74 protein-coding genes and 4 pseudogenes (2 of these 78 running past the window's edge) are annotated in these 115,343 nt (G+C 53.5%); 16 read left to right on the forward strand and 62 right to left on the reverse strand.

Annotated features, from left to right (window positions below; all coding sequences use genetic code 11):
- The 3 genes in view from KQX66_RS02420 to KQX66_RS02430 are tightly spaced (each overlapping or abutting the next) and all read left to right on the forward strand, a layout consistent with a single transcriptional unit that may run on beyond the window.
- A protein-coding gene (locus KQX66_RS02420) for a nitrous oxide reductase accessory protein NosL (protein ID WP_216789250.1) crosses the window boundary here: on the forward strand, nt 1–217 show its end. It extends 356 nt beyond the left edge of the window; only the last 217 of its 573 coding nucleotides appear in the window; the start codon falls outside the window, past its left edge; it ends in the stop codon at nt 215–217.
- On the forward strand, nt 217–1,038 hold the full coding sequence (locus KQX66_RS02425) for an ABC transporter permease (RefSeq protein WP_216789251.1): 822 nt from the start codon (nt 217–219) through the stop codon (nt 1,036–1,038). The genes KQX66_RS02420 and KQX66_RS02425 overlap by 1 nt, the downstream gene beginning before the upstream one ends.
- Nucleotides 1,031–1,744: an ABC transporter ATP-binding protein gene (locus KQX66_RS02430; RefSeq protein WP_063178017.1), complete on the forward strand. Its 714-nt coding sequence runs from the start codon at nt 1,031–1,033 to the stop codon at nt 1,742–1,744. The genes KQX66_RS02425 and KQX66_RS02430 overlap by 8 nt, the downstream gene beginning before the upstream one ends.
- 67 nt (nt 1,745–1,811) lie before the next feature.
- Here the strand turns inward: KQX66_RS02430 and KQX66_RS02435 are convergent, their stop codons facing one another.
- On the reverse strand, nt 1,812–2,714 hold the full coding sequence (locus tag KQX66_RS02435) for a TetR/AcrR family transcriptional regulator (protein WP_216789252.1): 903 nt from the start codon (nt 2,712–2,714) through the stop codon (nt 1,812–1,814).
- 87 nt (nt 2,715–2,801) lie between these two features.
- Nucleotides 2,802–4,034, reverse strand: a complete 1,233-nt coding sequence (locus tag KQX66_RS02440; RefSeq protein ID WP_216789253.1) for an MFS transporter — start codon at nt 4,032–4,034, stop codon at nt 2,802–2,804.
- 407 nt (nt 4,035–4,441) lie between these two features.
- Here KQX66_RS02440 and KQX66_RS02445 point away from each other — a divergent pair, with 407 nt between their 5' ends.
- Nucleotides 4,442–5,920, forward strand: a complete 1,479-nt coding sequence (locus tag KQX66_RS02445; protein ID WP_216789254.1) for an Lsa family ABC-F type ribosomal protection protein — start codon at nt 4,442–4,444, stop codon at nt 5,918–5,920.
- 71 nt (nt 5,921–5,991) lie between these two features.
- Here KQX66_RS02445 and KQX66_RS37205 read toward each other — a convergent pair whose 3' ends face one another.
- The 13 genes and pseudogenes from KQX66_RS37205 to KQX66_RS02505 all read right to left on the reverse strand — a co-directional run bounded on the left by KQX66_RS37205 (nt 5,992) and on the right by KQX66_RS02505 (nt 17,607).
- On the reverse strand, nt 5,992–6,126 hold the full coding sequence (locus KQX66_RS37205) for an ATP-binding protein (protein WP_308647048.1): 135 nt from the start codon (nt 6,124–6,126) through the stop codon (nt 5,992–5,994).
- The gene (locus tag KQX66_RS02450; RefSeq protein ID WP_253956840.1) at nt 6,123–7,379 is read right to left on the reverse strand and encodes a sensor histidine kinase; all 1,257 of its coding nucleotides are present in this window, start codon (nt 7,377–7,379) and stop codon (nt 6,123–6,125) included. The genes KQX66_RS37205 and KQX66_RS02450 overlap by 4 nt, the downstream gene beginning before the upstream one ends.
- Nucleotides 7,363–8,058 carry a response regulator transcription factor gene (locus KQX66_RS02455; RefSeq protein ID WP_216789699.1) on the reverse strand — a complete coding sequence of 232 codons (696 nt, stop codon included), beginning with the start codon at nt 8,056–8,058 and terminating at the stop codon, nt 7,363–7,365. Before KQX66_RS02455 ends, KQX66_RS02450 begins: the two co-directional genes overlap by 17 nt.
- An 81-nt stretch (nt 8,059–8,139) precedes the next feature.
- On the reverse strand, nt 8,140–10,140 hold the full coding sequence (locus tag KQX66_RS02460) for a serine hydrolase domain-containing protein (RefSeq protein ID WP_253956842.1): 2,001 nt from the start codon (nt 10,138–10,140) through the stop codon (nt 8,140–8,142).
- 120 nt (nt 10,141–10,260) lie between these two features.
- Nucleotides 10,261–10,953 (reverse strand): annotated as a pseudogene (locus KQX66_RS02465) (dihydrolipoamide acetyltransferase family protein); the annotation flags it as partial.
- Between the two features lie 320 nt (nt 10,954–11,273).
- Complete coding sequence (locus tag KQX66_RS02470) at nt 11,274–11,678, reverse strand: hypothetical protein (RefSeq protein ID WP_216789256.1); 405 nt, start codon at nt 11,676–11,678, stop codon at nt 11,274–11,276.
- 1 nt (nt 11,679) lies between these two features.
- Nucleotides 11,680–12,111, reverse strand: a complete 432-nt coding sequence (locus KQX66_RS02475) for a GNAT family N-acetyltransferase (RefSeq protein ID WP_216789258.1) — start codon at nt 12,109–12,111, stop codon at nt 11,680–11,682.
- 23 nt (nt 12,112–12,134) lie between these two features.
- Entirely contained in the window at nt 12,135–12,695 is a 561-nt protein-coding gene (locus tag KQX66_RS02480) for a uridine kinase family protein (protein ID WP_216789260.1), read from the reverse strand.
- A gap of 321 nt (nt 12,696–13,016) precedes the next feature.
- Nucleotides 13,017–14,414 carry a M28 family peptidase gene (locus KQX66_RS02485; protein WP_216789262.1) on the reverse strand — a complete coding sequence of 466 codons (1,398 nt, stop codon included), beginning with the start codon at nt 14,412–14,414 and terminating at the stop codon, nt 13,017–13,019.
- A gap of 181 nt (nt 14,415–14,595) precedes the next feature.
- A complete protein-coding gene (locus KQX66_RS02490; protein ID WP_216789265.1) occupies nt 14,596–15,279 on the reverse strand; it encodes a VOC family protein in 684 nt (227 codons plus the stop codon).
- Between the two features lie 23 nt (nt 15,280–15,302).
- Complete coding sequence (locus tag KQX66_RS02495) at nt 15,303–16,217, reverse strand: YitT family protein (RefSeq protein ID WP_216789267.1); 915 nt, start codon at nt 16,215–16,217, stop codon at nt 15,303–15,305.
- Nucleotides 16,218–16,390: 173 nt separating this feature from the next.
- Nucleotides 16,391–16,822, reverse strand: coding sequence for a winged helix-turn-helix transcriptional regulator (locus tag KQX66_RS37745; RefSeq protein ID WP_216789269.1), 432 nt, complete (start codon nt 16,820–16,822; stop codon nt 16,391–16,393).
- An 86-nt stretch (nt 16,823–16,908) separates the two neighbouring features.
- The gene (locus tag KQX66_RS02505; protein ID WP_216789271.1) at nt 16,909–17,607 is read right to left on the reverse strand and encodes a class I SAM-dependent methyltransferase; all 699 of its coding nucleotides are present in this window, start codon (nt 17,605–17,607) and stop codon (nt 16,909–16,911) included.
- A 299-nt stretch (nt 17,608–17,906) separates the two neighbouring features.
- Here KQX66_RS02505 and KQX66_RS02510 point away from each other — a divergent pair.
- Nucleotides 17,907–18,295: pseudogene (locus tag KQX66_RS02510) on the forward strand (chromosome condensation regulator); the annotation flags it as partial.
- A gap of 429 nt (nt 18,296–18,724) precedes the next feature.
- Here KQX66_RS02510 and KQX66_RS02515 read toward each other — a convergent pair.
- From KQX66_RS02515 to KQX66_RS02525, 3 genes and pseudogenes are all read right to left on the reverse strand, one after another.
- Entirely contained in the window at nt 18,725–19,519 is a 795-nt protein-coding gene (locus KQX66_RS02515; protein WP_216789273.1) for an arsenite methyltransferase, read from the reverse strand.
- Nucleotides 19,520–19,744: 225 nt separating this feature from the next.
- Nucleotides 19,745–20,810 (reverse strand): annotated as a pseudogene (locus KQX66_RS02520) (NAD(P)-binding domain-containing protein).
- 51 nt (nt 20,811–20,861) lie between these two features.
- Nucleotides 20,862–21,314, reverse strand: a complete 453-nt coding sequence (locus tag KQX66_RS02525) for a MarR family winged helix-turn-helix transcriptional regulator (RefSeq protein ID WP_216789275.1) — start codon at nt 21,312–21,314, stop codon at nt 20,862–20,864.
- A gap of 177 nt (nt 21,315–21,491) precedes the next feature.
- On the opposite strand from KQX66_RS02525, the gene KQX66_RS02530 reads away from it, so the two are divergent.
- From KQX66_RS02530 to arsC, 3 genes are read left to right on the forward strand one after another with little or no spacing between them, the layout of a single operon-like run.
- Entirely contained in the window at nt 21,492–21,815 is a 324-nt protein-coding gene (locus KQX66_RS02530; protein WP_216789704.1) for an ArsR/SmtB family transcription factor, read from the forward strand.
- Between the two features lie 21 nt (nt 21,816–21,836).
- Complete coding sequence (gene arsB / locus KQX66_RS02535) at nt 21,837–22,892, forward strand: ACR3 family arsenite efflux transporter (RefSeq protein WP_308647083.1); 1,056 nt, start codon at nt 21,837–21,839, stop codon at nt 22,890–22,892.
- Nucleotides 22,893–22,912: 20 nt separating this feature from the next.
- On the forward strand, nt 22,913–23,341 hold the full coding sequence (arsC, locus tag KQX66_RS02540; protein WP_216789280.1) for an arsenate reductase (thioredoxin): 429 nt from the start codon (nt 22,913–22,915) through the stop codon (nt 23,339–23,341).
- Between the two features lie 153 nt (nt 23,342–23,494).
- On the opposite strand, the pseudogene KQX66_RS38650 reads toward arsC, so the two are convergent.
- The 9 genes and pseudogenes from KQX66_RS38650 to KQX66_RS02585 all read right to left on the reverse strand — a co-directional run bounded on the left by KQX66_RS38650 (nt 23,495) and on the right by KQX66_RS02585 (nt 35,464).
- Nucleotides 23,495–24,795, reverse strand: a pseudogene (locus KQX66_RS38650) (IS110 family transposase).
- A 702-nt stretch (nt 24,796–25,497) separates the two neighbouring features.
- On the reverse strand, nt 25,498–26,439 hold the full coding sequence (gene trxB, locus KQX66_RS02550; RefSeq protein WP_216789283.1) for a thioredoxin-disulfide reductase: 942 nt from the start codon (nt 26,437–26,439) through the stop codon (nt 25,498–25,500).
- A gap of 350 nt (nt 26,440–26,789) precedes the next feature.
- On the reverse strand, nt 26,790–28,610 hold the full coding sequence (locus tag KQX66_RS02555; RefSeq protein WP_216789285.1) for a S9 family peptidase: 1,821 nt from the start codon (nt 28,608–28,610) through the stop codon (nt 26,790–26,792).
- Between the two features lie 15 nt (nt 28,611–28,625).
- The gene (locus tag KQX66_RS02560) at nt 28,626–29,603 is read right to left on the reverse strand and encodes an ABC transporter ATP-binding protein (RefSeq protein WP_216789288.1); all 978 of its coding nucleotides are present in this window, start codon (nt 29,601–29,603) and stop codon (nt 28,626–28,628) included.
- Nucleotides 29,604–29,609: 6 nt separating this feature from the next.
- Complete coding sequence (locus tag KQX66_RS02565) at nt 29,610–30,605, reverse strand: ABC transporter ATP-binding protein (RefSeq protein WP_216789290.1); 996 nt, start codon at nt 30,603–30,605, stop codon at nt 29,610–29,612.
- Between the two features lie 8 nt (nt 30,606–30,613).
- Nucleotides 30,614–31,540, reverse strand: a complete 927-nt coding sequence (locus tag KQX66_RS02570; protein WP_216789292.1) for an ABC transporter permease — start codon at nt 31,538–31,540, stop codon at nt 30,614–30,616.
- A 21-nt stretch (nt 31,541–31,561) separates the two neighbouring features.
- Nucleotides 31,562–32,479 (reverse strand): ABC transporter permease, encoded by a 918-nt coding sequence (locus KQX66_RS02575; protein ID WP_216789294.1) that lies wholly within the window; start codon nt 32,477–32,479, stop codon nt 31,562–31,564.
- A gap of 74 nt (nt 32,480–32,553) precedes the next feature.
- The gene (locus KQX66_RS02580; protein ID WP_216789296.1) at nt 32,554–34,092 is read right to left on the reverse strand and encodes an ABC transporter substrate-binding protein; all 1,539 of its coding nucleotides are present in this window, start codon (nt 34,090–34,092) and stop codon (nt 32,554–32,556) included.
- A gap of 16 nt (nt 34,093–34,108) precedes the next feature.
- The gene (locus tag KQX66_RS02585) at nt 34,109–35,464 is read right to left on the reverse strand and encodes a M20/M25/M40 family metallo-hydrolase (RefSeq protein WP_216789299.1); all 1,356 of its coding nucleotides are present in this window, start codon (nt 35,462–35,464) and stop codon (nt 34,109–34,111) included.
- 186 nt (nt 35,465–35,650) lie between these two features.
- On the opposite strand from KQX66_RS02585, the gene KQX66_RS02590 reads away from it, so the two are divergent.
- Entirely contained in the window at nt 35,651–36,961 is a 1,311-nt protein-coding gene (locus tag KQX66_RS02590; RefSeq protein ID WP_216789301.1) for a helix-turn-helix domain-containing protein, read from the forward strand.
- Nucleotides 36,962–37,091: 130 nt separating this feature from the next.
- Here the strand turns inward: KQX66_RS02590 and KQX66_RS02595 are convergent, their stop codons facing one another.
- The 5 genes from KQX66_RS02595 to KQX66_RS02615 form a co-directional block, all read right to left on the reverse strand.
- The gene (locus KQX66_RS02595; protein WP_216789304.1) at nt 37,092–38,390 is read right to left on the reverse strand and encodes an amidohydrolase; all 1,299 of its coding nucleotides are present in this window, start codon (nt 38,388–38,390) and stop codon (nt 37,092–37,094) included.
- Between the two features lie 249 nt (nt 38,391–38,639).
- Entirely contained in the window at nt 38,640–38,939 is a 300-nt protein-coding gene (locus KQX66_RS02600; RefSeq protein ID WP_373949116.1) for an ArsR/SmtB family transcription factor, read from the reverse strand.
- Nucleotides 38,940–39,087: 148 nt separating this feature from the next.
- Complete coding sequence (locus KQX66_RS02605) at nt 39,088–40,449, reverse strand: DJ-1/PfpI family protein (RefSeq protein WP_216789308.1); 1,362 nt, start codon at nt 40,447–40,449, stop codon at nt 39,088–39,090.
- A gap of 254 nt (nt 40,450–40,703) precedes the next feature.
- The gene (locus KQX66_RS02610) at nt 40,704–40,913 is read right to left on the reverse strand and encodes a hypothetical protein (protein WP_216789310.1); all 210 of its coding nucleotides are present in this window, start codon (nt 40,911–40,913) and stop codon (nt 40,704–40,706) included.
- A gap of 181 nt (nt 40,914–41,094) precedes the next feature.
- Nucleotides 41,095–41,550: a MarR family winged helix-turn-helix transcriptional regulator gene (locus tag KQX66_RS02615; RefSeq protein ID WP_216789312.1), complete on the reverse strand. Its 456-nt coding sequence runs from the start codon at nt 41,548–41,550 to the stop codon at nt 41,095–41,097.
- 145 nt (nt 41,551–41,695) lie between these two features.
- On the opposite strand from KQX66_RS02615, the gene KQX66_RS02620 reads away from it, so the two are divergent.
- On the forward strand, nt 41,696–42,556 hold the full coding sequence (locus KQX66_RS02620; RefSeq protein WP_216789319.1) for a DMT family transporter: 861 nt from the start codon (nt 41,696–41,698) through the stop codon (nt 42,554–42,556).
- 88 nt (nt 42,557–42,644) lie between these two features.
- Here the strand turns inward: KQX66_RS02620 and KQX66_RS02625 are convergent, their stop codons facing one another.
- From KQX66_RS02625 to KQX66_RS02670, 10 genes are all read right to left on the reverse strand, one after another.
- A complete protein-coding gene (locus KQX66_RS02625) occupies nt 42,645–44,105 on the reverse strand; it encodes an MDR family MFS transporter (RefSeq protein ID WP_216789322.1) in 1,461 nt (486 codons plus the stop codon).
- Complete coding sequence (locus KQX66_RS02630; protein WP_216789323.1) at nt 44,102–44,329, reverse strand: MbtH family protein; 228 nt, start codon at nt 44,327–44,329, stop codon at nt 44,102–44,104. Before KQX66_RS02630 ends, KQX66_RS02625 begins: the two co-directional genes overlap by 4 nt.
- Complete coding sequence (locus KQX66_RS02635) at nt 44,326–51,522, reverse strand: non-ribosomal peptide synthetase (protein ID WP_216789326.1); 7,197 nt, start codon at nt 51,520–51,522, stop codon at nt 44,326–44,328. The genes KQX66_RS02630 and KQX66_RS02635 overlap by 4 nt, the downstream gene beginning before the upstream one ends.
- A 14-nt stretch (nt 51,523–51,536) precedes the next feature.
- Entirely contained in the window at nt 51,537–52,499 is a 963-nt protein-coding gene (locus KQX66_RS02640) for an isochorismatase family protein (RefSeq protein WP_216789328.1), read from the reverse strand.
- A gap of 22 nt (nt 52,500–52,521) precedes the next feature.
- Entirely contained in the window at nt 52,522–54,153 is a 1,632-nt protein-coding gene (locus tag KQX66_RS02645; RefSeq protein WP_216789706.1) for a (2,3-dihydroxybenzoyl)adenylate synthase, read from the reverse strand.
- Nucleotides 54,153–55,412 carry an isochorismate synthase DhbC gene (dhbC, locus tag KQX66_RS02650; RefSeq protein ID WP_216789330.1) on the reverse strand — a complete coding sequence of 420 codons (1,260 nt, stop codon included), beginning with the start codon at nt 55,410–55,412 and terminating at the stop codon, nt 54,153–54,155. The genes KQX66_RS02645 and dhbC overlap by 1 nt, the downstream gene beginning before the upstream one ends.
- A gap of 29 nt (nt 55,413–55,441) precedes the next feature.
- Nucleotides 55,442–56,224, reverse strand: a complete 783-nt coding sequence (locus tag KQX66_RS02655) for a 2,3-dihydro-2,3-dihydroxybenzoate dehydrogenase (protein ID WP_216789333.1) — start codon at nt 56,222–56,224, stop codon at nt 55,442–55,444.
- A 76-nt stretch (nt 56,225–56,300) separates the two neighbouring features.
- On the reverse strand, nt 56,301–57,161 hold the full coding sequence (locus KQX66_RS02660; RefSeq protein WP_216789709.1) for an alpha/beta hydrolase: 861 nt from the start codon (nt 57,159–57,161) through the stop codon (nt 56,301–56,303).
- A gap of 67 nt (nt 57,162–57,228) precedes the next feature.
- Entirely contained in the window at nt 57,229–58,245 is a 1,017-nt protein-coding gene (locus KQX66_RS02665; RefSeq protein ID WP_216789334.1) for an ABC transporter substrate-binding protein, read from the reverse strand.
- 48 nt (nt 58,246–58,293) lie between these two features.
- On the reverse strand, nt 58,294–59,514 hold the full coding sequence (locus KQX66_RS02670; RefSeq protein WP_216789335.1) for an ABC transporter substrate-binding protein: 1,221 nt from the start codon (nt 59,512–59,514) through the stop codon (nt 58,294–58,296).
- 321 nt (nt 59,515–59,835) lie between these two features.
- Between KQX66_RS02670 and KQX66_RS02675 the strand changes: the two genes are divergently transcribed.
- Complete coding sequence (locus KQX66_RS02675; RefSeq protein WP_216789336.1) at nt 59,836–61,545, forward strand: hypothetical protein; 1,710 nt, start codon at nt 59,836–59,838, stop codon at nt 61,543–61,545.
- A 106-nt stretch (nt 61,546–61,651) separates the two neighbouring features.
- Here KQX66_RS02675 and KQX66_RS02680 read toward each other — a convergent pair whose 3' ends face one another.
- The 8 genes from KQX66_RS02680 to KQX66_RS02715 all read right to left on the reverse strand — a co-directional run bounded on the left by KQX66_RS02680 (nt 61,652) and on the right by KQX66_RS02715 (nt 73,743).
- The gene (locus KQX66_RS02680; protein WP_438804165.1) at nt 61,652–65,053 is read right to left on the reverse strand and encodes a non-ribosomal peptide synthetase; all 3,402 of its coding nucleotides are present in this window, start codon (nt 65,051–65,053) and stop codon (nt 61,652–61,654) included.
- 338 nt (nt 65,054–65,391) lie between these two features.
- Complete coding sequence (locus KQX66_RS02685; protein ID WP_216789341.1) at nt 65,392–66,297, reverse strand: chitosanase; 906 nt, start codon at nt 66,295–66,297, stop codon at nt 65,392–65,394.
- Nucleotides 66,298–66,725: 428 nt separating this feature from the next.
- Complete coding sequence (locus KQX66_RS02690; RefSeq protein WP_216789343.1) at nt 66,726–67,058, reverse strand: YxeA family protein; 333 nt, start codon at nt 67,056–67,058, stop codon at nt 66,726–66,728.
- Between the two features lie 33 nt (nt 67,059–67,091).
- Nucleotides 67,092–69,026: an ABC transporter permease gene (locus KQX66_RS02695; RefSeq protein ID WP_216789345.1), complete on the reverse strand. Its 1,935-nt coding sequence runs from the start codon at nt 69,024–69,026 to the stop codon at nt 67,092–67,094.
- The gene (locus KQX66_RS02700; protein ID WP_216789347.1) at nt 69,013–69,798 is read right to left on the reverse strand and encodes an ABC transporter ATP-binding protein; all 786 of its coding nucleotides are present in this window, start codon (nt 69,796–69,798) and stop codon (nt 69,013–69,015) included. Before KQX66_RS02700 ends, KQX66_RS02695 begins: the two co-directional genes overlap by 14 nt.
- A 181-nt stretch (nt 69,799–69,979) precedes the next feature.
- Nucleotides 69,980–71,005 carry a sensor histidine kinase gene (locus KQX66_RS02705; protein ID WP_308647056.1) on the reverse strand — a complete coding sequence of 342 codons (1,026 nt, stop codon included), beginning with the start codon at nt 71,003–71,005 and terminating at the stop codon, nt 69,980–69,982.
- Between the two features lie 18 nt (nt 71,006–71,023).
- A complete protein-coding gene (locus KQX66_RS02710; protein ID WP_284439768.1) occupies nt 71,024–71,707 on the reverse strand; it encodes a response regulator transcription factor in 684 nt (227 codons plus the stop codon).
- A gap of 146 nt (nt 71,708–71,853) precedes the next feature.
- Nucleotides 71,854–73,743 carry a PAS domain S-box protein gene (locus tag KQX66_RS02715; RefSeq protein WP_216789349.1) on the reverse strand — a complete coding sequence of 630 codons (1,890 nt, stop codon included), beginning with the start codon at nt 73,741–73,743 and terminating at the stop codon, nt 71,854–71,856.
- 386 nt (nt 73,744–74,129) lie between these two features.
- On the opposite strand from KQX66_RS02715, the gene KQX66_RS02720 reads away from it, so the two are divergent.
- Entirely contained in the window at nt 74,130–75,053 is a 924-nt protein-coding gene (locus KQX66_RS02720; protein ID WP_308647058.1) for a CapA family protein, read from the forward strand.
- Nucleotides 75,054–75,417: 364 nt separating this feature from the next.
- Here KQX66_RS02720 and KQX66_RS02725 read toward each other — a convergent pair whose 3' ends face one another.
- Genes KQX66_RS02725 through KQX66_RS02760 form a run of 8 tightly spaced genes read right to left on the reverse strand, consistent with a single transcriptional unit; the run spans nt 75,418 to nt 107,105 of the window.
- Nucleotides 75,418–76,575 (reverse strand): cytochrome P450, encoded by a 1,158-nt coding sequence (locus KQX66_RS02725; protein ID WP_216789353.1) that lies wholly within the window; start codon nt 76,573–76,575, stop codon nt 75,418–75,420.
- A 20-nt stretch (nt 76,576–76,595) separates the two neighbouring features.
- Entirely contained in the window at nt 76,596–89,492 is a 12,897-nt protein-coding gene (locus KQX66_RS02730; protein WP_216789356.1) for a non-ribosomal peptide synthetase, read from the reverse strand.
- Between the two features lie 19 nt (nt 89,493–89,511).
- Complete coding sequence (locus KQX66_RS02735; protein WP_216789358.1) at nt 89,512–97,185, reverse strand: non-ribosomal peptide synthetase; 7,674 nt, start codon at nt 97,183–97,185, stop codon at nt 89,512–89,514.
- 16 nt (nt 97,186–97,201) lie between these two features.
- Nucleotides 97,202–98,491 (reverse strand): diaminobutyrate--2-oxoglutarate transaminase, encoded by a 1,290-nt coding sequence (gene ectB / locus KQX66_RS02740; RefSeq protein WP_216789360.1) that lies wholly within the window; start codon nt 98,489–98,491, stop codon nt 97,202–97,204.
- A 12-nt stretch (nt 98,492–98,503) separates the two neighbouring features.
- Nucleotides 98,504–100,492, reverse strand: a complete 1,989-nt coding sequence (locus tag KQX66_RS02745) for a cyclic peptide export ABC transporter (protein WP_216789361.1) — start codon at nt 100,490–100,492, stop codon at nt 98,504–98,506.
- Nucleotides 100,493–100,512: 20 nt separating this feature from the next.
- Nucleotides 100,513–104,901, reverse strand: coding sequence for a non-ribosomal peptide synthetase (locus tag KQX66_RS02750; protein ID WP_216789362.1), 4,389 nt, complete (start codon nt 104,899–104,901; stop codon nt 100,513–100,515).
- Between the two features lie 13 nt (nt 104,902–104,914).
- Nucleotides 104,915–106,063, reverse strand: coding sequence for a beta-methylarginine biosynthesis bifunctional aminotransferase (locus KQX66_RS02755; protein ID WP_216789367.1), 1,149 nt, complete (start codon nt 106,061–106,063; stop codon nt 104,915–104,917).
- A 4-nt stretch (nt 106,064–106,067) separates the two neighbouring features.
- Nucleotides 106,068–107,105: a 2-ketoarginine methyltransferase gene (locus KQX66_RS02760; RefSeq protein ID WP_216789368.1), complete on the reverse strand. Its 1,038-nt coding sequence runs from the start codon at nt 107,103–107,105 to the stop codon at nt 106,068–106,070.
- A gap of 441 nt (nt 107,106–107,546) precedes the next feature.
- Between KQX66_RS02760 and KQX66_RS02765 the strand changes: the two genes are divergently transcribed.
- Nucleotides 107,547–108,425 carry a LysR family transcriptional regulator gene (locus KQX66_RS02765; RefSeq protein ID WP_216789369.1) on the forward strand — a complete coding sequence of 293 codons (879 nt, stop codon included), beginning with the start codon at nt 107,547–107,549 and terminating at the stop codon, nt 108,423–108,425.
- A 94-nt stretch (nt 108,426–108,519) separates the two neighbouring features.
- Here KQX66_RS02765 and KQX66_RS02770 read toward each other — a convergent pair whose 3' ends face one another.
- From KQX66_RS02770 to rocF, 3 genes are all read right to left on the reverse strand, one after another.
- On the reverse strand, nt 108,520–109,860 hold the full coding sequence (locus KQX66_RS02770; RefSeq protein WP_216789716.1) for an amino acid permease: 1,341 nt from the start codon (nt 109,858–109,860) through the stop codon (nt 108,520–108,522).
- A 145-nt stretch (nt 109,861–110,005) separates the two neighbouring features.
- Nucleotides 110,006–111,217: an ornithine--oxo-acid transaminase gene (locus KQX66_RS02775; protein ID WP_216789370.1), complete on the reverse strand. Its 1,212-nt coding sequence runs from the start codon at nt 111,215–111,217 to the stop codon at nt 110,006–110,008.
- 31 nt (nt 111,218–111,248) lie between these two features.
- On the reverse strand, nt 111,249–112,163 hold the full coding sequence (gene rocF, locus KQX66_RS02780) for an arginase (RefSeq protein ID WP_216789375.1): 915 nt from the start codon (nt 112,161–112,163) through the stop codon (nt 111,249–111,251).
- A gap of 281 nt (nt 112,164–112,444) precedes the next feature.
- On the opposite strand from rocF, the gene KQX66_RS37960 reads away from it, so the two are divergent.
- From KQX66_RS37960 to KQX66_RS02790, 3 genes are read left to right on the forward strand one after another with little or no spacing between them, the layout of a single operon-like run.
- Complete coding sequence (locus KQX66_RS37960; RefSeq protein ID WP_308647061.1) at nt 112,445–112,654, forward strand: sigma factor; 210 nt, start codon at nt 112,445–112,447, stop codon at nt 112,652–112,654.
- A 33-nt stretch (nt 112,655–112,687) separates the two neighbouring features.
- A complete protein-coding gene (locus tag KQX66_RS37965) occupies nt 112,688–112,978 on the forward strand; it encodes an RNA polymerase sigma factor (protein WP_308647084.1) in 291 nt (96 codons plus the stop codon).
- Nucleotides 112,965–114,101 (forward strand): DUF4179 domain-containing protein, encoded by a 1,137-nt coding sequence (locus KQX66_RS02790; protein WP_216789377.1) that lies wholly within the window; start codon nt 112,965–112,967, stop codon nt 114,099–114,101. The genes KQX66_RS37965 and KQX66_RS02790 overlap by 14 nt, the downstream gene beginning before the upstream one ends.
- A gap of 123 nt (nt 114,102–114,224) precedes the next feature.
- On the opposite strand, the gene KQX66_RS02795 is transcribed toward KQX66_RS02790, so the two are convergent.
- On the reverse strand, nt 114,225–115,343 hold the 3' portion of the coding sequence (locus KQX66_RS02795) for a TolB-like translocation protein (RefSeq protein WP_216789379.1). The gene runs 402 nt beyond the window's last position; the window shows 1,119 of its 1,521 coding nt (coding positions 403–1,521); its start codon lies beyond the right edge, outside the window; the stop codon is at nt 114,225–114,227.

Below are 115,343 nucleotides of genomic sequence, written 5' to 3' on the forward strand. Positions count from 1 at the left end.
CAAGGATAAAGCGACGGCGGAGAAGTTCATCGCGGAGAACGGAAAAGGCAAGCTGATGACGGGCTCCGAGCTGGGCTCTCATACGTGGGAACGCAATTCGGACAAGATGAAGCATATGAAAGACAGCCACAAGCCCGGCGATGAAGGCAAGCAAGACATGAAAGACGGTCATGGCGGCAGCGAAGCGAAGAAAGAAGAGCCGAAGGTCGCACACTAATGAAACCGATGCTGACTGTGGCGATTCGCGAGATGAGAATCGGCTTCCGCAACCCGTGGGCATACTCGTTCCTTGCGCTCTTTTCCTTGTTCAGCCTGGCTCTGCTGCTGATTCACTCCAGCCGGGTCGTCGAAGGATATTCGAGCGTCACGGGCACGATGCTGAACCTGATCTTGTACCTGCTGCCGCTCATGACGCTGCTGCTCGGTTCCTTCTCGCTGACCGCGGAAAAGGAAGAAGGCGGCTGGCAGCTGCTCTCCGCCTACCCGCTCGGCACGCCCGCGTTCGTGCTGGGCAAATATGCGGGCATTGCCGCCGTGCTGCTTGTCATCGTCGCCTTCGGCTACGGCTTGACGGGCGTCGTCGGACAGCTTACAGGAAAGCCGTTCGATGTGAAAACCTTCACGTTGTTTCTGGCTTTCTCGGCCGGCATCGTGCTGCTGTTTCTGGCGGTGGCCGCCATCGTCGGCACGCTCGCCAAAAACCGCTGGCAGGCGCTGACGTACGGCGTGGCGATCTGGTTCTTCACCGTCATCGGCTGGCCGACGCTGCTTGTCGCCGTGCTGGGCTTGCTGCCGTACCTGTGGATCAAGCCGGCGCTTGCCGTGCTCACGCTGTTCAATCCGGCGGAGCTGGTCCGGCTGTTCATCGTCGTCAAGCTGAGCGGAGGGTCCGTGCTCGGGCCCGAATATTACGAATGGATCGGATGGATTCGCGGGACGGGCGGCACTTTCCTGTTCCTGCTCGTCTCGGCCGTCTGGATCGCCGGATGTCTGGGAGCCGCTATCCTGTTCTGGGAAAGGGGGCGGTCACGTGGCTGAACCGGTGCTGAAGCTGACGAATGTCCGCAAAACGATCAACAAGCAGCCGATCGTCAAGGGAGTCGATCTGGAGCTGTACCCGGGGCAGGTGATGGCGCTGTGCGGCGGCAACGGAGCGGGCAAAAGCACGCTGCTGCGCATGATCGTCGGCAGCTCGCAGCCGACCGAAGGCTCCATCGAAGCGTGCGGCCTTCAGTGGCGCGCCGATCGGATGCGCTACGCCGCTTCCGTCGGCTACATGCCCGACGACTACGTGTTCGGCCAGGCGCTGTCTGCGCGGGAGACGCTCACGTTCTGGGCGAAGCTCCGCAGCGTGCCGCCGTCCCGCGTCCAGGAGCTGCTGCACAAGGTCGGTTTGGCCGAGGTGCAGCAGAAGCCCGTCACCTCCTTCTCCAAAGGGATGCGGCAGCGGCTGCTGTTCGCGCAGGCGCTGCTCGGCGACCCGCCTCTGCTCGTGCTGGACGAGCCGACGAACGGCCTCGATCCGTACTGGCTGCAATCGTTCGTGCATCTGATCGAAGAAGTAAAACGCGAAGGCCGCGCCGTCATTTTCTCGACGCACCACCTGCAGGTGGCCGAATCCGTCGCCGACCGGGCCATGTTCCTGCGGAACGGGGAATTGGTGCGGCAGGGCTCCATCGACGAGTTCCGGGAGCACTACGGGCCGAAGGGACTGGACGGAGCGTTTACGGAATTTATGGCTTAATCGCATTTTGCCTGGAATCAACAAAGAAGCCTTGTCCTCTTTCCATGAAGAGAACAAGGCTTTTTCACTATCCCCGAACAAGTCCCGCCTGTTTGCACGCCGCCTCCAGCTCCGCCAGCAAATCGGCCAGCTCCGGGGAGCGCTTCAGATTCGCCAGCATGCCGAGCACGATGACCTTGCGCGGACGGATCTCGACCAGCTCCTGCTCCAGCACCGCCAGAGACTCGAGCGCCTCATTGCGCGCTTCCCCTTCGGGGAGCCGCTCCAGCCGTTCCCGGCACCGCTTCACAAGCAGGAGCGGATGAGCCGACTTCGCATTTCTCGCGTATACCTCTCTCAGCCTCGGCCAATTGGTTTCGTTCAAAAGAGGGCGCGGCTTCTCCCGCAGCACGCGTTCCGCTACCGCATCGACGATATGCAGAATATGGAGGCACACTTCGTCCGGTCCCAACGTGATCTTCTCGACCAACTGCAAGCCCATGTAGGTCGACAGCAAGCTGCTTAACAGCAATACGCCTTCCGGCGCATAGGGCGCGTAGCCGTCCCCGTAGATGCCAACAAGGCTGTCGATAAAAAACATACTGATCTCGGTATCCATTTGCTTCAAGTAATCCCGAATTTCCTGATTTACGAAGCCTCCGTTTTCCCGCATCTGCATGGTGAAAAATTCGGGATATTCGATCCACAGGCCAAGGCAGACGAGTATTTTCCGCTCCAGGCGTTCCCTCGGGCCCAGTTGCCGTTCGCGTTCCACGAGCTGCATCCCGTCGTTCAAACGCTTAAAAAAGAATTTAAAAATATCCAGCAGCAGCGCTTCCTTGGAGGAAAACTGCTGGTACACGCTGCCTTTGGACATTTTGCAAGCTTCGGCGATTTCCTGCATTGTCGTCTGCACATACCCGTTCGCAGCGAACAGCTTCATCGCGGCAAACAGGATGTGCCGCTTCTTCTCGTTCCACTTCTCTTCCACCGTTACACCGTCCCGAAACTCGTATGGTCTGCTTCGTTTCCGTCATAGGGAATATAGCGGATACGCAGGTAACTTGCAAGCTCCACTCTATTCCCGGACGGCTGCGGCGCCTTCTTGCAACGGTGCCGTGCTTCCTACCCGATTGCGTTCCTTCCAGCCGATCAGCATGGCCGTGCTTGCCACCATGAAGGCCGCTCCGAGCACATAAGGGTAATTGACGTTAACGTCGAACAGCATGCCGGCAATGGACGGTCCCGCAATCGTACCCAAGCTCATATAGGCGTTGTTCATCCCCGCTACGAACCCCTGCTCGTTTCCGGCCATTTTGGACAACAGCGTATTGACGGCCGGCCGGATAATCGTCGTGGCGACGAAAAACAGAATGGTCACGGCAAAAACGGAAACGTACGACTTCGCCACAAGGACCGCCAGCATCATAACGGCGGAAAGCAAAAACATAGCAATAAGTATTTGACGCTCGCTAAACCTCCGCAGCAGCCTTTCGAACAGAACCGCTTGGGTGAAAACCCCTGCCAGCGCGCCGAGCGTAATCATCAGCGAGATGTCCTTCGGCGTAAATCCGTGCTTCACGTCCACATATAAACTAATCACAGCTTCAAAATTCATTAACCCGAACGTCAGCATGAACACAAGCAGAAGCAGCACGAAGTACGGCGCGCGAAACGAGCTAAGCAATTGCTTGAACAGATTTTCCCGCTTCCTCTCCGCGGTCCGGGCCAATTGCCTCGCTTCCCGGCTCTGCGTCTCCGGCAGAAACAGCAGGGACAGCAGCACCGACACGCCGGCAATGGCCGTCGCCACATAGAACGGAACCCGCAGCCCATAGTCGGCCAGAAATCCGCCGATGCCGGGTCCGATCACGACACCCAGCGACATGGAGGCGCTGAACAGGCCCAATCCTTTTCCGCGATCCTTCTCCTGCGTAATGTCGGCCACATAGGCCATCATCGCCGGTGTCAGAAGCGCCGCCCCGATTCCGCTAAGCAGCCTGGACACGTAAAGCAGCCACATCTGATCGGCAAGCCCGAACAGGAGCTGGGACAAGGCAAATACCCCGATCCCCCCGACAATCATAATTTTACGTCCGTATTTATCGGACATCTCGCCGGCAATAGGCGAAAATAGGAGTTGCGTCACTCCCATAGCGGCGACAAGATATCCCATGTCCTGGCCGCTTGCCCCGAATTCCGTAATGAATTTAGGCAAAATGGGGATGATCAGTCCCATACCCACCATCGTAATAAACATGTTCACCATCAAAATGACGAGCGGTCCCCAATTCGAACCGGTCTTGGTCATAACATTCACCTCTCTTGCAGATTTCAATTCCACACGAATCCATTTGACCAATTAGTTCTATAAATGACCATATGGTCATTTCGAAATTATATCCTCCCTCTTCCGCGATGTCAAATTGTTGAAATTAACAAATAGTTATGGTAAGATGGCTTTAAATTAATGACAGGAGCTGAAAAGATATAATGTAAAATAACTTTCTTGCTAAGAAATATAAAATAGTAAAACAAGCAAGCGATACGAGCGCATGTTTTATTATTTATATGCAAGAAAGTTACGATATCTTTTCACTCAAACAATATATCCTTATCTAACTCTATATCAGGGTTGGATTTGCTGTATTTATTTGAGCTGTGGGAAAGGTAACTTTCTTGCAGCTCTTCTATTTTTGTACAGGAGGATCTATATCTATGTCATTAATCAATGTAACAAACCTGACGTTCGCCTATGACGGCAGTTACGATAACTTATTCGAGGACGTAAGCTTTCAGATCGATACCGATTGGAAACTCGGATTTACGGGAAGAAACGGCAGAGGCAAAACCACCTTCCTCAACCTGCTGCTTGGGAAGTATGAATACAGCGGAACGATTTCCGCCAAAGTCAGCTTCGAGTATTTTCCATTCCATGTGGAGAATAAGGAGCAGAACACAATCGATGTCATCGGCGACATCTACCCGGATTACCTTCACTGGGAATTGATGCGCGAGCTTTCGCTGCTCAAGGTGTCGGAGGATGTTCTATACCGGCCCTTTGCTTCGTTGTCCAATGGCGAGCAAACGAAAGTATTGCTGGCCGCCTTATTTCTGAAGGAAAACAGCTTTCTGTTGATTGACGAGCCGACCAATCACCTGGACATGAACGCACGAAAACTGGTCAGTCAATATCTTAATACGAAAAGCGGCTTTATCCTCGTCTCTCACGACAGGTCGTTCCTGGATCGCTGCGTCGACCATATTCTGTCCATCAATAAAACCGACATCGAAATTCAAAAAGGCAATTTTTCCGATTGGTGGGAAAATAAACAGAGACAAGACCAATTTGAGCTTGGCGAGAACGAAAAGCTGAAAAAAGACATTAAACGTTTGTCGGAAGCGTCCAAACGAACGAGCAATTGGTCGCACGAGGTGGAAAAAACGAAGAACGGCACAAGAAATTCCGGCTCCAAGGTGGACAAAGGATATATCGGGCACAAGGCTGCCAAAATGATGAAACGCTCCAAAGCCATGGAGCACCGGCAGCAAAACGCGATCGAGGAAAAGTCGCAGCTTTTGAAAAATATCGAAAGCTCGGAGAGCTTAAAGATTACCCAGCTTCCTTTTCATAAAAATCAGCTCGCCGAACTAGACCATGTTTCCATTTATTATGGGGAGAAGACAGTTTGCACCGATATCAGCTTTACGATTGAACAAGGCGAGCGAATCGCGCTTTCGGGTGCGAACGGCTCCGGAAAATCAAGCATTATCAAGCTGATTTGCGGCGAGGATATCGCGCATACCGGCACGTTCCGAAAGGGAAGCCAGCTGAAAATATCGTATGTTTCGCAGGATACCTCGCATTTGCAGGGAAATTTAACGGATTACGCCAGAAGCAACGAGATCGATGAAAGCCTGTTTAAATCGATTTTAAGAAAGCTTGATTTTTCCAGAGTTCAGTTTGACAAGGATATATCAGCCTTCAGCGGCGGCCAAAAGAAGAAGGTGCTGCTGGCGAAAAGTCTTTGCGAGAAGGTTCATTTGCATATTTGGGACGAGCCGCTTAATTTTATCGATGTAATCTCCCGCATGCAGATCGAGGAACTGCTGCTTGAGCACTCACCGACCATTCTTTTTGTGGAGCATGACAGCGAATTTTGCAAAAATATCGCTACCAAGATTGTAAAACTCTAAATGAGCGCAAGCCGAATAGAGGCAGCGGCCGTCCGGAACGTTATTTTCGCGTCCGAAACTGCCGCTGCCTTCTATGCATCCGCACGCGGCAAGCTGATCCGAAACATCGTGGAATACCGCCGATCCGCTTCCAGTTCAATCGTGCCTTGATGCAGCGTAACGATTTTTTTGCAGATGGCGAGGCCTAAACCGGTACTGTCTTTCACCGCCCCGGCCCCGCGTGTAAATTCCTCGAAGATGTGCTCCCTGATCGCGGTTCCTGTACGCCGATTCCGTCATCTCCAAGCCATAGCACAGCCCGGCCGTCCTTGCTTTCGCAAGACGCGTATAGCACCGTTCCCGCTGTATTGAACTTAAGCGCATTTCCGATCAGATTCATGATGACGCGTTTCATATGCACATGGTCCAGCATCACCGGTAGCGGCTCTTCCGGAATCTGCACATCCAGTCCGAACCCTTTGTCCTCGATTTCGGAATAACATTCCGCCACAATCTGCTGAAACCATTTGGTGATGTTTACTTTTTCTCTTTTCAGCATTTGATTGGAATCTTCCAGCTTTGCCAATTCGAACAAGTCCTTAATCAAATTGGCCGTATAGGAAGATTTGTCGTGAATGTATTGGATATATTTGCGCCTCCTGCTTTCCTCCAGCGACGGATCGTCCAGCAGCAGCTGGGAATAGCCGTAAATCGAAGTCATAGGCGTCTTCAAATCATGCGATAAATGCAAGAGCATGTTTTTGCGGCTGGTCTCGGCCGCTTCCTTCTCGGCAGAGGTTCGCTGCAGCCGCTCGGCCAACCCGTTGAAAGCCTCTCGGATTTCGTCGAACTCCTGCTCGGCCGTGAACGTCAGCCGCTTCGTATAATTCAGCCGCTCCATTTCTTTAATCCCTTCTATAATTTGCCGGATCGGCTTCTCTACTTGCTTAACCGAGTATTTGGCGTACAAATACACGGCGACGAGCAAGCCGGCAGCGAAGCATGCAGCAAAAATGGCTGCGGCTATAGATACTTTATCCGTATACATAGGTATTTTCCAAAGCAGGATATACGGCTCTTGATTCGGCCCCTTTACCGAATAAGCGTGATAGTAGATCGAATCATCGTTCCGCTGCATATCCAATTTTGCGTAGAGCAGTCCATCCCGGTAACGGACGATATCGTCTTCCTTATTTCCACGGACATAGATCACCTCTCCCGCCTCGTCGATCACCTCAAACCAGCCACCGTACCGGTCCAGCAGCTTCCCGTCGATATTTTCGAAGGGATACCGATAAATATCTTCCCCCGTAATCCGAGGCAAATCGCCCGTCCTGTCTACCACCCGGTTCATCAGAAAATCAGTGCTCACAAGCGCTACGACAATCGCGCCTAACAAAAGGCCGCTAATGACGATATAGTTGCGGACAAACAACTTCTTCAGCGGCCTTGGGCCGCGAATGCTATTGTTTCTTCTCAAAACGGTAGCCTAACCCCCTAATCGTAACCAGGTAGTCAGGCTTTCTTGGGTTATGCTCGATCTTCTCGCGGAGTTTGCTGATATAGACCATAATCAAATTTTCGTCCCCCATGTACTCTTCACCCCATACCTGCTCGTAAATCTGCGCTTTCGTGAATACCCTGCCGGCTTGGCTCATCAACAAAGCGATAATTTTGAACTCGTAGGATGTCACTTCCTTGGTTATACCGGTTTTATAGAGCTTGCAGCTCTCCAAATCCAGTTTGACGTCACCGATTTCGATGATGGCGGGAACGGGCTTATCCAGCTTGGTAAAGGCATCCAGGCGTCTGAACAGCGCCTGCACCCGGCTTACGACCTCAAGCGGGTTAAAGGGCTTGCCCACGTAATCGTCTGCCCCTAGCTGCAATCCGAATATTTTGTCCATATCGTCCGACTTGGCCGAGAGAAAAAGAAATGGAATCGGGGAGCTTTGCCGCACTTTCTTAAGCAGCTCCCATCCATCCATCCGTGGCATCATAATATCCGCGATGATCAAGTCAACCTGCTCGCGCTGCAGGATCGTCAACGCTTCATCGCCATTGCCCGCCGCCATTGTGCCGTAACCGGCATGGTTTAAATAAACGGTGAGCAATTCGACAATTTCCGCTTCATCGTCGATGATCAATATCGTTTTAATTGGCTCTTCACCTCTATTGCCTTATACCCGTATCCTTATCCATCAGCTATCCGCTAAGGAGAGAAAAGAGCTATCCGCTGGCTAGAATAAATGATCGGCGAACCGGGACAACAGTACGGCGGCTTCTTGTCTCAGCATCGGCTGTGTCGATCTGTAGTCGGCCGCTCCGTTCTGGTCCTCGATAACTTCGGGTCCATATAATACTTTCGCCACAGCGAAGCGGACACCTTCCACCGCCCATGAATCCGTATGGCCTGCAATCTTGGCTTCTTTAGGGGTAACATGCAGATGATTGAAGGCCATGCGCCATACAATGGTCGCCGCTTCCTGTCGTGTCATCGGCTGCTGCGGGAAGAACCGGTCGCCGCCTGATCCCTGGATCAAGCCAAGCTCTTGCGCGGCCTGGATATGTTGGGCATACGGACTGTCTGCGACATCGGCGAACACCGGCTTTTGCTTCGACGGGGCGATGCCCGACCACCGGATGAGCCAGCCGATAAACTGTTCCCGCGTGATGGGCTGCTCAGGCCGGAAAAGGTTGTCGCCGCTTTCCTCCCCGATGACATCAAGCTGGCGCAAATGGCTGATGTAGGCTCCATAGGGATGCTGGGGACCAACATCGTCATAGGGGCGCGGCTGCGGCAATTTTTCGGACCAGCTGTCGAGCTTCAGATCGTAATAAAACGCCTGTACCTCGCCTTTTTCATTCCGTTTGAACGCCGCTTTGACACCTTGATCGTCCTGAAACAGAAGCGGCTCGATTTCATGCAGCACGTGCTCGCCAAGCGGGTCTTGCACGATAAGCTTACCGTCTTCCGCGCGAATGCGCGATGTCCACATCCGGTTTCGCAAATCGCTGTATGTGCCTGCAAACTCCGCCAGCGACGAGGAGAGCGGCCCATGAGCATCAGCTTGCTTGCCCGCAGCCGGGTAATAATGATTCATGAAGGCTTTGAAAAAAGGCTTCCGGAACTCAAAATCCTTATTGACGGTAATGAAAACGCCGACCTTCTGATCGGGAATCAACCACATCCCCGAATGGTATCCGTCTACATCTCCGGACTTCTCTACCACATACTGCCCGTTGGCATCTTGCCGATTGGAATATTCGAAGCCGTAGGCCATATTCGGCAGCTTCGGATGGATGGCAAGCTGAGGCTTGTGCATGTCGCGAATCGTTGCTTCACTCAGAATCGCCGTGCTCCCGATCTTCCCCCCGTTCAGATGTGCCATCATAAACCGAGCCATGTCTGAGCCGGTTGAGAGCATCCCGCCTCCCGGAAACTCTGTCGGGACCGTCCCAAATGTAGGGAGGATATCGCCGAGCTGGTTATAGGGCACGGCGAGCCGCTTTAAATTTTCCGAAGTTAGCCGAAAATCGCTGTTTGTCATGCCCAGCGGCTGAAAAATATGTTTCTGAACGTAATCGCCGAACGGCTGGCCCGCAACCTGTTCGATCACATACCCTTGAATCGTAAATCCCAGGTTGTCATAGCGATAAAATTGTCCTGGCTGGCGTATAATCGTGGGCGAATTGTTGAGAAGATATTGTTTTAAGGAAACTTCCTTGGACAAGTCGGTCGTTGTAGAATCGGACAAATCCCCGTACTCAAATCCGGTCGCATTCATCAATAAATGCCTCATGGTCAACGGTACATCCGTCCGATTCCCGATGCGAACCTCCCCCAAATATTTCGACACATCGGCGTTCAAATCGAGCTTCCCTTGCTCGGCCAATTGCATGACGCCTGTAGCTGTAATCACCTTGGAAACCGAGGCGACGCGAAATATGGTTCGGTCCGGGTCGACCGGCAGTTTCTGCTCCACATTGGCGTAGCCGTAGCCTTTGTTTAACAGTACCCGGTCGTCCTTCACCACGGCCACCGCGGCACCGGCCATCTGTTTCTGAATATCCGGCTGGTTAAAAAAAGCATCGACAAATCGCTCGACTTCCTCCGGTGCCTGAGGTCCTGCCGGACCGGATTCCGCCGATACGCCAGGCACTGGGCCGCTCCCGGCCAATACTGCAACGGCCAGGGCAGCGACAGCCAGTTTGCTTCCACATTTACCCATTCGATTCATAAGAATCACTTCCTTTTTGTTGTCTTTTCCCTACAACAACAATATAAACGGGTAAACTTAACGTGAATCCTATACAATCTTAATGTAAAGTGAAATTTGCCGCGTCCCCAAGCTTTAGGTTCAATCCAAGGAGCCCTCCGGGCCGTACGCCTCCAGACTTTCCTTGACCCGCTGCAAAAAACGCCCGCAAACGCCCCCGTCCAGGATGCGATGGTCCAGCGCCAGGCACAAACGAACCATCGAGCGCACGGCGATTCGGTCGTCTACAACAACCGGCTTTTTGACGATCGATTCGAACGTTAAAATCGCGGCCTGCGGATAGATAACGGTCGGAAAAGAAGAGATCGAGCCGAACGCCCCCGTATTGTTCACCGTGAACGTGCCTCCTTGCATGTCGCTTGGCGACAGCTTACCCGTACGCACCAATTGAGCCAGCCTGTCGATCTCCAGCGCCAGTCCGGCGATATTCCGGAGATCGGCGTTCCGGATGACCGGGGCCAGCACCGAGTCTTCCGTCCCGACCAGAAGCGAGAGGTGGATGTCCCGCTTCACGATAATTTTGTCGTCCGCCCACATGGAATTCATGATCGGATAGTCCTTGATCACCCGGACGACCGCTTGGATAAAAAAGGCGAAGTACGTCAAGTTGACGCCTTCCTGCCGCAAAAAGTCGTCTTTGAGCTTGCTGCGCAGCAGGACCAGATTCGTTACGTCCGCTTCGACAACCGTCAGGGCATGTGGAATCTCCGTCACGCTCCGCAGCGTGCGTTCGGCAATTGTCCTTCGGACAGGCGTCACGTCGATGGCGTAATCAGTATCGGCAAGCTCCTCCTGCCGCTGAGGGACGGTCATTTCCATAACATTGGACTGGCTCACAATGTTTCCTCCAATCTTTTTTCTAAACTCACCCTCTCCCCACGCAGCCTCCACGAAAAGTTAGTATGTAATCATAGGATCAGGTACTAATTTTATTCTAAGCGTACCCCTAAGCAAGAAGGGTGTCAACTCCGGTATTTCGGTTCATTTCGTATCCCCAAGCCGCAAAAAAGAGCGCTGACAGATCCATCGGTTGAACCTGCCATCGCCGTGATTTTCATAGTTGTGACAGCCTGCCTTGCCGGAAACTCGTCGTCCTACGGCCAAATCACCGCTTCTTCCGGGCTCAACGGCCTGTCGTATAAATTATTGCTCATCGGGCCCGAGTAGACGATATGTCGGACCACTTTGCCTTCATTGCAAAAAACGATGATTTTGTTAGCATCATCGTAGGATAAATGTCGATCGGTCCAATGATAGCCCACAGCGGCATTGATGGTTTGCGGATCAGTATAGGCCCCAAAAATATACGCTTTGTCCCAAGCGAAGTCGGTGTGTTCCTTCAAATAAACGGCCGTGCCCGCTTCCCGGGCTTTGGATGCTTCTTTCTCAATGGCGCGGGTGAGCTGCTGCTCCGGGCCCCCGATTTCGAGCCGGATCACACCGTAAATGACAACTGCGGCCAACAACATGACTGCGGCGATTGCTATTGTTTTCTTCATGCTACAGCCCTTTTCGGAAAACTTGCTGCGTCTTCGTATTTTCGAATCCTGCGTGCTTGTAGAATAGGTGGGTTTCCTCTCGGGTGACGTTGACCCGGACGCGAAGCTCCTGGTAGCCCTTCGTTCTTGCCCATTCCTCGCAATGCCGTACCAACTGTTGGCCGATCCGCTTGCCCCTGAACTCCTGATCCACAACCAGGCCTCCGATTTCAGCGTAGGGCGGAGATTCGACCAGCAATCTCCCATGCGCATGAACCCAACCGACGAGCTTGCTCTGCGCTTCCGCCACGATCACGACATGATCGTCCGCACTCAGAATTGGAGCCAGCCTTGCTTCGATTTGCTCCGCGTTAGCGGGGTAGCCCAATTGACCGGATAACCGGGCAATCTCCAGGCTGTCCTGCGGCATGGCTTTCCGGTAAAGCAAGTCCATTTCACTCATCCCCTGTCTCTGTTCTATTCCTGCCTGCTTAATCGGGTCCGTATCCATTCTAATACAACCTCGCCTCCTTTATGGGTGCATAACCCGTTGACCACCATATCCGCATGCCATTTTGTCGGTTCGACATACTGTGCGTGACGGTAGGCAACAAAGCTGGCGTACGCCGAAACATCTTCTTCCGCAATGCCCCATTTCGCAAACGAGGGGATTCTTCTAAGCAGCCTCTCTTCCGGCGGGCAATCGACATAAATTTTGAGGTCTGCCAGGTCCAACAGCTCCGTGAAGTGAAACAACAAGAACCCTTCAATGATCAGAAGATGTGCTTGTCCGCCGGCGATTTCGTTCCGTACGTCCTCCATGATCCGATGAATATCGAGGGCGTCGGGCCGGTTGAAATCCTCAAATGGATTCCCATGAAAAGGCGCCACCGCTTGTGGCCGTTCCTTCTTGTAATAGCGGTCCATAGCTATGACCCGGATATGGAAGGGCTGCGCCCGCTCCTCCAAGTAACGACTGAGCGTCGTTTTGCCGCTCCCTGCGCCGCCTGCGACCCCGATGATAAGCGGTTGCTTCATTCGATTCCCTCATTTGTATCGTATAGATGTAGTGCCGTCAGCAACTAGTTTACCACATCCTCCTCCCTAAAAAATAACACTTACGGCGGCTAGCCGGAAACGAGAAAAAGGACCGGGCATAAGCTCGGTCCTGAACTTGTTGAGAAGCCCTAGGATTAGAAAATCTCTGATAAATAGAGGTGGGGTATATCCCGTAAGAGTTTACGTCCGCCTTTGGAACCCGTGAAAATACCGCAAATTTCAATCAAGTTCACGGGTTTCAAGAGCGGCTGGAGGGATATATCCCACCGGCGTATGAAGAGAATTTTAACGTGAAGCGGATCAAACCGGCGGATTCGGATCGTATGGATAGTTCACCGGCGTAAAGAAATCCTTGTATCGTTTGAATGACGGTGTCGTCGGCGACAAGATCTCCGCTACGGAATTGCCGACAATCGTTGCGACGTTGGCCAATTTGTCCTTGCTGATTTTATCGATGGTGTCGTACCGGGTATGGTATTCAGGCTCGGCTGGGGAATGCGTGTACAAAGCGGTAGCGACTCCCCGCTGGTAGAACGGAACATGATCGCTCCGTCCGAAGCGGCCATACGGAATGACCCCGGATAATCTGGAGGCAAAGGTCGCGCCCAGATCGGTGACTACGTTTTTCTGTCCGTTCACCGTGTACATGCCCAGAGTGCCGGAATTTTTGCTGCCTACCATATCGAGCTGAAAATGCCCGATGAACCGGCCGATATCCGTGGAACTGAGCGAGTTGGCATAGGCTTGAGAGCCGTATAAGCCGTATTCTTCCGCGCCGAACGTCAGGAAGCGGACCTCCGAATCCCGCTGGGTACCTGCGACGACCCGCGCCACTTCCAGCACAACGCCTACGCCGGAAGCATCGTCGTTCGCTCCGGGGCCTGCGGACACCGAGTCATGATGAGCGCCGACCGTAACCAGATCGCTGGTCGTTGTCGTTGTATTTGGCCTTAACGTAGCCACGACGTTGTAGGAGGTGGCCGACATGGCGGCTACGCCTTGAACACTGAGACGCGCCCGGGGAGCGCCTTTTGCTGCCAGCTTTTGCTTCAAGGCTTGCGCATCTTTGCCCGACAGGCTGACGGTCGGAACGGAAAGGGTGCTAAATTGCGTATCCGAAATTGGGGCATCGGAGGAAGGATTGTAAAGAATGACGGCCACGGCGCCTTGGTCTGCGACGTTGGCGATTTTGGCATTGGTATCGATTTGGCCCGCTTCGATCAGAGCTATTTTTCCCTTGAGCTCCAGGCCTTTCAAATCCTGCGGCGTGCCTTTTTTCGCATCGACAACCTCTCCGCTGACATCGCCGCCTTGCGTGTTTTGCAGGGCTTGCGGAGCAAGCTGCTCGCTTGCCAGCCCATGAGCTCCTTCGATCGTCAGTTGAATGCTGCTTGGGGCGGTAAATTTGGGGAAGGTAAAGGACTGTAGGGTAACCGTGTAGCCGTACTTTTCGAGCTCGCCTTTAATGTACTGCACCGCATTGTACTCATTTTGCGTCCCGGCTACCCTCGAAGACATGGCCAAGCGCGAAACGTGGTTGAAGATGGCGTCTCCGTTTACGGTGATGGCGTTGGCCGAGCCATGGACGACAGCGCCTTCGGGTCCGGCCTCCGGAGGAGCCGCTAACGCGAACCCTACGCCCGATCCCCAGCAAAGGCTGGCTGCCAATAGAAAACGCGACCAAAAAATTCCTTTCATCATGTCACTCCTTTTGATTGTGAAATGTAATACGCTTCTACTTTATTGCGGCGGCCAACTCAAATATGTATGCATTTTTGGAATGAACGAATGAAAAAAAGCGCAGCCATCTTTCCGTAACACGGGGAGGCTTGCGCTTTTGAATAATTAACCGATGTTTAATTTAATTTTATTTAATCAATCAAGCCTGCCCGCTCATGCTCTCGATCCGATACGGCTTCGGTCCGAGCTCGATACTGCCGGCCCGTTCCGTCTGAAGCTTAACCGTCGTCGGAAAAATACCGGGCATCCGCTCATCCGGAAACCAAGGGCGCTTGTGATCGATCACGATCAGCAGACCTTCCACATCGCCGACCGCAGCAAATTGCCGGCCGTCTCCGCTCCACTTCTCCAGCGAAAACGATTCGTGCAGCTGCCGGAGGGCGGCAGGCAGATCCTCAACCGGAAGCCCGATCTCGCTAATGCGCAAAATATCCATGGACGAGAAAGGCTCGCTTGTTGCATTGGTCAAGGAATGATGGGCGATCAATTCGACGAGATTGCCGTCCGGATCGTAGAAATACAAGGCCGTGGCATTCCAATTCGGAAAAGGATATTGCACGGCGTCGTCTTTGGCAATCGGCTCGATTCCTTTGCTGCGCACCCACTCCAACGCTTCGTTCGCTTTATTGTCGGGAATCGTGAAGGCGATATGATAATAAGCTTGTTCCCGGTCATTCGGGACAAAAGTAAGCTTGGATTCCCCCGCCTGAATCACAAGCGAATCCGCATTCTCTTCCAGCACGGGAAGCTGAAGCGTATCGCGATAGAACTGTTTTGTCGCCTCATAATTGGAGGAGTGCAAAATCACTTCGCGTATTTTCATTTCGATCTCTCCTTCGCGATAGGTCACGAGAAGACTTTCGACGCGTCCCTTCCTGCCCGCGGAACCAAGGGATAGCTGTGGAACCCTTGTCCGTACACTTCGCTGGCTTCGCTTAAAATGACGAACGCTTGCGGGTCTACCGTGCTGACGATCCTCTTAAGCGGCGCAATGTCGGCATTTCTCAGGACGACCATCAGTACCCCGCGGGGTTCCCCGGTATAGCCGCCCCAGCTTGTGAACCGGGTCAAGCCGCGGTCCAATTCCAGCAAAATCGCAGCGCGCAGCGTCTCTTCGCGTGTTTGATCCGTAATGATAAAGGCTACCTTGGAATCCGATGCCGAGTGGATCAGCTCCAGCGCCTTTTTGGTTAAAAACAATCCGATCCATGCATACAGCGCCTTCTCTGGCGAAAATACGATCGCAGCCATTAAAATTACGGCAAAGTCGAGGATCATCAGCGCCTTCCCCAGCCCGATGCCGAGCTTACGGTTCAGCAGCAGTGCCACGATTGTAAACCCGCCGGAGGAGGCGTTGCCTTTGAAAATCAAGCCCAGCCCGAGCCCGGTCCCGATACCGCCGTAAATGGCGGCCAGCAGGATGTTGTCTGTCAGTGGCGGCACGCCTTCGGTCAACAGAATACACAAAGGCAGCAGGACGGAGCCCAGTACCGTTTTGACCGCAAATCCCCGGCCGAATACCGCCGACCCCGCCAGAAGCAGCGGCACGTTGATCAGCCATTGGCTGATCGCCGGCTTCAAGCCCGTTACATATTCGAGGACGGTGGACAAGCCGGTCACACCGCCCGCAGCAATCTGATGCGGATGCTGAAACATGTTATAGCTGATTGCCATCAGCAGGCAACCGATTGTCAAGTAAGCCATCTGCACTCCGAAGGCCGCCGCACGGCCATACCCGGAAGTGCCGTGATCCTGTTTCATGTTGCTTGCACACTCCCTGCTCTTGGATGTAGTTCTTCATCTTTTTATCATGAATGCTACACCCCAGCAAGAGCGCAGTGCAACGCGAATTCGCTGTATAACGCCTACGCCGCAATGCTTTCACACTTTCTTGCAGTACAGCAATTCGGTCAACCCCGGCTTGCTTTTAACCGTTATCCAATCTGCAAAATCCCGCGTTCCGCGCAGCGTCCTCCGTTCTTTTCACCGATGACCTCTATAGCCTCCGGACCGTCGGCATACACCGCCCATTTCTGAATTTCACTCAGCACTTCGTGCAGCGCCTGCCCCTTCGCGGTCAGCCCATATGCAATACGTACCGGAATTTGGTTACGCACCTGTCGGATGACGATGCCTTCGAGTTCAAGATGCTTCAATCGCTCGGCCAAGGTGCGGGAATTCAGGTTCAGCAGCTGGGCGATTTCCGTAAACCTCGTATAGCCGTTAAGCAGTGCGGATATGATTTGCAGATTCCATCGCGTCCCGAGAAAATGGTAAGTTGCCGAGCAATCGGAATAATCCGGTTCAGCACCCGCTTCCGACCGGTCATGAAGCGTACATGCCGTCTTGTCGCCACGATGTGCCATGAGGGTCACTCCCTTCTCGCAAGGATTTATATACTTTTTATACTTTTATATTTATAAATTATGGTATCAATTTGCGGATTTGTCAATCACTTCTCCATATCCTTTTTCCAACCCGCCATGACGACGAAATTAAAATATTTGTAAATGCAGTCCACGTCCGAAAATCCGGCCTGCTTCAGCCAGACCAGCTGTTCCTCCAAGGTTGACATCCGATCCAGCTTGGTCCGTTCGTAAGCCGACGAAATTTCGGCCGCGGACAGCCCGCTGCTCTCTACCTTGCGTCTCCAATCCTGCTTATACCGCTCCTCCAGCGCAAGCGTGCTTCCCAACACCTGATCCGCGTTAATAAACAGTCCGTTGTCGTTCAGCAAGGCGCAGGCGGTACGGTATACCTTTTGCTTCTCGGCATCGGCAAGATGGTGAATCGAAAGGGACGAGATGACGATGTCATACTTCTCCCGGTATTCCCAGGTTGTATAATCCCCGACAATATACGTGACATTCGGCACCCCGCTGAATCTCGTCCGGGCCACCTCCAGCATAGAGCCGGAGAGATCCACGAGGGTCAGCTTGGCCCGAGGGTGCTTCTGCAGCATGAACGCCGAAAACAAGCCGGTGCCCGCGCCCAAATCCAAAATGCTCGGAGCATCGCTCCCCTCATCCGTTAACGACACGGCAATCTGGTAAAAGTCGTCGAAGCAAGGAATCAATTTGCGCCTTTGGCGGTCGTATACGCTTGCTGCTTCGTTAAACTGTTCTACGAGCTGCTTTTTGGTATGGTCCATCTCGGTTCCCTCCGGAAAAAAGATTAGTAATTGCTTTAGCGATAGTATAAGCAAAGTACAGTTATAACAAAAATATATTAAAGTTATAAAATATATAGTTAATAACTATGAATATTGCAGGGCAAATAAAAAAGCTGCCAAAACAATGCTCGACAGCCCTTTTGGCAAGAACGACCTTGGACTTGGAAAATAAAGTTTTAGCTCCCTTTGCGAAACATGCGAAGAAGAAAGAACTATGGTTTAATAGAGATGGACCCCAAAATTCGGAAGCATCTACCATCAACTAAGGAGCAAGATTCATGAACGTTGTGAAACCCCTGCCTTCCATAGCGGCGGGTCGTCGTCATACCGTTGGTCTTAAATCGGACGGCACGGTGACGGCTGTGGGTGATAATAAATATGGCCAATGTGATGTAAGCGGCTGGCGCGATATGGTGGCGGTTGCGGCTGGTAATGTTCATATGGCGACGAACACGGGTAATGCTCATACGATCGGGCTTAAGTCGGATGGCACGGTGGCGGCTGTGGGTTGGAATAAGCATGGCCAATCAATATAAGTGGCTGGCGCGACATTGTGGCGGTTGCGGCGGGTTGCACTCATACCGCCGGTCTTAAATCGGACGGCACGGTGGTTGCTGTGGGTAATAATGAATATGGCCAATGCGATGTAAGCGGCTGGCGCGGCATCCAACTACCCGGCAATTAGTTTTCAATATAATAATACATTGAAAGCCTTGCGCCGATTTCCCTCGCATGGCTTATGTTCTAACGTCAGAATCATACCCGCTACGGTTACAACCACCTTTATCAAAGAACGGTAGTTCAAGAATACAACGACAAGCCTAGGACTTTATTTTCTCGTCCAAGACTGTCGCTGTTTCGATTTCTGGTGTCAGTCTAATACTAATTTCTAGCCGGTTAACGATTTTCCGTTTCTCAAAACCCGTAATATCAAGCATTCTATAATGTAGTGTAGTTCTTAAAATCAAAAGTAACAACTGCTAGCATGCCGTTTAAAGCTATGTGAATTCCAATTTTTCAAATAAACGTACTAATTTAAGTATACATAAGAACATGTAGAATCTCCCTAGTGTTGCCGAATTTAACAATGCATTCATTACCGTTTGATTGCTTTGATCACAGCAGAGGCAATATAGTCCTCCACCTTCGACCCAGGAACCCAATCTTGAATAAACGCCCTGGATTCCTCTTTGGGCTCGACCACAACATTTTGAAATCCACTTTGTGTAAGCATCGTTTTCAGTTCGTCAACGGACGAGGCCCCGGATATACATCCCGAATATAAAACATCCAAATCGTTTTTGATTTCCTCTGGAAGCTCTGTCATCGTTACGACATCGGAAATGGCCAGACGCCCGCCGGAGCGCAGGACGCGGAATGCTTCATCAAACACTTGCTGTTTATCCGGCGAAAGATTGATGACGCAGTTGGAGATGATAACATCCACTGTTTGATCCGGGACCGGTAAATGCTCGATTTCCCCTAGCCGAAAATCCGTGTTCGCGAACCCTCCTTTGATGGCGTTGTTGCGGGCGCGACTCACCATTTCCGGCGTCATATCGACCCCGATCACATGGCCGGTTTCCCCGACTTGCCGAGACGCCAGAAAACAATCGAAACCGCCGCCGCTGCCGAGGTCCAATACTACTTCTCCCGGTTTAAGCTCCGCGATGGCTTGCGGATTGCCGCAACCGAGGCCAAGATTTGCACCGTCCGGAACAGCAGTTAATTCTTCGGATGAATAGCCCAACTGCGAAGAAACGTCATTGGCCGATCCGCAGCAGCTTGAAGCTGGCGAGCAGCACGAACCCGACTCCACTTCTTGCAAGGCGATTTCCTTATAACGGCTGCGTACATTTTGGCGAATTTGATCGTTCGTTACTTGATTCATGAATCATCTCTCCTTCAATTTTTTTATCAAATCAGCAGCAGCTAGGGGGACAACAAGCTGCTATGTTTGCAATCGTGAGTTGCCGTCTCCAAAGGAACCGGCTCGATAACTCCTTGGGATTTTGCCATTTCCAAGCTTGCCGTGCCGAGCGCTCTATTTCACGCTGCTCCTGTTTCATAAGGTATTCCGCGGCGAACCAATTCAAGTTCATTGGAACTAGCCTCCCTAAAGGGGATTTTTCACGTAACGCCGTAGCTTGCAAACAACATATTTCGCATCCGGTCCCCCCCCCCTTAATGTGGCGGAAGCAAACGAACGCTGTCCTTCCAAGCCGACATAATACAATCCTGGAACGGAAAGGCTGATTCCTGCTGTCTGTAACGGTTTCCCTTCGGCGTCAAGCGCCCCGATGGGATGAAGGTAAGACAGATCGGGACGATACCCGGTCGCAAAGATGACGGTTTGTACCGGTTCTTTCGTTCCGTCTGGCCAGACGACGCCCTCGGAGTAAAAAGAGGTAAACATAGCCCGTTGATCCGGCTTCCCAGCCTTTAATCTTGCTCGGTAATCGGCTAAATCGGCAACGGAACTCGGACTTGGAGTCTTTCTGCCAAATCGCCAGAATGGAAAAGTATCCAAGCCGACGGCTCTGATCCAAAAATGCAGGTCAATTCCCAATACTTTTGTTTTCGTAAGCTGAACGGGCCGAAGAACGGCGAGCGATGTATGGCTGCTGTCGGCAAGCTCTACCGCAATTTGAACCGCAGAATTTCCGCGCCCGACGACGATCACTCGGTGCCCTCGGTAACGATCCGGATTGCGGTATGCGGAAGAGTGGAGGACTTCCCCTTGAAAGACTTCCCTTCCGCTGATGTGCGGCGTATAGGGATTATGAAAGGAGCCTGTCGCATTGATGATCGTTTCGCGTCTCATACTCGGCTCCTGCTGCCGTTCGGATCGTAAAACCGTACTCGCTTTTCTCCACGGCAACAACCTTCTGGTTGGTCCGGATCGGTAAGTCAAAGTGCTGGGCATACGACTTTAGATACTGGATCACCTCGTTTCGCAATGGGTAGTGGGTTGCAGCTCCGGGTATCTTCATGCCCGGCAATGATGATAACCGAGCTGGCGAAAACAGCTTTAGATTATCGTAATAATGTGGCCAAGAACCGGTTGCCTGTTCGCTTGCTTCCAAGATCAAAAATTGCAGCTCGTTCTTCTTCAAGTAATATCCGGAAGCAAGCCCGGCTTGCCCACCCCCGATAACGATTGCATAGAAAATCGCTGACATTCCAAGTTCTCCTTAAATTATTTGCAAATTGCAAATATTGCAGAAAAAAGATCACCCGCAAGAAGGGGTTGAACAGCATTGGCCGGATTTCGCCATCGCTTCGTTTAATAGCTTGATCGAGCGAATGACGGTATCTTTTTCAAAATCGTTCATGTGCGAAAAGATTTCGTTTAAATAGTCGTTCATTTGTTGGTCAATCGACGCCGCAATATACTTGCCTTCCGTCGTTAGGGAAAGCAGATTTACCCTCCGGTCTTCTGGATCGGGCGTTTTCTTCACTAATTTCATCTTGATTAACGATTGGACTTGTCGGCTGAATGTCGTTATATCTGTCCCTAATGCCTCTGCTACTTGCTGTATGGAAGGCTTATGCTGGCGATCAATTTCGTAAAGGACATGGCTTTGAATTAAGGAGATGTCGCAGCCACCTGCAGAACAGCAGTTTTTATTCAGAAAGCCAAAGCGACGAGTCATGATTTGAAATAGTTCACGTACATTTTCCACGGTGCCTCACCTCATGAAACAGTTATACCGCATTTATTTGCAATTTGCAAATATTAAATTTACCTTTATCTCAAGAAATGGGTTGTGAGGGGGGACGGAAATTTCGGTATTGACTTTTTTTTATATACAAATAACAATATGGTTATATGGTTTTGATGTGGGGTGATAATCATGACAATGGAATTTGAAAAGATAGCAGATATTCTGAAAGCTCTTGCCGATCCGACAAGGCTAAAAATCCTTTCTTTGCTCCGTATTCGCGATTGCTGCGTGTGCGAACTGGTTCCCATCTTTAACATTTCCCAGCCAGCCATTTCTAAACATGTAAGCCGTCTAAAAACGGCTGAAATGGTCCGCGAAACGCGAAAGGGGCAATGGGTGTTCTACTCCATCAATGAGAAGCGGTTAGAGGAAATTGGTTATGCTCTGTCCCATTTGCCTGATCTATCCGAGGAGCTGCGGAAATTGGAGCAACAAGGAATGACAGTTACATGCGAGTAAAGGGGGTGTACAGCAATGCAAGTGAGTAAACAAGAGAAAAAGCGACTCTCATTTCTGGATCGCTATTTGACGTTATGGATTTTTGTTGCGATGGCGATAGGAATTGGCTTGGGTTACGTATTTCCTAACTTTGTCGCCGGTTTGAATGAATTTCAAGTTGGAACCACATCGATACCGATTGCACTTGGCCTTATTTTAATGATGTATCCGCCGCTGGCGAAAGTACGATACGAAGAAATCGGCCGTGTCTTTCGAAATGGCAAAGTGTTAACCATTTCATTGATTCAAAACTGGCTTATCGGCCCGATCTTAATGTTTTTCCTGGCTATTATTTTTCTCCAAGGCTATCCGGAATATATGGTCGGCCTGATTATGATCGGTTTAGCCCGTTGTATTGCAATGGTTATCGTTTGGAACGATTTGTGCAGAGGGGATGCCGAGTACGCGGCGGGACTCGTTGCTTTCAACTCGATCTTTCAAGTTTTGTTTTACTCTGTCTACACCTATATCTTTGTTACGATTTTGCCGGGATGGTTCGGGTTGGAAGGCGTCGTTGTTGACATTACGATGGCCGAAGTTGCCAAGAGCGTGTTCATTTATTTAGGGATACCGTTTGTGGCCGGAATGATTACTCGCTATTCGCTTGTAAAAGCAAAAGGGCGATCCTGGTACGAGACGGTCTTTATTCCGAAAATCAGTCCCATTACACTGATCGCTTTATTGTTTACGATCATCGTCATGTTCTCGCTGAAAGGCGAAATGATTATCCAATTGCCGTTCGATGTCGTGAGGATCACGATTCCGCTCTTGATTTACTTTGTTGTTATGTTCTTGATCTCGTTTTTCATGGGCAAAAAAGCCGGGGCTGGGTATCCTGTCACTTCTACACTGGCATTTACCGCCTCGGGGAATAACTTCGAACTGGCGATTGCCGTTGCCGTCGGGGTGTTTGGTATTCATTCCGGCGCAGCATTTGCGGCCGTCATCGGTCCTCTTGTGGAAGTCCCCGTGATGATTGCCTTAGTCAACGTCGCGCTCCGATTCCAGCGGAAGTATTTTTCAAAGCAAGCAGTTTAACATAAACAGGAGGACTCACCATGTCAGATAACAAAAAACTCGTCTATTTTCTTTGTACGGGAAACTCTTGCCGTAGCCAAATGGCGGATGGCTGGTTGAAGGCGCTCGGTAATGATCGCTACGAAGTAAAAAGCGCCGGGTTGGAGGCACATGGGCTGAATCCGCGCGCCGTTCAGGTGATGAAGGAATCCGGTATCGATATTAGCGGTCATACATCAGATGTCATCGATCCGGAGATTTTGAATCGGGCTGACTATGTAATTATGTTGTGTGGCCATGCAGACGAACATTGTCCGGTGATTTCGAATCAAAACGTCGTGAAATGGCATTGGGGTTTCGATGATCCAGCTAAGGCCACCGGCACCGAAGAAGAAATTATGGACCAATTTCGAGCGGTTCGGGACGCAATTAGGGCACGAATTGTAAAGTTTTTAATCGAAGGTCGTTAAATTTACAGGAGAAGGCGTGCAGCGTATGGCACGTTTTTCTGTTAGGCATATATCACCTTGGGAACGATGAGATAAGTCGTATATTTTCTAAAGAAATCTTCCCTTTAGTTGAGAAAATGGCATCCGAGTATTATCCGGTATGCCATCTTCTTGTTATAAAAACTCAGCTGCTTTAGATTCTAATTCATCAACGTTTTTGGGTATTCTTATGTCCATGCATTTTTCATCCCTAGGTACGCCCAGATGTTTGGCATGTAAGACTGGATCATACAACTTATTATTTTTCAAACAAGAATACATCACCTGTGCGATTTTACCACATACATGACCAATAGCTTTTCACTTACTCATTCCCCTGCCATTAACTAAACGATCATAATAATGTTTAAATAGATTTGATTATGTATTAGGCGATATGAGCACCAGTACCATTAAAAATAGAATTCGACGAGTATCCCTTACACCTTCATATATTTGTCTAGATTTTGAAACGGAAATTCCTGATGTTTTATTTTCAGCAGCGACGCCTAAGTATTTTTTAAATTCAAGATAATTTGAAAACCGTTCAACATCACCAATAGCACCAATTAATGTACAAGCCATTACATCACTCATAATTGGAATCGACTTAAGTAAAGCAGTGTAGGGATGAGAAGGGATCTGTTTATCCTTGTCTCCATGTAATAAAACCGAAATTTGTTTATCGATGCTTCCGATTACCCTTCAATTCGAAGGGCTTCTTTGATAAGCCATGTTTGTCTCTCAATTAAATGTGGTACTTGGACGGCTAAGGTGTGCGGTAAATATTCACTTAAAGTTGTTGAGCCAGGTTTTTTAAATGCTCGCTTTAGCTCAGGATTCGTAACTGAAAAAAGCTGTTGTATCTGGTTCTTCCTTCTAGTTAATTGAGTAGAAAGAAGCCATCTATCCCTCGTTAAAGTTCGAAAGAGAATCTGTGTAGGGGTCGCAGGTTTTACTAATCGTATACCCTTCATATCTGGGTGTAGTGTTTTATGCCAGCCCATGTAGGCCATGATCCTGGCATCTATCTCATCTGATTTTTCATTAAGGCCTAGTTGACGTTCACAAAAATCCTTTACAGATTTATTTTCAACTTGGAACAAATGATACCCTTCGTCCAAAAGGACTTTCATAACTAAATACGAGTAATGACCACCAGTAGGCTCTAACAAAATAAAAAAGTCTGATGGATCTAAACCCAAACCTTCTCGTATATTCCTTAACTGTGTTAGGAAATCAATAATTCCTTTTCCGTCGGAGTAAAACTTCATAGTCTTTTGCCGTTTCCATTCCTTTTCACTACGGAATTTTTCAAAGGGAATACAAGCAGCGACATGAAAATCTGCACCGATGCCTAAACCCACATAAAATTGATACCATTTATTAATTTCTGATTTGTGCTTTTCAACTTCAATAGAAATTTGATTGTTCATAACCCCTCCAAAGATTGTTGCAGTTAAGCACTATCTATCCAAGTTTTCTTTAGAGCTCCTGAGGGCCCAATGTAGCATGTCAGGATTTAACGATAGTGCAGTAAAGCTCACATTATACAAAGAGGTCATGATATGCCCCAATTATTTCAAGGGTTACTGCTTTTCTTCTATAAGGTTCTTTGTTTCGACAACTGGTCTATTTTTTTCCTTCTATAAGGTTCTTAAATAAAAAAAATAAAACTTGCCTGATCATGGCAAGTTTGGTTGGAATATTGAGGTAAGGCGCAGTGCCATTAAATGGAGTGCCCCAAATCTATAATAGAAGTCCAGGTATGCTAATTAGCCGGCTCCATGCCTATGACGGTGGCTTCCCTAGAGGCCACTGCACAAATTATATTTCAACATCTATACTATAATCTCCTTCACTACATCTCAAAATTGAACCAGTTTTCATGCAAACTTTATTCAGAAGTCCTTTGAGGCTACACGTTATAGACAGGGGTAAAACTGGTTCATTTATATTAAATCATAAACAATTAGAAAATTAAATTTCCATTTTTCAATCTAAGTTCCTACGATAGTAGCATGTAGTTTTTAGTTTGAGCTATAAAGCACTAAGAAAACTTTATCTTCACCTTACACATAAAAGTCAAATTGCCCCGGCGCCGTTGCAGACGCCGGGGTCAGTCCTATCCGATTCGATTACCGCGCAAGCTCCTTCAGCTCGGCCGACTCCAGAAACCTCTCGCAATCGAGCGCCGCCATGCAGCCTGTGCCCGCTGCGCTGATCGCCTGCCGATACCGGCTATCCTGTACGTCGCCGCATGCGAATACGCCGGGAATGTTCGTTTCCGTCGTGCCGGGCTTCACCAGCAGGTAGCCGTGCTCGTCGGTCGTCAGCTGGCCGTCCAGAAACTTCGTATTCGGTGTGTGGCCGATTGCTACGAAGATGCCGTCTACTTCGATGATTTCTTCCTCGCCGGTGTCGTTGTTTCTCACCTTAAGCCCGGTCACGCCCCGTTCGCCCGCGATGACTTCGAGCGGAGTCCGGTTCAGCTTCCAGCTGATTTTCTCGTTGGCGCGCGCCCGCTCCTGCATGATCTTCGACGCGCGAAGCTCGGTGCGCCGGTTCACCAGAACGACCTCCGAAGCGAAGCGGGTCAGGAAGTTCGCCTCTTCCATGGCCGAATCCCCGCCGCCGATGACGATAATTTTTTTGCCCCGGAAGAAGAAACCGTCGCATGTCGCACAGGTGCTTACCCCGCGGCCGACGTTTTCCCTCTCTCCCGGAATGCCGAGGTATTTCGCGGAAGCTCCGGTCGATACGATCACCGTTTCCGCTTGAATGTCACCCATGCCTTCGATCGAAAGCGTAAACGGCCGTTTGGAGAGATCGGCTTTGTTCACCCATCCCGTCCGGAATTCGGCGCCGAAGCGCTCGGCCTGCTTGCGCATATTATCCATTAATTCGGGGCCCATGATTCCTTCCGGGAAGCCCGGGAAGTTCTCGACCTCGGTCGTCGTCGTCAGTTGTCCCCCCGGCTCCGGACCTTCGATCACCAGAGGCTTCAATCCCGCTCTCGCCAAATAAATAGCCGCCGTCAACCCTCCGGGGCCGGTTCCGATAATTACGCTATTGTACATGATGTGTTCCTCCTTCATACTGCCTATCCTTAAGCTTTATCATATCTCCCTCGGAGACAGGTTGCATGAAGGTTTGATTAAGGTCACATGAAGGATTCATGAAGAAAGTGCCAGCGGCGGAGCCGGTTTCAGAGTGTTGAGAAACCCTAGGAGTAGAAAATCTCAGAGAAATAGAGGTGGGGTATATCCCGTAAGAGTTTACGTCCGCCTTTGAAACCCGTGAAAATACCGCTAATTCTAATCAAGTTCACGGGTTTCAAGAGCGGCTGGAGGGATATACCCCACCGGCGTATGCAGAGAATTTCATACGCGAAGCCGGTTCTCAACAAGCTCAAGCGGCGAAGCCGCTCCTATGCTTCAAGATATTCCCGGAAAAAGCGGACAATTTCCGTATTCATCGCGATGTGATTTTCCATTTTCTCCGTTTGATGCCCTTCGTCCTCGAAAATAACCAGCTTCGCTTCCTGGCCGCGGGCCCGCATGTCTGCATACAGCTGCTCGGCCTCGCTGACCGGAACGCGCGTATCGTTGCGGCCGTGGAAGATGAGCAGCGGCACCTTGATGTTCTGCGAATGGTTGAGTGGAGCGATCTCCTCGAAGAAGTCCGAATCGTCTGCCAGCGTGCCGTATTCGGCTTCGCGCAGCGCTCTGCGCCATTCCCCGGTATTTTGCAGAAACGTGCGGAAATGCGAGATGCCGACGATGTCCACCCCGGCCGCCCATAAATCCGGGTAATGGGTGAGCGCGGCCAGCACCATAAATCCGCCGTAGCTTCGCCCCATAATGCCGATTTTGCCGGTGTCGACCGTCGCGAAACGGCTCAAGTCCTTCACCATCCACGCCAGATCGGCCACCGCATCCATCCGTTTTCTCGCGTTGTCGAGGTTCAGGTACGTTTTGCCGTAGCCCATGCTGCCGCGGACGTTGGGCGTCACGACGTTAAAGCCTTGCCCGACCAAATATTGAATGACCGGGTGAAATTCGAACCGGATCTGCGATTCCGGCCCGCCATGCACGTACACCACCGTAGGCGCAGGGCGGCTTTCCTCCGTCTGTCCGGCGCTCCCGGCCGGCCGGTAGTAAAAGTACGGCACCTCCACCCCGTCAAACGAACGGAATGTGTACAGCTCGGCTTCTTGCCACAGATGCTCGATTGTCTCCGACCTGCCGAACGAGGTGAGGCGCCGGAGCGTCTCGTCCTTCAACCCGTAGCGCCAGATGTCCCCCGGCAGCACCGGGCTTTTCAGCGCGAAAATCAGTTCGTCGTCATTCAGCCACGACAGCGACTGAATCACGCCGCGCGACAGCTTCACCGCCGTGGAATGTCCGCCTTCCACCTCATACAGGTATAGCGCGGAAATGCCGCCTTCGTTCACGGTGTACGCGATTCGGCCGCCGTCCGGCGACAGCTTCGCCCCTTCGATATCCCACGCCGGGACATGGACGAGCAGCTCCGCCCCCGGCCGCTCCGGGGAAAAGCGGTACAGCGCCATCGTGTTCTCGGCCGCATTCGTCACCAAATATCCCGTGCCATCCTTCGCGAGTTGCACCGAAGCGTAATCACCCGCCCCCGGCACGCCGATCTCCCGGATCGCGCCGCTGCGCAGATCAAGCACGTGCAGCGACTGGACGACATTCGTCACATCGGCCAAAATCAGCAAGCCGCTGCCGTCCGGCAGCCAGCAAAGCGGTACGCACCGGCCCTCATGCCGGTAAACCTCCTCGACCTGCTTCGTCTCGACGTCCTGCACGAAAACATCGAACAGCCCGGGACCCCGGCGGTTGCTGGAATATGCGATTTTCCGCCCGCAGGGAGACCAGTCTCCGACATTGTGAAAATGCTGCGGGGACACCATCAGCTCCTGCACGTCCAGCGTGTCGTTATCCAGCACATAAAGCTGCTGCTTCTCGTTGCCCTTATGATCCATCCCGATCACCGTCCGGGAGCCGCACGGAGAGTGCTTGGCTTCCACGACCCGGTCGGGCAGCTGGATCGCCTGCTCGCAGCGGTCCGTCGCCGCATCCCAGCTCCACAGCTGGGGCAGGCCGGTTTTCTTGGTCAAAAACGTCACCCTGCCGCGCCCCGGAACCACTTGCGGCTGGGAGGCGGACAGTACAGTAAGATACGCGTGCAGCTTATCGTTTTGCTCGGTCAAAGCTTTCGATTCCATCGGTTGGTCGCTCCTTTATAGCGGAAAATGGCAAGCCGCCAGATGGCCGTCCGCTTGCCGCTCCAAGGCAGGCGGCGCGTTGCGGCAAATGTCCTGCGCGTAAGGGCAGCGCGTATGAAAGCTGCACCCCTTCGGAGGGTTCGCCGGATTGGGCAGATCGCCCTGCAGAATGATCCGCTCCTTCCGCTGCGTCGGATCGGGCACCGGAACGGCCGATAGCAGCGCTTGCGTATACGGATGGCGGGGGTGCGCGAACAAGGAGTCGCGGTCCGCCAGCTCGACGATTTTGCCCAAGTACATGACGGCGATGCGGTCACTGATATGCTTGACCGCCGGCAGCCCGTGGGCGATGAAAATATAAGTCAGCTTGAGTTCCTTTTGGAGCTTCTTGAGCAGATTCAAAATTTGCGACTGGATCGACACGTCCAGCGCGGACACCGCCTCGTCACACACGATCAGGCTCGGATTCAGCGCGAGCGCCCGGGCAATTCCGATGCGCTGCCTCTGGCCGCCGCTAAATTCGTGGGGATGCCGCGACATGTGGTGCTCATCCAGGCCAACCAGCCGCAGCAGCTCGACGACCCGCTCCTTCAAAGCCGCGCCTTTGTACAGACCGTGCACCTCCAAGGGTTCGGCGACGATGTCCTCAACCTTCATTCTCGGGTTGAGCGACGAGTACGGGTCCTGGAAAATGATTTGCAGATGGCGGCGCACCTTGCGCACGTCCTCTTTGCCGAGCGCCGTCAAGTTCTGGCCCTCGAACCAGACTTCGCCTGCCGTCGGCTCCAGCAGCTGCAAAATAAGCTGGCCCGCCGTCGACTTCCCGCACCCGGATTCGCCCACGATCCCGAGCGTCTCCCCGCGGTTCACGGTAAAGTCGAGGCCGTCTACGGCATGCACAACCCCTTTTTGCCTGGAAAACAAGCCTTGCTTGTACGGAAAATGCTTTTTTAATCCTTTTACTTCCAATAGTAGCTGGCTCGTTTGACTCATGTCAAATCACTCCTTACTGTAGAAGCAGCGCGCCCAATGGCCCGCGGCAACCGGTTCGAGCATCGGAACGTTGGACTTGCAGTGCTCGGTTGCGATCGGACAGCGCGGGTGGAACGCGCAGCCGCCCGGCATGTTCAGCGGATTGGGCACCGAGCCGTAGATGGAGTCCAGCTCTTCGCGCTGCTCGTCAAGCTTCGGCAGCGAGCCGAGCAATCCTTTCGTATACGGGTGTCTCGGACGGGCGAACAGCTCGAACACGTCCGCTTCCTCCACGACCTCGCCGGCATACATCACGACGACCCGGTCGGCCATTTCCGCCACGACGCCGAGATCGTGGGTGATCAGCACGACGCCCGTATCCCGGTCCTTGCTCAAGCCTTTGAGCAGCTCCAAAATTTGCGCCTGAATCGTCACGTCGAGCGCGGTCGTCGGCTCGTCGGCAATGAGCAGCGCCGGGTTGCAGGCCAGCGCCATCGCGATCATGACGCGCTGCCGCATGCCGCCGGAGAGCTGATGCGGGAAATAATCGACGACTTTGTCCGCCCGCGGGATGCCGACGCTCTCCAGCATGACGATGCTTTTCGCTCTCGCCTGCTTTTTGTCCGCGTTCTGGTGATTGCGAAACACTTCGCCCAGCTGATTCCCGATCGTGAACACCGGATTCAAGGACGTCATCGGCTCCTGAAAAATCATCGAAAGCTTGTTGCCCCTCAGCTTGCGCATTTCTTTATGGCTCTTGCCGAGCAGGTTCTCGCCTTCCAGCAAAATCTCCCCGCCGACCACTTTGCCCGGCGAAGCGACGAGTCCCATAATGGACAGGGACGTGACGCTTTTCCCACAGCCGGATTCGCCGACGATGGCGAGCGTCTCCCCTTTCGATACCGTGAACGAAACCCCGTTGACGGAGGCGACGACGCCTCCCTCGGTTTTGAAATGGGTTTTCAAGTTTTTAACTTCCAACAGTGGCGCCAAAGGGTTCACCTCGATTCGTGTCGTGTACATCCCGCGAATTAAGATTCTTTCGTTTTCATTCGCGGGTCCAATATATCGCGCAGCCAGTCGCCGAGGAAAATGATCCCCAGCACGGTAATCGTTATGGCGATGCCCGGGAACGTCGCGACCCACCAGCTGGTGGCCAGATATTGTCTTCCGTCGCTCAGCATGCCGCCCCACGTAACGGTCGGCGGCTGAATGCCCAGGCCGAGAAAGCTTAAAGATGCTTCCAATATAATAGTGGTGGCGATGCTCAGCGTGGACACGACGATGAATGACGACACGACGTTGGGCAAAATATGCTTGAAAATAATCCGTATGTCGCGCGAGCCGACGGCGCGGGCCGCTCGCACGTAATCGCGCTCCTTGACGCTGAGCACTTCCCCGCGGATAATGCGCGCGTATTTGACCCAGTTGGTGACCCCCAGCACGAAAATGAGCGAGAACAAGCCGGGACCGAGCACTGCAAGAATCACGAGCATGAATAAAATATTCGGGATCGCCAGGAAGGCGTCGACGATCCGCATAATGATCCGGTCGGTCCAGCCTCCGTAATATCCCGAGACCAGCCCCAGAATGACGCCGATCGTTCCGGCGACGGCCACGGCGCATACGCCGACGAGCAGCGAGATTTGCGAGCCGTAGATGATGCGGCTGAGGACGTCGCGCCCCAGATTGTCCGTGCCAAGCGGATGATCCGCCGTGCCTTTCGCCATCCACATTGGGGGCAGCAGCCGCTTGGCCGCACTCGTCTTGGCAGGATCGTGCGGCGCCACGGCGCTCGCGAAAACCGCCATGAACACAACCGCAACGACAATGATAAATCCGATGGTGCCCGTCTTGCTTTTCAGCAGCGAACGGATGATGCGCGCCGCCCTGCCGGGACGCTTCGATGCGGATGCTGCGCCGACCTGTCCGCTTTGCGCTTCAATCGATACGCTCATGTGTGCGCTCGCCTCCTGCGTTTAATTGAATTTGATACGCGGATCCAGCAGCCGGTAGACGAGGTCCGCGAGCATGTTGCTGAGAATGACCAGGAACGCGATGACGAAAACGGCCGCCTGTACGATCGCCATATCCCGGGTATTGACCGCTTGAATAATAAGCTGCCCCATGCCGGGCCACGCATAGATCGTCTCTGTAATGAGCGCCCCGCTGATCAGTGTGGAAATTTGCAGCGCCATGATCGTGACGACCGGAATGAGCGAGTTGCGGAACGCATGCTTGTAAATGACAAGCTTCTCGGCTACGCCTTTACTGCGGGCGGTTCGAATGTAATCCTGTCCTAAAATTTCCAGCATACTGGAGCGGATCAAGCGCGTCATTTCGGCGGCGATCCCCGTACCGAGCGTCACTGCGGGCAGAACCAGATGCAGCAGCGTGCCGCGGCCGGACACCGGGAACATCCCCAGGTTCACGGAGAAGAGCAGAATAAACATAATGCCGAGCCAGAAATGCGGCATCGCCTTGCCTAGCACCGCCGCCCCGGTAGCGAACACGTCCCAGAACGAATTGCGCTTGGTCGCCGAAATGATGCCGAGCGGAATGGCGATGACCGTTGCGACGAGCATCGCCGCAGCCGCGAGCTCGAACGTCGCCGGCAGCCGATCCAGCACGATCGGCAGCGCAGGCTGGTGGTAGCGGAACGAATTGCCGAAGTCCCCTTGTACCAGTTGCGCCATAAATTTGAAATATTGAATGTACAGCGGCTGGTCCAGGCCGAGCGCCACGGTCAGCGCCCTGCGGTCTTCGTCCGTCGCCGTGTCCGGAAGCATCAGCGCAACCGGATCTCCGGAGACGTGGACGAGCAGGAACACAATCAGGGAGATCAGAAACAGCACGGGGATGAACTGCATAATCGACTTCACGAAAAATGGCCTCACGGTGTACCTCCCAAGGACAGGATGGAATGACAAAGGGGTCTGCGACTGAGACCCCTCGAACAAGTTAGGTTAGCCTACTTCAAAATAATTTCGTCCGCATATGTGATTTCGTCGATTCTCGGAGTAAACTCTATGCGTTTGTTGATGCCGTAGTTCGCGCCCAATTGCAGCAACGGAATTTGCGGACGGTCCTTGGCCAAAATGTCCTGCGCCTGCTGGAACTGCTTCTCTCGCTCCTGGGCGTTCATATTTTTCTCCGCGTCACCCAGCAGCTTCGTCACTTCGGGATTGTTGTACCCTGTATCCGGTTTCAGACGCTTGTACAGCAGCGCGGCGTCGAACATCGAGTTGGAGTACGCGACAAGGAACATATCGCCGGTCGTACCGGCATTGCGCTTTTCGTTGAATTTGCTCGATTCCAAAATTTCCATCTTCACCTTGATGCCGACCTCTTCCAGCATCGCCGCGATCAGCTCCGACGTTTCCTTATCCTTGAGCGACTTGCCTACCGAGCCGGTGAAGCTGATCGTAAGACCGTTTTCAAAACCGGCTTCCTTCAGCAACTGCTTGGCGCGCTCGGGATTGTAGTTCGACTTGCCGAACAAATCCGGCTTCGCTCCGAAGATGCCCGGGATAATCGGCGTCAGCGTTTCTTTGCCGTCGCCCTCGAACAGGCTGTCGATAATCGCTTTTTTGTTGATCGCCAGATCGATGGCCTCGCGAACGCGCGGATCGGCCGTCGGGCCGCTCGTCGTGCGCAGCGACAGCAGCATGACGCGTGTCGTCGGACCGCTGATCGTCTGGGTCGAGTTGACGTTGTTAATCCGTTTCATATCGGTCGGCGGAATCTGCACCGCGATGTCGACCCCATCGGTCAGCAGCTCGGAGACCCGTGTCGCTTCCTCCGGAATCGAGCGGAACACCAGCTTGTCCCATTTCCCTTTTTCGCCGTAATAATCGTCGTTTTTCACTAGAATGACGCGGTCGTCGCGAATCCATTCGGAGAATTTGTACGGGCCGGTGCCGACAGGCTTTTTCAGAAACTCGTCCCAGCCTTTTTCCTGAATATATTTGGACGGCAGCATGCTGGAGCCGAGGCGGGACAAGCGCGACAGCAGAACGGGCTCCGCTTCGTGGGTAATGACGTCGGCCGTCAGCTCGTCGACGACCTTCACTTCCTTGATCTGCTTGTAGTTGCCGTTCTCCACCAGCTTGGCGTCTTGGGCAACGCGCTCCAGCGAAAATTTCACGTCGGCCGCCGTAAACGGATCGCCATTCTGGAATTTGACGCCCGGGCGCAATTTGAATCGCCAGGTGGTCGGGTTCACATTTTCCCACGATACGGCCAGATCGGGCTGAAACTTTCCTTCCCGGTCCCGCTTGACCAAATAGTTGAACATATTGACGTGAACCGATTCCGTGCTCGTAAAGCCGTGGTTGTGGACGTCGAAGCCGAGAATGTCGCCGCTTCGGGCAATGGTCAGCACCTTCTCCTTCGTTTGTCCGCTTCCCTGCTGCCCGCCTGCACCAGCCGCATCCGGTTTGCCGCAGCCGGCAAGACCGACCGACAACGCAAAAACCAAGGCCAGACTGATGGATGTAAACCTTTTCATAAATGTGTGTCCCCCTTCAGGATTGCTCTTGGATGGCAAAGTCTTCGATAATGGCCGCAATATGCTTGATGCCTTGGATATAATCGTCGACGATGATATTTTCATTCGGGGCATGGTTATTCGAAGCAAAATGTCCAACCCCGACGGAAACCGCAGGAATGCCGATGCGCTGGCACAAAATGTACATCGGGCCGGTCGCGGGCGACATCGGCTTCAGCGTCGGCTCCGTCCCGTAGACCTGCTTGGCCGTCCGGACGACCGATCGCGCCAGAGCGTTATCGAGCGGCGTACGGGCCGGATACGTCATCGTATACGGAATCGCTTCGATATCGGCGAAACCGTGCTCGTCCAGGTGCCGGCGCAGAAGCCGGAATATTTCGAACGGGTCCTGGTCGGGCACGAGACGAAAATCCAGCTTCACCCTCGCTTCGGACGGCAGGACCGTCTTCTTGCCCTGGCCGGTATAGCCCGATTGAAACCCGCACACGGTACAGGTCAGCTGGTAAATCAGCTTTTCTTTCAGCGGCAAACCGGACAGCCCGAGGACGAACGAGTCCAGACCGAACTTCTCCAAGGTGCTTTCTTCGTCGTAAGCCATCTGCCGGAGCACCTCGATGTCTGCCTCGGACAAGGCAGCCACCTTATCGTAAAAACCTTCGATATGTATGCGTTCGTCGGGCGTTTTGAGCGTGTTGAGCGCCCAGATTAACCGCCAGGCCGGATTTTCGATCACGGCAGCATGCGAGGAATGCATCTCCGTATTCGCCCCCCGGCACACGAGCTCGACGTAGCACATGCCTTTCACTCCGAAGCTGGCCTGCAGGCTGCCGTCCGCGTTCTTGTAGCCGAACTCCCAGATGCAGCCGTCCGCTTGCACAAGCTCCCTGTGCGCGTCGACGAATTCGCGGAGATGCAGGCTGCCGATCTCTTCTTCGCCCTCAATAACGAACTTCACGTTCAGCGGAAGCCCGCCCCGCACCGCCGTATAGGCATGCACCGCAGCGAGCCGGGCGGTCAGATTGCCTTTGTTATCTGCGACCCCCCGGGCGTAGATGCGTCCGTCCCGAATTTCGGCGGCAAATGGCGGCGAGTCCCACAGCTCCACCGGGTCTTCCGGTTGCACGTCGTAGTGGTTATAAAAAGAGAGCGTTTTCTTTTTACCGTTTGCAAACTCGCCGTAGACGACCGGGTAGCCGGAAGTATCGATCCGCTTCGCGTGGCCGCCGATCTCCCGGATCAGCCCCTCCACCATCTTCGCGGTTTCCACCATTCCCCGGTTTTGCGCCGCAACGCTCGGCTGGCGGCACAGCGCCTGCAGCCAGCGGATATACTCGTCCCGGTGCCGCTCGATATAGTCAAAGACGTCCTGCAAGAATAACCACCCCCGATTTAGTGGAAAAATTCCCTTAATAGTCCCTTAATAAACTATAAAACATGTGCTATGATAGTGTCAACAAATAAAAATCGATCCGGACCCGCATTTCAGAAGGATTTTTGCAGGCTGCTCCGAACTTGGAATAGGTCCGGCATTTTACATTCGGAAAGGACATCAAACGATATGATTGCCAGAGTTGGAGCCGTCGGCCCGAAAGATTCGATCGACCTGATCCGCGAGATCGGCCAAGAGTTTCAAGACCGGTTGACGATCGTTCCGTTCGTCTATCAGAACGTAAGCGAAACGGCGGATATCGTCCGGCGCGAAGAACATCACATTGACCTATGGGTCTTTTCGGGGCAAGCCCCTTACGCGATCGCTCAGGAGCAGAACATTAAGCAAACGGCGCTTTTCCCGCAGTTGAACGGGTCCTCCCTGACGAAGGTGCTGCTCGAAATCGTATACCGCGACCGGCTGCAGCTCGGGCGGGTCAGCTTCGATACGATCTTGCCGGAGCATTTCTACGAAACCTGCGCGGAGTCGGATCTGGCTTACGACACCATTCCGCTGCTGTCATATACCGGCTTCAAGCCGACCGAAGAGCTGGTCGCCTTCCACTCCGGGCTGTTCGCTCAAGGCAAGGTCGACGCCTGCGCCACCTGCTTGAGCCGGGTGTACGAGGAGCTGAAGTCGCAAGGCATTCCCGTCTACCGGATTACGCCCAATCGGATGACGATCCGCACGATGCTCCATCTGGCCAGCACCGCGGGCGAAACCATGCATTTCAAAAAATCGCAAATCGCGGTCATGTTCATCGATATCGAGGAGCCGGAAAAGCTGATCGGGCAAAACAAAAGCTCCTACGACGTGCGCCGTCTGGACCTCCAGCTTCAAGAGACGATTCTGGGCCATGTCGAGGCGCTGTCCGGCTCCTTCGTCGCCCTCGGGAACGGAAAATATATCGTCTTCACGACCCGGGGAGCGTTCGAAACGGCCGAGGAAAGTGCCCATCCTTCCGTGCTGCTCGAAAAAATAGCCTTGCTCACCGACCTGAAAACGAACATCGGCATCGGGTTTGGCGTCACCGCGTTGGCTGCCGAACGCAATGCGCAGATCGCCCTGCAGCATGCCAAAAAAACCGGCAATTTCTGCGCTATTCTGGTCACCGACACGGGCGATATCGAAGGTCCCCTGCGGCAGACCGGCAGCATCAACTTCAACTATCGGACGGAGGATATCAAGACAAGCGAGCTGCTGAAAAGAGCGGGCGTGACGATCACGACCTACAACAAGCTGCTGTCCGTCCAAAAAAACCTGGGGCAAAATTCGATCAGCGCCCCCGACATCGCCGAATGGCTCGGCATGACCAAGCGGAACGCGCGCCGCATCCTCAGCGACCTGGAAGAGCACGGCCTCGTCGAGCTCATCGGCGAGGAAGCACCGACCAGCCGCGGCCGTCCGCGCAAAATATTCCGCGTCAAGGAGCTCCGCTAATCGTCCGCAGCTACTACCGCCCGCGAACGGCGCTTATGCACGGCGCCGCTTTTGCGGACGGCGGTCAGGGTAGCGCTTTCATAAAGCGATACGTCTTTTTTTTCCCTCTAGGCCCCTTTTTTGCTTCGATTTATCCTTCTTGACATGCCAACACAAGCCGGACCAAAATTTCCGTCCCGATCACCAGCACGTCCTCGTCAAAATCGAAGCGGACCTGATGGTGCCCGTCGGTCAGCGGCGAGCCGAACAGCAAGTAAGACGCTTGGCCCCCCTGCTCCTGCACGCGGTTCATCATATAGACGACATCCTCCGAGCCGCCCAAGTCCATTCTGGGCACGAAAGATTTGACGCTGCCCATCTTCTCCGCCTCCTGCCGGATAAGCGGAATTAATCCGGGACTGCTCTCGGCTCCCGGCGCTTCGCCGACGATCTCCCATTCGCAGGCGACGTCGTGCAATTTGGCCGTCTGCTCCAGGATGCGGATCGTTTCCTTTTTCATAAAATCGTTTAGCTCGGTCGTCTCGCCGCGCGTTTCCAGCTCCATCACCGCTTTGTCGGCCACGATGTTGCGACCCGAGCCCGCTTTGAGCGTGCCGACGTTAATCCGGGTCGCCCCTTCGCTGTGACGGCTGATCCCGTTCAAATGCACAATCGCCGAGGCCGCGGCCAGCAGAGCATTGCGCCCTTCCTCCGGAGCCGCGCCCGCATGGGCCGCTTTGCCGGTGAAGACGGCGTTGATTTTGGTCGTCGCCAAAAAGCCCCCAACCGCGCCGACGATTTCGCCCAGCATTTTGCTTTGGAAGGCGATGTGGCCGCCGAATAAATAATCCACGCCGTCGAGCCATCCGGCATCGACCATCGCTTTGGCGCCGCGGCTGCCCTCCTCTGCAGGCTGAAACAGCAGGCGGATTTCTCCGGACAAGCGTTCCTTATATCCCGCCAGCAGCTCCGCTACGCCAAGCCCGATCGCCGCATGCCCGTCATGCCCGCAGGCGTGCATCATGTTCTCGTGGCGCGAAGCGAAGCCTTCCCGGACGGGACGGTGGTCGGCGGCGGCGCATTCCGTCAGGTCGTTGGAATCGATGTCGAAGCGCAGCGCCACAACCGGACCCGGCTTCCCCGTCCGGATGACTCCCACAACGGCCGTATGACCGTCCCGCATCCGTTCGACCCAGCGCGGATCGGCCCCTTCCTCAATCGCCCGGTTCTCGTGGTGCCACAGCACTTCGGGCTGGGGAACGCCCATGCGCGAAGCGGATTTGCACGCTTCTTCCCGCACGTGAACATGGTATCCCAGCCGGCTCAATTGTTCCGCGATAATTGCCGCCGTGCGGTATTCCACCCAGCCCGATTCGGGGTACATGTGAAAGTCCCGCCTTCTTTGTATGAGCTTGCTTTTGATGCGCAGCACTTCCTGACTAATGTCCATCAGTTTATAATCCTCTCCTGTGCGAAACCTGACTGTCAATTTATTAACGGAATAATTCCTTAATAGTTCCCAATTAGAATATAAAATTTAATACCGCTTCTGTCAACAAGAAGCGGTAAGAGTATTAAGGAACCCGCTTCGCGTAGAAAAAACTTTTTGTATGTTTTTCCCAATATATATATATATATATAGAAATCTAGATGTATAATTGCAAAAAATAAGCAGGCAGTGCCCGACGAACAGGCATGCCTACAATTCATTCCGCATATATTCCGTAAATTCCCGCAGCAATTGTTCATTTCTTCGGTAGTAGGTCCATTGGCCGTAACGTCTGGATTCCAAAAGTCCGGCTTTTTGCATCATGGACAAATAGCTCGAAACAACGGATTGCGTCAGCCCGGTTTTGGCTTGAATGCTGCCTACGCAAATCCCCCCTTTGAAATCGGCGTCTTTAGGCAAGTAGAGTTGAGGGTCAAAATGTTGCTCCGGATGCTTCAGCCATTCCAAAATTTGACGACGGGCTTCGTTAGACAACGCTTTAAATATCATCGTAGTATCCATAGCTTTACTATATCTATTTTTTTAGATACGTCAATGTCTATATTTTTGACGGCGATTTCCTATAGGCAAAAGCTTGTACCGTCAAATCCTTAGTACAAACCTTTGGCGTTCCGGGGACCATACGAACAGGTTCGGCTCATGCGGAAACGGTCTTTCTCCTTACGAAACGTCTGTCTGCCAAATAAACGAGGAACAAAGATAACAAGCCGACACCGATCGGTATGCCGAACGCTTCGTACGAAAATGGCGCTCCTTCAAGCTTAAGCTGGCTTGTGGCGCGGTACTCGAGCCGCTTGGCGGCGAATTTCGCCGTCCGGATATCTTCCTGCTTCGCCAAATCTTCAAACGCAGGCTCCATCGCGAACCGCTCCGACGCATCGCTGTGCAGGTAAAGCTGCTCTGCCTTTCCGCCGTTTTCGTTCCAATTTCGGATATCTCCCGCAGCGCGCGTCTTGACGTCCGGCCCCACAAAAATCATTTTGTCGAGTTTCGGAGCATCCGCTATTTGATATCGGGCGATCAGATTCAGACCGTGCCGGGTAACGATCGGCCCGCGTTTGCTTGATATCGTCAATGTTGTCGTCGTGCCTGAAGCCCCGTACGTGTCAAAAGCCGAGGATAACATCAGCTCGTCGGCCCCGTCATACAGCAGGACCCCGTTCTTCTTCTTGTTCCATTGAAACGCATTGTTCAAAACATAGACGATATCGCTCAATCCGGCCGCGAAAGGCTCCATTTGCGGATGCTCAACAAAATCGTAGGAAGGGTAATTCATTTCCTTCGCCACTTTCTTCGCCATCGGCTCTCCCATTTGCCGGGATATGACGTACAGCGTAGCATCGATCCCCGAAGTCAAGCCGGCCGAGGAGACTATATTGCCGTCAGGCACGTAACGCAAATCCCTTTTCCAAGTAATCTCGGTATATTTCTTTTCCAATCTGCCGATATCTCCCCAATGCGTTGCCGCAGACTTCCCGTTCAGCAGTCCGGTATCCGCCAAATTTTCCGCCCCGTTGCAGATGGACAACAAGGTCGTTTCCTTGCCGGAGTGCTTCCTTATCCAATCTCGGACAGGCTTGTATTTCGCCTCATCCAAAATCGGCATGAAAGGGATCACGATTATATCCGGACCTTTGCCCGTCAATTTGTCCAACTCGTCGAAAGTGTAATGCGGCGCGACATCAAGGCCGCCCGTTAACGATTTGATGTTTTTGTCGGGAGCTGCCGCAAACACATTGTACGAGTCTGTCATGGAGAACATTTCGTACGGTACGAGAAAATCAAACACCTCGGTCACTTCATTCGCCAAAATAACGGCCACTGTCGGCTTTTTCGAATCATAGGCAGGAGCTTGGATGCTTTGTAAAGAAGCCGGCACCGGTTTATCGTAAACCGACATAGCCTCCTGCATCGTGTTCATGAAACCGATCGTTCCGGTTCCTCCCACAAGCAGAACGAAAACGCACACATACACGATAAAACGCCATACTTTTTTCAATTGCCTTCTCTCCCTTGATTTTTTATAGTTTATTACAAATTATTACTTACTTTCTTAATTAAAGTATAGGGAGAGAAGGCAAATTAATAAACTCGCCCGAAGACTATATTTTTCCACGACTAAGGTCCAGGTAAAAGACTTTTTTCTCGAACAGCAGCCGGATGCTTCTTTTATCATCATAACTGAACGGCCTTTTTCTGAATATGACTCCATCGGGCTATTCGCACAGTGCCGGCGAAGCATGGACGTGCATGCTAGAACGCTTTTGCCGCTGAATCGTCTTTCCGAAGCTCTCCACGGACTCCAAGAGCTTCGCCGTCGTTGGAGAAACGCATGTGGATGCCTCCCACGTTATCGTTGGCTACGAGCCGAAGCTTAACGGAGGACGATGCGGTTTCCGCCGCCCCATTGTTAATGAACAGTTCTCCCGTGGGAGCGGTTTCATCGAAATGTGCGCTTGTCATTTCTTATCTCCTTCCCATGAAATGCCGCCCTGCGATCATTCTATCATTTCAGCCTCTCAAAAAACTCACAAAATCGCAGCGGGAAGCAAAAACAAAAAAAGAGCAGCTCGCCGCTTGCTCTACACCGGTTTTCGTTTGGTTTTGTAAATGCGTCCGCTTGTCCGTCCGGTCTGTAGCTCCTCTAGCCTTCTCCTTTTTTCAACGCCTCGGATACTTTCGTCATCGCCTTCTCGACGGCCTTCCGTTCCTCTTCATCCAGCACGCTTACGAAGTAATTGTAAATCCCCTCCGCATAGACCGGCCACGTTCGGAGAAATTCCCGCTTCCCTTCCCGGGTCAGGACCGCAAAGGCTCCCCGCCGGTCTTCCTCCGTCCGTTCCCTTTCGACAAGCCCTTCCCGTTCCAGCCGCTCGATCACCCGGGTCAGTCCGCTTCGGGTTAACACGACTTTATTGGCCAAATCGCTCATCCGCAGTTTTTTGTCCGGCGACTGGTACAGGGCCACCAACACATCATAAGTCGTAAGCGGCTCTCTTCGTTGATCGGATAAATCGGCTTCGATTCGTTTAATCACGGCGGCATGGGCATTGACAAAAGCCCGCCAAGCCGCAAGCTGGTCCTCCTCAAGTCGGTGCATCCCGTTCTTCCTCCTGAATTGAACATCGGATAAGTTCATCATACTTGATTCCGCGTTGACGGAGCAACTAAACCGTGTTAATTTAGTTGCATAAGAAATAGTTGATTAAACAACTATATTTTCAAAAAATAAGGAGGGAGTTTTCATGAACGGCATGCTTCTTGGGCTTGTGTCGGCTTTATCCTTCGGAACGGCCGATTTCTTCGCAGGAAAATCGAGCAAAAAAATCGGCGTATTCTCCACTCTCTTTTATATGCAGCTCGTCGGACTCCTCTTCTTGACGGCCGCCGTCTTCTGGAAGGGACAGTGGCCTGCTCTGCTGTCGCTCCGGCATGCTGCCGCAGCCAGCCTGTGGATGGCGGTCGATCTGATCGGAATTCTTTTTCTGTATCAAGGTCTGCTTACCGGAAGCGCCGCCGTCGTCGCGCCTATTGCCTCCAGCTTCTCGGTCGTCACCGTCGTTCTGGCCTTTCTGTCCGGGGAAAGGTTGGGCACAGGAACTTGGCTCGGCATCGGCATCACGTTGTCGGGCGTCATATCGGCATCTATGGTATGGTCCGGGAAGTCGAAACAGCGGTCCCGCACTGCGTTGGCAAGCGGCGTGCTTTGGGCTATCCTGGCCTCTCTGTTTCTCGGTGCGGCCTTCTTCGGACTCCGTTTTGCGCAGGAAGCGCTCGGCGGTCTGCTGCCCGTCTGGATCGGACGGCTGCAGGCGACGATTCTGCTTCCGGTCCTTTACCGGCTGCTGAAGATCAAGCTCACTCCTCCGGGCAGGAACGGTGCCGGACTGGTCGCCATCGTCGGCATTCTGGATGCGGTCGCTCTTGTCAGCTACAACACCGGATTGGGCCTGGAGGACACCTCTATCGTCATCACGGCAACTTCGCTGTTTGCCATCGTGACTTTGCTGTGGGGAGTGCTTGCGGGAGGCGAAAAGCCGGCTTGGACTCAGTGGATCGGGGTAGGCTGCACCCTCGCCGGCATTCTGATCGTGTCCTGGCCATAACGGCATGAAAGTCGACAACGTATAAAATAAAAAGATTGCCGCAATCCGCCTTTTTCGGCAGGATCGTCGGCAATCTTTTTCGTACACATTACCCTTCGGCAGGTGAGCTTCGCTCACCCACAGTTTTGACCGGAGCTGGAGCGCCCCGCTTGCGTAGCGTTGCGGCAGCATCGGAGTCGCGGATGCCGGACGCAAACCACAGGCCGAGCAGCAGGAAGCCCGCCGCCCCTAGCAGTGCGGACCGATAAGCCGTCAAATTCGGCTCCATGACTCCGGCAGCGTTCGCCGCTCCCGTGCCTACGGCTGCGAGAATGCCGGACAGCAGCGCAAGACCGATCGCGGAGCCAAGCCGGTTCTGGACCTGGAACCAGGTCGATGCGCGCCCCATCGACGAAGGGGGAATGTTGGCAAACGAGGCGATCTGCACCGCGCCAACCGTATGGCCCAGGCAGACGCCCACGCCGAACAGCAGACTGCGGATCAGCCATGGGTCGGTTCCTTCGTGAACGAAGCTCAGCAGCACGAAGATCGCCGTCGTGCAGAGCAGCCCCGTCATGATGAGCCGTTTGGGGCCGAGCTTCGGATAAGACCAAGGCACGAGTTGGGACGATACCATCAGCCCCAGCGCTTCCGGAAACGTCGTCAGCCCGGTCTCCAGCGCCGAGGCGCCCAGCACGTATTGATACATCAACGGGAAGACGTAGAGCATGCCCAGCAGACCGGCGGCCGAGCACATGCCGACAAGCCCCGCCGTGCGGAACAGCCTGTCGCGCAGCAGACGCATATCCAGCATCGGCTTCGGCGCGCGCAGTTCGACGACGACGAGAGCGGCCAGCAAAAGCATGCCCAGGAGGCCGGTGCCCGCAATCCAAGGAGAGCGCCAGCCGAGGACCGGCCCTTGGCTGAGGGCGTACATCGTCAACGCCATACCGGGAGCGGAGAGCAGGAAGCCCGGCAGATCCAGCCGGCCGGCTTCCGGTTCCTTATGCTCCTTGAGATACAGCAGTCCGAACAGCAGAACCGGTATACCGACCGGGAGATTGATGTAGAAAATCCAGCGCCAGGAGAACTGGTCCGTCAACAAGCCGCTGACGATCGGCCCAAACGCAGGCGCTGCGGCAATGGGCAGCACGAGCGCCCGCGACACCTTCGCCCGCTCCTGCGGCGGGAAGGCCCGGAACAGCATCGCCATACCGACGGGCGCGAGCAAGCCGCCGCCGATGCCTTGCAGCACCCGGTACGCGGTAAGCTCCTCCAGACCGTCGGCCAACCCGCACAAGGCGGAAGCCCCGGTGAACAAGCCGAGCGCCAGCAGCAATATCCGTTTGCTTCCCCAGCGGTCTCCGAGCCAGCCCGCTACCGGCAGGACAAGAGCAAGGCTCGCCAGATAGCCGACGTTGAGCGCGCCGGAAGCCGCCGGCGGTATGTTCAGCTCCCGGCTGATGGTGCCCAGCGCAACGTTCAGGACGGTCGCGTCCATCGCCGCCATAAACATGGCGGCGACATAGACGATGCACACTACGACTTTGGGACTCGGCCCTCCCTTCATCCCTGCTTCGTGTCGGCGTAAGCAGGCTCGGCATCAAGGCTGCGAGGCCGCAGATCCGACCAGTGTGTAGCGATGTAGTCGAGGCACGCCTCTCGAGCAGCCTGCCCGAACGCCGCAGTCCAGCCCTGCGGAACCGGGATGAAAGCGGGCCAGAGCGAATGCTGCCCCTCGTCATTGATCAGCACCAGATAGTCGCTGTCCGTTCGCTCGAATGGATTGGTCATCGTTTGATTTCCTCCCTGAAGGTTTTGACTGTCCGGCTTTTCAGCGCCTGCAGCTTCACTGAAATCTGCTGCCCGATTTCCGTCAGCGGTCCGGGCTGGCACAGGTCTTTATGCCGGCACGCAATATCGTAGCGCTCCATCTGCCCGCTAATATACGGACGCCACATCTCGGGATCGATCGGATCGAACCAGTCCGGGATGATCGTGGAATGGAAGAACAGCAGATCGCCCTCGTACCGCTTCGGCACGTATGCCCCTAACAGTCGGACTGAATTCTCGTAGGTCGTGCGCAGATTCCGGATAATCGCTTCGTCCAAGCTTGCCAGCGCGCTGCCGTCGCTGCGCAAAATCTCAATGGCGGCGGACATGGTGAGCGAAACGTCGCCGAGACTGTCCGGGTCGTAGCCGCCGAGCGCCAGCATCGCAGTCAGCGCTTCTTCCTCGTCTACCTCGCCGCGAATCGGCAAATAATGGCTTGGGAAGGCGTCCAGCATCGCAAGGAACTCGACTTCCTCCCCTTCCTGCTGCAGCTGAACAGCCATCGCCTGCGCTACGTTGCCGCCGAGCGACCAGCCGAGCAGCCGGTACGGGCCGGTTGGCTGCACCGTGCGGATGTGCGCAATGTAGTCCGCTGTCATCTCGTCCAGCGACTGCGGCAGCGTCTCGCTCTGCGCAATGCCCCGGGCCTGCAGGCCGTAGATCGGGTATTCCATCCCGAGATGCTTCATCAGACCGGCGTAGCACCAGCTAAGCCCGCCCGCCGGATGCACGCAGAAGAGCGGCAGCTCGGTACCGTGGGCCCGCAGCGGCAGGAGCACTTGGAGCGCGGATTGATCCGTCCCCATCTCCAGCCGCTCCGCAAGCCCGGCAACCGTCGGCGTCTCGAAGAGGACGCCGATGCCAAGATCGCGGCCCATCGCTTCGCGAATACGGCTCATCAGCCGCACCGCCAGCAGCGAATGCCCCCCGAGCTCGAAAAAGCCGTCGTCGATCCCCACACGCCGCAGCCCCAACACTTCGGCGAACAAATCGCACAGCACTTCCTCTTGCGGTGTGCGCGGGCCTCTTCCGTCGGGGTCGACGGTCCAATCCGGCGCAGGCAGCGCCTTCCGGTCCAGCTTGCCGTTCGGCGTAAGCGGCAGGGCGTCCATGCCGATGACAGCCGACGGCACCATATAATCCGGCAGACTGGCACCGGCATACCGGCGCAGCTCGGCAGGCTCGGCAAGCGAGTCCGGCGCGGGGACGACGTAAGCGACCAGCCGCTTGTCGCCCGGCTGATCCTCGCGCACCACGACGGCGACCTGAGCGACGCCGGGATGCCTTGCCAGTACCGCCTCGATCTCGCCCGGCTCAATGCGGAACCCGCGGATCTTCACCTGATGATCCGCCCGGCCCAAATAATCCAGCGAGCCGTCCGCGAGGCGCCGGGCCAAATCGCCGGTGCGGTACATCCGGGAGCCCGGCCAGCCGAACGGATCGGCCACGAAGCGCTCCGCCGTCAGACCCGGACGTCCCCAATAGCCACGAGCCAGCCCGGCGCCGGCGACATACATTTCTCCCGTTACCCCGGGCGGTACGGGCTGCAGCGCTTCATCCAGAACGTAGACCCGCAAATCCGGAATCGCTTCGCCGATCAGGCTGCCGCTCCCCGAAGCGGCGCTGCTGCGGTCCAGCTCCTTGTAGCTGACATGTACGGTTGTCTCGGTAATGCCGTACATGTTGATTAATCTCGGGGCGTCGTCCGGATGGCGCGCATACCATTCCTCCAGCCGTCCGAGCTCCAGCGCCTCGCCGCCGAAGACAATGTAGCGCAGAGCCAGCTCCCCGCCCAGCGACGGATGCTCGCGGTCCGCCTGCATCAGCTGATAAAACGCCGACGGCGTCTGATTCAGCACCGTAACCCGCTCCTGTACGAGCAATTGCAGGAACTCCGCGGGCGACCGGCTGACCGTGTGCGGTACCACCACGAGGCGGCCGCCATGGAGAAGCGGTCCCCAGATTTCCCACACGGAAAAATCGAAAGCATACGAATGGAACAGCGTCCAGGCATCCTCCGAACCGAAGCCAAACCAATGCTGCGTTGAAGCAAACAACCGTATGACGTTCTGATGCGGGATCACGACGCCCTTCGGCTTGCCCGTCGAGCCCGAGGTATAGATCATATACGCGGGGCTAAGCGGCGACAATGGCCCTCTGCGATCGCGGTCGCCGGGGTTATCCGGCGAATACGCCTTTAGCCGTTCCGCCGTATCCGGCGCATCCAGCGCCAGACGCGGCAGGCTGCCGGTATCCGGCAAGCCCAAAGCCCCGGCTTCGCTTGTGACAACGTACACCGGCCGGGCGTCCTCCAGCATATAAGCCAGCCGGTCGGCAGGATAATCCGGGTCCAGCGGCAAGTACGCAGCCCCGGCCTTCAGCACGGCCAGCACGCCGACCACCATCTCTACCGAACGCGGCAGCGCTAGCGCCACCATCTGCTCGGGGCCGACGCCTTCGGCGATCAGCAGATGCGCCAGCCGGTTGGCGCGGCGGTTCAGCTCCGCATAGTCGAGGCTCTCCTCCTCGTAGACGACGGCCGCCGAATCGGGAGTACGGGCCGCCTGCGCCTCGAACAGCGCGGGCAGATGAGCCCCCGGCGTCACGGGCAGCGGCTCGCGCCACTGCTCCAGCAGGCTGCTCCGCTCGTCGGGCATCAAGATGTCCAACCGTCCGATCGGCTGATCCGGCTCGGCCGCCGCTCCCTCCAGCATCTGCACAAACCGCGCGGCCAGCCTTTCCGCCGTACTGCATTCGAACAGATCGGAGCTGTACTCCAGAAGCCCTTCCAGCCCGTCCGGCGTGCCATCCGGCCTGCGGCGCTCGTTCAGCTCGAAGGTCAGGTCGAACTTGGCCGTGCCGGGGCTATCCAATTGAAGACGCGCCTCTACTCCGGGCAGATCCAGCGCAGCATCGGGCGTATTTTGCAGCACCAGCATGATCTGGAACAGCGGGTGCCGGGCCCGCGAGCGTACGGGATTCAGCACCTCGACCAAACGTTCGAAAGGCACATCCTGATGCTCGTAAGCGGCCAGACTCGCCCGGCGGACGCGGGCCAGCAGCTCGCGGAAGGACGGATCGCCGGACGTGTCAGTGCGAAGCACCAGCGTATTGATGAACAAGCCGATCAGGCCGTCCAGCGCATCGTCGCTCCGCCCCGCAATCGGACTGCCGATCGGGATATCCGTCCCGCCGCCGAGCCGGGTAAGCAGCGCCGCAAGCGCGGACTGCAGCACCATGAACAAGCTGGCCTTGCTTTCGCGGGCAAGCTCCGCAAGCCGGAGGTTCAGCTCGCTGCCGATCCGGAAGCGGACAACCCCGCCCCGATAGCTTGCCGCCGCAGGCCTCGGACGGTCGGTCGGCAGCGTCAGCTCATCCGGCAAGCCCTGCAGCGTTCGGGTCCAATAGGCGAGCTGCTTCGCAATAAGGCTGTCGGCGTCGCCCTCGCTGCCAAGCAGCCGCTCCTGCCAGATCGCATAGTCGGCATATTGCACCGGCAGCGGAGCCCAGGCGGGCAATTCGCCCCGCAGACGGGCCGCGTAGGCGGCGGACAGCTCGCGGGTGAGCGGCACCAGCGACCAGCCATCGCCCGCGATATGGTGAAGCAGCAGCAACAGGGCGTATTCGTTCTCGCCAAGCACGAACAATTCGGCGCGCAGCGAAGGCTCCTCGGCGAGCCGGAAGCCGTAGCGCACCGCCTCCGCCAGCCTCTCGGACAGTTCGTCTTCGCGGACTTCGGTCACAAGCAATCGGGGCTTGGCAGCCGCCGCATCCAGAATGAGCTGCTGCGAAGAGCCCTGTGTATCCGGGAAAATCGTGCGCAGCGTCTCATGCCGGCTTACCACATCGCCGAGCGCCTCTTCCAGCACGGCCGCATCCAACGGGCCGGACAGCCGGGCGACCAACGGAATGTTGTAGGTCGGACTCGGGCCTTCCAGACGATACAGAAACCACAGCCGGTTCTGGGCAAAGGAAAGCGGGACCGCCTCCGGCCGCTCGGCCGGACATACGGCCGGTCTGGCGGCCTGCGCCTGATCGAGCCGCTTGGCGAGACCGGCTACGGTAGGCGACTCGAAGAGGCCTCCGATACCGAATTCCACGCCGAACACTTCCCGGATTCGGGCCACGATCCGCCCTGCCAGCAGGGAGTGACCGCCGAGCGCGAAGAAGTCGTCGTCGATGCCCGCCTTCGCCAAGCCGAGCACCTCCGCGAACAAGCCGCACAGCACCTCCTCCTGCGGCGTTCTCGGACTGCGGCTGACGGCTGCGTGGAAATCCGGGGCAGGCAGCGCCTTGCGGTCGATTTTTTTATTGGGCGTCAAGGGCATGACGTCCAGCGGTACGAAGGCGGAGGGTACCATGTAATCGGGCATCTCTTCGGCCACGTACTGCCGAAGCTCCGCCGAATCGGGACCTTCCGGGGCATTGGCTGTGAAATAAGCGACTAGCCGTTTATCTCCTGGCCGGTCCTCCCGCGCGACGACCGTAACCTGATCGATGGCGGGATGCCGCGAGAGCAGCGACTCGATTTCGCCGAGCTCCACCCGGAAGCCACGAATCTTGATCTGATGATCGGCGCGTCCTATGTAATCGAGGGTGCCGTCCTCAAGCCACCGGGCAAGATCGCCCGTACGGTACATCCGGCTGCCGGGCGGTCCGAACGGATCGGCTACGAATCGCTCGGCCGTCAGGTCCGGGCGCCCCAAGTAGCCCCTAGCCAGTCCCGCCCCCGCCAGATACAGCTCGCCCGCTATGCCCGGCGGTACCGGAGACAGCCCCGCATCGAGCACATAAGCCTGCGTGTTCGCAATCGGCCCGCCGATCGGCGGCGTTCCCGTGCGCTCATCGCCCAAACGCCCGGCGGTGGAATAAATCGTCGTTTCCGTCGGGCCGTATTGGTTATGCACCTCGCAGCCGAGCGACTGCATCGCGAGCTTCAGCCCCAGCGGAAACGCCTCGCCGCCCGTGATGATCCGCAGGCCGGGGAACGGCTCGGGCTTGCTCGACGCGAGCGCCTGCCATAAGGTCGGCGTCGCCTGCATGATCGTAGCCCCCGATTCGTGAATCATCCTCGCCAGCGCAGGCGGGTCCATGATCACCGGCTTCGGAGCGAGAACGATGCGGGCTCCCGTCGTAAGAGGCAGGAACATTTCCAGCACCGAGATGTCAAAAGCAATCGTCGTCACCGACAGCAGCCGGTCCTGGACGCTCAGGCGGAACTTGTCCTGCATAGCCGTGAGCAGGTTGGTCAAGCTGCCGAAGGTCACGATCACGCCCTTCGGCTTGCCGGTTGAGCCCGACGTGTAAAGAATATAGGCAGGATGAAGAGGCGACAGACGGCCGGTACGGTCTTCGTCGCCGGGAGAAGTTTCCGGCTGGCGCAGCAGCTGCGCTTCGGTGGCAGGCTCGTCAAGCACCAGCAGAGGCCCTGCCGCTCCGGAAGGCAGCCGGGAAGCCGTCTCCCTGTCCGTCAGCACGCACAGAGGGGCGGCGTCTTGGAGCATGTAGGCCAACCGGTCCTGCGGGTAGTCCGGGTCCAGCGGCAAATACGCGGCGCCGGTTTTATGGACGGCCAGAACCGCCACGACCGCTTCCGCCGACCGCGGCAGCAGCAGCGCCACGATGCCTTCCGGACCGACGCCCCGCGAGATTAACGCATGAGCTAGCCGGTTGGCGCGCCGGTTCAATTCGGCGTACGTGAGAATCGTGTCCTCGAAAACGACGGCGACCTCATCCGGCGTGCGGGCCGATTGGGCCTCGACCATCGCGGACGTGGAAGCTTCCGGCAATTCGCGGGCCGTTTCGTTCCATCCGATGAGCACCTGTTCCCGTTCCTCGGGCAGCAGCATGTCGATCTGCGAGATCGGCTGCCCGGGATCGGCCGAAGCAAGCCGCTCCAGCCAGCCAAGGAACCGCCGCTGATGGGCCGCCAGCTCTTCCGCCCCGTACACCGCCGGATTCCCGTCGAAGTCTACCCGCAGCCCGCTGCCGTCCGACCGGTCATAGACGTGGATCGACAGATCGTCCACAGGCCCGGCAGACAGATTATGCGGAATGCCGGGGCAGCCGGCAAAGCTCAGCCGGTAATCGAACGGCATCACGTTGACCATCGGCCCGAACAAGCGGCGGTTTTCCCCAAGCAGCTTCAGCTCCCGCCGCATATCCTGCTGCCGGTACAGCTGGTGGCGCCGGGCCTCGCGAACCTCCCGCGAAACCTGGCGCAGCAGCTCGGACAACGGCATCTCGGGCCGTACGGCCAAACGCAGCGGCAGCAGGTTCATGACCATGCCCGGAATGCGCAGCGAAGCCGAGCCCAGACGGCACATCATGGGCAGACCGAGAATCACATCGTCGGCCCCTGTCATCCGGTGCACGTAAGCCGCTACCGCCGCAATCACGACATCGGGCCACGTCGTTGCCGTCCGGTCGGCCGCGTCCCGCAGTGCGGACGCATCGTCCGGCGACAGCTGAACGGTCCGGCGCAGGAAGCCCGCGCCGGCTCTGGCCGTCCGGCTGCCCAGACTCACCGCTTCCGGCGCGTCGGCGAAGCGGGCAAGCCAGAAGGCCCGGTCCCGCTCCTGCTGCTCCGAAGCGCGATAAGCCTCATCCTCCTGGAAGATCGATTGCAGCGCGCCGAAGGCTCCCGGCCCGGGCGGCTGCTCCTGGAAGAAGGCGGTATAGAGTTGAGCGGCTCTCTGGGCCAGCAAAGAAAAGCTGTAGCCGTCGATGACAAGGTGATGGATGCGCTGATACCAGAGAAACCGGTCCGGGGCCAGCTTAAACAACGCCTGTGTAAACAGCGGTCCGCGCGTCAGATCCATCGGCTCGGCCAAATCCTGTCTCATCCAAGCCTCCGCCGCTTCCAGCGGATGATCCGCTCCGCTGAAGTCCATATAATGCAGCATCCAGTCCGACGACGGCTCCAGACGCTGCCAAGGCCCATCCCCGTCTTCGCCGAAGCGCAGATGCAGCGTTTCCGCCTCCGCCACGGTTTGGCGCAGCGCCGCTTCGAAACGAACCGGGTCTACAGGTCCGCGAATATCGATATATTCCCCCGTATTGAACATCGGGCTCCCGGGGTCAAGCTGCTGGGCGAACCAAATCCCCAGCTGCGCCCCCGTCAACGGCCGGCGGGCCTGCCGAGCTTCGGACATTTGCGCTCCCTCCTTCATGTCGTAATATAATCCCCGTTCGGCAAAGCCCTGCTCAAGCGAGCGGACAGCAGCGCCCACCAATCGGCCAGCGTCGGACGCTCCGCCAGCTCCACGAAAGTGACTTCGGCCCCGGAGCGCCGCCACCGTTCGGCCAGACTCATGATCCGGATCGAATCCAGGCCCCACTGCGTAATCAAGTTATCGTGCTCCGCGATGGACGACGGAGCTTCCTGCAGCAAGTCCGCCACCAGCTCCCGCAAGCCGTCCTTGGTCAGCGTCCCGCTTTCTGCCGCCGGAGCCGCTTCCGATACAGCTTCCGGCTCGTCTGCGGTTACCGCTTCACCGCGAAGCGCCTTGATCAAGCGTTCCGTCGTGATGGCGACCGCGCAGCGTTCAGCCGCGTAAGTGATCGCCAGCCGGTGCTTCTCCAACGAGAAGTCCGCCACCGCATCGGCGACGAAGAAAGGCTCCACTTCCTGCATGAACGCTTCGCAGGAAGTCATGAGGCAGCCGATGTGAGCGTAAATGCCGCATACGATCAACTGGTCGCGGCCAAGCTGGGTCAGTCTGGCGCGGAAATCGGTCTTCTGAAAGGCGCTGTACCGCCATTTGGTCAGCACGATATCGCGCTCGCCCGGCGGCAGTTCCTTCACGATCTGCTTCTGATAGGGCCCGTCGTTGATCCCCGGACCCCAGAAATCCTGCAGCAATCCGCGCTGCTCCGGCGTCTGGCCGCCCGGTTGGGCGGAATAGACGACCGGTATGCCCAGCTCGTCGCAAGCGCTTCGGAGCGCGCGGATGTTCTCTAGCAGCTCAATCATAGGGGATGCCCCCGCCGTGAAAGCGTCGACGAAGTACTGCTGCATGTCATGAATCAGCAAAACCGCACGTCTGGGATCGGGCGTCCAATCCACCCGGTTGGCGGGCAGGTCGGATGCCGTCGGCATCGGATAAGGCGTTATGGCAGGAAGAGCCATCGTTATCTCCTCTTTTCTCACGTTATTTTATCGGAGGCGCAGCTAGAGCCTGCTGCTTCTGTTCTATCAGTTCGCGCAGCGCCTTCTTGCTGATCTTGCCGACCCCGGTTCGGGGGAACGACTCCATAAATTCGACCCGGTCGGGGATTTTGTAAGCGGCCAGCCCCCGCTCCCTCAGGAACGCTTTGAGCTCGGCCGGAGTAGGCGCCGGTGAATACGGAACGATGAAGGCGCAGCTGCGCTCGCCAAGGTAAGCGTCGGGCATCGAAACGACGGCGGCGTCATGCACGCCTGGATGCGCGAGAAGATGGTTCTCGACCTCCTCCGCCGCCACCTTATCCCCGCCGCGGTTGATCTGGTCCTTGGCCCGGCCCTCGACGACAAGGTATCCCTCGGGCGTCATTCTCGCCATATCCCCTGTGCGGTAGAAGCCGTCCGCCGTGAACGCCCTGGCGTTATGCTCTTCGGCTTTGTAGTAGCCGCGGATCGTATAGGGTCCCCGCGTCAGCAGATGTCCGACCTGACCGGGAACGACCTCTTCATCCTCGTCATCCACGATGCGGATCTCATCATAAGGCGACATCGGCCTGCCCTGCGTATTCACCAGAATCTCCTCGGGATCGTCCGGCCGGGTATAGTTGACCAGCCCTTCCGCCATCCCGAAAACCTGCTGCAAAGTGCAGCCCAGAACCGGTTTGACCTTACGGGCGGCCTCCGCACTGAACTTGGCCCCGCCGACCTGCAGCAGCCGAAGCGACGAAAGGTCGCTGCGGTGCGACTCGGCGGCGTCCAGCCAGACGAGAGCCAGCGGAGGCACGAGAGCGGTGATCGTGACGCGTTCCCGCTCGATGAGAGGGAACGCCTCGTCCGGGCTGGAGCCGCGGGACAGCACGACGCGCCCGCCCGCGTAGAGCGTGCCCAGCACGCCTGGCGAGCTCAGCGGATAGTTGTGAGCCGCAGGGAGCACGGCAAGATAAATGCTCTGCTCGTCGAGAGCGCACACTTCGGCGCTCATCCGCAAGCTGTAGATATAATCGTCGTGCGTGCGCGGAATCAGCTTCGGCAGCCCGGTGCTGCCGCCGGACAGTTGAAGAAACGCCACATCTCCTGAGCTTGGCCCCGGCAAATCGGGCAGCGGATCGGCGTACAGGTCGCGCAGCGCCGTAAACTTCCCGGGATCGCCGGCTACGATGACGTGGCGCAGCGTCGGCACCTGCTCCTGTACTTGCGCCGCCAGCTCCCGATAATCGAAGCCTGCCTCGACATCCGGAATAATATAAGCATTCGCATTTGTAAACTCGGAAAAATAAACAATCTCACTCCTGCGATGGAGCGGAAGAGCGAATACCGGCAGCGCGCCCAGCCGAAACAGCGCAAAGCACACCTCGATAAACTCCGCGATATTCGGAAGCTGCAAAATCACCTTGTCGTCCTGCCGAATGCCGAGCTTGTAAAATCCGGCGGCCAACCGGTCGACTCTCGCATCCAGTTCGGCGTAGCTGATCCGGTTCGTTCCGCTGACGACCGCGATGCGGTCCCCGTAAGCGGCGGCGCGCCCGCGAAGCATCTCACCGAATGTCTCGCCCTGCCAGCAGCCGGTCTCCCGGTAAAAATCCGCCAGCTCTTTCGGCCACGAAGGGTATTGCGAACGCATCATTTATCCCCCCTTACATATGCCGGCTGCGGCTGATTCAGCCCCATCGCCTGCAGCAGCGTACGGAATTTGGCGGACGTTTCCGCCAGCTCGGCCTGCGGGCTCGATCCCTCGACGATCCCGGCACCCGCGAACAACCGCAGCTCGCGCCCTTCCACCTCGGCGCAGCGAATCGTCACGACCCATTCCCCGTCACCGCTCGCATCGCACCATCCGACCGCTCCCGTGAAGAAGCCCCGGTCAAACGGCTCGCTGTCGCGAATCGTTTCCCGCGCCAAATCGGTCGGCGTCCCGCAAATCGCCGGTGTCGGGTGCAGCGCCAAAGCCAGCTCCAGCGACGATACCCAAGGATCGGCCAGCTCTCCGGTAACGACTGTGGACAGATGCCACATCGTGGACGTCTGTACGAGCGAAGGCTCGCTTGGTACGTCCAAGCGGCTGCAATAGGGGCGCAGTGCGTCAGCGACGGCTTCGATTACAACCGCGTGCTCATGCCGGTCCTTCGCCGAAGCGAGCAGCGCCTCCGCCCTCCGCCGATCTTCGACCGGATCGCTGCTGCGGGGTGCGGAGCCCGCGAGCGGATTCGCCTTCAGCCGCCCTCCCGTTCTCGTCACAAGCAGTTCCGGGCTGGCGCCGATCAGCGTTCGCGGCTCCCGGCCGTTCGACTTGTCCGGCGTCCATGCGGCCCTGGCTTCTCCCGGAGCCAGATTCACCGCAAACGTATAACCGTGCGGATTATGCCGGGCCAGATTGCGAAGAAGCCGATTGACATCAACCTTCGTCTGCAGCGTCAAATGCAAGGTTCTCCCGAGAACGACCTTGCGGAGGTCCCCCTTCCGAAAACGCGCCAACGCCCGGCTCACGCTCCGCTCGTAGACTTCCGGCTCCGGCACGGGGCGCAGCTTATAGTCCGAGGCGTCGGGCTGCCTTTCCGCAGCCTCGCTGTTCAGCTGCAGTTTGCCGGCCCACCGGGCGGTCTGCGGTACGATCAGCTCCGCAGGCTTCGCGGGATCGAAGGGGATCGCTCCCACGACAACGGAAGGCGCCCCTCCGGAAAATTGCGTGCGGGCCAGCAGCTCGGCCACGCGCTGCGGCAAGCTTTTGAGCCGATCCGCGCCACCCTGCACGGACAGTCTCGCCGCCTCCCCTTTCGCCAGCAGCGTACGCTGCGGCGAGGCCAGGAAAAACGACGAGCCGGCTTCGTACATATCGATCAGTTCGGAAGCCCATGCGGCAGGCACCGTTTCCAGATTCACCATGTCCATCATCCCTCTCTTTTAGAATGAAATTATTTTCCCAGCGTTGCACCGCCATCGACGCACAAATCGCTCATCGTAATATGACCCGCCCGGTCGGACACGAGAAAAACGACCGCATCCGCAATATCGGACGGTCTGGCCAGCTTCCCGAGCGGAATGCCCAGCCGGAACGACTCCGGCGAGCCCGCGATGACTGCCTGCTCCCCGGACTCATCCGCCCACAGCAGACGCTGCATCGCCGTATCGGTCGAGCCCGGCGAGACGATATTGCAGCGGATATTGTGCCGGGCATGCTCCAGCCCCAGACATTTGGTAAACATCGTCGACGCCGCCTTGGAGGCCGCATAAGCCGCCATATGCATGCGCGGTACCCCGGCGGCATTCGACCCTACGGTCACGATCGCCCCGGTTCGCCGGAAGGCCATGCGTCGAACGACGGCGCGGGATACGTAAAACACGCCTTTCGTGTTGACGGCAAATGTCGCCTCCCAGTCCTCGTCGCTGTACGATTCGATCGCGCCCATCCGGAGCACCCCGGCGACATTGACGAGAATGCCGATGGGCCCAAGCTCCCGCTCGATCCGCTCCACCGCGTCCTCTACCGCCGAGCTGTCGCTGACGTCCGCCGGATAAGCCGCAGCCTGATAGCCCCGGGCTTTCAGCTCCGCTGCAAGGCTGTCCAGTCCGTCCGCATTGCGGTCTACGACGGCCACGGAAGCCCCGAGCTCAGCCAGCGCACGCGCTACGGCTTCCCCTATGCCTTGGGCCGCTCCGGTGACGAGCGCGACTTTTCCTTTGATTCCAAGCTCCACCTCTTCATCTCCGTCCTTTCCCCTAATCTCGATGTCCTTGCTTCCCCTGCATCTCCTTCCCGATACTCGGCCGCCGTCACGGCTTCGGCCGAAGCGCCAGCCGCAAAGCCCGGCTGATCAGCACGGGCAGCACCGATACGTGCCCCTCGCCTTCAAACTCCTTATATTCCACGTCCAATCCACGCCCGGATAAGGCGGTTAGCCGCTCCGAGAGCGCCAGCGCGCGGTCGCAATTGCGCGAGACGTGCGTCTTCTCCAGCTCGCCTACGCCCAGCAGCAGCTCGATCCGATTGGCCGCAGGCTGCCAACCTTTCGCAAATTTCCGCTCCGCCTCAAGCAGGAACGGCTCGTTCCAGTGCAGCGACGGACTGCCTGCGACATAGCTTTGAAACGCATGCGGCTTCGCAAACAGCGCGTACAGCACAAATAACCCGCCGAGCGAATGTCCGAAAATCGTCTGTCTGCTGCGGTCCACCGGAAACTCGCCTTCGATATGCGGCTTTAATTCCTCTTCGATGAATTTCAAGAAATGAGCGGCTCCGCCTTGCTCGGGAAGCGGCGTGCTGTCCGGTCTGTTCAAATATTCCTTCGCAGGCGCCGGCGTCAGATCGTAAAACCGCTCCGGCGCGAACGGTCCGTCCACCGGATACCCGATCCCGACGATAACCGCCGGGACGATCCCGGTTTTATCGGGCCGCCGGCTTTGCAGCCGCACGGCTTCCACCATCGTGCCGAATACCGAATTTGCATCCAACAAATAAATGACCGGAAATCCGGCAGGAGGCGGCGCTTCCGGAGGCTTCGCCACGAGGATCTGGTACCTCCGGTGAGGATCGCGCGATTTCATGATCCACTGCTCCGCCCACGGAATATCGACTTTGCCGCGCGCAAGGTCTTTCAGCGTTACTTCGCTTTGTTCGTTCGGCTTGAACGTCACTATGCTTCCATCTCCTTCAATGCTTACGCTCTGAACCGCTACGCTTCCGTTCATCGGCGAATTCCGCTTATTTGACCAAATGCTTGACCGTATCGTCAATAATTTTCTCGTAAGCGATCAGGCCGTTCCCGAGCCAGTATTTATCGCTCACCTCGAACACCTGTCCCTGCTTGACGGCAGGCATCGCCTTCCAAATCGGGCTGTCCGTTATTTCTTTGATCCGTTCTGTGCCTTGACCATATTGATTGATGATGAAAATATAGTCCACATCGAGCTGGGGAAGAATTTCCAGGGAAATGGCGGCGCTGTTCTCCTTCTCCACCAGCTTGGGCTTGCCCAGGCCGAGCTTCTGGTACAGAACCTGTCCGCTCATGTAGTTGCCGCCCATCAGGCTCACGCCCCTGGCCGCGAAACGGATGACCGCCACCTTTTTCCCTTTTGCGGCTTGATCCAGCTTTTCCTTGGCTTCCTGCACTTTTTGACGGTACGCTTTGAGCGCTTGCTCCGCTTCCGCCGTTTTGCCAAGCAGGCTCCCCAGAGTCGCAAGCGATTTCTCCACGTCGCCGGAGGCATTCGTAAAAGCGTACGTCGGCGCAATCTTGGCGTACTTCTCGTAATTGCCGTTGCCCGAATAGCTGTTATTTTGCAAAATGATCAAATCGGGATTATAAGCCATCAGCACTTCCGGAGAAGGGGGGCCGCCCGAAAAATCGAGCCGGGGAACGCCGCTCAGCTCCTGCTGCAAATAATCTTGTCCTTGCGTACCGCTTGACCATTGGGCGACCGGCTTGATCCCCAGCTTCAACAAAGAGTCTTCCAGATACGGGGCAAACACCCGCTGCGGCGCGGCAGGCACCTTGACCTCATGTCCCAATTCGTCCTTGACGACCTGTTCTTGGGCAGGAGCCGGACTTTTACCGTCTGCGGCAGCGCTTTTGTCGTTTGTATTGGCCTCCGGCGCAGGGGCTGCCCCCTTGTTCGCCGTGCCGCAGCCGGCCACCAGCCCACCCGCTACGACGAGACACAGCAAGACGGACATCGGCAACCTGCCCGCCAGTCTTAATCGATGAAGCATGTCACGCATGGAATCTCTCCTTCGTTGATAATAATTCTCATTCACGAGGATTATACATCATGGTCCGAAGCGGGCACCATGGACGCTATCCTGTAATGAATTTGGACAATTCCCTGTAAACAGGAGCTGCGCTTCATCCAGCATCCGTGCAACGGACACGGCGGAATACTCGAACCAGGGGTCCGAGGAAATCAAGTGCACCTGCCCGTTTCGGACGGCTTGGAGCTGACGCCATGCCGCGGAATGCTGGAGCGCCAGCCAATACGCCCGCGAAGCGGCCTCAGGACATACGAGAAGCAGCAGACGGTCGGGATTCAGCTCCGCAAGCCGTTCCATCGTAAGCGGCAGGTGGCCGGACGGCTCGGCCCGGTAAACCAATTTCAGCTTTAAATCCCGGCACAGCACATCCTCTATGCCGCGGTTGCAATAAACATGGAGACCTTGCCCGAAAATACGCAGAACCAGAATACGATCGTCGCCGAGCGCCTCGCCGATGTGCGCCCGGGCCAGCTCCGTCCGCCGTTCGTAGCCGGCGATCCACTGCTCCGCCTTATCCTCCTGTTCCAGGAACCGGGCGATCAGGCGAAGCTGCTCCCGCCATCCGTCCCGCTCCGCGGAAACGAACAAAGACGGCGCGATCTCCTCCAGCTTCCGTTTCTCGTCCTCGCCCAGCCGGTCGGTGCCGATAATCGCGTCGGGGCGCGCCTGCACCAGCGTCCCCAAATTTTCCTCGAACGACCAGCTCGTATAAGGGTCCGTCAGCTTGAGGGGGCGTTTGATTCGCTCTTTATACGCGTTATAGTAATAAGGAGTCCACTTCGAATCGAGCGGCGCGGCCGCAGGCATAATATTCAACGCCAGCAGTTGGCCGGTGACCGAGGAAGAGCATGCGGCAATTTGCTGCCTGGCTTTTTTGACATAGTCGGAGGGGGATACGCCCACCTCCTTCTTGAATTTGCGGCTGAAATAAAACTCGTCCTTGTACCCCACCTTCTGGGCGATTTCCCGCAGCCGCTCCTCCGATTCCATCAAATAGCGCTTGGCCCGGGTAATCCGGAGGTCCGTCAAATAATCCATCGCGCTCTGACCGTACGTTTTCTTGAATAGATCTACAAAATATTTGGGGGTAATATGGGCCATCTGCGCCAGCTGTCCGATGGACAGCGGCTCGTTATAGTGCTCATTCATAAACTCGCGGATTTCAATCAGGCTTTTCTTCGGACTCCGGCTCCTCGCAGACGCGGTTCGTTCCCTCGGCAGCCTTTCTTTTAAAAGCATAATAGCCCTCCTCCCGGTATCCACATGATGACTTCGCGATAATGATAATCATTATCAGTAAGGTATCATATCCCTTTATTTCCAGTCAATCCCGTTCAAGAAAATATATTCTTTCAACCTCCGAAAGAGGATATCCCGATATCCATGCATTTGGAATCGCCGCCCGGTCTTAACGTTGATATTCATTTCATCGTCATTTCCGAACATGCAGAAATAACGGCGCCCCTTCGGTGAAGACGTATCTCTTTCGTGCTGGACCCGTCTTTGTTTTTTGATACAATGGGAATATAAAGTCCACTATTAAGGAAGGGCGTGCCTTTCGTGAAGAGGATGCCGTCTACAGAGGCCGATACGAGGTCAAAACAAAAGAACACCGCCGGGAATGATCGGAGCAAAACGATCGAGCAACCCATGGACCTTCACTCCATACAGCAAAGGGTCATGCTTTCTTCCGGTTCTTCCTTGACGCGGGATGTCGCTTACCTGCAGCGAACCTTCGGCAACCGGCATACGGCACAGCTATTGAAAGCTGCGACAGAAGGACATCGCAACGGCGCCAACTCCGGCGCATCTCATTCCAATGCAACACGGACGGACACCATACAAAGACTCGTAACGTATAAGGGAGCCCTTGCCAAGCTGGACGAGGAGGACGATGATTTCAAAAACCTTCCCCCCGATCAACAAACAAAAGTCCGGAATCAGCATGAGGATCGCACCCAAACTTACGATTATGCGGATCAGGCTTCTTTTTATGCCCATGTTGGCGGAGATACCGATCCTGCTAAAATGCCGAAAATCACGGCCGTAGACCCCAAAAATCTGGAAAAAGCCAAGCGTAGGAAAAACCGGACAGCTTTCTACCGAAATCACAAGAAAATCGGTTCCGTCACCGATAATGCCCATTTCAACAAGCCTGAAAACAAGGGAATGCTGCCCGTCTTTTATCCAATGTCCCACGAAGGCCTGGATGAAAAATCAGTGCAATGGACTAGGAACCCGATGACCAATCAATATGAACTGTTTCGGAGCAACGATCTCACCGCATCCCAGGAACAGGAACTGGACGAAATGTCGTTAACCGTCATTGAGGAGAAAAAAAGCGGTAAAGTTCACTGGACCGCCCACGCCGGTTCCAACCCGGTTTCCAGCTTCACCGATACGGATATCAAGAGCCGCCCTTCCGGCAAGCGTAAATCGGAATATGGAGGAGCAACGTTAGAAGAATTTGCTGAAGATTCCATCGGACCTACCAGCATGAACCTTACGGATCGGAATAACCACTACAAGAAAAAGAAGACCAAGAAAGCGCCTCAAGCGACCCGTGGCCATCAACAAGCCTATGAAGATACCATCACGAAACCAAGCGAGAAGACAAGATTGATCTTGGGGTCGGGCCAGAAGCAAGTTTTCAAGGCGAGCAAAAGCAACAACATTCGCACAACGGACCAAGAACAGGAACCACTTCCAAGTGGAACGATTCCATCTGCCATGAGTCCGGAGCAATATGATGTAGGGCAGCATGGCCGACGTACGCAATTCGAGACGCCGACCCGTAAAGAGAAAGGGGTATATTTCGAGGTCAATGAACTTACTTTGGACTCCGGTACGACCAAAGGCGGGCTGGACATTCCGGGCAAAAAATATTATGCCTCCGCTTCCCAGGATCGTAAGCCTTTAAAGGCCGCCGTATTCGATCAATATGCCCCGGTTTACAGCGAAAAAGAAGATGCCGGCGGTTGGAATGATTATACCGACGAAAACAAAATCGATCCGGACGATTTGCCTCAGCAGCATTTTTTCGGAAGCGACGAGGAAGTGGACTTTTCCGATTCCGATACGGAACCGCAAACACCTCAATTTTTGCCGGAATTTGAAGAAACGGCAGACTTTTTTTCACCTGACGAGCTCCAGCTTGGTCGGGCGTTAGGACAGACCTGGCAAGGTCATGACGATTGGATTGTTAGCGAATATCTGGCAAATACCACGGCTGGCTTTAAATATAAGTTGACCCGAACCCGGTTTGCCTAAATCTGCACGCTAAACACTCATCCCCCACGAAGAAACAAGCAACGTTGCTTCGAACGTCGCTTTTCTCCGGTCAAGCTATCAACTCAAATGACTGCTTCAGGGATCGTCAGCATTTTCCGTATTCCGCACATGCCGCCTCGTAAAACGCCGACCGGACTTCCTCCACGTCAATCTTGTAGCTGCAGCGAATGGAGAAAATGAAGCCGTCGGCGTGAGTCGCGGCGATGCAGTTAAACAGCGAATAAATCGGCAGCGGATTCGGCTGTTTCACGACGGTTTCATCGTACAGGCTTTCCTGCAAACGCTCCTTGGTGCTGTTGCCCAAATAATTAAACATGAACAAATCGAGGTGTTCATACTGCTCCCCAAACTGCACGAGCTCCTTAGTACGGTTCCAATGGCCACGGCAGGCGGGATCGGTAAGCAGGTGCATAAAATTGATGTTGTTGTCCTTCAAAAGGTCCAGCCGGGTTCTTACGGTACGAAGCATCTCGTCCTGATGCAGCCTCGCATCGATCAAGAGAGGCACGAAATCGATAAATTCCCCGACCGTATTGTAGTACGACACATCTTCGTATCTTCGTCCGTCATATAAAAACAGCAAGGGCAAATAATTCGTCTCCAAATAAGTTTGCAGCCCCTTGGTATAGATGGAAAGCGCAGCCCCCAAAGAATGCTCCTTCGCCGGAATATTGACGTTAAACAACAAAGCTTCGTCACTCGTTCGATGCGCCAGCCGCCGCAAGATGTCCCGCTTGCTCTGATGAAACGTTTCCAGCTCGAAGGCCGCGATCCATTCTTGTTCCGTCATGCCTTTGGGGCCTTGCTGAATTTGATGCACATATTGCGCAAACGGCTTTACTTCCTCCGAAGGCGGGGCCTGGCCCTGAAGCAGACTTCTGTAGCAAGAGACCAGCTGCCGCTCGATGACCTCCGTTGTCACCCGGTCGCAAAGGACATGATGCAGGAGCCCGATGACATAATGCTCGCGCAGGTTTCGTTTCAGCACGACCATTTGATGCAAAATATGCTCCCCGACGTACCTGGTGTTTTCAACGAAATCCTGCAGCATGTCCATCAACGGACCGCTCGGATCGCGGCCCGAAACGTCGATGAGACTAAGCTTCGGCGGACGTGCGGAAGGAAGCTTGTATTCCTTCCAGCAAACGCCCGGCTCCCCTTGGACGGGAACGCTTCTCAGCAGACCTTGATGTTGCACGAGCCAAGCGTAAGCCCGGTCTAAAAGCCCGTTATCCACATACTCGTCCAGCTTGAAGAAAACCAGACTGGGCGGCGTGTGGAACTTGATCTGCATTTGTTGTATCGCCCCGAGCGGATATTCACGCGTCACTTGCCCCGATTTGATCCAGTGGTCCGTTTGATCGTAATCGTCTTGAAGCTGCCTGCGAATAGCTGCGGCCTCATCCGTTTCCACCCTTGTTAAACCGAGACGCCGGCAAAAGACCTCTTCGTCGATCGCTTGATTCGGGTCCGTTTCGATCCTTTGATGCAGAGGCACGATATAGTGGGGCAGGAGCGTTCTGGCCACTTTGCCGTTCATCATCCGTACGAGACTTTCAACGCACTCCTCATCTGCAGTATCGCTGTAAAGAACGTAAATCTCTTTCGTTTCGTGAAGAAAATCGCGTACTTGGTACGAGACCAGCTCGTATACGCCCTCCGTTTCCCGGTGCAGCCAGGAAATCAGCTCTTCTTTTGTTTCGATAAGATATTCCTGCTCCTTGGCCGATTGAAGGTAACCGGCCAGCGCCCGGACCGAATTATAGTGATAAATATCGGTTAAGGTAACGTAACATCCCGCTTTCCCCATTTCCGCCATCAGCGCCAGCGCTTTCAGCGAATGACCGCCGAGATCGAAAAAGCCGTCCAACACGCTGAGGTTCGGAATGCCCAATACCCGTTGCCAAATTTCCGCCAGCTTGGCTTCCAGCTCCGTCGCGGGAGCGGCGTGCTCTGCGCCGGTCTGCAGCCTGTCTTCCGGAGCCGGCAGCGCCTTGCGGTCTACCTTGCCGTTGATGGTCAGCGGGATCTGCTCCAGTTGCACGAAGTGGGACGGGATCATGTAGTCCGGCAGCTCCTGCGCCAGAGCGCTTCGCGCCTCGCTTGCGGTGAACGCGCGGTCCGCCACAAAGTAGGCGCATAGCTGCTTCTGCCCGCTTTCGTCCTCCCTGGCGACTACGACGGCTTCCCGGACCGCTTCCACTTTCGCAAGCTGCGACTCGATCTCGCCCGGCTCGATCCGGTATCCGCGAATTTTCACCTGGCCGTCGATCCGGCCTTTGTATTCCAGCGTGCCGTCGGAACGCCACCGGGCCCAATCACCCGTGCGGTAGCAGCGCTCTCCCGGCCGAAATGGGTTGTCGACGAACTTCTCCGCCGTGAGCTCGGGAAGGTTCAAATACCCGCGCGCAACGCCCTCCCCGCCGACGAGAAGCTCGCCCCATGTGCCAATGGGCAGCAATTTCATCGAACGGTCCGTCACATAGGCTTTCGAATAGCTGATCGGACGGCCGATCGGCACCGGTTCCGTCTGCCTGCCGACGATCCGATGCGTCGTAGAAAATGTCGTGTTTTCTGTCGGGCCGTAGGCGTTCACGACAGTGAGCCCGGGGTTATCGCGCAGCACAAGATTGACGTGCGGCACCGATAGGACATCGCCTCCGACAAGCAGCGTTCGCAGGCCGCCAAACAGCGCGCTGTCCTGCTGAGACAATTGATTAAAAAGCGGCGAGGTGAGCCACATCGTCGTGATCCCGCAGCGCCGGATCGCCTCTTTCAACTTTTCCGCGTTCAAGATGACCTCGTTGCTCACGAGATAAAGCTGTCCGCCATTCAGCAGCGCTCCCCAGATCTCGAACGTGGAGGCGTCGAAAACGATAGCGCCCGTTTGCAAAATGCGCGTCGTTTCATCCAGTGCGACGTAGTTGCAATTTTTCACCAGACGGACGACGCTGCGGTGCTCGACCATCACGCCTTTCGGCTTGCCGGTCGAACCCGACGTATAGATGACATAGGCTAAATGGTTCGGCCCCGCTGCGGGCCCGACATTCGATCCGTTCCCGCCGTACGCTTGCGGATCATCCAAACGTACCGTTTTCCCGCTAAAGTCCGGAGGTGCCGATAACCCGCCCCGGGTGAGCAAAATTTTCGCGCCCGAGTCGTCCAGCATGTAGCGGATGCGCTCCGCCGGGTAACCTGGATCGATCGGCACGTACGCGCCGCCGGCTTTCAAGATGGCCAGGAGGCCCACGATCAGGTCCAAGGAACGCTCAATCATGATGCAGACCGGTTGTTCCGGCTGCACTCCTTCCGCCCGCAAGGTCCGCGCCAACCGGTTGGCCCGCTCGTTCAGTTCGGCATACGTCAGCTGCCGGTCCCCGAATACGAGAGCCGGTTGGTCCGGCGTGCGCTCCGCCTGTTCCTCGAACAGTTGAAAAATCGTCTTCTCCCGCGGGTATCCGGCCTTGTTTCCGATCCTTTGCAGCAATTGCGCCTCCTCCTGCATCGTTACTACCTCCCGTTCATCCATGCTTCCATTTGCGGACGATTGCCCGATAACGAAACGACATTCATATATCATACAATATTGTTATTTATTTACTCTTTCATTTCTAAATGTAGATTATCATTATTGCTCCTTTTTTGTCCAATGAATCTCGATCGTCCCATCATTCGTCCGATAATTTGAGAGGATAGCCGTCGAGTAAGCTTGTGTGAATAATCGTTTTGTGCAAGTTGCCTCAGCCGAATTTGAGCCACATTGGTGAAAAAGACGGCCGCAGAATGCGACCGTCCTTGATAACGGGTCCTACAAATATGAAGGGCTTACTTCATTTCCCAGTCCGTGACTTGAGCAATCTCGGAATCGACGTTCTTCAGATTCATTTTCCCCATGTCCACGAGAGTGTCCCATTGTTTTACGCGGTTTTTACCGTTAGGTGGCTGATTGTATTCGTTCGTATCCACAACCAAGGTACGCTTGGCATGGAAATTCTTCATGAAGGTTTTCTCATTCGAGCTGCTGCCCGAACGCGCGAGCAGGCCTTGAAGCGTATCCGAGCCGCCGGTAGCGCCTTGATTCAGCGCCGTATCGACAAACGATCCGATTGTCAACGCACTGGTAAAACCGCGCTGACGCGCTTGTTCAACGCTGTACCGGATATACACGTTATAGAATGTTTCCCACATCGCTTTTCTCCAAGCCGCATCGTTTTGAAGCTTTTTAATCTTGCCGCAGAACACCTTTTCGCTATCTTTAATTTCCAGAATCGAGCCTTTCATTTTCCCGTTGATGCCAAGGCGCTTCAATGCGCCTTCGACCGACGGGTTGCTGGCTCCTTTGGCGGCGTCATAGGCTTTGAAGAGGTCCGGGCCATCGGGATGGGTATCTCTGGAGCCGCCTGTGGTAGCGCCGAAAATGCCGATCGTATACCCGCGCTTATCTTTAATGTCTTCGCAATACCCGTAGTATTTGGTCCAGTTCAAATCGTCCTGCTCCGGTTTGTTGATGAGCTTCATGATGTTGTTCCACTGCTCGCCATCGAGCCCCGTATTATTGCGAAGAAATTGCAGGGTTTCCGGAGAGAAATTGTCGTCAGGAGAAGCTGCCGCTGCTTTGGATGGCTCGAACAAAGCGGTTGCGCCAAACAAGGAAGCCACTAAGGTAAAACAAAGAAAGGCTAACAGAAATTTGGTCCGGCTTTTGGATGGTCTAGCATTGGACATATGCATAATAATCCCTCCTAAAAATGTTGACCGCATGAATAAACAACAGGCTGCTTGCCGATTTACAGGCAATTTTTTAAATCTAATTATCTTCTCCTTTCTCCTCAATACATATAAACGTTTATACTTTCGTGCATCGGTTAACCAGCTGGTTTACAGCTTATACCATTCCCTCCCTTCTTCGTTTATAATATAAACGTTTATATTTTTGGGTTAAAAGAGGCGTTGTATTCGAAAAGCAGCCCAGTGTTGCGTACAACACCGAATCACTTTTAACCCCGCGTATAAAACCGCTTACTTCCAAGATTACCACCAGAATCGAACATTGTGAAGACACTTTTTTTAATAAATATGGCTTCCGCTCGATTCAAATATCCAAACAAGACAACGCGCCCATGGAACAGTCGTTCCTGAGCATGTCATCGATGCATGTGTTACCACTTGATCGCTTTAGGAATATCTTCTTCGTTCACTTTTTCCCATTCCTGCGCGTAAGCGCCTTTTGCCAGTACTTTTAGATACGCCCCCTGCAATAACGGAAGGCTTGCCGTGAACGTTACCTCTTTCTGTTCCCCCTGGGCATTATAACCGGCCAGCACGTACTTATATCGGCCCTGGTCAGGCTCTCCCGGTTTCGTAATTTGGACATACACATATTCTTTTGTAATTAAGGGGTTGAAGCGATCGACTACGTCCCTGTACTTTATACCAACCAGAACCGCCAGAATCACAATGACTAAAGCTGCTATCGCGCCGCCTTTTTTCATGGTTTGTTTTCTCCTTTCCCTTGCACCCTTTATTCATGCTCTCATGGCATTTTTGACGATGTTTCTGTAATAGCCCACGGTTAGAACGGCAAACACAAAGTAAATCAATGCGTACACTCCCATCGCAATCGCCGATGGCACGACGATGCTGGAAATCACTAAGATGGATGCCGCTTTGACGGCAAATACGGAATGCAAGAGCCCGATCAAGAGCGGGATGGCGAAGACGAATAGCTGCTTGCGCACAATTCCCCTCATGATGGCATTCACGTCAAAGCCGAGCTGCCGCAGGGTCATAAAGCTCCGCTTCTCCTGCTCCGCTTCCGTCATTTGCTTGAAATACAGAATGCTGCCGGTCGAAATGAGAAAGACGAGTCCGAGAAATCCCGAAATGAAGATGAATAACCCGAACGACTGGAGAGAGGCTTCGTATTGCGTATGGAAATCGGGCATAAATTTATCTTCCTTTTTATACTTCGCATATAGACCGGATGCCTTGGCACGCTCTTTTTTGTCCGGAACCTGATACGTGTCAAAGCGAACCGCTTCAAAATCGGGTGAGGTCCGCATGCTCTCTCCGAGTTCCTTAAAGGTTGATTTCGCTATCACCAGTTGAGCGCCATACACGTTATAATTCATGACAAACTTAACGACGAGTCCTGTCAGCCGAAGCGTCTCCGTACCTCCGTTTTTCCCCGGCTTAATCTCTTTTGAAAAATTTCTTTCCTCTCCCTTGTTCTTTCCTTCGAGATTTGCCCGGCCGTTGTAAAGAACCGCTTCTCCTTTTCCAGGCACCTTGATGTCCGCTCCGGCTTCCAGAAGCTGTTCGGCAGGGAGAAAGAGCAGCCCTTGGGCATCGCTTTTCGAACGATTGTCCGGGTCGGAAATTTTGCCCATCAGCCGCACGGCTTCAACCGGTTTATGAACGAAGGTTATTCCCTCCTTCTTCAGCTCCTCGCTGAACGACCTTGACTCCTTCTCGCTATTCTCGAAAATAAAATCGTACGGCAGCGAGATCCGGGTATCGCTTTCCGCAGAAAAATAAAGCGAGTAGGCCATCGCGACCATTGTGAGCGTCATCGCCGACAGCACGGTAATTAAGGTTAGCGAGTTGGCATTCGCTTTCATCCGGTGCATCAGCGGGGCGAGGGACAAACTGTTGGCCAGCCCGAGATGTCCGTTTTTGCTCCTCCGGAACATATAGAAAAACCAACTAATCGTGACGCGGAACAGAAGATACGTACCCAAGATGGTCGATAGGAGGACCAATAGCATGTTAAAAAACAGCATGTCGTTCAACATGTGTCCCGAAAGCCGATAGCCGTAACCAATGAGCGCGATGCCCAATAAGGCCAGGAGCACCGCAACGATGGAATTCGGCTTTTTGGGATGCTCGCTTTGCTGGTCCGCATGAAACAGTTGGAGCAAGGTGCTGCGATAAACCGTTAGCAGCATCTGGACCGAAGTGAGCACAATCAGCGCGGCAAACACGATAACCGTCTGAAGCGCGGCCGGAGCGGAGAACGTCAGCGCGATAAATCCTTCGAATCCCAGAAGCTTCATAAGAATGAGCAGGAACAGACGCGCTACGAGCGCGCCGCTGCCGATACCCAATAGAAGCGCGCCCGCACCCAGCAGCGCATTTTCGATGATAAGAAGACGGGCTACCCCCTTCTTGGTCAAACCTATCAATTGATACAACCCGATTTCCCTGCTGCGGCGTTTCAGAAAGATGCGGTTCGCGTAAACCGTGAACACGGCCACGATAAGCAGGAGCAAAATTCCCGCCACCTGGAACGAAGTAGCGAAGTTCACATCCGAGCTCGACGTACGGACAATGGATGAGTCATTCTGTAACGTGGCAAAGACGAAATACAGACTCGTGCTAAAGATGAGTGCGAAAAAGTAAAGATAATAGTGTTTAATATTTTTCCGCATGCTGCGGGCGACAAGCTCAAATAACGTCAACCGTGTCACCCCCGAGAACAGCCTGCACATCCATAATATCTTTGAAGAAGGCCTGCCTCGTTTTGTCGCCGCGGTATAATTCGGAATAGATCGTCCCGTCCTTCAAAAAGACAACACGGCTGCAATAGCTTGAAGCCACGGGATCGTGGGTGACCATTACAATGGTGACCTTCCGTTTTTGATTGAGAGCTTCCATCGTTCCGAGCAGCGAGGAAGCCGATTTGGAATCAAGCGCCCCCGTCGGTTCGTCGGCGAATAAGATTGCCGGCCGGTGAATGAGCGCGCGGCAGGCGGAAGTCCGCTGTTTTTGGCCGCCCGATATTTCATGCGGGTATTTGTCCGCCAGGTCGTTGATGTCGAGAATATTGGCAATGGTACGGAACTCTTCTTCCGCTTCCTTTTTATTCATCTTTCCAAGGGAGACGGGAAGGAGAATATTTTCCTTAACCGTCAGCGTGTCAAGCAGATTATAGTCCTGGAAAATGAACCCCAGTTTGTCGCGGCGGAAAGCGGACAGTTCGGCATCTTTCATTCTGGAAATGTCCGTATCTTCGATAAGAATCGTCCCTTCCGTCGGGCGGTCGATGGTGGCGAGAACATTTAGCAGGGTCGTCTTACCCGATCCGGACGGTCCCATGATTCCGACAAATTCACTCTCGATGACACGAAGCTCGATGCCTTTTAACACTTGCTGGGCGCTTCCCTTCGTTCCGTATGATTTGCGGACATCGTGAGCGTGCAGCATCGTTTTTTGTGTATCTATGTGATTCATACTTAACCTCCAAGTTTGCGTTAGCCTTATTGTAAGGTGTCCCTCATCCTTTGTCGCACGTTTTAGATGATAAACGGGAACGGCAAGGTGACAATATTGTCATGTTCCGCTATAGGGCTGCCATTTTCCATAAAATAAGCAGTCAGGAATATCCCGACTGCCAGGTGTGTTCGTCTATTGGTCATCCGGTTCGGATGGATTCGAAGTCATTTTTCGCGGTGAAAATCATACGCATCACGGTTCCTTTACCCGGTCCGGATTGCGCCTCCAGGGTAATCCCGATTTTGGCGGCAACAGTCTGCGCAAGATACAATCCAAGGCCGGTCGCCGCATTTTGAAGTCTTCCGTTTCCGCCTGTAAATCCTTTGTCAAAAATGCGGGGCAGGTCGTGCGCCGGAATTCCGGGCCCCTCGTCCTTGATAGCGAGGATGACATGGCCAGCCTCCGTCATTTCAGTCGAAATCACGATCGTTCCGCCATCCGGACTGTATTTCACTGCGTTAGTCAATACTTGCCGGATCATGAACCGGCACCATTTGCTGTCGGTGATGACCTCCGTATCCTCCCCTTCGAAGTCGACCGCTATGTTCTTCTCCACACACCACGAGGCCAAATCGCGAACTTCTTTCGCGGCAAGCCGCTGAATCGCGGCTGCTTCCAAAACATAATCCGACCGCAGGGATGGCAGACGCGTAATGTACAGCTGCCGATCGATAAGCAAATAGATCCGTAACCATTCCGCTTCGATTTTACGTATCGCCGGATCGCTGCGATTGGCATCGATGATCAGCTTCATGGCGGTGAGAGGCGCTTTTACTTCGTGCACCCAAGAGGCCGTGTACTCATTTTCGATGAACTGCGCCTTTTTACATTCGGACAGTTTTCGTCTAAAGAAGAGATCTGCGGCACGCAATACTTCACTCGTTACCTCATCCCGTACATTTTCGGCCATCGGCAAGGTTTCGATCCAATCGTCATTCATCTCTTCGGGGAGTGCGGCAAGCGCAGCCGCATATTTCGTCTCTTTGCGATAACGCCACAGGAAGAAGCCGATAAACGAAAGAAGAAACAAGGTATTCAAATAAACGATGGAGCTAGTTTGTATATGGATGCCTTTATCCAGCCAAATAAGCAAGTCTGTAAAACCAAGCAGCATCATAAACAGCAGAATCCAACTTTTCATACTGCCAACGTAGCGTATAAACACCCCTCTCGCGTTCCTCCCCTATAACGTGATGGCCATGTAGCCTAATCCTTTTTTCGTTACGATGGCGTCTTCCAATTGGAGGAAGGCCAGCTTCTGGCGTAATCGCGTGATATTCGCAGTCAGGGTATTATCGTTAACGAACTGCTCGTCTTCCCATAGCTTTCGTATGAGGTCATGACGTGTAATAATCTCGTTCTTCGCCTTGACGAGGACGGCAAGTATGAAAAATTCGTTTTTCGTCAATTCAACCTCTTGGCCGTCCAGGCGGATGACGCCGCGTTTCATATCGATCAGTGCGCCGTTCCATTCGATAATATCGGCCGTTTCTTCCACGTAAGCGTATGTGCGGCGAGGGATGGCCTGGATTTTGGCAAACAGCACCTCCATGTTGAACGGCTTCTGGATGTAGTCATCCGCCCCCATGTTCATGGCCATGACCATATCCATCGGGTGATCCCGCGAAGATATAAAAAGAATCGGCACCTTCGATACCGCTCGAATTTCCCGGCACCAGTGAAAGCCGTCGTACTTTGGGAGTTGAACGTCCAGGATGACAAGATGAGGCTGCTCCTTTATAAAAGGTCCCATAATATCATGGAAATGATCGGGCCCCGCGACACGAAAAGACCACTTCTCTAATCTTTCCTTCAGTGAATCGAAGATGGAGGTATCGTCTTCTACAATGAAAATGCTCATGTCCATTCCAATACACTCCCTTTCTAAAATAATTTAAAACCTATATGCGACGTTAATAAAACGCCTCACATAGGTTTGGTTGCAGCCTGCCTGTATACGGGAATTACCATGGCCATAATCGGGATTGGCACGTCCGGATTGGCAACCGTCCATTAAATGAGGGCAAACTGACGCAGAAGCTTCATAACGGTCTCTCTCTTGACCGGCTTGCTGATATACTCGTCCATTCCGGCCGCCAGGCATTTTTCCCGATCGCCCTTCAAGGCGTTGGCCGTGACGGCAATGATTCGGGGGCTCTTCTCTTTGAGACTCTTTTTTATGATTTGTGTTGCCTCCAGGCCGTTCAGAATGGGCATATGCAGGTCCATAAAAATGACATCAAAATGCTCTTTGCCGGCGGCTTCGGTCGCTTCTTTACCGTTGGTGACGACGGTAACCTTATGCCCCATTTTTTCAAGCATTTTGCTCATCACAAGTTGATTGATCGGATTGTCTTCAGCGAGCAAGATGCTCGTCTTCATCGCATGATTTGGCATCGGCTCAAAAACCTGTTCGCCCGGAAGTTCCGGCGCTTCCTTCAGCCTGATGGTGAAAATAAACGACGATCCGTTGGTGCCGTCACTGACGGCGTGAATTTCTCCGCCCATCATACCGACCAGCCTGCGGCTGATCGCAAGACCAAGGCCGGTGCCTTCGTGTCTGCGGGTCATAAAGCTGCCGATTTGCGCGAACGGCTCAAATATGTGGTTAAGCCACGCGGGATCAATGCCCGTCCCTGTATCTGTAACGGTAAAGACCAGCTTGTTCGGATCTCCCTTTCGTTGCTCCACTTTTACCGATATGCTGCCCCTTGGTGTAAATTTTACAGCATTGCCCAACAGGTTGATCAGCACCTGTTTCAGTCGCTCGTGGTCGCCATAAATATAGTCGGGAACATCGTGATTGAGGGTGTACGTCAGGCTTAAGTTCTTTATTTCAGCTCTGCCGGAAATGACGGAAAAGCTGTCTTTGATGCATTTTCGCAGATCGAAAATCTCCTCTTGAAGTTCGATTCGCCCCGCTTCGATTTTGGAAAGATCAAGGATGTCATTAATGATGCTGAGCAGGGTCTCCCCGCTTTTGCGGATGATTTCTACACAGCTCCGCTGCTCCTCACTTAAATCGGTCATATCAAGCAGAATATCCGTCATTCCGACCACCCCGTTCATCGGTGTACGGATTTCATGGCTCATCATGGCCAAAAACTCGGTTTTTGCTTTATTTGTGGCCTCGGCCGCCTCCTTGGCAAGCAGCAATTTTTTCTGTTCAGATATGTCCTTGCAAATCAGGTAAAACCCGATATTATTCCCGCCTACAAAAATCGGCGCTATACTTGCAAGCACTTCGACGGTATTGCCATCTTTGGTAACTACCCTGCCGATGTCATGCTCAATTGAATTATCGTAAAGTGACTTCTCAAGTATCTTGCTTACATTTTCATTTCCAATCAGATTCGCAAGCTTCATACCGATCAATTCCGTTTCGATCCGGTACCCGGTCAGCTTCTCGGCCATGGTATTGGCATTAATAATGCGGCCGTCGAGGCCGAAGGAAATGACGGCATCATGGTTGTATTTTTTGAGCGAAGTATACCGTTCGACGGACTCGTGAAGTTGTCGCTCGGATTCTTTTTGTTTCGTGATATCAATCATTTGGGTAATGTAATACATAGGAGTGTCCGTCTCGTCGCAAAAAAGCTTGAAGAAGAGCAGTCCCCACATGATCTCGCCATTTTTTTTGATGTATCTGCCTTCAATCTGTACTTCACCGTCATTGCTCAATAACGCCTTTAGATCGTCAATGCCGGTTTGCGCTTCATCGGGGTGAGTAAAGTCGCCTATTCGCTTGCCGTCAAACTCCGCTTTGGAATATCCCAACATCTTTTCCATTGCGGGATTGACCGTCAAAATAAGCCCATCTGGCGAAACAAGGGAAATTCCAAAAGAAGCATGGTCAAACACTTGTTGATTGAAGGTGACTTGATTCAAATTCACGCGATGCATGCGGCTTACCTCCGTAGATTCTACAAATAACTTCGTTATTTCGTTCAAAGGACACACTTCCTAAGGTATTTACCCATTATTGGGTCCACTGAAACATATAAGTTGGCGAATTTTCCAAGATTTATACCGCGTCCATAGTTGAAAACAGGCATGGCTCCGCTCATCTATTGGTCAATTTATCATACTGCTTCGTTTTTGGAAAGATATCCACGGCTGCCGCGATGAACGGCAGCTTTGTTGCGCTAAAGGGCAGAATAGGTGTCACAGACCTGAGAATCACTATTATCGGACTGCCTTTAGAATCGGCATCCTCTCAAGTGACGAAATCATAGATGCCCAACTTACAAGCATTTCGCTTTTCTTTCGCATAAGGTGTAATGAAAGGAGTGGGTGGATTGACGAAAATCACAATCGCTGCAGTCGGGGATTTGTTGATGAAAAAGAAGATGATCGCCTCGGCCGCACGGGAAGGCGGATTCGCTCCGATTTTTGCCAAAGTGAAACCCTATCTGCGGAAATCCGATTTAACGATAGGCAATCTGGAGACGACCTTCTCCGGCAACCATTTTCGCGGAGAGCCCGGAAAGCTGTTGTTCAGCTCCCCGGACAAATTCGCTGCTACGCTCCGGAACGTGGGCTTCGATGTATTAGGCACAGCCAATAACCATTGTATGGACGGGAAACGATCCGGATTGAAGCGGACATTAAACGTCCTCGATCGATACGGCCTGCGGCATACGGGCACGTATCGATCCGCCCGGGAAGCCCGCCGGAAACTGATTGTTAACGTAAAGGGGATAAAAATCGGAATATTGGCTTATACGAAAGGAACGAACGGGATCCCCGTGCCGGAGCCGTGGCTAGTCAACAGGCTAAACCGGAAAAAAATAATAGCGGATGTGCACGGCTTGAAGAGTAGAACAGATTTTATCATCGCTTGCCTGCATTTCGGAAAAGAATTTCGAACTTATCCCGACCGCAACCAAATCCGGCTCATGCGGCTGCTGTTTAAGAATGGCGTGAATGTCGTGCTGGGAGCACATCCCCATGTGCTGCATCCGATAAGAATGTTTAAGATGAAGGACATCGACGGACTTATTAGAAATCGGGTAGCGGCGTCTTCTCTGGGAAATTTCGTATCGACCGAACTTCCCCGGCATACCGCTAGGTTGCGAGGAACCATCTTGAGGTTAACCTTAACGAAAAATGCAAAAGGGGTAACGGATGTGTTGAAAATGTCACGTGTGCCAACCCGCATTTTGCAAAATATAGGGAAGAAAAACGTTTATCGGGTTGTGCCGGGTAGATAGCGACGGGCATTGGCCGATGATGACATATAAGCCCGGGAACAAAGCAGTATCGCTTTCGTTTCCCGGGTTGTTTTTCTGAAAGGCAGCCGTACATTAACGGATTACCAATACGCCAAGCGCTGTAAGATGTGCCTCCGGAATTAAAATAAAAGCCGGATTTCCGGCAAAAAAGGATAGATTTTCAGGGGGTTCCCGAAGCTCTATCCTTCTTTCCGTTTGCCGCTGTCCTATCGTCTCCACGATGGCGCCGCGTTTTACTTGCCGTTAAAGAATAATTGAATTTCCCGACTCGCGTTATTCGGCGAATCCGACCGTGAATCATGTTAAACGCGACATAGAGCCCGTAGTCTCGATTTTTTCGCTCTTACTTTGCCGCGAATTTGTAGGCAATCGGCAGGCTTTCCGGGGCAAGCAGCACCGTGCTGTGAATCGGCACTAGTTCCTTCGCGTGTATTCGCGCTAGCTTGATCATTTGTCCGAACAATTCGGTAAGGGCAATTTTCACTTCCAATTTGGCCAAATGAACGCCGAGACAGTAGTGGATGCCGTTCGAGAATGCCAGATGATTGGCATTGTTTTTGCGATCGATATCGAAGATGTCCGCGTTTTCAAACACCCGCTCATCCCGATTCGCCGCTCCCAGCCACACGTTGACCGGGTCTCCCCTGCGCATCAAATGACCGCCGATTTCAATGTCCTTCATGACGATGCGGAACGTCGATTGAACAGGCGAACGATACCGCAGAACTTCATCAATCACTTTGGATACCGTCTCCGGGTCCTCCCAAATCCTCTGCATGACCTCCGGGTGTTCGTCCAGCGTAAGCACCGTATTCGTCAAAAGGTGCGCTGTCGTTTCAATGCCCCCGATAACAAGCAGGAAGCAAAAATCAACCAGTTCCTTGTCGGTAAACCCGCCCCCTGTCTCTCCTTTGACAGACAGCAACGCGCTCACCAAATCGTCCTTGGGTTCTCTCCGCCGGCTGTCAATCATCCATTGGAAATAGCTGCAAATCTCGTCTTGAAGCGCTTCGCTTTCCTCTTCATACGCATCCATTCCCCCGGTGAACGAGTTATACTTTATTTCCAGTTCAGACCACCTTTTAAAAGGAAGCCGATCTTCAGGGGGAATGCCCAACCAGTCCGTTAGGATATGAAGCGGCAGCGGGATCGAGAAGCTGCGGACCAGATCCGTTTCTTCCCGTCCCCTCAAAGCGTCGATTAATTCTGTCACCACTGCGACAATGCGCGGAGCAATGCCCATGGCCATCTTGGGCGTGAACAGCTGGCTCGCCATGGAACGGTATTTCTGATGCCGCGGCGGGTCCATAAACAGGATGCTTCTCTCCTCAAAAGAAACCTGGGAAGAGAAGGTAGAATGATCGGTCAGCACTTGCTTGACATCCTCATACCGGAACACATTCCAGGCATGATTGGTGTCTTTGTAGACAGGATTGGCAGCGCGCATTTGCCGGTAAAGAGGGAACGGATTCAATCCGTCCCATGTGATCGGCTGATTCATAGGACCCTCCTCGTTTCTTCTTATTTCCGATTCAAAGCAAAGACGGTATCCGTCAGCACGCGGTCAAATGCAGAGGCAAGTCCTTGAAGCAGCGGTTTGCGGAACATGGAATAGTGGTCTCCCGCGACCTCATGGATATTGACCGGCTGACTGGAGAGGGCGCGCCACCTCATGCCCATATTTTCCACCGGACTCGTCAACGCCTGGAAGAAATCTATTCTTGCCGCAATCGGATTGGCAGCAGCATAATGATCGCGAGCATAAGTTAACGAACGGCATACGTTATAAATCTTGATTAGCTCAGGCAAGCTTTTGCAGTTCTCAACCTCCGGCATACTCGCAATGAGCTCTTTGTTGGACAGCAGCATCGCCAAGAGTTCTTCGCCAGCCTGCTCTTGCTCCGCCAAGGTCAGGAACGTATGCCATACCTGCTCCGAACCGGCGGTTTGCTCCAATAATCCCACGACAAGCGGCGAATGGAGATACGGGGCGAACATATTCGTTAAAAGCTCCATCTCCGCTGCCGGTTCGAATGGGCTGTCCTCCGCTATGTCCCCAGCGTCCCCCTGAACGAACGGGGAGTCGATCAGCCCTAAAAATCCAACCGTAAAGCCCAGTGCTTCCAAGAGTCGGGCCATTTCGAAGGCAATCGTCCCGCCGATGCTCCATCCCGCCAAATAGTAACAGCCGTCAGGCTGGATGCTGCGGATTTTGTCAACATACGATCCCGCGATCTCCTCCATGGATAACGCGACAGGCTCATGATGCTGCAGCGGCGCAACTTTGATTGCCCAGCATTGGAAGCTATCGGACAAATACCCGCTGAACGGCACGTAAGGCTCCGCTTCGCCGTCCCCGGCATGAATGAAGAAGAGTTGCTTGTCCTTGGCCGCGCCTTCTTTCAACAGCAGCAGTTGTTCGTCCTGCCCTTTCTCTTCTGCCGCCGGAAGCAGCGTGCTGACGAATTCCGCCAATTTGCAGACGGTCGGGCGGTTAAAGATTTCGACTAATGGGAAATTCACCTGAAGCGCATCAAATATATCGAAGGCAAGCCTCGTGGCCAGCAGCGAATGTCCGCCGATTTCAAAGAAATTGTCGTGAATCCCGATTTCGTCTTTGTCCAGTATCTTCTTCCAGATCGCCAGAAGCGTCTCTTCCATTGCGTTCTGCGGCTGCTCTTGTTCGCGGAGAGCGACATGAGCCGACGTAGGCTCCGGCAGCGCCCGGCGGTCGATTTTCCCGTTTGGCGTTAACGGCATGGTCGTCAGCGGGACAAAGTAGGCGGGAATCATATACTCCGGCAAGCGCTTGGCCAGCTCTTCCCGCAGTTCGCCTGCCGAAATAGGCGAGTCCGTCACGTAATAAGCGCAAAGCGATTTTCCCCCCGCCTTCTCGACGATGAGAACCGTTGCTTCTCTCAAAGCTTGAAGCTCCAGCATCCGGCTCTCGATTTCCCCTAATTCGATGCGATGACCCCTGATTTTGACCTGCTGATCGATGCGGTCCATGAACTCGATATTCCCGTCGGGCAAGAACCTCGCCAAATCGCCGGTTCGATAGATCATGCGGCCTTGCTCCAAAGGATGCGGCACGAATTTCTCCGCCGTCATTTCCGGCAGGTTCAGGTAACCTAGCGCCAAACCGTCCCCGGCCAGGCAAAGCTCCCCTGGGATGCCAATAGGCATCAGTTGCCCGCCAGCCCCCAGAATATAGGCTTCCGTATTGCTCAGCGGCTTGCCGATTGGGATCGTCGCGGCGTCGGCGGCAATGTCGTCTACCGGATAGAACGTCGCATAGACGGTGCTCTCCGTCGGTCCATACATGTGAACGATGACGTCAGGTCCTAGAGCGGCCAGAGCGCTGCGCACATGATTCACCGATACGCGTTCCCCGCCAAACAATATTTTTCTCAGCCGTGTCAAGCTGTCCAATCGGGTATCCACAAGAAGATTGAATAAAGCGGTTGTGACAAACATAATCGTCACCCGCCGGTCGATCAGGATTCGGCTGAGCCGATGGATATCGAGAATGTCGGATTTCGGCACGACGACAAGCGCGGCGCCGTTCAGCAAGGCGCCAAAGAAGTCGAAAGTAAACCCGTCGAAAGCATAGTTGGACAAGGAAGCGACGACATCGTCCTCTCCAATCTCAATGTAGTCCGTTCCCTTCACGACTCGGGCCACATTCGCGTGCGTCGTCATGATGCCCTTTGGTTTGCCGGTCGTGCCGGAGGTATACATCACATAGGCGAGATCTGAGCCTTTTCCATGCGCAATGGCGGGTCTGGCCTCTTGATCTCCCAGCATTATTGCGTCCATCCGCACGATCTCCGCCAAGGAGCCTGCGGCAGACGCCGCTTGTGCAAACACAGCCTCTCTGGTCAACAGGACACGCGCTCCGCTGTCCTGAAGCATATATTGGATACGCCCCTGCGGATATTCCGGATCGATTGGCAAGTAGGCATTTCCTGTTTTTAAAACAGCCAGGATCGCCGTGACCATATCGAGCGAGCGGTCCATCAGAATCGCCAGAATGCCTCCCGGCTTTATGCCTTGCTCCAATAATCCGCCGGCTACTTGATTGGACTTTGCGTCAAGCTCCCGATAAGTCAGCTGCTCCTCTCCGAATACGACTGCCACTCGATCCGGGGTTTTCTCCACCTGCTCTTCAAAGAGGCAGGCCAGCGATTGATGCCTAGGATAAGCCGTCTGCGTGTTATTGAAGACTTCACAGATCTGCCGCTTCTCCTCCTCTTCGATGAGTGTGATAGCGGAGATCGTTTCTTCAGGCCGATTCGCCATGACGCTTAACAGCTGCGCCAAATGCCGGCCCATCCGCTGGACAGTGCTGCGTTCGAATAGCGCCGTGGCGTATTCGATGTCGAAGACTATGCCGTCCGCATGGCTTTCCTTCGCCGTCACGGTCAAATCTACTTTCACCGTTTTCACATTGACATCCAGTGGCCGCACGGGCAGAGGCAGGCTTGGCAGCACGTCCGTCTCCGCGCTTTGCAGGGTGAACATGGTGTCGAACAGCGGATTGCGATTGGCTTCGCGGACCGTCACTGTCTTTTTCACGAGTTCTTCAAAGGGATAGCTTTGGTTCTCGTATGCCTCTAGCGTGATCGTCTTCATCTCATGAATGAAGCTTAGAATCGTATGCCGGTTAGTCGGCTGACTGCGAATTGCCAGCGTATTGACGAACATCCCGATGATTTTATCGAGATCCGCATGCAATCTCCCCGCAACGGGCGTTCCTACCACGATATCTTCTTGTCCTGTGTAAGCATGCAGCAATAGGGTGTAGCCCGCCAGCAAAACCATGTTCAGCGTTGCGCCCGTCTCGGCCGCTAATCTGCGGAGCCCCGACGTTACGTCGACGTCGATCCGAAACTGGATAACGTCCCCTCGGTGATCCGACACCTTGGGACGCGGACGATCCGTCGGCAGTTGGAGAACAGGCAGGCTGCCCACAAATTGACCCAGCCAGTAGGCTTCCTGTTTAGCCAGCTCGCCTTGCGCAGCCAGCCTATTCTGCCATACGGCGTAATCCTTGTAGTGAAGCCGTAATTCCGGCAAATCCGCGTTGGCATAAAGGATTCCTAATTCTTCCATCAGGATATCATTGGACAGGCCATCGCCAATAATGTGATGCATGTCGAGCAGGAGAATCTGTTGATTCGGATTGATTTGTACCAGCTCCGCACGGAATAACGGAGCCTTGTCAAGCTCGAAAGGCTTCACGAATGTTTGCATCATACCGGCCATAGCCGCTTCGATGTCTGCGTCGTGATGAAGGGCATGCTCCGGCTCACGATAGGTTAACGCGAAGACCACCTCGTCTTCAATGCGCTGAAAAGCCTCCGTTTCAACCCGTACAAAGGAAGTTCGAAGTGATTCATGACGGCGAATCAGCTTCCAAAGCGCCTGCTCCAGTCGGTTGATGTCCAAATTCCCTTCGATCAGCAGCGCATCGGGCATATTGTAGACGATGGACGCCGGCTGCATCTGCTGCAGCATGTACATCCTCTTTTGCGCGGAGGATAACGGATAAACGTCCATTTTGTCGTCGATACGGTCGATCTGCGTATATACGGAAGCTTCATGATTTCTGATAAACATCGCTTGATCCTGAAGAACTGGCAGCTTGAAGATTTGAGACAACGGCATGTCAACCTGAAACTGCCGAGAGATCGCCTTGACGACCGCCATCGCCTTGAGCGAGTGTCCGCCCAGCTCGAAGAAATGATCGATTCGGCCAATGCCGTCTCTGCCCAGTATTTCTTCCCAGATCGAGACAAGCTTGACTTCGATGGCATCCAAAGGCGCTGAATAGGCGGCTTCCTCGCGCATGCGAATGGCAAGCAGAGCGTTTCTATCGATTTTGCCGTTCGGCGTCAAAGGCATCTCATCCAACTGAATGATAGCGCTGGGGATCATAAAATACGGCAGCGACTGCGCCAAATAGTGCCGCCAGTACGCGCCGGATTGCCGCTCTTCCGCGACGATATAGGCGACCAGTATTTTTTCGCCGTCTGGGCTTTGATCCGCAAGCACGACGGCTTCGCCGACCCCTGCATGCAGCTGGAGCTGCGCTTCGATCTCGCCCAATTCTACCCGGTACCCGCGAATTTTCACCTGCTGGTCCATTCTGCCCAAGTATTCCACATTACCGTCCGGCAGCCATCTCGCCAAATCGCCTGTCCGGTACATCCTCTCGCCCGGGATAAACGGGTTAGCCACGAATTTGGCCGTTGTGAGCTCAGGCTGATTCAAATAGCCTCTGGCTAATCCCACGCCGGCGACATAGAGCTCACCAGGCACGCCTATCGGCTGCATTTGCCCCTGAGGCCCCAAAATATAGACCTGTTTATTCGGCATGGGCTTTCCGATCGGAACATTGTGGCCGCTTGACTCCAGGCAGTTGAAAGAAGTCGTCGTCACCGTTGCTTCCGTCGGTCCGTACATGTTGTACACGAGCCGGTCCGTCAAATTCGAGTAATAAGACGGCTTCACGACATCCCCGCCCGGATAGAACAGCCGAACAGGATGACCGGGGGACAACCGTTGATTCAGCTCGCTTAAAAGCAGCGAAGAGCAGAATAGGACGGTGACGTTTTCCTGTTCAATGACAGCCTCCAGCAAATCCGCATCCAGCCCCTCTTCCTTATTGGCGATATAGACAGTGCCTCCGCATAATAGCGCCAGGTACATTTCGTCAACAGCGCCGTCAAAGGAAACCGACTGCAGATGCAGGACCGTATCCCGATGGTCAAGCTGAAACCGCTGAATAAAGGTATACAGATAAGCGGCAAGATTGCGGTGTTCATTCATAACACCCTTAGGTCTGCCTGTTGATCCGGACGTATAAATGAAGTAAGCCAAATGATGCATGTCCGTCACCGATGCCAAATTCGAGCCGTCTTCCGCATACGAAGCTTCTTCCGCAAGGTCCAGCACAATCCCGTCCCACTGCCTGTCCTGCAAAAACCGGCTTTTTGTCAATAAAATCGATGCTTGACTATCCGCAAGCATGTAATCGATCCGATCTTGCGGGTAGTCGGGATCGATCGGGACGTATGCCCCTCCGGCCTTGAGCACCGCCAGGACGGCGACAATCATGTCGACAGACCGTTCTTCCATGACGGCGACCACGGTTTCCGGCCGGACGCCTTTACGCCGCAGCGTTCTGGCCAACCGATTGGCTCTATCGTTCAGCGCCCGATAACTGATTCGAGCAGCGCCCTGCTTCAAAGCGATGGCATCCGGCGTGCGTTCCGCCTGCTCTTCGAACAGCTGATGGGCGGTCTTCTCCGCCGGATAGGCGGCAGCCGAATCGTTAAATTCAACCAATAGACGATGCTTTTCTTGCGGTGGCAATAGTTCTACCGCGGAGATTGGCAGATCCGTATCCATGACCAACGATGTCAGCCATTGGCTGAACAAATCCTTCCAGCGCTCGATCGTTTCCCGTTTAAACAGTGCCGCGGCATATTCGAAGCTGAAGGATAAGATGTCCTCTTCCTCTATTACGGATAAAGTCAGTTCAAACTGCGTGACGGCATGCTCGAAAGGAAGGGAGCGCATCCGCACACCGTGATCCCCGCCCTCATGCTTATGGGATAAGGTAAACATCGTGTCAAACAAAGGATTGCGGCTCATATCCCGCTGCGCCACCCGCTGCTTCACCAGCTCTTCGAACGGATAATCCTGATTCTCATACGATAAGAGCAGGGTCATCTTCACTTCCTGCAAATAGGCGGCAAAGGTTTTCTCGCCCTCCGGGAAAGTGCGAACCGCCAGCGTATTGACGAACATGCCGACGATGCCTTCAACATCGACGGTCGGGCGGCCGGAAATCACCGTGCCCGTAATGATGTCATCTTGACCGGCCATGCGCGACACGAAGGCGTTGTAGGCCGCGAACAGGACCATGAACAGGGTTGTGCCTGTTTGCTGCCCGATTCGGTATAAAGCGGCAGTCAGTTCGCGATCAGTGGCGAATTCGACTTCGCCGCCGGTGAAACTTTGTATCGCCGGACGCGGATAATCCGCCGGCAGGCTCAGCACAGGCAGGGATCCCGAGAGCGAGTCCAGCCAGTAAGCTTCTTGCTTTTTCATCGCTTCCGATTGCAGCATTTCTTGCTGCCAGCAAGCGTAATCTTTGTACTGCAAAGGCAAAGGCGGGATCTCTTCGCCGTTGTAAAGCCTGAACAGCTCATCCATCATCAGGTTCACTGAAACGCCGTCCGAAATGATATGGTGCATATCCATCAGCAGGACGCAGCGATCCTCCGCGGCTTGATACAAAGCCACCCGCCATAGCGGAGCCCGATCCAGATCAAAGGGACGGATAAAAGATGCGAGCAGGGAGGGGACCTCTTCCTCCGTGGCGGCGCCATGCTCGATTTGGAAATCAACCGCCGGATGAATCCTCTGGAAGGTCTCTCCGTCCACCATTTCAAAAGAAGTGCGCAGCGATTCATGCCTGTGCATCAACCGGGCGCATGCGTCATTCAGCCGCTGCACGTCCAGCGCGCTTTCAACCAGGAAGGCAGCCGGCATGTTATAGCTTTCTTCCGCCCCTTCCAGCTGTCGCAAAATATAGAGCCGCCTTTGTGCCGAAGATACAGGGTACCGTTCGCTTGGCGGAGCCGGAGCAATCGGCGCAAAGCCGCTCTGGCGCTTGGATTGCAGCAGCTGGGCCAAGGCCTCGATTGTCGGCGCCTGGAATACGCTGGTCAAGGCGACTTCCACTTGCAATTGCTTGTATATGCGCGCCACAAGCATCATGGCTTTTAACGAATGTCCACCCAGCTCGAAAAAGTTATCCCGAATGCCGATAGGCTTAACTTCCAGCAGTTCTTCCCAAAGGCGGACAAGCTCCTCTTCCAGCGGCGTTCTGGGAGCTACGACCCTGCTGTCGCCCTCCAACGGATGGTTAGGAACCGGCAGCATTTTCCGGTCCGCCTTGCCATTGGGGGTCAGCGGAATCCGGTCCAGCTTGACCAAAAAGGACGGAATCATGTAATTGGGCAGCAAGCTGGCCAGCGAGCTTTTCACATCATCCATGGTCACGGACGTGTCCGCGGTAAAATAGCCGCAAAGATGCCTTACGGCACTATCATCCGTATATACGGTGACAACGGCTTCTTTGACCCCTTCGATTCGCAAGAGGGTAGACTGGATTTCCGATAATTCGATGCGATAGCCGCGAATTTTGACCTGCTCGTCGGCGCGTCCCACATATTCGATCCGCCCGTCAGGAAGCCATTTTGCCAAGTCCCCTGTTTTGTACATCAACGTGCCGGTCACAAGAGGATTCGCCACAAATTTGGCAGCGGTCAGCTCGGGTTGATTTCTGTACCCTCTCGCCAGGCTGGCCCCACCGATACACAGTTCACCGACTACCCCGATCGGCGATAAACGATAATCGGCATTCAAGATATACACCCGATTGTTAGCGATTGGACGGCCTATTGTAATCGGACTCTCCTGCTGAACATGTCGCGTGATCGTGCCGCCGATGCTATTTTCCGTCGGACCGTATTCATTGGTTAACTCAATATGCCCGTTTTTCGCGTTATGCTCATCGACCAAGCGCTGCGGGAGGGCTTCCCCGCCCAACGTGATCACTTTTAATGAACGGCTGTCTTCTGCGCTCAAACACTCTATTAGCGCTGCGTACAGGCTCGGCACACACATGAAATGGGTCACGGCGTGATCGACAATCGCTTTGCGAATCACAAGCGGATCTTTGGCCCCTTCGTCCGGAAGCAGAATGGAAGTGGAGCCTGCCAATAACGGAGCAAAGAAGGAAGATAGAAACCCGTCGAAAGCAAAGGAAAAGAGTTGAACCATCCGATGGGAAGCATTGAAGCCGTACTCGCCCATTCGCCATGTCAGGTAGTTCATAACGCTGCGATGCTCAATCATAACCCCTTTCGGCATGCCGGTTGTTCCTGAGGTATAGATCACATAGGCCAAATTATTCGGAGCGGCGGCCGGTTCCAGGTTTACGCCGTCTTCTGCCCCGACAGGATCCTTTTCAAGCTCGTCCAGGTATATCGTATCGAGCGAAAAATCCGCGTTAGGCTGCAAGCCCGTTTGCGTAATAAGCCATTCGGCCCCGCTGTCGTTCAATAAATACTTGATTCGGTCGTCGGGATAAGAAGGATCGATAGGCAAATAAGCGCCGCCGGCTTTTAAGATCCCGAGTAATCCGACAATCATTTCCACGGATCGCCGGACCATAATGCCGACGATCCGGTCCTTCGTCACACCTTTATCCCGTAAAATTCGGGCTAACCGGTTCGCTCTTTGGTTTAACTGCGCAAAAGTAAGCGAAGCTTCCCCGCAAATGACCGCGGGATGGTCCGGCTGCCGCCCCGCTTGCTCCTCGAACCGGCCGTGTATGGTGGCGTGGTTTGGCGGCGTATCCAGATGGGTACGGTTAAATTCGACCAGTAATTGTTGCTTGTCGCTATCTGATAACAGCTCGATGCGGCCTATTGGCGCAGCGGCTTCCTGGGTGATGGATTCCAGCCAGCGTATGAACTGCTTGGCCCAACGCTCTGCCGTTGACGAATGGAATAATGCGCTGGCATATTCCAGCCGGAAAGCAATATCCGTCTCCAGTTCCATCGCCGTCAAGGTTAGATCAAACTGGGCAATCGGATGCGTGGCAGGATACGTACGAATGCTCAATTCGCCGGACATCGCATTCGGATCAAGTACTTCCTCCATGGTGAACATGACGTCGAAAATCGCCGTTCGGCTGGGATCGCGCTGAATGCCGAGTTTTCTGACCAAATCGTCGAACGGATAATCTTGATGCTCGTAGGCCGATAGCAAGGTTTGTTTAACTTCGCTCAAATAGGAAACAAAAGTTTTGCTCGCCTCCGGACAGCTGCGAATGGCCAGCGTATTCACGAACATACCTACGATATCCGACAGCTCCGAGCGCGATCTGCCCGACGATACGGTCCCGACAATCATCTCTTCCTGATTCGTTATACGTGATAAATAAGCGCTGAAAGCTGCAAGCAAAACCATATAAAGCGTCGTCCCCGTCTGCTGCGCCAGCCGACGAAGCGCTTCTGTCAGCCCGGCATCCGCCCGGCAAATGATCTGCTCGCCCTCGAAGCTGCGAACCGCAGGTCTCGGCTCATCCGTCGGCAATTCCAGAACGGCCAGCTCCCCGGAAAGGGCTTCCAGCCAGTAGGCTTCCTGATCTTCCCGTTCTTTCGAACCTTCCTGTCCTTGCTCCCATACCGAATAATCTTTGTAGGCCAGGCGCTGCTCCGGCAGCGAAGCTCCCCGGTAAAGCTCGTAGAATTCCTGCTCCAGAATTTGAAGAGACACGCCGTCGCTCACAATATGATGGATATCGGTCAGCAAAACATGACGCTGCTCTCCGAGGCAGATGACACTGACCCGATACAGCGGCGCGGATGCCAGATCGAAGGGGCGTATGAACTGGCGGATGAACGCAGGAACCTCCTCTTCCTTCGCTTCGGCAAAGTTCACCTCGAAATCGACATGGCCATGAACGCGCTGCATCAACTCTCCATCGCTGAACTCAAAAGAGGTGCGCAAAGAGGCATGGCGTTCAACCAAGCGGGTACATGCGCCGACAACCCGCTGCCGGTCCAGCTTGCCTTCAAGCAGCAGCACATTCGGCATGTTATAAGCGGCTTGAGCGGAATCAAGCTGGTGAAGCAAATAGATTCTTTTTTGCGCGGAGGAGACGGGATACATCTCGCCCTGCTCCGCCGGTTGAATCGCGGTGTATTCATTGCCGCCCAGCATGGCAATCGCCTTGGCCAGCGCCTCTACCGTGGGCGACTGGAAAATTTCCCGTAGCGACACATTCACCTTCAATTCCTGATGGATACGGGAGACTAGCGCCGTGGCTCGGAGCGAGTGCCCGCCGATCTCGAAGAAATTGTCGCGGACCCCCACGCGCGCAAGGCGCAAGACATCCTGCCAGATCGCGGCCAGCCTATCTTCCAGTTCGTTCCTAGGCGCTACATAGGATACGTCGCCCTCTTCCCGGTCCGGCGCAGGCAGCGCCTTTCTGTCGACTTTGCCGTTCGGCGTCAACGGCATCCGCTCCAGCCGCACAAAGTACGACGGGATCATAAAATGAGGTAGCGTCTTCGCCAAATCTTCCCGCATCCCCGCGGTGGCCAGGTCTTCATCCGCCACCACGTACGCGCATAAATACCGCTCTCCCTGCCCGTCATCGCGGATGATAGCCGCCGCTTCCCGCACGGAAGCAATCTGCAGCAGCCTCGACTCCACTTCGCCCAGCTCCACGCGGTAACCGCGCAGCTGTACCTGGTTATCGATCCGGCCCAAATATTCGAGATTGCCGTCCGGCATCCAGCGGACCAGGTCGCCCGTCCGGTACAAGCGCTCGCCCGGCACGAACGGATTCGCTACGAACTTCTCCGCGCTGAGCTCCGGCTTCCGGTAATATCCCCGCGCTACGCCGGCGCCGCCGATGACCAGTTCCCCCGGCACGCCGACCGGCTGCAGCTGCATGCGGTCATTGACCACATACATGCGCATATTCGGCATCGGCTTGCCGATCGGCACATACCCCGCGCCGGGCAGCTTGTCCAGCGGCTCCTCGTAGTAGCTCGTGTCGATGCTCGCTTCGGTCACGCCATACACGTTCAGAATCCGAATGTCCGCGCCGAACCGCGTTTGCAGCTTGGCATACTCCTCCACGGAGCAACTGTCCGAGCTCACAATCACAACCTTCAGCTCCGGCAGCGGGATGCCCTGCTCCTGCACATAGTCGAATAACGGCGTAATCAGCGCCGGCGTCGATTCAAAGATCGTGATGCCTCGTTCTTGCAGCAGCCTCGCCAGTCCGGGAATATCGGCCCGCACTTCCTCCGGGCATAAGACGCATTGTCCGCCGTTCGCGAAGGTACGCGCCATATCCCCTGAGAACACGTCGAAAGAGAAGCTTGCCATTTGCAGCAGTCTCACCGGAAATTGATCCAATCGATAGACCGTCCGATAAGCCATGGCGACGTTGACGAAGCTTCGGTGCTCGATCATCACGCCTTTGGGCTGGCCCGTCGTCCCCGAAGTATAGATGACGTAGGCCAAATCCTCCGGCCCGCTGAGAAGCTCTACAGGGGCGGAGCTCTCCGCCTCCAAACCGTCATCCTCAAAATAAAGCACTTCTCCGCTGAAGCCTGCGCCTTCAGAGGACTCCTCCGCCCGGCTGCCCGTGAGCAGCTCCGCGATCTGCCCTTGCAGCTCGCGCTGGGTTAACAACAGCGCAGCCTGGCTGTCGCGCAGCAGGTACGCGATCCGCCCCGCCGGGTAGGCAGGATCGATCGGCAGGTACGCCCCACCCGCCTTCATGACGGCCAGCGCCCCGATGATCGTATCCGCGGAGCGGCGCGCCATAATGCCAACGATCGTCTCGCGCCGCACGCCCTTGGCCCGTAGCGCGCGAGCCAAGCGATTGGCCTGCGCATTCAAAGCGGCATACGTCCATTCCGCTTCCCCGACGACAAGCGCCGTTTGATCGGGCGTTCTTGCCGCTTGCTCTTCGAATATTTCATGAAACGTCCTGCTCTCCGTGTCATAAGCCGCAGCGGTATCGTTAAATCCAACCAGAATGTGCTCCCGCTCCGCTTCGGACAACAGTTCGATGTCGCCCAGCACGGCGTCCGGCTCATGAAGAACTTTTTCCAGATATCCCTCAAAATGCTTCGCTATTTGCTCAATCATGCGAGCGGAATACTGGCTAATGTCGTACTCGATTTGCAGAGTCAGCCTTTCACAGCTATTCCCGGTCAAAAAGGAAAACGCCGCCAGCGAGCCGACGGCAGCTTGATAGGCATCATCATGAATCGCATCCAACCGGACTATCGTCGTGCAGGCAGGCAGCCCCTCCGCCATCTTAGGCAATTGAAGATGCTCCGCTATGATCGCGAAAGGAAAGTTTTGATGCTCGTTGGCAGCCAACACGGTTTCCTTCATGCGCCCCAGCCACTGTTTGAACGTGAGTGAGGAATCGTAGTCTGTTTTTAACAGCACGAATTGGTTTAGCCATCCGTCATGCTCTCTTTGCTGCGCGAAAGTCGGCATCCCCACGATCACCGTGGCTTCGTCCGTATACTTCGCTAACAAATACTTAACGCCCGATAATAAAATCATATAGCGCGCAATATTGGACTTGTTCGAAATCTTGTCGATCTTCTCGATCAAGGGAAGCGGAATTTCACGCGAATAGCGCCCGATTTTCTCGCCGGATTGGGCGGTCGGCGCCTCCCTGGGGAAGCCCGATACAGCATCGTGAGGTTGAAGCAGCTGTAGCCAATACTGTTTTTCTTTATCGAACTGACCGCTTGCCAGCAAAATATGTTGAGAGAGCATATCTGACATCGTTTAACCTCCAAGGTTGTTAAAAAATAAACTCAATCGGTTCATCCACGGTATTCGTTAAAGGATTGAACGTTTGCAGGTGGATATCCTTGATCTGAACTTCCACATTTGCGGTCATCGTCCGGAGAATGAAGATCCAGTCGTTACTCATCCGCTGAACGGTTTCTTTCTTGAATAACGATGTCATGAAATCCAACGTACAATAAAGGGTATCTCCCAGTTCCACCACATCCAAGGAGAGATCAAACAGCGATACCGCAAAAGGAAGCGGGAAGTACTTCATGGCGACATCCGACAGCTTCTTCTCCCTATTTTCCGTATTGTGCAGGGCAAACAAGGTATCGAAGAGCGGATTTCTGCTTAGATCCCTCTTCAGCCCCAGCTTCTCCACCAACCTATCAAACGGATAATCTTGATGTTCATACGCGGCAAGCGTCGTTTGCTTCATCTCTTGAAGGAAACCAGCTGCCGTTTTTTCTCCGGAAAGCGCCGCTCTGATCACCAGCGTATTGACGAACATACCGACAATCGGCTCAAGATCCGCATGGGACCTTCCGGCAATAAGCGAGCCCACGCGAATATCTTCCTGTCCGGTATATTTATGGAGCAAGATGTGATAGGCGCTCATGAGCGCCATGTATAATGTGGTTCCCGTTTGCATAGACAATTGCCGGAGTTTGTCGGTGAGCTCTTTGTCAATGCTAAAAGCGACCGTATCGCCGGCAAAGCTTTGAACGGAGGAACGCCGATAATCCGTCGGTACCTGCAGCGTGCTCAGTTCTCCCGCCATAGCGGACAACCAATAATTTTCATGAACCTTGAAGATGTCGCTGTCGAAATATTTCCGCTCCCAAACCGCATAGTCTTTATATTGAATGTCCAGCTGGAGCAAATCTTTCCCTGCATAGAGCTCGCCGAGCTCATGATGAATAATGTCCAGAGAAAAACCGTCGGAAATCATATGATTCATATCCAACAGCAGTAAATGGCGCTCTTCCGATAAAGCGATGAGCTCAACCCGGAACAGCGGCGCTTGCTCCAAATCGAACGGTTGCGCAAAAGCTTTCACCAGAGCGTCCAACTGCTCTTCCGTTGACTGCCTGTACCGCACTTGGAAATCTACCGCCGGATGAATGCGCTGCACCACCACGCCGTCTACCATCTCGAAGGATGTACGCAAGGCCTCATGCCGTTCGATCAACGCGGACAAGGCTTTTTCCAAGCGCCCCCGCTCCAGCCTTCCCTCAAGCATCATCGCATGCGGCATGTTGTAAATGAGCTCCGACCCCGGCATTTGCTGCAGTATATAGAGACGCTTTTGTGCGGAGGAGAGCGGGTAATACGCGCGGGAATCCGCTTTGACGATAGTTGCAAACGAGTTGCCGTTCAGCCCTTCAATCGCGAAAGCCAGCTTTTCTATCGTGGGTGACAGGAAAACTTCCCGCAGCGGCAGTTGGACGTTCAATTCCTTATGAATGCGCGAAATCATCGCGGTGGCTCGGAGCGAGTGCCCGCCGATCTCGAAGAAATTGTCGCGGACCCCCACGCGCCCAAGGCGCAAGACATCCTGCCAGATCGCGGCCAGCTTATCTTCCAGTTCGTTCCTAGGCGCTATATAGGATACGTCGCCCTCTTCCCGGTCCGGCGCAGGCAGCGCCTTTCTGTCGACTTTGCCGTTCGGCGTCAACGGCATCCGCTCCAGCCGCACAAAGTACGACGGGATCATAAAATGAGGTAGCGTCTTCGCCAAATCTTCCCGCATCCCCGCGGTGGCCAGGTCTTCATCCGCCACCACGTACGCGCATAAATACCGCTCTCCCTGCCCGTCATCGCGGATGATAGCCGCCGCTTCCCGCACGGAAGCAATCTGCAGCAGCCTCGACTCCACTTCGCCCAGCTCCACGCGGTAACCGCGCAGCTGTACCTGGTTATCGATCCGGCCCAAATATTCGAGATTGCCGTCCGGCATCCAGCGGACCAGGTCGCCCGTCCGGTACAAGCGCTCGCCCGGCACGAACGGATTCGCTACGAACTTCTCCGCGCTGAGCTCCGGCTTCCGGTAATATCCCCGCGCTACGCCGGCGCCGCCGATGACCAGTTCCCCCGGCACGCCGACCGGCTGCAGCTGCATGCGGTCATTGACCACATACATGCGCATATTCGGCATCGGCTTGCCGATCGGCACATACCCCGCGCCGGGCAGCTTGTCCAGCGGCTCCTCGTAGTAGCTCGTGTCGATGCTCGCTTCGGTCACGCCATACACGTTCAGAATCCGAATGTCCGCGCCGAACCGCGTTTGCAGCTTGGCATACTCCTCCACGGAGCAACTGTCCGAGCTCACAATCACAACCTTCAGCTCCGGCAGCGGGATGCCCTGCTCCTGCACATAGTCGAATAACGGCGTAATCAGCGCCGGCGTCGATTCAAAGATCGTGATGCCTCGTTCTTGCAGCAGCCTCGCCAGTCCGGGAATATCGGCCCGCACTTCCTCCGGGCATAAGACGCATTGTCCGCCGTTCGCGAAGGTACGCGCCATATCCCCTGAGAACACGTCGAAAGAGAAGCTTGCCATTTGCAGCAGTCTCACCGGAAATTGATCCAATCGATAGACCGTCCGATAAGCCATGGCGACGTTGACGAAGCTTCGGTGCTCGATCATCACGCCTTTGGGCTGGCCCGTCGTCCCCGAAGTATAGATGACGTAGGCCAAATCCTCCGGCCCGCTGAGAAGCTCTACAGGGGCGGAGCTCTCCGCCTCCAAACCGTCATCCTCAAAATAAAGCACTTCTCCGCTGAAGCCTGCGCCTTCAGAGGACTCCTCCGCCCGGCTGCCCGTGAGCAGCTCCGCGATCTGCCCTTGCAGCTCGCGCTGGGTTAACAACAGCGCAGCCTGGCTGTCGCGCAGCAGGTACGCGATCCGCCCCGCCGGGTAGGCAGGATCGATCGGCAGGTACGCCCCACCCGCCTTCATGACGGCCAGCGCCCCGATGATCGTATCCGCGGAGCGGCGCGCCATAATGCCAACGATCGTCTCGCGCCGCACGCCCTTGGCCCGTAGCGCGCGAGCCAAGCGATTGGCCTGCGCATTCAAAGCGGCATACGTCCATTCCGCTTCCCCGACGACAAGCGCCGTTTGATCGGGCGTTCTTGCCGCTTGCTCTTCGAATATTTCATGAAACGTCCTGCTCTCCGTGTCATAAGCCGCAGCGGTATCGTTAAATCCAACCAGAATGTGCTCCCGCTCCGCTTCGGACAACAGTTCGATGTCGCCCAGCACGGCGTCCGGCTCATGAACCAGTTGCCTTAACAGCTGTACGTAGCACCGGGCCCATCGTTCAATCGTTTCCTTATTGAATAAGGCTGTGCAATAATCAACAATAAGCTTAATGCCGCCTTTTTCTTCAAGCACGCTAAAGGTTAAATCGAACTTGGAGGCGCAATAGCCGAATTTGTACGGCCTTGCCTGAACATCCGTCAATTCCAAAGCAAGCTCCACATTCAGCAGCTCGAACATCGTGTCGAAGATTGGATTACGGCTTATATCTCTGCGGATGTTCAGCTTCTCAATCAGTTCTTCAAACGGATATTGCTGATGCTCATACGCGGATAATGCCGTGTGCTTGACCTCTTTCAAAAAGTCCGAAAACCGTTTATTCCCTGCTGGGAACATGCGCAGCGCCAACGTATTGATGAACATCCCCATGATGTTCGTCAGTTCGTCCTGCGGTCTTCCCGTAATCGGCGATCCTACGATGAATTCTTCTTTGCCGGTTAATTTGTGCAAGAGACCTGCATACGCCCCCAGCAGCACCATGAACATGGTCGTTCCTGTCCTGCCGGCCAATTGATAGAGCTGCTCAGACAAATCCTGATCTAACACAACCTGAATATGGTCGCCGTTGAAGCTTTGTAGCGCCGGTCTGGCACGGTCCGTCGGCAGTTCCAGAACCGGGATTTCCCCGGCCAGCGCGTCCAGCCAGTAGGCTTCCTCTTTTTTATATTCATCCGTTTGCATGAAATCCTGCTGCCATACGCAGTAATCCTTGTACTGAAGATGAAGCGGCTGCAGGGTGTTCCCCGCATAAAGCTCGCTTAATTCGCGCAAAAGAAGGCCGATCGTCATGCCGTCCGAAATGATATGATGCATGTCGAACAACAATAGATGCTTATCTTCTCCGATCTTGATCAAATCCACGCGCATAAGCGGCGCCTGGCTCAGATCAAATGGACGAACAAAGCCGTCAATGCTTGCCTTCGCTTCCGTTTCCGACGCCTCGAGATAACCGATGCGAAAATCGCCGGTCGGATGAATGCGCTGAACAGGAACGCCATCGATCAGTTCAAACGAAGAGCGCAGCGCGTCATGCCTTGCAATGAGACCGGCAAAGGCATGCTCCAGCTGTCCGCGATCCAGCTTTCCTTCAAGCAGCAGCACTTCCGGCATGTTGTATGCTCGCTCGGCGCCTTCCAGTTGATGAAGAATGAACAGCCGCTTCTGCGAGGACGACAGCAAATAGTAGTCCCTTTGTTCCGCTTTGACAATAGATATGAATTGATGACTATTCTGTTGTTGAATGACTTTAGCCAATTGCTCAATCGTCGGATGCTCGAATATATCCCGCAGGGCGATCTTCACATTCATAAGCTTATGAACACGCGACATCAGGGACATCGCTTTTAACGAATGGCCGCCAAGTTCAAAGAAGTTGTCCCTGATTCCCAATTTCGCAACGCCAAGCACCTCTTGCCAAATGCGGCATAGCGCTTCTTCCGCCGGGTTGTTAGGCGGTATGTATGCCGTTTCGTTAAGCAAATCCTCGGCCGGCTGCGGCAGTGCATTCTTGTTGACCTTCCCGTTTAACGTAATCGGCAGCTTCTCCATCCACACAAAATGAGAAGGAAGCATGTATTCCGGCAACGAATACGCCAGATCTTGCCGCAACTGTCCGAAGCTCATTTCTTCTTCCAGTACGATGTAAGCTGCTAAATAGGGGCTGCCGTTCGCTTCCAGCCATGTTTTCACGGAAGCTTCCCTAACGAGCGGATGCCGCAGCAATTGAGATTCGATCTCACCGAGCTCAACCCGGTGCCCCCTAATTTTGACCTGATCATCTTTTCTGCCTAAATATTCAATGTTACCGTTAGGCAGCCAGCGCGCCAGATCGCCCGTGCTGTACATTCTTCCTCCCGGATGATTCGGGTCGGGAAAAAACTTCTCCGCTGTCAGCATCGGATTGTCGACATATCCCCGGCCTACATTATCCCCGGCGATATACAATTCGCCCGCTACGCCCTGAGGCACCAATTGACGGTGCGCATCGAGAATGTAAATGGACGTATTGGCAATCGGTCGGCCGATCGGCGGCAAATCGGCAATCGGATTCGACGGGTCGACCGTATACGTCGTCACGACATGAGTTTCCGAAGGACCGTAATGATTATGCAGGTAGATGCCTTGCGCACGGAGCATCTTTTTTAACTCGTCGCTGACAACGAGCTGCTCTCCGGCTGTCACGATATGCCGGACGCAGGTCGGGAAACGGGCCGCAAAATCGCTGTCCTGAAAAACAAATTTGAGAAAGGAGACGGGTAAATACAGCACCTCGATTTGATTGCCAGCAATGACTTCCAATAGCCGGTTGACATCGGTTTGGGTATCATTATCAATGAGATGCAGCTTCCCACCGGACAATAAGGTGGAAAAGACCTCTTGATAGCACACGTCGAAGCTCAAGGTCGTATATTGCAGCACGCTGCCGCTGCAGTCGATATTCGTCTGAGTAAATTGGAAATAGAGCAGGTTCACCAGGTTGCGATGCTCCAGCATCACGCCCTTTGGCTTGCCTGTCGTACCCGATGTGTAGATGATATAGAGCAAATCATTCGGCGTATTGACATAATCTACGGGAGCTTTGCTTTCTTCCTCCAGCGGTTCCGTCTCCACATCCAGTACCGGCGTCCCGGTCAAGCCCGGGTCCATCAAACGGGTTTGCGTGATCAGAACAGCGGCCTGAGATTCCTCCAGGATCAGCCTGGCCCTTTCATACGGATACTTGGGATCGATCGGTACAAAAGCAGCTCCCGCCTTCAATACGCCGAGAAAACTGACAATCATCTCTAACGAACGTTCCAGCTTAATGGCAACGATGTTGCCGGAGCCAACCCCGCGCCTGCGCAGCGCCCGGGCCATCTGATTCGCCTTTTCATCCAATTCCCGATAGGTTAACTGCTCCTGGCCTAAGGAGACGGCTGCTCGTTCGGGCGTTCGTTCCGCTTGCTCCTCGAACAGCCGGTCAATGGTTTTATCCCGCGGATAGTCGGCCTTCCTATCATTAAAAGCGGCCAGTTGCCGCCGCTCGGCGTCCGTTATCATCGTGAGATCGGCCACGAGACCGTCCGGATTGCGGACGATTGCATGCAAAAGCACGCTAAAATGGTGAGCCAGCTTCTCCATAGCAGGGCGGTCAAACAAATTTTGATTATATTCAAAATGTAAGGATAGCCCTTCGTGCAGAAACATTTTCAGGCAAATATCGTAATTCGTCTTGCCGCTGCCGGCGAAGGAGCGAATTTGAAGGCGGCTGCCTTCGGTATGAAAAATGTGTTCAAAAGGGATATTTTCCAGTACGACGATGGAATCAAACCATTCATTATTTTTCAAACCGCATTCCGCTTTGATGTCGGCAAGAGACGTATACCGGTAATTTTCCCGCGCCTTCATGTCTTCGGAAATCTGATGGATGAGGGACTTCCCGCTCGCGCCCGCCGTCAAGCTCACTCTTGTCGGCAGCGTATTAACGAACAAGCCTGCGACTTGTTCCATTTCCCTCAGCTGATGGGGTCTCACCGATTCCACCGAGCCAAAAACCACATCGTCCACGCCTGTATACCGCTGCAGCAGCACTCCCCAAGCCGCATATAGAAGGGGAGCTAGAGTAAGGTTGGAGGCTATCGCCAAATCCTGGGCCTCGCGGTACACCGTATCCGGGACGTTGAACGTCAAGTGATCCACGGCATAATCGTCCGATTCATGGACCTGATTGGTCTTCAGCCGGGTAGGCTCGAATGCCGCCAAATAACGTTTCCAGTAGGTTAACGACTTGCCTTTGTCCTGGACCTGCAGCCATTTGACGAATTCCTTGTATTTTCCTTTCCTCGGCTTCTGATGCTCTTTCCCATCAAGCAAACGATTATAGGCGTCCTGGAACTCCTTGAGCAGAATCCCCATACTCCAGCCGTCAAACAAAATATGATGATTGGATAGAATCATTTCGATTTCATTGTCGGACAGTACGCAGAGCAGAATGCGGTAGGGCTCAGACTCCAGGACCAGCTTTTGCGCCCGATCCGTTTCTTTGATGACTTGCAGCTGCGCAAGCTGATCATTCGCGGAATAAGGGGTCAAATCGATCGTCAGCACAGGCGGATCGAATTGCTTGAGGACCAGTTGAACCGGCCGATCGATGTTGTCCCACTTGAAAACCGTGCGCAGCATTTCATTGTCGGCAGCGACCTTGCCCCAGGCTTGCTTAATTTTATCAATGTCGATGACACCCGTTATCCGAAACCCGAATTGCTCAAAATACATATTCGAATCCGGGTTTTTGATATAGTGAAACAGCATGCCGGCCTGCATTAGACTCAAATTAACGATATCTTCGACATTCTCTTTCGTAATCACTGGCTTGCTCATGGTCTCTCCCCTATGATTAGGCATAAACGCCTTGTCTCTCGCTGCAAACTTCTTGCGCACAAAACTTTTGCATGCTCGTCTTAATGATCGCCATGCCCTGCATCAAAAGCTCGGTCTCGATATTTAAAGGCGGCATTATTTTGATGACCGTATCGCCTCTTCCCGCCCTTTCGATAATGAGTCCCCTCTCATAACACTCTGCGACAATTTTCTTCGATATCGCTTTATCCGTAAGATTGGAGACATCAATCCCCCAGATCATCCCAATGCCGCGAATCTGGATGTTGGCGTCAAGAGGAGTAATTTCTTTATGCAAAAAGCTGTCAAGGAATGCGGCTTTCGCTGCTACCTCCTGCTCCAAATTCACTTGTTTGCGGTATTCCAGGGCAGCCGTGCCGCCAATGAAGGCCAACTGGTTGCCTCGGAAGGTGCCGTTGTGCTCCCCAGGGTGCCAAATATCGAGCTCAGGCTTCATCAGAACGAGCGACATCGGCAATCCATAGCCGCCGATCGATTTGGAAAGAATGACAAGATCAGGGACAATGCCTGCGCGTTCAAAGGAGAAAAAAGTTCCCGTTCGCCCGCATCCCGCTTGAATATCGTCGCATATCAATAAAATGCCGTGCCGTTCGCACAAAGCGCTCAGTCGGCGCATCCATTCAACCGGGGCGACGATCACGCCGCCTTCCGCCTGCACGGTCTCGAAGATGATGGCTGCCGGCTTCTCAATCCCGCTGTTTTCATCCGTCAGAACAGCTTCCATATAGGCGATGGTATCGAACGTATCCATGAAGCCGTATGGGTAAGGCATGAACGTCACATGCGAGAGGGGAACTCCCGCACCCGCCCTGTTGTAAAGGTTGCCGGTCAAAGCCAGGCTTCCGAGCGACATGCCGTGGAATCCGCCCATGAACGAAAATACGCCCGTACGCCCCGTCACCTTCCTGGCCAGCTTGATGCTCGCCTCCACCGCATTCGTACCCGTCGGACCGCAAAACTGCATTTTGTACGGATAACGGCCAGGAGCGAGAACTTCCCTCTGGAAGGTTTCAATAAACGCCTGTTTCGCCTTGGTAAACATGTCCAATCCGTGAATAACGCCGTCATTTTCGAGATAGTCCATAATTTTTCGCTTGATATACGCGTTGTTGTGCCCATAATTCAGGGCGCCGGCGCCAGCAAAAAAATCAATATAACGTTTCCCGTTTTCCGCTACCATGACGCTATCTTTAGCGCTGCTATAAACATCTGAAAAGGTTCTGCAATAAGATCGCACATTCGATTCCCATTCTTCAAATACGTTCATAAAGTTTCACCCTTACGCATTGAGATTAGTGGAGAAATGTAATTCCGCCGGCTTTGTGCGTCGAACCTTACGATGTTCAACTTTCTGCAGCTTTCCGAACTCCATTTTGACGAGTTGATCCGCTAAATCGAAATAAGCGTCATCATGGGTAATCGCAATGATGCATTTGCCTTCCTTTTTTAATTCGGGCAGCAGCACCTCATAGAAGTACCGGCGGAACTCCGGGTCCTGGTCGGCCGCCCATTCGTCGTACAGACAAAGCGGTTTATCTTCCAAGTAATTGATGAGAAAAGCAAGCCGTTTTCTTTGTCCGGTAGACAGCTTAACCGTACTGAAAGCATCGTCTTTAACTTCGACCTTGTCTTCAATGCGAAGCAGCTTTAAGTATTCTGCGACCAGAGGGCCTTTCCGTTCCAGGTCAACGCCGTACATTCTCTTAAACAAGTAGAAGTCGCTGAAAATGGTAGAGAAATATTCTCCCAATTGCGCGGACCCGACGGGGCGCCCATTGATGCGAATCTCGCCTTGGGTTGGCGAGTACAACCCTGTGATAAGCTTGGCCAGCGTTGACTTCCCGCTGCCGTTCCCTCCCGTGATGAATGAGATTTCACTTGAATGAAAGCGAAGATTAATCGGACCTACCATGAACGATTCGCCGTTATCGCCCGTATAGTTGAAATGGACATCTACCAATTCCAAGGTTACAGGGGTAGTCTGATCGGCACCGGCCAAATCCGAGACATCCGGTTGAGACCTCGGCAAAGCTCCGAGATCATGCATAAATTGGTTGATGCGCTGCCAGCTGATTTTCATTTGCATCATATTGGGCATCGCGCCCGATAACACGGTAATAGGCCCGATCATGAACAGGAATAGATATACAAAGCTTTGCAGCGTGGCGACATCCAGGCTTTGAAACAGATGCGGGAATAGAAAAACAACCGTTCCGATAATGACAATAAAACTGATCTCACTCATGATGGTGACATAGGCAAACTTGACTTCTCCAACAATTCTCCGCTCCATGTAAACGTTGCAGCTAGCTTCGATATCCCCGCGGAACTGGTCGTTTTTCTTTTTATTGATCGAGAGCTCCTTGGAGCCCCCGACCATATCCTGGATAAAATCGAGAAACATGCTTTGCAGGTCTCTGACGTTCTCCCAAATCGCGTCCAGCTTTCCGGATTGTCTGTGAAAGATCAGCACAATAAGCCCGAGTACGCAAAACAGAAGCAGCAGCGCATAAGGGTTTAACACCCCTAGATACACAAAACAGCTGATCAGCGTGATTGAGCTCGTCAACACCGTGATGAGTGTATTCGCGAATTCGCTAATGACTTCCATTTCATTGTTTAAGCTCGAATAGATCCGCCCACTCTCGACATTTTCCAATTTCTCGTAGGGAGAACGAAGATAAGTGTCGATCATCGTCATGCGCTTGTCGTAGATGAGCTCGTTCGCAATCGAGATTAGTTTTTTTCTGACCAATACTTGGGAAATGACGTAAAAGGTCAGCGCCAGCGTGAAATACAGCAGCATTTTGTTTAATTCCGCGCGGCCGCCTGCGACGGCGATATTGATGCAGAAGATGATTAACGCATTGCTTACGCCGCCCAGTATACTTAAAGTTCCTAAGTAAAACCACGGCTTTTCGTTTTTCCGGGGAAAATAAGCGATCAATACCGCATACACGTAGAAGATCACCATAGCTGCATAGAGGATAATAGCCGCCGGCAGTAGGCTTGGCGGGGCCCATTCCGACAGGCGCTGCCAGGATGGATCATGCCCCAGCAGAGCAGGGATTCTATAAATGCCGAATCCCAGACTCGCCATAAAAGTGACAGTCAGCAGGAAGCTTGCCATAGCCCGTCGTCCTATGCTCCGATAGGTTCTCGTTTTGCCTGCGATCTGGGCAAGGACGAGGAGCATATAAACCAAAGTGACAAGAGCAAAGCTCCCCGCAAGGCTCATTACGATAATCGCAATAGCATCCAAGCTCATATAGCGACTCTCCTTCGTTTTTATAACGAAAATATATGATCGATATCTTCCTGTGAAATATCTGCGGAATCAAAATCCGACGGCGTATATTCAGTATGATTCAAGCTCAAGCAGTGCTCCATAATCCGGATGAGGTGCTGGGCGAACAATGCCGCCAGCTTGCTCAGTGCGTCTTCGGTATAGAGGCCGGCATTCGAGGTGAAGATAACTTGAAGCGTCCCCTCTTCGACGATTGGCGCAATAGCCAGCAAGCCTGTCATCGGCGCGCCCGGGCTTATCTCCCGGTACTTTCCTTCCTGATCGATGGAGACCCAAGAATAGGAAGGCATATGATCCCAGCTTCTTACGCCCTGAAGGCAAATATCAGGCTGCTCGGAGAGCCGCAAAACAGGAGAGGCGGACGCATGACGCAGCTGCTCCTTGGCTGCTTTTATTCGTTGGGACATAGACCCGGAAGGATCATGAGTCAGCACCGGACAGCAGTAGCTTGTAAAGCGGCCCACCGTTCTGGCCGCGTCCAACTGCCCGGCCTGGTCTTGTCGGCCGTCGATCTCGAGCGCTATGTGCATGGGGTTGCCGTCAGACATGTCGTTCGCGGCAAAAGCGACGGCCATGGCCAGCAAGTCATCCGGTTCCGTGTTGTAACCTTCATTAGCCTTGGACAGCAGCCATTCGGTATGCAGAGGAGAAAAGTCTTTGACGACGCGGTAACCCGTGCCGGATGCCGAATACTCCTGCTCTTGGTTAACGGCTCCAGATTCCGTAGAGAGCCCGCTTTGCTTTAATACCCATTCTTGGTAAGAATGCGTCTTAGGCGGCAAGGCAATGGGGGTTCCCCGCCGGATGCTGTCGATCATGCCGGCCAAATCCTCGATGATGATTCTCCACGAAGTCGGATCGACAATGAGGCGATGAGCGGCCAACAGCAGCCGTTTTCCTTGTTCGCCCAAATCGAACAAGCATCCTCTGAATAAGGGTGAGCCGTTCAATTGAATCATGGAATGAATGCGCCCAATATGGCATGCAAGGTGCTCTTCCAAATCGTCAGCATGCACATTCGCGAGATCGATCGATTCCGGTTTCAGCTCTTCCTTGGTGTAGCGGTCATCGTACCTTAATCCATTCCCTACGATGTCCATAACAAGCCGCAAGGAATCGTGGTGGCGTACCAGCTCCGTCAGGCACGAGCCCACTTGATGGGTAGACGATTCGCTTGTCAGATGTAAGATGATCGATTCCACGCCTTCCGTCAAAGAAGTGAGAGGAACAACACCTTGCAAATAACCTTGCTGTTGGCCGGTTCCATTTGCGGTCATCACTTCCGACATCTCCATGAATACAGGGCTGGACAGCATTTCCGCTACTTTGACCGAAAATCCGCAATCTTGGAGCTTGTAGGCGATTTGAATCGCTTTAATGGAATCGCCGCCCAAAGCATAGAAGTTATCGTGACGGCCCACTGTTTCCACACCCAGTACGTCTCTCCAAGCGCCGGCCAACAACAGTTCCTTTTCCGTTTCCGGAGGAGCGAATGCGGCGGACGATTCCTTTTTGAGATCAGGATCGGGCAATTCATGCCGGTTGATTTTGCCGTTTTGCGATAAAGGAATGCGATCGAGCTGCACAAAATAGGAAGGCACCATATAGTCGGGCAATATACGGGACAGATGCGCCCGGAGCGCGCTCGTCTCGATTTCATGGTTAGCCGCATAATAACCGCATAACTGCCTATTCCAATCCCGCCCCGCTCGGGCAAGCACCACCGCTTCCTTGACGCCGGGATACTGACGGATTTGAGCTTCGATCTCACCCGGCTCGATCCGATAGCCGCGGATTTTCACTTGATCGTCGCTGCGTCCCAAAATTTCCACCGTGCCGTTGTGCATGCGCCTTCCAAGATCACCGGTCCTGTACATGCGCTGACCGGGAATGAACGGATTAGGGAGGAAGGCGGCAGCCGTTAAATCAGGACGATTGAGGTATCCCCTGCCTACATTGGTCCCGCTAATGCAAATTTCTCCGACCTCGCCGATCCCCCTAAGCTGCATGTCCTTGTTCATGATATACAGACTGGAATTATGCAGTGGAGTCCCGATAGGCAGGATCTTATACTGATCCAACGATTCTTTGGTGACCGTGTAAGAAGTGACATCGACGCAGCATTCCGTCGGGCCGTATATATTCGTGATTTGGGTTTGTTCCATCTGAAAATGCGCATAGAACGCGCGAATGACATCTGAGGAGAGCGGTTCTCCCCCAATAATAAGTCGCTTCACGTGAATGGCGTGTCCCCGCGTAGAATCGTCTTGAACCAGCAATTTGATATGCGCCGGCGTCCCGTCGGAAACATCGATTCGATAATGGTTGTAAAAAGCTAACAATTGCCTGCCGTCTACGCGCGCTTCCTCCGGCACGATATGTAAATGATATCCTCCCAGCAAAGCGGCAAACATTTGCTGCACTGAAGCATCGAATACGAAGGGAGCGACAAGCGCAATATGCAGCGGTTGATCGTCATTGTGGTAGATCGTTTCATGCAGAGTGCCGACCAGGTTGACGACATTCCGGTTTTCAATCATGACGCCTTTGGGATAGCCCATTGTGCCTGATGTGTAAATCACATAAGCCAGCTGCTCCGGGTACACGCGAATAGCGGGATTATCCGTGAGCTCCACTTTCTGCAAAACGTCATCCACTACCAGCCATTTGCCCGAATATCCTGCGATTTCAAACTGCGCTTTGGTCGAAAGGATGATTTCCAGCGCGCTATCTTGAATGATGTAATCGATGCGCTCATTAGGATATGCTGCGGAGATAGGCACATAAGCGCATCCCGCTTTGAGCACTCCAAGAATGGCAATCATCATTTCCAGCGAGGGCTCCGACAAGATGCCTATGCATTGCTCGGGCTTTACGCCTTGCCCAATAAGACCCCATGCCACTTGATTCGCTTGTTCGTTCAATCTGAGGTAGCTTAACGTTTGTTGACCGAACGTTACCGCTTGGCGTTCCGGCGTCCTGTTCACTTGCTCTTCAAACAATTCACTGATCGATTTATGTAGGGGATACTCCGATTCCGTACGGTTCATGTCAAAGATAAGCGTTCGCTTCTCTTCTTCACTCACGAGACTAAGATCAGAGACCGTGACAGATTCGTGCTGCATCATGATATCCATCAGAAACAGCAGCCGGGTATGCATGAAACGGATTTCTTCGTCCGTAAACAGGTCCGTCTTGTAGTCGTACTCGACTAACAAGCTCCCGTCCAGGGACCAATCCTTGATAATAAACTGAAGCGATTCCGCTTGTTTTTCGCTGGTGTATTCCACGAGTTCCAGCGGAACGCCGTTCATTTCTCGTGGAGGCCTCGTGCCAAGGTAGTTGACGATTACCTCAAACAACGAATCGATTCCTTTTTTCTTGAGTTGTAGATCTTGATGGAGGAGGTTGTATGGATATTTTTGATGCGCGTAGCATCTCATTAATTCTTTCTGAACGCTTTGCAATACAGCTAAAATGGACTGCTGCTCGTCGATGTAAATTCGTAGTGGCATGGTACTCGTAAACATACCGAACATATTTTTTTCTTGGTGTCCCGAGCGGTTCAAGACAGGGGTGTTAATGATCAAATCATTTTGCTGAACGAACTTATTCAAATAAAGCAGCATCGCACCCACGAAGAAGGTGTTCATGGATATCTGATGCCGGTCGGCAAATTGTTTCATTCGCCCGGTTTGTTCAAGACTGAGCTTGAACCTTGTCCGCTTGCTAATCATTGAACTCGAACGAATGGGGAAAGCTTCCGGCAAATCCTTGAATCTATCGAGCCAAAATTGCCGGCCTTTCTCAAATCGCTTCGAATTGAGATACGCCTGCTCATTGTCAATCGAATCCAGGAAGGAGAATTCCACTTCCTTATTCACCGGTTCCCGGGCCGTCAGCTTCTCATACAGCTCGACGATTTGATCGACGATGATTTGCGTCAATGATTTGCCGTCAGCAATGATATGGTGAAACCGATAGAAGAATCCTGTATTCTCGTCTGAAATGCGAAACATCGTCATGTGATACAGCGGCGAATGCTCCAGCCGGAACGGCGCAGCCATTTCCTTCTTCACCCATGCATGGAAAGCCGCTTCTGGCTGATCCTGCTTGCTGAAATCAATAAAATCCACAGGCTTTTGCTGCTCAACGACGTATTGATGCGTTTCATTATTGCTATGTCCGATCTGAATACGTATGCCCGGATGTTTGCTAATAAAGATCTGAATGCACATCTCCAAAGTTCTAAAATCAATGCAGCCTTTAAAATGCATCGCAAGAGCAACATTATGAATATTCGAATTCGGGTAGATGTTTTCCACATACCAAATTCTTTTCTGCGAATTGGTCAACGGCCATTTCGTCACGGTTACTCACCCTTTATGGAGACATTATGTAATGGAAGCTAAAAGATTTGATCCCTTCCGCAAGAAGTTCCAATGCAGCTTCAGTCGTCTCTATCGGGTACACGGTTGGAACTCGGATATAAGAGCCTGTTCCGCCTTGATAATTGCTTATGGTTGTAATCGCAAAACTGTAATTGACCAGCATATAATCTGCAAATAAGTCGATATCGTCCACCGGCAGTTGCACATAGAACTGGGTTCCGCCTCGAGGGACCATATAGCTGATACCTTGAAAAGCCGCGAGCTTCGCTTCTATATATTTTTTTCGCGCGGCGATCGTCTCTACCAAATCCCGGTTGCCGCGTTCTAGTAAAAGCTGGGCTTGCTTTTGCGCTATGCCGCAGATGGCGACACATTCTTGCTCAAAAAAGCCGGCCATACGCCGTATATTTTCCCGGTCCGACATCACCCAACCGATCCGCAGACCGGGAGAGCCGTAATTTTTGGACATCGAATTTACCGCATAGACGTTTTTCCATACAGAGGTTGCCGCGAGCGGTGTGAACGACTGCGCGCCATCAAAGGTAAGACTGTCGTAAATCATGTCTGCAACCAGGTTAATCCCCCTGCGTTGAACCAGTTCAGCAAGTTGAGCCAGGGTATTCCGGGAAAGGATGTCTCCGGTCGGGTTATGGGGCGTGTTGACATAAACCAGGCTCACGTTCGGGTCGGCACATTCCGCTTTAAGCCTCTCGATATCAAGCTCGCCTTGATGCGAAGTAAAATACTTAATTGTATAACCATAGCTTTCCAAAATTGTAGCGATGCTTCCCAGTATAGGAGCCTGGCAAAGAGCGACCGCATGAGGCCGGTACAAGGAACGGAAAATAAGCGAAAGCCCGTGAAGAGCTCCGTTGGTGACAAGGATCTGGTCCTGCTCAAGCTGCAAGCCGTACATCCCGTTTTCCCGATTGCGAATGGCGTCTAACAAAAACGGATAGCCTTCGCAAGGGGCGTATTCGCTGACGAGCGGGAATTCAAATTGCGCTGTAGGCGATTGGGTCTCCCATTGGGGGACATTTTCTACCCATACCCGCCATGGCTTCTCCTGCTGAAGACTGACGTATTGCAACCGCTGCTGGAGCAAAGTAAAGGGGCTATCCGAAGTGGTAATCCGCTGCATCCGCTCATTTCCCCCTTTGTAATAAATAACCAATGGTCAAATCAGTAGAGTCGACATGGTGGTTCACAGTTTCTTTCGCCTTCACGGTGAGATTGAGACGTGCAAAAAGGTTGTCCCAGTACTTCTCCGTCTCCAAACGCTGACGTGTAAAATAATGCAAAAGATAATAGGGGTTATAGTACGCTTTAGCTAAACCGTGATTCATCATGTCCGGGTCGTCGATGCGGTTGTCAACCTCAATAATGATAATATGGATCTCCGGGAAGCGATCCGTGATCTGTGTCAAAAAGCGGATGACGCCCTCTTCGCCGTCCTGTCCGAGAATTTCGTGCAGTACAAAGCCCAATACGATGAAATCCGGTTCATAATCAAAATCGCCTTCAAAAAACTCGATGGCCGGACTGCAGGTCAAGCGAATCCGATTCTGCAAACCATACTCCTCCACGAGCTTGACCGCCTCCGCGTAGCCCCCTTCGCTCGGCTCGACTCCCCAAGCCTGGATATCAGGGTACAGCTTGCAAAACTCAACCAAATACAGACCGTTTCCGCACCCCAGATCCAAAAGCCGATGACATCCGCCTGGAATGCGGGACATGAGGCTTTGAGTCAAAGGTATCGCATCGTAATGGCTGATGCCGCAGCTTCCCACCCCTACCTTCATCGAATCGCGACTGGCCCACCCGGAGTTCGCCTTCAGCTTGCCTCCGACCTGGAGGAACGTTTCCGCATACCCGCCGATCATCATTGTATACCAGCCCCGAAAATCTCCCAGTTCAACCCCTTTTGGGCTTAATCGGAATCGGCCGTTCTCCTCGATCACAATCTGCTCGTTCTTTGCATATTTGAGAAACCCCTCTAATTTCTCTTCATCCAATTCCAGCCTGTTCGCCAGTTCGCCGACAGATGCGGAGCCAGTCTCGACGAGAACGTCGAATAACCCTGTATCAAAGAGATGATAAATACTAACAGCCAGAGTAAAATAGCGGATTGGCTGCGTTGATTCGATCAATCGATCTTCCAGTTTAGGCACTACCATTACCATTTCCAATCATCTCCCGTAAATAGTCGCATAAGCATGGCTCAAAAATGGATATCTGTCACGCTGGGTTAAACTTTACTTCAGTAATGTTTTCGCAATGTTATTAAACCATGAAGAAATGATTAAGATTTTCATGGTTAAATTATAAAACCAATTCATCACATATCCCCCGCACGCCTGAATTTATCTAATAACAAGCTTTTTCTCTCGACTACACTTTACGCGTTCTCAAGACAACAATCGTCGATCCTTGAGGTTGCAATAAGTATAAGATTCACACGGCGGCGCTGAACTCACAGGCAGCATAGTAAAATGGTCCAAGTGCAACCGCGTGCCGCTCATGACGAACCTGGAGTTCTGGCAACGGAACTATTTCATTGATATAATAAAGAGGAATTGTCTGGTTTTTTTGTTGATTGTTTGCAGTTCATTTGGAGGTATAAAATGGAGCTCAGAAACCTTAAAACCTTCCAAGTCGTCGCCGACCAATTAAATTTGTCCAAAGCAGCCGAAATTTTATCCTATACACAGCCTACGATCTCTGTCCAAATTCAAGCATTGGAAAGAGAATTGGGACATCCTTTATTTAATCGTGTCGGCAAAAAAACGTTCTTAACCCCTACCGGAAAATTGGTGAAACACCATACGGATATCATTTTGAACGCTATAACCGATTTGGAAACCGCTTTAAAAACGCTTGACGAACCGTACGGCAAACTTGCCATTGCAGCCCCTGAATATTACTACGGCCGACATCTCTCGTTGTTAATCAGTTCTTTCATTAAAGACCATCCAAAGGTTAAATTAGATTTGGCTTGCTACAATAGTAAAGAAACAATAAAGCTAGTAAGCTCCCATCAAGCCGATATCGGAATCATCGCAGGAAAGTATAATTCATCCGAGATGGAATCGATTAACCTGGACACAGAAGAGGTTATGATGGTTACGACCCAAGAGATCTCCGAGCAATATGACTTGTCCACGGTTTTCTCCCATTACCCGCTGATCACTTATAGAGAAAGTTGTAATTTGGAAGACGTCATTAAAGGATGTCTATCCGAATTACAATATCAACCTACGAACATCATTGAGTCCGGCAGCGATGAAGCGATCAAGCGTTCGGCAATCAATCAGACAAGCATCGCTTTGCTAAGCTCAGACGGAATCAAGGAGGAGCTGGCTACGGGTAAGCTTGTCCCGATCCATCGTTTTCAACATCGGGTTGAAACCTCTCTTATTTACCTCAAATCCAGGTCGGAAGAAGCAAATATTCAAAGCTTTAGCGATCTTCTCAAGCAGGCTTGGAAACCTTTGGAAGATTGAAATTGGGCAGAAAGAATGGCAGAAGGAGCATGCGTCCCCTTCTACCATTTTTTCTGCCCAAATGTATCAGTAAGCGATTTCAATTTTTATTATTTTACATTTTCTTCTTATACTTCATATGATAAATAACATAACAAAAAGTAACAAATGGCACTGCGCAATACAGCGCAAGCCGTTGATTCGGATCAAAGGCAAGCCCGATGCAAGCAACCGTGCATAGGATGAAGGCCGCTATTGGAATAAAGGGATACAACGGGGTACGGTATTTCAAGTCAGTAAGACGTCCCCCTTGCTTGAGGAATTTTTTGCGGAACATATATTGAGAAGCGGCTATAGCCATCCAAGCCATAATAGCGGTCAATCCGGCAAGCGAAACTAGCCACAGATAAACGGTATCTGCCGCATAAACGCTGGATAACAGCGACAAGCAGGCAATACCGACACTAATGATTAACGCATTTAACGGTACTCCTCTTGCTGTTAATTTTCCTAGAGCAGCAGGAGCCATTTTACTTCTTGAAAGAGCCCAAAGCATACGGGATGAAGCATACAGTCCCGAATTCGCAACGGACAAGAGAGCCGTTAAGATAACAAAATTCATAATGTCGGCAGAATAAGGAACACCGATATTGTCAAAAACCATAACAAACGGACTTTCTATGACCCCCGCTTCTTTCCACGAAATTAATCCCGAGACAACAAAAATGGATAGCAGGAAAAATAAAATAATTCGCCAGACTGTATTTCGAATGGCTTTAGGCACGGAAGTCTCCGGATCTTTGCTTTCTCCCGCGGCAATTCCAACGAGCTCACTGCCCTGAAATGCAAAATTAACCGTGACCATCGACATCAACACGCCGCCTAAACCATTAGGAAATAAACCGCCTGCTCCCGTAAAGTTAGAAAACATAGGAGCAGACGAATAACCTTTCATGTGAATAAAACCGAACATAGCAGCGCCGCCTAAAACAATAAATGCGATGATCGTAAATAGCTTAATACTTGCAAACCAGTACTCCGTCTCGGCGTATGCTCTTGTAGAAAGAGCATTCAGCAAAAAAAGCACAATAACAAAGATAGTACACCAGATCCAAGTCGGTACGTCAGGAAACCAGCGCTTCATGATTAATCCGGAAGCCGTAACCTCAGAGCCTAAGGTAATCACCCAACCAAACCAATATAACCAACCGACCGTAAATCCTGTAGCAGGTCCGATATATTTGGTCGCATACGTTTTAAAAGAGCCTGATTCAGGCATGGCAACGGATAATTCGCCAAGGCACATCATAACGAGATACATGATGAGTCCGCCCACCAAATACGCGAGAATAGAACCGCCAGGTCCCGCCTGACTAATCGTATACCCTGAACTGATAAACAGCCCTGTGCCAATAACTCCGCCGAGTGAAATCATATAGACATGCCTGCTCTTCATCGTGCGCTGCAGCTCGGTCACACCATGAATCCTCTGTTCTATGGTGAATTCGCCTCCTTATTCTGAACCATACACTCCTGAGTTTTGGCGATTGATCGTAAAGTAAATAGCCGATTGTTTGGAGCGAATTCCCCTCGTTACATCCTTACGGGGTTGCAGCTTCTACTTCATGAAAAACCGATACAATTCGTTCAATCGCCCAATCCAAATTTTCTTGCGAAATATTTAACGGCGGGGCAAACCGAATCGTCGTTTCATGCGTTTCTTTGCACAGCAGGCCCAGCTCCTTCAGCTTTTCGCAATAAGGACGCGCCGGTTCGTTCAATTCAAGCCCGATAAATAAGCCGCGGCCGCGAATTTCCTTCAATTTGCTGCTTTTGATCTCTTTTAGTTTATTTATAAAATATTGCCCCGATTGTTCGGAACGACGAACCAAATCCTCTTCTTGCAGTACATCCAATGCCGTAATTGCAACGGCACAGCCTAACGGATTCCCGCCAAAAGTAGAGCCGTGAGAACCCGGGTTAAACACGCCGAGAACGTCCTGGTCGGCAGCGACCGCAGAAATCGGAAACACCCCTCCGCCCAACGCTTTACCCAAAATGTACATATCCGGCTTCACATTCTCCCAGTCGCAAGCGAATAACTTGCCTGTACGCCCGAAGCCCGTTTGGATTTCATCGGCAACTAACAAGACATTGTTTTCCTTGCAAAGCCTTTGCGCTCCTTGGATAAATCCGGCTGGCGGAATATTGATGCCCGCTTCTCCTTGAATCGGCTCGAACAAAAATGCAGCTGTATTCGGCGAAATCGCATTTTTCAAAGCTTCCAGATCGCCGTACGGAATAATTTTGAACCCGGGTGTGAACGGCCCGAATCCAGCCTTATACTCTTCCTCGGAGGAAAAAGAAGTAATCGTAATCGTGCGTCCATGGAAATTGCCTTCACAAACAATAATTTCAGCTTGATTGGCAGGCACTTTTTTCACGCCGTACGCCCAGCGCCGAATGGCTTTGATCGCCGTTTCCACGGCCTCTGCGCCTGTATTCATCGGAAGGATCATACTTTTCCCCGTCAGCTGCGACAGTTTTTCGTAAAAGGTCCCTAGCTGGTCATTGTGAAACGCGCGGGATGTCAAAGTGACTTTATCCGCTTGATCCTTCAACGCTTGAACGATTTTCGGGTGTCTGTGCCCATGGTTCAACGCGGAATAGGCACTTAGCATATCCATATATTTGTTGCCTTCGGGATCTTCCACCCATACTCCCTCCGCTTTAGATATCACGATAGGCAGCGGACGGTAATTTGCAGCTCCGTATTTTTCAGTCTGTTCAATAATTTGCTTTGTTTGTGTCATGGTAGGGCCTCCCCGATCAAAATGATTTTATTTATAGAATTCGTTCTCCAAAAAGCGAGCCGGCCAAGTCGACAGCGGATTTGGCCGTCCTGTTGTTCACATCGAGCATCGGATTCACTTCTACAATTTCCGCCGAGACAACAGCGCCATGTTCATGCAGATATTCCATAGCAAAATGACTCTCTCTATAAGTAATCCCGCCCTCCACAGGCGTTCCGACACCGGGCGCTTCCCGAGGGTCCATCCCGTCCAAATCCAGACTGAGGTGAATACCGTCCGTACCTGCCGAAACCCGCTCTAACGCCTCATCCATGACCGCTTTCATGCCATATTTGTCGATGTCATACATCGTAAATACGCGAATGCCTTGCTCCTTCAAGAACAGCCTTTCGCCCGGATCGATCGATCTCGCCCCGATAATAACAACGTTGCGCGGATCTAATTTCTTGTGCGCTCCCCCAATGGAAGTAAGACTCGGATGCCCGTGACCTAACAATACAGCCAGCGACATTCCATGAATGTGACCCGAAGTGGTCGTAAATTCCGTATTCACATCGGTATGCGCGTCGAACCAAATGACACCAAGCTTGTTCACATGCTGCAGGATACCTTTAATTGTACCGATAGCAATACTGTGATCTCCGCCGATAACGAGAGGAAACCGGCCTTTTCCCATCTCTTGGGTCACCACTTCAGCCAATTTCGTGTTAACGCGAACGATTTCCGCCAAGTACTTTAATTTTTCATCAGGATCACACCTGTCCTGCAAGCGGTTAACCTCGATATCGCCGCAATCACTGACGTGGAAACCCAACGTTTCCAGCCTTGCTTGAATATTTGAACTTCGAATCGCAGTCGGCCCCATGTCTACACCAGAACGATTGGCACCGAGTTGAAGCGGCACTCCGATAAGTGAAATATCGTTGCTGTTTTTTGTAGTAATCATAGAGAACCCCTCGGTTTCATATAGTTTTTTTACATAATATGATGCTTTCCAACAAAGGTAGCGCTTTCTTTCCAGGTCATCCCGCTCGATGACATCTCGAATGTATCATAGCTTCGGCGGATTCTGAAATTGAAATCGTCTATTGTTACTATTTAAATTATTTATGGTCAACGATTTTGGAGGATGGATAAGCAGAATAGTGTAAATGAAATGTGACCATATAGCGACTTGATCTGTCTAATTAGTATAAATACAAAATTTTAAAAAAAGGAGTGTGTGAAGTGGATGTAACAAACCTTGCGATTCAAGCGACAACGGGTAACCGTGATGCTTTTATCAGCCTTGTTAAGCACTTTGAGGAATCTTTATACCGTATGGCCAAATCCATCTTGGGTAAAGACGAGGATGTCGCGGATGCCCTGCAAGAAACCATTTTGAAAGCCTATCAATCGATCCATACCCTTCGCGAGCCTAAATTTTTCAAAACCTAGATCTTCCGTATTCTGATCAATCAATGCAATACGATTCTCGCAGGCCGCTCGCGTACCGTAGTTTACTCAGAGGCTCAAGAACCTTCTTCGCCCTCTAAGGATTACGATAACGTGGATTTGAGAGAAGCGGTGGACCGACTGGATGAGCAGCAGCGTATCGTTATCCTTCTTCATTACTTTGAAGATCTGCCGGTGCGGCAGATCGCCAGCGTCCTCAACATCTCGGAAAGCGCCGTCAAGATGCGCCTTTCCAGAGCGCGCGATACCCTTATGCAAAATTTCAAAACACCTGATGAAGGGAAGATGAACTATGGAACGATTTAACCTTGAGAAGGAATTCATAAAACTGAAAAAGACAAATAGCGCAGATATGGTGATGTCATCGGTTGTCCGTTCGCGTCTGGATGAGACTTATGCTTCACTCCCGGAGCGGCCTACCCAGCGCATAAGCAGACCAACACGGTCACGGTTCCGCCGGACAACAACCGCCACTGCAGCAGCAGTCATCCTCGGAGCAGCGTTCTTCGCTTCCGGCTTGGTGTCCCCGGTTATGGCGGACTCCATCAAAAGTATTCCTTTGATAGGAAGTATTTTCAGCTCTATCCAAGGGGACATCGGACTCCGAAATGCCGGCGATCTGGGGCTTGCTGCCACTGTAAACCGAAACGTTTCCTATGAGGACGTTAAGCTTGAGGTGAGCGAGACGGTTTTCGACGGCAGCCGGGCCGCTTTTCTGGTTCATGTGACGGCTCCCAATCTGAAAAACGGAAAATATGATAACGGAAAAAAGTTGGTAAAACTCAGCAGCGCAATTCAAAATGTATTTTTCACAGTAAACGGAAAACGGCAGGGCGATCCGGGTTCCATTCTGAAAGGCGGAGGCTACATGGGTGCGGGAGAAGCACATCCGGACATGCTGATCTTCGAAGAGGTGCTGGATACGTCCGGCGGCGGGTCCGTTCCCGATTCTTTCAACGCCGAGGTCACGATCATCCTGGAGGGAATCGACCATGAATTTAAACTGGATGTCCCCTTCCGTAAAACCACGGACAACATAATCAATGTTCATCCGAATGCGGTTGTAACCAAGAACGAGTTTACTTTCTCCGTCACCGACTTGCAGGTGACACCGTTGACGACACGCGTTAACTATTCGATTGCATTGAACAACGTGCAATCATTGGAACAGGGGGACGAAAACAAGTTACGGCGTGTCGGAATAGCCGCTTTCGACGATCAAGGCCGCCAACTGCCTGCCCTGCACGGGGACGGGAAGTATGAAGGAAACCGGCTGAACTATGACAGACGATACGCCTCAACGTCCGGGACGACCAAATACTTGATTTTGAAGCCATTTGTCATCAAGGATGATTTCACGGAGAATGTAAAGGAAGATCAGTACATCCAGGGATTGGAAACCAAAATCGAGCTGCCCGCTTCCAAATAAATGAGGAAGACAGACTGCCAAGGTCATTCTTTGCAGTCTGTCTTTTCAAATTCGACAATAGGGACGGGGCTTCTTCCAGCCAGCTCGCTGCCGCTTAAGGCTTGATTTCGCTGATATTGAGGATTATTTGATTTTAAGCATATACAGCTCGTGATCCGATTTTTGGACCGACTTATATCTAGTTTTGGAATAAACGAATACAGTACCATCATCCGAAAATGCTTGCGGGGTCGTTATGATCGTTCCATAATCAACGGGATTGCGTTTGCTGCCATCCGTACTTGCCACCCACAGCATTCCGTGTTCGGAGGTTTGGGCGGTTGACTCTTGCTGGATGAAAGCCATAACCGACCCGCTTCGATTCAGCCGAAGAGCGGAAACCTTGGAATAAGAAAAACTCAGCAGAGGTTTAAATTCGGTTCCTTGAAAAAACACAGGATTATTCCTGGCCTCATGAAATTGGTTCGCTCTCACGCGTACACCATGCAGCTGCCCGACACCCTTTTCTCCGTCTACTGACCAAACCGGATTCTCTACGGAAGACGGATGCGTATAAATGTCCTTTTCTTTCAAATCACTCAGCGTGACGTCATATACACGATCTTTCTTCATAATACGCAATGCTTTTGAATCCTCGCTGAACCCTATAAGGTTAAGGTCGCTGCCTTCGGCAATAACCTGGTGCTGGCGGGTACTGAGTTGATAAACCCGGATTTTTCGCCCCTCCGCCGTACTGTAAGCGATTCGGTCGTGGTCTTTCGACCAGACGAGCTCCTTAATGCGTCCGTCTAACGGCTCTGTAGTTAAACTGCGGCTTTCCATATTGTAAATATACAAAGACTTGAACTCGCCAAAAGCAACGAACCTGTTATCCCAACTCCAGACGGGTGGAGCATCCTTCGAATAGCCGCCTTCTCCGACTGTCTCCCGGGAACCCTGTTTTGTATCGTAAATGACGAGCTCACCGTTAAAAGAATCGTTCGTCAAATAAGTTATATGTCTTCCATCGTGAGAGAGCGACGGCATGTGTCCATCACCCAATTTTACGGGCTGCAAGGAGGAATATCCGCGGGCGGCCTCCTCCTTGATCGCCGCGATATCTTTGCCCAGCGTTCCCTTAGTGCCGCTTGCAGCAAAATAAATGACAGCATCGTCTATATTACCTTGACGATATATGGCTTCTCCATACTTCAAAGTATTTTCCTGGTTACCCTCGCGTAAATAATCATCCTCAATTTGTTG

It is taken from the genome of Paenibacillus oleatilyticus, from assembly GCF_018998565.1.
GTDB lineage: Bacteria > Bacillota > Bacilli > Paenibacillales > NBRC-103111 > Paenibacillus_G > Paenibacillus_G oleatilyticus.

Excerpts from the sequence above, each read along its gene's own strand:
- KQX66_RS02615 (WP_216789312.1), bottom strand. The coding sequence starts at position 41,550 with ATGCACCGACTTGAGGAGGACCAGCTTGCGGCTTGGCGGGCTTTTGTC.
- KQX66_RS02610 (WP_216789310.1), bottom strand. The coding sequence starts at position 40,913 with ATGACAAGCGCACATTTCGATGAAACCGCTCCCACGGGAGAACTGTTC.
- KQX66_RS02490 (WP_216789265.1), bottom strand. The coding sequence starts at position 15,279 with ATGAAAATACGCGAAGTGATTTTGCACTCCTCCAATTATGAGGCGACA.
- KQX66_RS02425 (WP_216789251.1), top strand. The coding sequence starts at position 217 with ATGAAACCGATGCTGACTGTGGCGATTCGCGAGATGAGAATCGGCTTC.
- KQX66_RS02445 (WP_216789254.1), top strand. The coding sequence starts at position 4,442 with ATGTCATTAATCAATGTAACAAACCTGACGTTCGCCTATGACGGCAGT.
- arsC (WP_216789280.1), top strand. The coding sequence starts at position 22,913 with ATGTCAGATAACAAAAAACTCGTCTATTTTCTTTGTACGGGAAACTCT.
- KQX66_RS02665 (WP_216789334.1), bottom strand. The coding sequence starts at position 58,245 with ATGCGTGACATGCTTCATCGATTAAGACTGGCGGGCAGGTTGCCGATG.
- KQX66_RS02635 (WP_216789326.1), bottom strand. The coding sequence starts at position 51,522 with ATGTCCGAAGCTCGGCAGGCCCGCCGGCCGTTGACGGGGGCGCAGCTG.
- KQX66_RS02745 (WP_216789361.1), bottom strand. The coding sequence starts at position 100,492 with ATGAGCTTGGATGCTATTGCGATTATCGTAATGAGCCTTGCGGGGAGC.
- KQX66_RS02485 (WP_216789262.1), bottom strand. The coding sequence starts at position 14,414 with ATGAAAGGAATTTTTTGGTCGCGTTTTCTATTGGCAGCCAGCCTTTGC.
- KQX66_RS02710 (WP_284439768.1), bottom strand. The coding sequence starts at position 71,707 with ATGGACATGAGCATTTTCATTGTAGAAGACGATACCTCCATCTTCGAT.
- KQX66_RS37745 (WP_216789269.1), bottom strand. The coding sequence starts at position 16,822 with ATGGCACATCGTGGCGACAAGACGGCATGTACGCTTCATGACCGGTCG.
- KQX66_RS02570 (WP_216789292.1), bottom strand. The coding sequence starts at position 31,540 with ATGAGCGTATCGATTGAAGCGCAAAGCGGACAGGTCGGCGCAGCATCC.
- KQX66_RS02530 (WP_216789704.1), top strand. The coding sequence starts at position 21,492 with ATGGAATTTGAAAAGATAGCAGATATTCTGAAAGCTCTTGCCGATCCG.
- KQX66_RS02670 (WP_216789335.1), bottom strand. The coding sequence starts at position 59,514 with ATGCTTTTAAAAGAAAGGCTGCCGAGGGAACGAACCGCGTCTGCGAGG.
- KQX66_RS02560 (WP_216789288.1), bottom strand. The coding sequence starts at position 29,603 with ATGAGTCAAACGAGCCAGCTACTATTGGAAGTAAAAGGATTAAAAAAG.
- rocF (WP_216789375.1), bottom strand. The coding sequence starts at position 112,163 with ATGATTACTACAAAAAACAGCAACGATATTTCACTTATCGGAGTGCCG.
- ectB (WP_216789360.1), bottom strand. The coding sequence starts at position 98,491 with ATGAACGTATTTGAAGAATGGGAATCGAATGTGCGATCTTATTGCAGA.
- KQX66_RS02505 (WP_216789271.1), bottom strand. The coding sequence starts at position 17,607 with ATGGACCATACCAAAAAGCAGCTCGTAGAACAGTTTAACGAAGCAGCA.
- KQX66_RS02480 (WP_216789260.1), bottom strand. The coding sequence starts at position 12,695 with ATGAAGCAACCGCTTATCATCGGGGTCGCAGGCGGCGCAGGGAGCGGC.
- dhbC (WP_216789330.1), bottom strand. The coding sequence starts at position 55,412 with ATGGTGAATCTGGAAACGGTGCCTGCCGCATGGGCTTCCGAACTGATC.
- KQX66_RS02790 (WP_216789377.1), top strand. The coding sequence starts at position 112,965 with ATGGAACGATTTAACCTTGAGAAGGAATTCATAAAACTGAAAAAGACA.
- KQX66_RS02760 (WP_216789368.1), bottom strand. The coding sequence starts at position 107,105 with ATGGTAATGGTAGTGCCTAAACTGGAAGATCGATTGATCGAATCAACG.
- KQX66_RS02735 (WP_216789358.1), bottom strand. The coding sequence starts at position 97,185 with ATGAGCAAGCCAGTGATTACGAAAGAGAATGTCGAAGATATCGTTAAT.
- KQX66_RS02600 (WP_373949116.1), bottom strand. The coding sequence starts at position 38,939 with ATGATATTTAAAGCGTTGTCTAACGAAGCCCGTCGTCAAATTTTGGAA.
- KQX66_RS02590 (WP_216789301.1), top strand. The coding sequence starts at position 35,651 with ATGATTGCCAGAGTTGGAGCCGTCGGCCCGAAAGATTCGATCGACCTG.
- KQX66_RS02565 (WP_216789290.1), bottom strand. The coding sequence starts at position 30,605 with ATGTACACGACACGAATCGAGGTGAACCCTTTGGCGCCACTGTTGGAA.
- KQX66_RS02515 (WP_216789273.1), bottom strand. The coding sequence starts at position 19,519 with ATGAATCAAGTAACGAACGATCAAATTCGCCAAAATGTACGCAGCCGT.
- KQX66_RS02630 (WP_216789323.1), bottom strand. The coding sequence starts at position 44,329 with ATGACCAATCCATTCGAGCGAACGGACAGCGACTATCTGGTGCTGATC.
- KQX66_RS02645 (WP_216789706.1), bottom strand. The coding sequence starts at position 54,153 with ATGCGTTCGCAATACCCTTCGTGGCCGAAAGAGCTGGCGGATTTTTAC.
- KQX66_RS02440 (WP_216789253.1), bottom strand. The coding sequence starts at position 4,034 with ATGACCAAGACCGGTTCGAATTGGGGACCGCTCGTCATTTTGATGGTG.
- KQX66_RS02755 (WP_216789367.1), bottom strand. The coding sequence starts at position 106,063 with ATGCAGCGGATTACCACTTCGGATAGCCCCTTTACTTTGCTCCAGCAG.
- KQX66_RS02640 (WP_216789328.1), bottom strand. The coding sequence starts at position 52,499 with ATGGCTCTTCCTGCCATAACGCCTTATCCGATGCCGACGGCATCCGAC.
- KQX66_RS02770 (WP_216789716.1), bottom strand. The coding sequence starts at position 109,860 with ATGAAGAGCAGGCATGTCTATATGATTTCACTCGGCGGAGTTATTGGC.
- KQX66_RS02715 (WP_216789349.1), bottom strand. The coding sequence starts at position 73,743 with ATGCATCGCGTGAATTTGAATCAAGTCACCTTCAATCAACAAGTGTTT.
- KQX66_RS02595 (WP_216789304.1), bottom strand. The coding sequence starts at position 38,390 with ATGGACATTAGTCAGGAAGTGCTGCGCATCAAAAGCAAGCTCATACAA.
- KQX66_RS02700 (WP_216789347.1), bottom strand. The coding sequence starts at position 69,798 with ATGAATCACATAGATACACAAAAAACGATGCTGCACGCTCACGATGTC.
- KQX66_RS02620 (WP_216789319.1), top strand. The coding sequence starts at position 41,696 with ATGAACGGCATGCTTCTTGGGCTTGTGTCGGCTTTATCCTTCGGAACG.
- KQX66_RS02765 (WP_216789369.1), top strand. The coding sequence starts at position 107,547 with ATGGAGCTCAGAAACCTTAAAACCTTCCAAGTCGTCGCCGACCAATTA.
- KQX66_RS02725 (WP_216789353.1), bottom strand. The coding sequence starts at position 76,575 with ATGAATCAGCCGATCACATGGGACGGATTGAATCCGTTCCCTCTTTAC.
- KQX66_RS02470 (WP_216789256.1), bottom strand. The coding sequence starts at position 11,678 with ATGAAGAAAACAATAGCAATCGCCGCAGTCATGTTGTTGGCCGCAGTT.
- KQX66_RS02730 (WP_216789356.1), bottom strand. The coding sequence starts at position 89,492 with ATGTCAGATATGCTCTCTCAACATATTTTGCTGGCAAGCGGTCAGTTC.
- KQX66_RS02495 (WP_216789267.1), bottom strand. The coding sequence starts at position 16,217 with ATGAAACAGGATCACGGCACTTCCGGGTATGGCCGTGCGGCGGCCTTC.
- KQX66_RS02775 (WP_216789370.1), bottom strand. The coding sequence starts at position 111,217 with ATGACACAAACAAAGCAAATTATTGAACAGACTGAAAAATACGGAGCT.
- KQX66_RS02625 (WP_216789322.1), bottom strand. The coding sequence starts at position 44,105 with ATGAAGGGAGGGCCGAGTCCCAAAGTCGTAGTGTGCATCGTCTATGTC.
- KQX66_RS02460 (WP_253956842.1), bottom strand. The coding sequence starts at position 10,140 with ATGAATCGAATGGGTAAATGTGGAAGCAAACTGGCTGTCGCTGCCCTG.
- KQX66_RS02475 (WP_216789258.1), bottom strand. The coding sequence starts at position 12,111 with ATGGACTTGCTTTACCGGAAAGCCATGCCGCAGGACAGCCTGGAGATT.
- trxB (WP_216789283.1), bottom strand. The coding sequence starts at position 26,439 with ATGTACAATAGCGTAATTATCGGAACCGGCCCCGGAGGGTTGACGGCG.
- KQX66_RS02555 (WP_216789285.1), bottom strand. The coding sequence starts at position 28,610 with ATGGAATCGAAAGCTTTGACCGAGCAAAACGATAAGCTGCACGCGTAT.
- KQX66_RS02690 (WP_216789343.1), bottom strand. The coding sequence starts at position 67,058 with ATGAAAAAAGGCGGCGCGATAGCAGCTTTAGTCATTGTGATTCTGGCG.
- KQX66_RS02580 (WP_216789296.1), bottom strand. The coding sequence starts at position 34,092 with ATGAAAAGGTTTACATCCATCAGTCTGGCCTTGGTTTTTGCGTTGTCG.
- KQX66_RS02685 (WP_216789341.1), bottom strand. The coding sequence starts at position 66,297 with ATGCATATGTCCAATGCTAGACCATCCAAAAGCCGGACCAAATTTCTG.